Here is a 115,343-nt window from a genome sequence, read left to right on the forward strand (position 1 = left end):
CGTTGCTGCAGGGTGAGGAATCTGTGCGCGCACGCAATGTTCTTCCCTGATCTCGGGGCGTAGCTTGGTGTGGCGAGCGTCACCATGGTCGCTCGCGTCACGCTTGACCGATTGTGCGAACGCCCATCAGGGCAAACCACTCCCCAAACAGGATGTCGCTCATGAAGATGCTGTTCTCGCTCAAAAACCTGTTGGCTTCCAAGAAAAGTCTGAAGTCCTACGCTTGGTACATCTGGTACTGAGCGCACTGACAAGCGCGGTAAAAACCGCCGTGTTCTCAGTGTGATGTTGGTCATGCTCGCCCGCGCGAGGTAAGCGTTTTGCCGGACGCGGGCGTCAACGAGCACAAGGCGATCGTCATGTCTTCAATCAGTAACGCAGGCTTGGACAGGACGACCGTGTTCGCGCCGCGTTTGCTGGCGCTGCTGCGTGAGCACATGGGCAAGGAGGTGTTTCGGCTGGATGGGGATACCGTCGGTGTTGCCGGGCCGCTGTTGACGCATCGGTTGCTGGCTGCACGTCTGGCAACCGAAGGTGAGCGGCCGACCTTCAAGCCGCTGCAAGGGCAATCGATCGCACGCACGCATGCTTCCAAACTGATGCAGGCCATCGGGCGCGATGTACGCGAGGCATTGAAGCGCCCCATCGACGTAGACGTGGATCTGTCCGGCCCATGGCCGCATGTAGGGCACGTGTATCTGCGCGATCTGCTGCTGGGTGGCGACCCGCTGCGCCTGCGTCTGTTGATGGACCGCAGCCTGGAGCTGACACCCAAGTTGACCTGGGCGCTTATCGCGGCAAGCGCAATCAGGCCGCTCACACTGCAGGCCAACGCGTCGGCGCTTGCGACAGTGACTGCTGCCGCAGACGGCTACGATGCGCGCCGCTTCGCCATGGGCTTGTATCGACGAACCGCCGCGCCGGTGTGCTTCACTATTTCCACGTTGGTCGCCAACGCACTGTGGCTGGGATCGCCCGTCGATCCTGCCAGTTCAAGCCGAAACATCATCTACGAATCGCTGCGTCTGTTGCCGCCCTCCTGGAACATCTTGCGCAACGCATCGCCGGAGTATCCGCTACTCGATCCCCGCATCGGTGTGCAAGACGATGTGTTGGTATTGCCACTCCTAAGCCACCGCGATCCTGCGCTGTGGGATGCACCCGATGAATTTCGTCCGGAGCGCTGGGACCAGCTGGATCCCGATCAGCAGCCCGGCTATCTCCCGTTCGGGCACGCGTCGGAACGCTGTTGGGGCAGGCACATGGTGATGCCCCTGGCCGAGCAGTTATTGGACAGCGTGCGCCGTCAGGGATTGGCTGTCAGCCCACGGCAGCGCCAGGCGCAGGTGCCGTTGGCGGGGCTGCTCGGTGTGTCTGAGGTCGATGTCGTGCGTTGCTAGCGTTATGCAACTCGCCTGGGTGCACGCCGCAGCGAGCGCATTGCAGTGGCACGGGTCAGACACCCGAAAGGTGCTGCCGATAGCGCGCACACGCACACGCCACGCTCGCAGCATCCAGCGTCAGCCCAACCGCTCCAGGTTCGCGCTTCAGCGTGTCATTCTCGCGGCGGCCCAGCCGTCGAGCCGCGCTTGACCAGGGTGTACTTCATCACCTGATGCACGCCCTGCGCGGCATCGCCCTTGCGCCGCTGACGAATCGCATCTGCAAGCAAGGACACTGCCGCGCGTCCCATCGCGGTCACCGGTTGATGCACGGTGGTGAGTTCTGGCCAGATGGTGGTTGCAACCGGCGTGTCGTCGAAACCGGCCACCGAAACATCTTCGGGCACACGCAAGCCAAGTCCATGCGCGACCGCAACCGCGGCAGCCGCCATGTCGTCGTTGCTGCAGAAAATCGCCGTCGGTGGTTTGGGGTGTGCCAGCAGGCTGCGCGCGGCGAGCAATCCCGAGTGATAGGTAAACAATCCGTCGGCGATCAGGGTCTCTGTAATCTCCAATCCTGCAGCCTGCAAACTGTCGAGATAGCCGTTGGCGCGCAGCGCGCTCGGTGTGTGTTTGGGGTCGCCCTTGATCAGCGCGATGCGGCGGTGCCCGAGTTCGATCAGATGCGCGACGATGGCGCGCGCGGCCTGATAGTCATCGATGCGCACCGAGCTGATTTGCGCCATCGGCGCGCCGCTGGCTACCGCCACCACCGGGATGCCGCGTGCATCCAGTTCGCTGATGGTCTGACGCGAATCGCACAACGGTGGCGGCAGGATCACGCCGTCAACGCCGGCCGCGAGCAAGCGTTCGGTCGCTGCGCGCTGGCTACGGATGGCGCCGCATTTTTCCACCAGCACCTGGCTGCCGTTGAGACTGCTTTGCTCCAGCAGCCCGAGCATGAATTGATTGAGATACGCGGCGCTGGGGTTGCTGTACAGCACGCCGATACGCAATAGCCCGCTGGTGCGCAGCGAGCGGCCGGCAAGATTGGGCCGGTAACCCAAGGCTTGTACCGAGGCTTCCACGCGCACCCGCATGTCCTGTCCGACATGCGGGTGCCGGTTGATGACGCGCGAGGCAGTCATCGGCGAGACGCCGGCATGTTTGGCGACATCCAGCAACGTTGCCGCGGTGTTCGCACTAAGTTGCCGCTTGACCGCCATCGTGTGTGCTCGTCCTGGAGTAAGAGCAGCTAACAAAAGGACTGCGCGGCCACCAGGCGGGCGCGGCCGGTGCTCGGTAAGGCATGTACCAACTTGTACACACCGGTTCCTCCGCGCCGCCCACCCCCATCTGACGACCGCTCGCTACGTTTTTGCTAGCCGCTTTAAAAAACGCGTTCGCAGCGCTGCGTTGCCAGACTACTCGTTCGGCGGTTGCACAACTTTCGCGCGGCTGCCGAAATCGCCATCGGCTTCGGCCGCCAGATACGCAAACACGGTGTAGGCGGCGACATTCTGCGCGAGCGCCTTCGGGTCGATCTTGTCCAGCGTGTCGTCGGCGGTGTGGTGCAGGTCGAAGTAGTCGGTGCCGTCCTGCGCCAGCCATGCCCACGCGCCACCCTTGGCAGAGATCGGGCCGACATCCGGGCCGGGGCCGCCCTTGCTCGGCTCATACGCGATGCCGAGCGGTGCCAGCACCTCGGCAATCTGCTTGGTTGCTGCGCGCGACGCTTCCGGCGCAGCCGAGCCGGTGTTGAATGCATAGATGCGCCCGGCACCGAAGTCGCTCTCCGCGCCGATCTGATGCAGCGCCATGTCCTTGGCATTCTTGCCGTGCGCGGCCGCATAAGCCTTGCCGCCATAAAGCCCTTGTTCTTCGTTGGCGAAGGCCACCACGCGGATGCTGCGCTTGGGTGCCTGCTTGAGCTGCCCGATCAAATGCCCGGCGGCCATGGTGATGGCCACGCCGGCGCCATCGTCGATCGCACCGGTGCCCAGATCCCAGGAATCCAGATGCCCGCCGATCACCACCACTTCTTTGGGCTTGCTGCGCCCGGTGATCTCACCGATCACGTTGTACGAGGTCGCGGTGCCGTCCCAACCGCAATCCAGCGCCAGCCGGATACGCGTGGTGCCCAACGCGGCAAGACGTGCCAGCTGGTTGGCATCGGGTACCGACAAGGCGGCGGCGGGTACCGGCGTCAGGCCCTCATCGAACCGGGTGATGCCGGTGTGCGGCACGCGATGCGAATCGGTGCCGGCCGAGCGCATCACAAAGCCAATCGCGCCCTTGCGAATCGCCTCGGACGGGCCCTTGCTGCGCACCGCGCCGCCATTGCCGTAGTCCTTGCCATCGCGCGCCTTGACCATCTGATAATCGACAAACGCGATCTTGCCGGTCAGCGATCCTGCAGGCGCTGCCTGCAGCGCGGCCAGGGTGTCGAAGCGCACTACCTCACCTTCGACGCTGCCACCCGGGCTGCCGCCCAATGCGGTGATGGTCAACGGTTGCGCGTGTGCACCCAGCACCGCAGCGTGTTCGCTACGACGTTCCCACTTGGGAAAGGTCACCGGCTCGGTCCACACCTTGTCGAAACCCAGCGACTGGAATTTGGCTTTGGCCCACGCCACCGCGCGCGGATCGGCGTCGCCACCGGCAATGCGCGGACCCACTTCGGTGGTGAGCGATTCCACCACTGCAAAGCCGGTGGTGTCGGCCAGGGCCTGCTCGCGCAACTGCGCAGCGGTGCGCAGCGCGCTGTCGGCAAGGGTGGTCTGTGCGGCAAGCGCGGGGGAACAGGCGAGCAGGGCGGAGATGGCAACAGCGAGGCGACGCATGCAGGGCGGCTCCAACGACAAGGGGGACCCCGAGCTTATCAGCGGCAGGTCCCCCATCTGCGTGCGAAAAGTCATCCTTGTGCGCGAAGCATGCGCTGGATGTGTCCGCTTACAAGGTGCTCGGCGGCTTGAGCGTGTCGTTTTTCAGCGAGTCGCGAATCTCGCGCAGCAACAGCACTTCTTCGCTCGGGCCTTTGGGAGCGTCCGGCTTGCGCTGGGTGAGGCGATTGATCAGCTTGACCACCAGAAAGATCGCGAAGGCAATGATCACGAACTGCACGACGGTGTTGATGAAGTCGCCATAGCCGATCGCCACGGCGGGAATGTCCTTGCCGGTGGCATCGACGCCGGCGGGTTTGAGCACCCACGCCAACCGCGAAAAATCCACATTGCCGATGGCCCAGCCGATCGGCGGCATGATGATTTTTTCCACCAGCGCGGTGACGATCTTGCCGAACGCCGCGCCGATGACCACACCGACCGCAAGATCGACGACGTTGCCGCGCATCGCGAATTGCTTGAATTCGCTGACCATTCCCATAACGCACTCCAGAGGCGGACGCGGACCGACTGCCGCTGTGCCGATCCTAGCCCGGCCGATGTCAGCCCGCGATGATGCCGTGGCGTTCGGCCACATTTTCCAGGCGCGCACTGAACTGATCGCCCGGCAGCAACGGACCGACACCGGCCGGTGTACCCATGAAGATCAGATCGCCTGCGCGCAGTGCATACAGCTTGGATAGCTCATGCAGAATTTCCGGCACGTTCCAGATCATCTGATCCAGCAACGATTGCTGACGTACCTGTCCGTTGACTTCCAGCGACAGGTTCAACGCATCCAGTGCACCCACTTCGCCGGCGTGCACCAACTCGCTGATCGGTGCGGAATGATCGAAGCCCTTGGCGGTGTCCCACGGCAGGCCCTTGGCCTTGGCCGCGGCCTGTAGGTCGCGACGGGTCAGATCCAGACCCACGCCATAGCCATAGATCAGGCCTTCGGCTTGATCCACGGGCAACTCACCAGCTGGCGCATCGCTCCCCAGCGCCACCACCAGCTCCACTTCGTGGTGCAGCTCCTTGGTGCCGGGCGGGTAGGGGATCTGGTCGCCGTGACCTACCACGATGGCGTCGGCAGGCTTCATGAAAAAGGTCGGCTGGCCACGCTCGGCCTTGGACGCTGGCGCGGTTGCGCCCATCTCGCGCGCGTGATCGGCAAAGTTACGGCCTACGCAGTAGATGCGGTGCACCGGAAAGTTGCCGCCACCCACCACCGGAATGCGCGGAACATCGGCAGCGGGAATCACATCGTCAGTCATGCACGCATCCTCGGAACGGGACGCGTGAGTCTAGCCGCTTGGCCGTGTACGACGGAACCTTCAGTGCTGAAGTGAGCGGCAAAGCACCCGTTCGCAGCTCAACCTCGTCGGCCGATCGGCAACCCAAAACGCACATCGGCATGCCTGCAGACATGCCGATTCAATGTGTCGACGATGTGGAACCCGCTACTAGGAGCGTCGGGTGTGCCGCACAAGCGCAACGCGCTCAGTGCGACATCGGCAACGCGGGTTTGCGCACAACGCGGTATTCGGCCTCGACCACGCGCGCTTGCTGCGGCGTGCGTCGGTTCGACTTGCTCAACAGTTTCCAGGCGACGCCGCCCAGAATCATTGCCGCGCCGACGAACACACTGAAGAAGATCAGCACCGCAAGGATCACCAGGCCGGCGAGACCCGCCGCAACGCGCACCAACGGGTGGCGCGGTTTGCGTGGCGCAAACAGGTGATGGAGGTTGCCGAATTGGAAGATACGTGCAGGCATGGCGGTGGTCTGCCGGGCAGGAAACAAGCGCGCAGTATCGTTGCGGTTTCATGTCATTGAGTGAAAAGTTCGTTAATTCGATGGGCGTTTTGTTAAATCCATCACGTTGTATGTGCTGGACGGGGGCTGCGGTCGTGCCCGGATTGCCATCGCTACCTGGTCAGCTCGCAGGTGGCGCGGTCATCGACACGGCGTTGCGCCTCGCGCAGCAGCGGTGCGGGCGCATGCCACAATTGACGATCGTTCTTGCGCAGTCGTTACCCATGCCATCGTCCTCACCGACCACGCTCGCCAGCTTGGCGCAGATTCCCGATGCCGGATTTCTGGAAGTGGAAGCCGCGTGGGAAGACGGCCCGGAGTCGCTGGTGCTGTATCGCGAGGGTGCGCAGGTGCGTGCGTGGTTGAACGTCTGCCCGCATGCCGGACGCAGGCTGGATTGGGCGCCGGGTCAGTTCCTCAAGACCAAGGACGGCCATCTGGTCTGCGCTGCGCACGGCGCCGCGTTCGAGCTCGTTGCGGGCGAATGCATCAGCGGCCCCTGTCGTGGTCAATCGTTGGTGGCAGTGCCGGTACGCATCGACGGCGAGCACGTGCTGCTCGGATAACCGCCGACAACGCGGTCGCGCCGCAGCCCGATAGCGGACGCGGCCGGTGCCTGCTGCGATGCAGATCGACGGCTTTTCATTGCAGGCAGGTTGGTGTGTGCGCAGCGTGGCAGTCGATGCCGGCACACGCGGTTAGATCGTTAACCCGCAACGCGCCAACCTTCAGCGCGCCGCCCACCAGAACATCAGATTGATCATCGACACCATCACCACGATGTAGATCAGCGACAGCGGTGCACCCACGCGCCACAACTCGCGCGGTTGATAGTTGGCCGGGCCGGCCACCATCGAGATCACCGGGTTGGAGGCGGTCATCAGATTGTTGGACGCCGACAACGCCACGATTAGTGCGAACGCAGTGGGGTTGCCGTTGGCCGCCAGCGCCAGATTGACCGCGATCGGCACCATCACGATGGTCGCGCCGACGTGGCTGATCACCAACGAAAATGCCGTGGTCAACAACGCCAGGCTGATTTCCAGCGCCCACACCGGCACACCTTCGGGCAGCCGGTCGATGGTGTGGCCGGCCACCCAGGCGGCGGTGCCGCTGCTGTCCATCGCCCAGCCGAGCGGAATCAAGCCGGCCATCATGAAGATGGTCTTCCAGTTGATCGACGCATAAGCCTCGTCCATGCGCAGCACGCCGCTGACCAGCATGCAGGCCACACCGGTCATCAGCGTCAGCGCCACCGGCAGGCGCGAGGTCAGCGCGATCAGGATGGTGAAGGCGAAGATCGCCATCGCGATCTTGAACTTGTGCGGACGCTGCTCGCCCTTGGGAAAGTCGGTGACCGGCACGAAGTCGCGGCTTTCCGCCGCCTGCGCCAAGTCCTGCCAGATGCTGTGGAACACCAGCATGTCGCCGGCACGCAGCGGCACGTTGCGTACGTCTTCGCGGATCACCTGCTTGTCGCGGTTGATCGCCAGCAGGCTGATGCCGCTCTGCTTGCGCAAGCGCAGTTCGCCGGCGCTCTTGCCGATCAGGCGCGAGTTGGGCGGAATCACCGCTTCGGAAATACCCGCAAGGCTGGGGTTGAACAGATCGCCCAGGTTACGCAGCCGCGAGGACATGCGCAGGAAGTGGTTCTGCGCAAAATCGGCGACCTCCTGGCGTTGGCCCATCGCACCCAGCACGCTGCCGACCCAGATACGCATGTCCGCCGGCGGCGCCAGGCGGGTGTCGTTGCCGGTCTTCAGGGCCAGCAGCAGCGGCGCGTCGTGAATGGCTTCGGCTTCGCCCAGGGTCATGCCGACCAGCGGGCTCTCGGCGGTCACGGTGAGCTCGAACACGTCGCCATCGATGCCGTAGGTCTTGGCGAAATAGCTTTCGGTGCGCGACGGCGTGACGCCTTCGTTGATCAGGCGTTCCTCTTCGATCAGCTTGCGATCGCCGTAGAAGCGGAAGTACAGCAGTGCGGCGATCAGCAAGGCCAGGCCGATCGGCAAGGGCGCGAACATCGTCAACGGCTCGATGCTGGCCATGCCCGAGGGCAGGTTGTTGTTGGCCGAGACCAACAGATCGTTGAGCAGGATCAACGGCGAATTGCCCACCATGGTGAGCGCGCCGCCCATCACGATGGCAGCAGCGATGGGCAACAACATGCGTTGCAGGGTCAGCCCGGTGCGCGCCGCCAGCCGCGAAGCCACCGGCAGATACAAGGCCATCACCGAGGGGTTCTGCATGAACGATGAGTTCAAGCCGGAGATGGCCAGCGTCATCATCATCAAGCGCTGCTCGCTGCCGTGCGAACGCCGCAGCAGCCAGGTCGCCAACCGGTTCAAGGCGCCGGTGCGTTCCAGCCCCGCGCCAAGAATGGTGGTGGCGATGATGCTCATCACCGCATTACCGGAAAAGCCGCCGAACAGTTCTTCCGGCGCCACCAGCCCGGTGACGCCCAGCACCACCAGCACGATCAAGGCCACCACATCGGCGCGGATGCGCTCGAACAGAAACATCGCCATCGTGAAACCGACCAGCCCGAGGACGAGCTTCATATCGTTGGTCAGTGTCAGCGCGGTATCCATTGGGGGCCGGGAATGGGGAGTCGGGAATGGGGAATGGAAAAAGCGGAGGCGCTGACGCTGGCAAGTTATCCGGGCGCCGCTGGCGTGTGCCCTGGCGATTCCCTATTCCCTATTCCCGATTCCCGGTCGTAGAGCAGATCCCAGACGCCGTGGCCGAGTTTCTGGCCGCGGGTTTCGAAGTGGGTTTGCGGGCGCCAGGCGGGGCGTTCGACGTGGCCGCGCGGACCGGCGCGGTTGACCAGACCCGGTGTGGCATCGAGGACGTCCCACATCTGTTCGGCGTAGTCGGCCCAATCGGTGGCGGCATGCAAACGGCCGCCCTCGCGCAGCTTGCGCACCAATAATTGTGCGAAGGCCGGCTGGATCAGGCGACGCTTGTTGTGGCGTTTTTTGTGCCACGGATCGGGGAAGTAGATGCGCACTTCATCCAGCGCGCCATCGGCAATCTCGTGCTCGAGCACTTCCACCGCATCGTGGTGATACAGACGCACATGCGTGCCGCCGTCATCGTGCAGCGCATTGAGCAGCCGGCCGACGCCTGGCGCATGTACTTCGATACCGATGTAGTCGCGGCTGGGGTCGTGCCGCGCGGCAAAGCGCAACGCGGCGCCGTTGCCGAAGCCGATTTCCAGCACCTTGGGCGAGGGACGGCCGAACGCGGCATCCAGGTCGCGACGCTCCCCGGTGTAATCCAGCCCAAAGCGCGGCCACAACTCGTCGAAGGCGCGCTGCTGCGCGGGCGTGAAGCGGCCCTGGCGCAGCACGAAGCTACGCACCTGGCGGCGCCCTTCTTCGATGGTGAAGGGCTTGGGCGGCATCTTGGCGCCGTCGCTGGTAAACGGGTCGGTCATGAAATGTCAGTCACATCGGAAAACAAAAGCCTCTCTCCCGTCGGGGCGAGGAGGCACAGCTTGCGCGCCGTAGGCGCGCGTGCATAGGAGCGCCCGCGATGCAGGCGCGGGCCGGGGCGCGGAGCGGGGGTTGGGGTGAGGGTACGGCGTGCCGAGGGCACTCGCAGCAACGCGCGATCCAGCAGCGGCAACATCCGGCACGTCACACGGCCAATCACTGCGCATCGACTGCAATATCAACGCAGCACACCCACTCATCCGATCACACCATCGACCGGGCTCGACGCCGAGGCATAGCGCTTGCGCGGAATCCGCCCTGCCAGAAACGCCTCGCGCCCGGCCTCGATCGCCTTGCGCATCGCGCTGGCCATCAGGATCGGATCGCGCGCACCGGCAATGGCGGTATTCATCAACACGCCGTCGCAGCCCAGCTCCATTGCAATCGCCGCGTCCGATGCCGTGCCCACGCCGGCATCGACAATGATCGGCACCTTGGCGTTTTCGATGATTTCCAGCAGGTTGTACTTGTTCTGGATGCCCAGGCCCGAGCCGATCGGCGCCGCCAGCGGCATCACCGCCACGCAGCCGATCTCTTCCAGGCGCTTGGCCAGGATCGGGTCGTCGGAGGTATAGACCATCACCTCGAAGCCATCGGCCACCAACTGCTCGGCGGCCTTGAGCGTCTGCACCACGTCCGGGTACAGCGTGCGCGCGTCGCCCAGCACTTCCAGCTTGGTGAGGTTGTGGCCGTCGAGCAGCTCGCGGGCGAGCCGGCAGGTGCGTACCGCGTCTTCGGCGGTGTAGCAGCCGGCGGTGTTGGGCAACAGCGTGTAGCGATCCGGCGGCAGCACGTCGAGCAGGCTGGGCGCATTCGGGTCCTGGCCGATGTTCACGCGGCGGATCGCCACGGTCACGATTTCGGCGGCAGCGGCCTCGGTGGCCAGGCGGGTTTCGTCCAGATCCTTGAACTTGCCAGTGCCTGTCAACAGGCGCGAACGGTAGCGTTTGCCGGCGATGACCAGCGCATCAGAGGGGGCGGGATTCGTCATCCGGCAATTATCACCGATCGGGCGCGGATGCGCCGCCCGCGCAGGGCATCAACCGCCACCCAATGCGTGCACGATCTCCACCACATCGCCCTCGCGCAACGCATGTTCGGCATGACGTCCGCGCGACACGATTTCGCCATTGACCTCCACTGCCACACGTCGCTGTGCCAAGCCCTCCTGGTCCAGCAGGGCCGCGAGCGGCAGGTGATCGGGAAGCGTGCGCGGGCTGCCGTTGAGTTGAATGTTCATGTCATCATTGTGGCATCGCGCGCCGTCAGGACGCGCGTTTTTGCGTTATGCGGCGGTGCAGCGTGAGCGCAGGCGGCGAGGGTGAAACCATTGCCATTCGCCGGCGTACGTATGCAGCCCGGTCCGGTCCCATCCACTTTCAAGCAGGCACTCCCATGGCTTCAACACTTCGCCCGATCCGCTCCCTGATGGCCGTTGCCATCGCTATCGCGGCCACCCCGGCCATGGCCGAGTCGGCCTTCGACCAGACCGTCTTCTTCGGCGACAGCCTTACCGACAGCGGCTACTACAACCCGCTGCTGCCGGCCGCCTCGCGCGCAGTCACCGGTAAGTTCACCACCAACCCGGGTTGGGTGTGGGCCGAGTATGTCGGCGACCACTTCGGCACCAACGCTGCGCCCAACGGCAACGGCCAGACCGGCGACAACTACGCTGCCGGCGGCGCGCGCATCCAGGCCAGCTCGGTCAGCGCGCTCGGCGCCGCACCGTCGGTGACCAGCCAGATCAACACCTACCTCACCGCCAACGGCGGCCGCGCCAACCCGAATGCGCTCTACACCGTGTGGGGCGGCGCCAACGATCTGCTCGCCGCTGCCGCCGCGCCGGCACAGGCGCAGGCCATCATCGGCAGTGCAGTGACCGCTCAGGTCGGCGCCGTGGCGACCTTGCAGAATGCCGGCGCGCGTTACGTCATGGTGCCGACCATTCCGGACGTCGGTATCACCCCGCGCTTCCGCGCTGGCGGCGCCGTCGCAATGGCCCAGGGCACTGGCGCTGCGACCGCGTACAACACCGCGCTGTTCAACGGCCTGCAGTCGGCCGGCCTGCGTGTGATCCCGGTCGACACCTTCCACATGCTGCAGGAAATCGTCGCCGCACCGGGCACCTTCGGCTTCAGCAACGTCACCAACACCGCCTGCAACCCGGCCGTGCCGCTGCCTGCGTGCAACCCGACCAGCCTGGTCGCGGCCAACGCGCAGAACACCTATGTGTTCGCCGACGGCATCCACCCGACCACCGCGGTCCATCAGATCCTGGGCCAGTACGCGATCTCGCTGCTGGAAGCGCCGCGTCTGCAGCAGGTGCTGACCCATTCGGCGCAGGCCGGCGGCCGCGCGCGTGCCGACCAGGTGGCTTGGCATCTGGACGGCAAGCCGGACGCGGATGGTCTGCGCTGGTGGGGCAGCGTGCGCGGCGACATGCAGCGCTACGATCACGCCGATCTGTACGACGGCATGGCGCCGGCCGGCCTGTTCGGCGTGGATTGGAGCGCTGGCGACATGGTCTTCGGCGGCTTTGCCGGCTTCGGCCGCATGGACGCCGACTTCGGCAACCGTAACGGCAGCTTCAAGCAGGACGACACCACCCTGGGCGGCTTCTTCGGCTGGTACACCGGCCCGGTGTGGGTCAACGCGCAGGTCAGCTACAGCTGGCTGAGCTACGACGTCGACCGCGAAGTCCAGCTCGGGCCAGCCACGCGTGTGCACAGCGGCTCGCCGGACGGCAGCAACCTGACCGCCGCCGTCAACGCCGGCTATTCGCTGGGCGAAGGCAACGTCAAGTACGGCCCGGTGGTCGGCCTGACCTGGCAGAAGCTCAAGCTCGACGGCTACACCGAAAGCAACGAGAGCTCCACCGCACTGGGGTATGCCGACCAGGATATCGACTCGCTGGTCGGCCGTATCGGCTTCCAGGTGCGCCTGGACGGCGCGGCGGTCAAGCCGTACGTGCAGGCGACCTACGACCACGAGTTCAAGGACGGCGGCGAAGCCAGCGCCTGGCTGCAGTCGATGCCGGAAGTGGGCATGTACACCGTGCCGGGCCAGAACTTCGACCGCAACTACGCCACTGTGGTGCTGGGCGCGCGCACCGGCCTGTGGGGTTTGCAGAGCAACGTGGGCCTGAGCACCACTACCGCTCAGCGCAGCGCCCGCGACGCCACCTTGTTCGTGAACTTCAGCGGCAATTTCTGAGTGCGCCGACTGGCTTGGCAGCACTGAGGTAAGAGACGAGGGCCGGGCAACCGGCCTTCGTCACATCTGCGCATTGCGCCAGACACCTGCACCCGCCTAAACTCTCCCCACGCCAAGCGGGCGTAGCTCAATGGTAGAGCTGTAGCTTCCCAAGCTACTGACGAGGGTTCGATTCCCTTCGCCCGCTCCAACTGCTTCCGCCAAGTCTCTAAGTGCCTGACTGGGTTGGATGCTCCGGCCGATTGATGATTCCGGGCGATGCCCCTTGAGGCATCAACCTTGCCCAAGCCTCTGATGATCTCGCGCTCGGCTTGTCTGTCTGCGCGCTTCTTTCCTCTTTGTTCCCACCGATCTTCGAGCCCTGATTGGCTCGCGCTATCTTGCCCGATCGTTGGGAGATCATCGCGGGCGTAAGCGCCCCAGATCGACGATGGCCAAACGAGTAATCGTGCTTACAGGCGCGATGATTGGCGTTTGAACGTGACATTTAAAAAGCCCTGCAAATCTCGCCTTTTTAACGTCGGAGACATGGGGCGAATATTTCATCTTCATCGAAGAAAATTTTCGCAATCGAAATTTTCCTCAGATTATTTTACGAACCTGGGTAGAAACAGGCAGCAGCGTAGAGCCGTCTTTTGCCTGGAGCGTCATGCGTGGAACCTTCTTGCCCGTGCGCTTGTCGATCAGCACCGAATGACGTTCGCCTTGCTCAAACAGGTGGTCTTCGCCCCACTGTCGCAGTGCCACCACGACGGGGAACAGGTTTTCTCCCTGTGCTGTTAGCACGTATTGCTGATAAGCCGTGCCGTCAGATGCATCTTGCATTTCAAGGATGCCCGCATCGACCAGCTTGCGCAGCCGATCGGACAGGATGTTGCGCGCCGCACCCAAGCTGCGCTGGAAATCGCCGAAGCGGCAAACACCATCGAAGGCATCGCGCACGATCAGTAGCGCCCATCGATCTCCGATGAGATCAACCGAACGTGCAACCGGGCAGTGTTCGTCACCAAAGCGTTTTCGGGGTGGCATAGCGTCTCCGCGGCTGATCAACAGTGGATCAATCAGGTTGCACTTTAAAACCGGATTGCCTAGCATTCAAGTAGTCTTGATTTGCAACTGGAGTGAATGTGGCCGAAACCACGGGCATTTCTTCTGCATCACCGCTAACGTCACTCGGCTGTTCAACGGTTCCGTCTGCGAACATGCCCCGCCACTTGGTTCGTTTGTTTGCTGTCGCAAGCGGACTGAGCGTGGCAAATGTCTATTACGCTCAGCCGCTGCTTGACGCGCTGGCCAGAGATTTTGGCATCAGCTATGCGGCGATTGGCGGGGTCATTACAGCCACTCAAATCGGTTGTGCGCTGGCATTGTTGCTGCTGGTGCCGCTAGGCGACTTGGTGAATCGTCGTCGCCTGATGTCGATGCAGCTCCTGGCGCTGGTGATCGCACTTGCGGTTGTGATCATGGCGCGATCTGCGCCTGCACTGCTGGTAGGCATGCTCGCCGTAGGCTTATTGGGCACAGCGATGACGCAGGGACTGATTGCCTATGCGGCCACTGCCGCCGCGCCCCATGAACGGGGCCGCGTGGTCGGCGCAGCGCAAGGCGGTGTGTTCATTGGCCTGTTGTTGGCGCGGGTGTTTGCCGGTGGCGTAAGCGATTTGGCAGGCTGGCGCGGGGTGTATTTCTGCGCAGCTTTGCTGATGGTTGCGATTGCACTTCCGGTGTGGCGGTCGCTGCCAGCTTTGCCGTCGACGTCCCAGACGATGACGTACCCGCGTTTGATCGCTTCGATGCTGACGCTGCTGCGCCGGGAAAAGATCTTGCAAGTGCGCGGCATGCTGGCGCTGTTGATGTTCGCCGCATTCAACATCTTCTGGAGCGCGCTGGTGCTGCCGTTGAGCATGCCGCCTTACCGCTTCTCTCATACGGTCATCGGTGCATTCGGTCTGGTTGGTGTGGCAGGTGCCTTGGTCGCTGCGCGCGCTGGACAATGGGCGGATCAGGGCCATGCGCAGCGCACCAGTGCAGTAGCGCTCACAGTGCTGCTGCTGGCTTGGTGGCCGCTGTCGCTGATGGAGTGGTCATTGTGGGCGCTGGTGATTGGCATCGTGCTGCTCGACTTGGGCGGGCAAGCGCTACATGTCACGAACCAAAGCTTGATCTTCCGCACCAGGCCAGAGGCGCACAGTCGGTTGGTTGGCCTCAACATGCTGTTCTATGCCGTCGGCAGCGGACTGGGTGCAATCGGCGCGACGGTCACCTATGCCCGAGCAGGTTGGCAGGGTGTGTGCGTGCTAGGCGCGGCAGTCAGTCTTTTTGCACTGCTGTTCTGGTGGGCGACAAGGTGGGGCGATACCAACATTGCGGGCGTCGAGTCCTGATCGGGGCCATTTCTTGCGCACGTTCGCGGGCATGGAGCAGCGCATTGAATCGGGAGCACGCATGTCGAAAGATGCTGAGTTCGCCGGACGATGTCTCGACGTGATCTTGGCTTGGCACGGGCTCACCAGCACTGACAAACCAAGCTAAAAGCGAAAACGTACAAGGCGCTGACAGTTGACTAAGCTTGTCTAACGGCCGCCCTGAAATTTGAATGTGAAACGAGCAACGGATGCTGGGACGGCCTTCCCACCAATGGGCACAGGGGTCGCGTCCACTAGCGTCAGCATGCCATCGGCCACAGGGACGGGAATACCCAACGTAAGGTCGACCTGCGTGGACCAGCCGCCGCCAAACACGGTCGCCCTGACAATCATCCGTCCAGCGTGGATGCATTGAACGTTGGCCGGGCAACGGCTGTCCTCAATGACGCGGTCGGGACGCACCCTGGGACCATCGACAGCTGCAATCTCTCCCAGCCGCACAGGCCCTTCAACGGGGTGGCTGGTGCCGGCGCCGGACGTCATGCACCCAGCAAGTGAGAGGACAAGCAGTGGTGCAAAGGTCAAAGCGCGAAGGGGGCGACTATGTTTCATGGCGATGTTCCTGCTCACGTGGCTTGGAGACGAAGACGCCTGCCCTGGATCGTCATCTGCGGGGTAGGGCAATAGAACTCCACTTAGCGCGCCGCTCGGAATCAGGAGGGGCATTACATGGAGTGCTTGAACTCATCGTCCGCCAGGCGTGTTCAATGTTGCAAGCTGCGCGTTGACCTCAATGGTTTGGTCGCTTTGCAGGGTGCCCAAGTTCAGGGACACGTTGTTATCGAGTTACCAGGCACGGTGTCCGCTAGTATCGCGATGTCTCGTCCACTGAAAACATCTCATGCCGATCTCCCGTCTTACCGCTGTGTTCCTCGCCGCATCGACCGCTGCGATAGCGGGCACGACGCACGCAGAGACGTGGATCGTCCGCACCGATCTGTGGGGAAATCCCGTGTTTTCGACCCTGTCGATCGATCGAACGGGAAACCGGATCAGCGGCGACCTGGACGGCGATACGATCGACGGTGGCGCTAGTGGTGATCGGTTGACGCTGACTGCGACCGATCGCCAACAGCGCACGTCGCGCTACGTCCTGCGCCTCAAGGGCAAGGAGCTGACCGGCACGACGGAGGGGCCGGACACGAACGACCCCGCCGTGCGCGCCACCCATGCGGTGACGGGCTGGCGTGTGCCCGAGCGCGATGGCGGACCGCGCACGGTGGAGTTCAGCCCGACCGACTATTCCAACACCTGGGATGCCGATCGGAGACCGGTGCTGATCGTCTGGCCGGGCGATACGATCCACACGAGGACGGTCGATTCCGGCGGAGTCGACGCGCAGGGAAAAACCAGGGCTCTGTTCGGCAATCCGCAGACCGGCCCGTTCTTCGTCGCAGGCGCACAGCCCGGCGATACGCTGGCGGTGCATATCCGCCGCCTGAAGCTCAACCGCGACTGGGCCGACAGCCTCGACACGATCGTTGGGCGAGCGCTCGGTACAGCGTTGGTGCCGGAAGCCGCCGCCCTGGGTAAGCCGATCAAGTGGCGGCTCGATCGCGAGACAGGGCGTGCACGTCCTGAAAACGCGACCGGCCCGCTCGCCGGCTACTCGGTGCCGGTGAAGCCGATGCTCGGCGGTATGGCGGTCGCGCCGGGCTTCGGGATGCCGGCAATCTCGACCGGAGACACCGGACGCTTCGGAGGGAATATGGACTTCAACGAAGTGGTGGAAGGCAACACCGTCTACCTGCCCGTGCAGCAACCAGGCGCGCTGCTTTATTTCGGCGACGCCCATGCGCTTCAGGGGGACGGCGAGACGACGCAATATGCGCTGGAAACGTCGATGGACGTGACTGTCACGGTTGACCTTATCAAGGGACGCAGCGTGTCGATGCCACGGGTCGAGTCGCCAACCCAGATCATGGTGCTGGGTCAGGCAGGATCGCTCGACGAGGCGTTGAAGTCCGCTAGTACAGGCATGGTCCAGTGGCTCCAGCAGGATTACGGGCTGACGCTTTCGCAGAGCGCGCAGGTGCTGGGCACAGCGCTGCACTACAGCATCCCCAACCTGGCCGGTCGCAGCGTGGGAGTAGCGGCAAAGATCGACAAGGCCCTGTTGCCGGCCAAACCATGAACCGATGGGGCAGGGTGGAGTTCCGCCCCCATTGAACACACTCAGCTGAGATGGCCGCGCTGCGCTGTTGGTTGCGCTGCGCGTTGTGTGTATCGGGGCCTCGCAACGTCATCGCGCACGGGCCGCGGCGATGCATGTGGTTCGGTTTAGTTGCGACAGCGCAGGCCGACGGCGTCGTTGCATTTCAGGATGTGCTGATGGAGACCGTCAGATAGGTGCTCGGCACTATTCCGATGCCTTGATGCGGACGCCTTGGCGATAAGGGCGCCGCCCGACGCCGATTTCAGTGCCGTTCGGGATCGGCGGTCTAGCGTTCGTAGCGCACGGATGTCCGTGTATTCCGGATGCTGTCATGTCTGTCGCACGCAATCGTTTGCCTTCGATCATCGTTGCATTGGGTGCCATCATTTGTGCGGCGCCGGTATTTGCGGCCTGCCAGCCCGGGCCGTTTGCTGTCTCGCTGCCTGCGCAGCGGCTCGACGAGCGTTTGCAGGAGTTGGCCCACGTCACCGGATGCGCGGTGGAAGTGGATCCGTCACTGTTGCAAGGCAAGCGTGCCGCTGGACTGACCGGGTCCTTGACCGCCGATCAGGCCTTCATTGAATCGGTGCGTGGCAGTGGCCTCGAAGCCGGGCCGGCCGATGACCATTGGCGGGTCAATCAAGCGCAGCAACTGTATTTTGCCGAGCGGGTGGAGACCTTGCGCAGCGCGATTGCGGATGCGCGCAAGAGCAAGTCGATGACGCCCGTGCGCGCAAAAAAACTGACGGCGTACCTGTCGAAGATTGCTGCGGACGTTCCCAAGCTTGTACGCGAGCAAGGCTTTCTCAGTGCGGCAGAGCGGGCCTCTTATGCGCGCATGCTGAAGGATGTGGAGCAGTCGTTAGAGAAGGTGTGAAAAACTTACGGCGTGGCGAGTGAAATGAAACTTTGCTGGATCCAGGCGCTCACCCTGCTGAAAATCAACTACTTCCGCTTAGTCACGGTGGCCTAGGTTATTGGTCGAACGCGCATTGAAGAGTTGTTCAGAGGTTGCTTGGTGCGGTGATTCATTGCAACGATGAGGTGTGATGTGGCGGCTCGTGATTTGGCAGCTTTCGTCAGGCCGATTCACCGAGTTTTTGATTCAGGGATTGGTGGGACCTATTGCATGTGCATGTGCAGTCTCTGGCAGCACGGTGGCGGATCCAGCCCGATTTCAAGGTGGGTGGCGATCGGTTCGGCGCACCCTGATGGGACCTTTTCAACCCATGTCGTAGGCGTGCCGCGCTGCGGATGATCCCAGGCAGTTCTTCCCTATCGCTTCGATATGTGGTGTCAATGACATCGATTGCAGGCTTGCAATCGATACAAAAAGTGCGCCACAGCTTCGTCTTTTTCTTCCGCAGGGTCAGGAACCTCCTGATTGAGAACGCGTCCCATGACGACCATAGTGACTGCATCATTGAGCGGACACCATGAAGACTACTCACTCCCAGCTGGTTGGTGCTTTGATCAAAGGCATGCGTCGCGCCGAATCTGCGCGTGTCGCCTCGATTGCCTATCGCACCGGGGGGGCGGATCAGACGCATGTGTGTGGTACGCCGGACGATGCCAGCAAGGTGATTGAGATGTTCAAGCTCGATGCCGACCAGGTCCGCCAGATCGGACTGGTTGGGGTCGAGGAGCTGGGCGAGGCGGTCTGTCACGCGTGGTCGATCAACGCCGGGCAGCTAGACCGGGTGGTGCAGTGGTTCACCGCCCCCAGGGTGGAATTTGTCGGCAAACACTGCAGCGAGCTGATCCGGGCAGGCCGCATTGGGCCGGTGCTGACCATGGCCCGGGAGCACGCCTTGCTGCGTCATCGCTGAGCGCCAGCAGACCCGGTGTGGGCTGGGCGCTTTACGCTAGACGGCGTAGGGGCAATACTCGCTGACCCGTCCAACCTTAGTTTCGTCAATGCGCCAGGTTCCGCCCGCTTCACCCTCTGCCGCCGCCAAAGCCCAATTGCTGGAAGAGCTGCGCAAGCTTGAGCAGGAAGAGGCGCAGCTCAAATATGCCCAGACCCTGGAAGCCTTTGACCAGGTCGTCGAGGTGCTGACCCAGTTCGGCGGCCGATTCAACGCAAAGCAGAAATCCCAGATCGCCTCGCTCGCCATGACCGGCAAGTCCAAGGGGCCGCTGTCGTCCACTGGTGAGGTGGTGGCCAAATACTGGATTCCGCATTCTGGTGAGACCTGGTCCGGCCGTGGCCGCACACCGCGTGTCTTCAAGGCCTGGGAAGGCACCAGTTCCTACAAGGAATGGAAGTCCAAGCATCCGGACAAGCGTTTCCCGCTCTATCCGGGGTGAGTTTTTCGCGGATTTGGCGTTCTTGTGGCGTTCTCAATGCGAGCCGCGTCGGTTAGCTGCGTGCTTACCTACTCGATACGTGCAGTGTTTCGCTGTGCGCGACTGCCGATTCGGACGTTCGTTTGAGCCGTTGCAGTGAATGTGTGAGCTGACCGGCTTGCGGTAAGCATCGCTGTGCGCGCGAGCGGGTGACGCAATCAGAATGTCAGCGAACGTTGGCCGGGAGTGAGACGGCGCGTTCGATGTATCGATCGCTAAGCGCCAATCACCGCATGGGTCATGCGCTGTAGATCGCCGTGCTGATCGCCCGAGATCTGCAGGCGTCCGCCGAAATACCCGGATTCAGACAAGACACGGCATCGCCGAGTCGACGCATGTCGCGCAGCAAGATTGCAAGCGCGCCCGCGAGTTGGTGTCAGCGCGATCACCGCTGGCATGACACGGCTGCTCGCCGACACGTCCCACCTCCTCTTGCCTCGCGAACGAAACACCGCAGCACACCAAAAAGCTCGCCGCCTACCATGCTGGCGGACAGCGAGCCTGATTACTGCTCAATCGTTACTGATCGCTCTTGCACTCGAAGACCGACACGCTGCGCGGCGGGGCCAGGAATTCGCTGGCGCCAGCCGGCATCATGTCTACCTCCAGCGCTTCATCGGTCGACAGCACCAGCTTCCAATGCACCGGTTCATCAGCGGCCGGCAGGGTGAAGGTCACACCCTCGTGGTAGGCGTTGATGACGATCAGCAATGTGTCGTCGTTGGCCAGCTCCTTGACCCCGGAGGTCTGCGCCTTACCTTCCAGCAGCAGGCCAACCGAGCGCGCACCCGCATCGGCCCAATGCGCGTCTTCCATTTCGGTGCCGCCTGGATTGAGCCAGGTGAGATCGCGCAGGCCAGCCTCTTCGTTGTATTGGCCATTGAGAAAGCGGCCGCGCGACATAATCGGGTAGCGCTTGCGCAGCGCGGTCAGTGCCTTGACGAAATCGGTGAGCCGGCCATCGGTCGGGTCGTTTTCCCAATCCAGCCAGGTGATCTCGTTGTCCTGACAATAGGTGTTGTTGTTGCCGCCCTGGGACTGCGCACGTTCGTCGCCGCTGAGCATCATCGGCGTGCCTTGCGACAGCAGCAGCGTCGCAAGCAGATTCTTCATTTGCCGCTCGCGAAGTTGCAGGATGTCGGCGTTGTCGGTCTCGCCTTCTTCGCCGTAATTGCAGGAACCATCGTTGGAAGAACCGTCGCGATTGTCTTCGCCGTTGTCGATGTTGTGCTTTTCGTTGTAGCTCACCAAGTCGCGCAGGGTGAAACCGTCATGCGCGGTGATGAAGTTGACCGAAGCCCACGGACGGCGGCCGCGGCGATCGAACAGATCGGCCGAGCCGGTGAACCGGGTTGCAAACTCTGCAAGCTTGCCATCTTCGCCCTTCCAGAACTCGCGCGCGTTGTCGCGGAACTTGTCGTTCCATTCCGACCAGCCCGGCGGGAAGTGACCCACCTGGTAACCGCCCGGGCCGCAGTCCCACGGCTCGGCAATGAGTTTGACTTCCGATAGCAGCGGATCCTGATTGCATGCATCCAGGAAGCCGCCACGCTGGTCGAAACCGCTCGGCTCACGTCCCAGGATGGTTGCCAGGTCGAAGCGGAAACCGTCCACATGCATTTCGCCGGCCCAGTAGCGCAGCGAATCGTTGACGAACTGGATCACCCGCGAATTGCTCAGATTCAGCGTATTACCGGTGCCGGTGTCGTTGATGTAATAGCGCTTGTCTTCGGCAAGCCGGTAGTAACTGGCGTTGTCGATGCCCTTGAACGACAGGGTCGGGCCCAGCTCGCTGCCTTCGGCTGTGTGGTTGTAGACCACATCCAAAATCACTTCCAGACCCTGCTTGTGCATGGCTTTGACCATGTCGCGGAACTCATCGCGGTGGCCGCTGGAGAGGTAACGCGACTTCAACGCAAAAAAGCCGATGGTGTTATAGCCCCAGTAATTGCGCAGGCCCTTGTCCAGCAGATGCTGATCATCCAGATACGCATGCACCGGCAATAGTTCGACGGCAGTGATGCCCAGGTCCTTGATGTACTGCAGTACCTGCGGCTGGGCGAGACCTGCGAAGGTGCCGCGCACCGCTTCGGGCACCTGCGGGTTGCGCATGGTGTAGCCGCGCACGTGGGTTTCGTAGATGACTGTCTCGTTCCACGGCTTGAGTAGGCGCGCATCGTCACCCCAGTCGTAGGTGTCTTCGACCACCACGCACTTGGGCATGAACGGCGCACTGTCGCGCTCGTCGAAGCTCAGATCGCCATCCGGATGACCGACGGTGTAGCCATACAGCTCGTCGGCCCAGATCAGATCGCCTTCGAGCTCGCGGGCATATGGGTCCAGCAGCAGCTTGTTGTGATTGAAGCGGTGACCTTCGGTCGGCGCATAGGGGCCGTGCACACGGTAACCATAGCGCTGGCCCGGCTTGGCATCGGGCAGATAGCCGTGCCAGATTTCGTTGGTGTATTCGGGAAGGTCGACGCGGGTTTCGTTGCCCTGTTCGTCGAACAGGCACAGTTCCACCCGTGTGGCATGCGCGGAAAACAGCGCGAAATTGATGCCTTTGCCATCGAAGACGGCGCCGCGGGGAAACGGGCGCCCCTGGCGGATGCGGGAGGGGTTGGCATAGGCCGCGCTTGCTGGACGTCGCATGGGGAGTCTCGGGTGCGCCGGCATGCCGGCATTGAGGGGACTCAAGCATTGCGGTTGTTGCTGTGCAAAACGCGTTACGGCGACACGGGTATGGCGTGATGGCGCGCCGCCGAGGCTTCGCACCATGCAGCGCGCTGTGATCTGGCGCAGCGGCGGCGTTCGCTTGTGGCGAACGCCGCCCTATCGATCATGGACGAGTACTGCGATGCCGCGTCAGCATGACAATGTGCAGTGGTGGATGCAGCGCGGCTTCCCACTGCTTGAGCGCTGCGCGTGCGCCCTGCTAGCATCGATCCGGTTGCAGCTGCGCACCCATGCGCGGTTGCAGCACGTGCCGAGGCGCTATCGCGTCTCCATCCTCGGGGCCGTCGCACACCAGTTCAACCGTTGCGAGCAGGGCACAACGTGCCCGCCCGCGCGGTCGGCCTGCAGACGTACGGGCTTGGGTCACCTCGTCATCAGACTCCGACCATGTCCAGGCCGCGCCGTGTCCCTGCTGCGATGAAAATCGCGATTCTTTCGCGCAACAGCAAGCTGTATTCGACCCGGCGGCTTATCGAAGCTGGACGCAAGCGTGGCCACACCGTACGTATCCTCGATCCGCTGCGGTGCTATATGCGCATCGCCGCCGATGGCTTCAGCCTGCACTACAAGGGCAAGCCGATCACCGGCTTCGATGCGGTGATTCCACGCATCGGCGCTTCGGTCACCCGCTATGCCACCGCCGTGCTACGCCAGCTCGAATTCATGGGCACCTATACGCCCAATCCCTCGGACGCCATCCTGCGTTCGCGCGACAAACTGCGCGCGCATCAATTGCTGGCGGCGCAGGGCATCGACATGCCGGTCACCGTGTTCGGCGATAACCCCGACGACACCCAGGACCTGCTCTCCATGCTCGGCCCGCCACCGCATGTGGTGAAGTTGAACGAGGGGGCGCAAGGCGCCGGAGTGATCCTGACCGAGAAGGCCAGCGCGTCGCGCGGCGTGGTCGAGGCACTGCGCGGGCTGTATGCCAATTTCATCGTGCAGGAATTCATTGGCGAAGCCGAAGGCGCAGACCTGCGCTGCTTCGTGGTCGGCGACCGCGTCGTCGCAGCGATGCGGCGCCAAGCGGCCGAAGGCGATTTCCGTTCCAACCTGCATCTTGGCGGTACCGCTGCAGTGGCCCAGGCCACCGAGCAGGAGCAGCAAGTTGCGGTCCGTTCGGCGCGCGCGCTGGGCCTGGCGGTGGCCGGCGTCGACCTCATCCGCTCCAAGCGCGGGCCGCTGGTCCTGGAGGTCAATTCGACCCCTGGCCTCGAGGGCGTGGAAGGCGTTTGCGGCGTGGATGTGGCCGCCAGCATCATCCAGCATCTTGAGGAATCGGCCCGTTGATCGGAGATCAACTGTTTTTAGCGAAAAATTAACGAAACTCTAATCCTTTGCTCGCTAGCCTCTGTCGACCGTAGTTCCGCTCTCGGCAGTGACGGTGATCGGGATGAACTTTTGGCCCAAGTGCGGTGTCGCACTTGGGCCTTTTTATGGATGGCTTGCCGCTTTCGGGGTTCGCGTCTACATTTGTTAAATGTTAAATCGGGTCAGACATAAGGAAGCGTCCGCATGGCAAGGCAATTAGGCGTTCTGGTGTTGCTTCTCGCCATCTGTGCTTGCAGTTCTGCATCGGCAGCAGTGATCGATGCCGAAAAGCCTTTCAAGCCACAGGCCACGCAAGTGCGCTCTGATCTCGAAAAGGGCGACAAGTACTCCGAGATCAGTCAGGAAGAGCGCGCTAAGGTGTTTGCGGCACTTGATCGGATGGACAGGGCGCTCGACGCGCAGCCTGACGTCCGAGCATTGCAGCCAGACCAACAGGCGGCCGTGCGTAACGATCAAGAGCTTGTCACCAGAATTTTGACCCGGGCGGGCGAAGATAGCCGGCTGATCTGTCGGCGCGAGCGCGCAACTGGTTCGCAGATGAGTACGAAGCAGTGCATGACAGCCGCCGAGCGCCGCCGTCAGACGACTGTGAGTCAAGACCAAATTTCTCGGCGCCAGCGCTAAAAATAGCTTACCAACGAGGTTCCAGTGCGAATTCTAGTAATTGAAGACAACAGCGATATCGCCGCCAATCTGGGCGACTATCTTGAAGACCGTGGTCACACCGTGGACTTCGCAGCCGATGGTGTGACCGGGCTGCATTTGGCAGTGGTGCATGAGTTCGACGCCATCGTGCTCGACCTCAACCTGCCCGGCATGGACGGCATCGAAGTGTGTCGCAAGCTGCGCAACGAAGCGCGCAAGCAGACGCCGGTACTGATGCTGACCGCCCGCGACTCGCTGGACAACAAGCTGGCCGGCTTCGACTCCGGTGCCGACGACTACCTGATCAAGCCGTTCGCGCTGCAGGAAGTGGAAGTGCGCCTCAACGCGCTGTCGCGTCGCGGCAAGGGTGTGCACACCCGCGTATTGGAAACCGGCGATCTGGAATACAACCTGGACACGCTGGAAGTGCGTCGCCGCGGCAAGCTGCTGCAGCTCAACCCGACGGCGCTGAAAATCCTGCAGGCGCTGATGGAAGCCTCCCCGGCGGTGGTGACGCGGCAAGAGCTGGAAACCCGTGTCTGGGGCGAAGAACTGCCCGATTCCGACTCGCTGCGCGTGCATATCCATGGCCTGCGTGCAGTGGTCGACAAGCCGTTCGACGTGCCGATGATCCAGACCCGTCACGGCATCGGTTATCGCATCGCTTCGCCTGATGCCTGAAAGTAACAGCAGCGTGCGGCCCGCCCGCAGGCGTGGCCGCTACCGGCGGCGCCTGCGCAGCCGCATCATTCTCTCGTTCGTGTTGTTGGGCTTTTGCCTGACAACACTGTTCGCCTTCGCCACCAACTGGGCACGCGCGCGCGTGGAAAACCAGTTGGTCGAAGACGTGATGAATCGCAACATCGACGCTTTTGCGCAGCGGTTCTATTCCGACCCGCTGCGCAATCCCGATCTGCCCGTGCAGCAGATGCGCGGGCGTGTGGTCAAAAGCGACAAGTTCGAAGCGCTGCGCCTTGAGCAGCCGGAGTGGTACCAGTTTCCGGATGGCATCCACACCATCTCCGGCGTGGACGAAAGTGGCAACGCGTACTCGTACAAACTGGCGGTGCGCAAGACGCCCAGCGAGTGGTTCTTCCTCGCTTACGACATGACGCAGACGCTGCGTGGTGAGATTCAACTCAAGCGCACCTTGATGTTGTCAGTGCTCGTCTTCAGCGGGTTTTCGTTGGTGATCGGCTGGTGGTCGGCGTCCAAGGTGATGCGGCCGGTGTCGGATCTGGCGGCCCGCCTGAGGGCCTACCGTGGCGGCACCAGCGAACCCAAACCGTTGGCAGCGCATTTCCCGGACGACGAGGTCGGCCAGCTCGCCGAAGCATTGGACGACTACTCGGCGCGCCTGACCGAGGTCGTGCAGCGCGACCGCGAATTCAACGCCGACGTCAGCCATGAGCTACGCACTCCGCTGGCGGTGATCCGCGGTGCCACCGAACTACTGCTGACCAAGCCCAATCTGGATGAGAAGGTGCTGCAGCGGCTGCAACGCATCCAGCGTGCCGAACTGCAGTGCAGCGACCTGATCGGCTCGCTGTTGCTGCTCTCGCGCAACGAACGCGGGCAGGGCAGCAGCAATGTGGCCAAGGTCGCCGAACAACTGATTGATTCGCATCGCGCCCAGCTCGGCGGCAAACCGCTGGAGCTATTGCTGGAAGGCGAGCGCGACCTGGTCATCGACGCACCGGAATCCGCCCTGTCGGTGGCGCTGGGCAACCTCATCGGCAATGCCGTCAAGTACACCCAGGACGGCCAGGTGCGCGTGCGTGTGCGCGGCGACTGCGTGGAAGTCATCGACTCCGGCCCCGGCCTGAGCGAAGAAGACGCGGCCAAACTTTTCCAACGCGGTTACCGCGGCACCCACGCCGGCCACTCGCAAGGCGGCGGCATCGGCCTGTCAATCGTCAGCCGCCTATGCGACCTGTACGGCTGGCGCGTGAGCGTGCGCCCAGGCCAGGAGCGCGGCGTCATCGCAACGCTGGCGTTCCATCGCTAGCCACGCACACGCTTGCGTAGGAGCGCACCCGGGCGCGAGGGCCTTACCCATAGCGCCCTCCCACAGCAGGGCCTCCAGCCAACAACCGCACCCAAAACCCAGCTCACCGCTCTACCACCGTCACCACCAACTCGCCTTCGCGCGCAGTGATCTGCAGCTTGCAGCCAACGGTAAACCCCAACTGCTCCAGCCAAAGCCCGCGCAAGCGCACGCTGGGAATGCGCTGGCTATGCGGCATGCCGGGTTCGGCTTCGTAGAACGCATAACCCACCGTGCAGCGCGTGGGGGTGCGCGCCTTGCGCGGTGGGCGCTGCGGTAAATCGTCCGCGCGAGGTCTGGTGTGACGGTCGGAGTCGAGATTATCCACATCGAACGTGGGCGACGGCACCAGCCGCATAGGCTGCGTGTCTTTTATTACCTGTGTGGTCGCCCGCTTCGCGGTAACGGTGCGTTTGGCGTTTGGTTTGTTCCGCTTGGCGGTCGTTGGCTGCGCCCGGCTCATCGCCTCACCTCCGCCAGCACTATGGAGCGACGACGCTCACCCATCTGCACTATCGATACATCTGCCATGACAACGCCTCGTTCCAAGAACAGGCACCGTCGCCAGCCGGCGACGGGATGTCGGGAGGTTAGAAACCGCTCATAGCCGGCGGGCGTATTCCCTCCCGAAGGAGTGTTGTATTAGCCGCCTTCCCGACGCAGGCATCGCGTCGGCTTGCGCCTGCGAACAGGCACAAAAAACCCACCGGTTTGGCGGAAGTGGGTACCGCTATGCCCGGAGTTTCTACGCTCTTTGAAGCAGGGGTTGCTACTGGCTGTTCGAGATGTCAACTCAGTTGACGTGAAATGGTGGCGAAACATACTCGCAGCCCAAGACGTCTTTCAGAACGACGCGGTACTCGCGAGAATTGCTCCGTTCGCTATCGCTAATTGGATCAGCCATATCCACGAAGATCATTGCACCATTGCCCGGTGCAATAATTATCCATTTGCCTGGCGGGTGGAACTCCTCAAGAACAACTCTATCCAACTCCCAAGCGGTGTCGGATGCATTCTGTCGGCTTTGCACTTCAATGCTTCGTCCGTGAACAATGGCTGGGTAATCAGTGCTGTCCAGTGGTATTTTTATATCTTTGTGTGCTTTGTTCGAGAGGTTGAATGAGCCGAATGGATTTTCTTTGTTCCATGCCTTCAGTTTTTGAATGCCTTTGTATTCTATGGATAAGGCGCCTTCGCAACTGGGGCGCGCCAGGACAGATGAGTGCGCGAGTGGAAATATTAAAAGTGCAAGTAAGATGGTGCTTTTCATCATGGCCCCGGAACAAATTGTGTATGCCGTCCACTGACATCCCATCGATTGTGCGAATCGATAGCTGTTTGTCTGGCTCCAGACTGCAGGAGTTGTTGCATTGCTTGTCTCGCTGAATTCTCACACTCTGAATTAGAGGAGAAGCTTTGTCCTTTCATCGAATCTTCTAGGGCTTGAGCCGCGTTTCTTGCGCCGCCGCCTATCCATCCATTGAAGTCACGGATGTGGTCCAGCTCGGCGCGTCGCGAGTCGCGTTTTTGGTCAAGGCTGTCATATCGCTGTCGGAGAAAAACGATCGGTGTGAAATCGACTTTATATTCATCTAAAGAGAAGCCGCCAGCAGCGCAGGTGCATGCCGACGATATCGACCAATCCAAGGTTGTTCTAGCAAGACTGCTTCCAGTGACTGTTGATACGCCATCGCCAGGAAATGTGCGTGTCTGGAGCCCTGGTGCCAGTGTCGGATTCCATACGATTGGATTTGTTGTCCACTGTAGTAGTCCATACATGTCGAACCACGTCATAGGCGAGCCACTAACATATCCGTAAGTGCTGACTCCAGCCATGAGCCCAACTGGATCACTTTGTGTATAGCGACCTGTAGATGCATCGTAGCCGTCCCGGAAGTAATTCTGATTCAACCCACTCGCCGCATCAAAGCGCTGCCCCGGGAAGCGCATATCCAACACCAGTGCCGCACCATCGCCATCAGGATCCCGATTCGGCGCGGTGTTGCCGAAGGCTTCGCCTTTCAAGCTCCACGTCCATACCGCGACATCGCGGGTGGGGTCGATCACCACGCGCGGGCTGCCCAGGTGGTCGGGTTCGATGTAATGCAGTTTGTTGGCGTTGGCGAGCAGGCCCACCGGTAGGTCGTCCAGCCAGATCGCCTGCTGCTTGACCGCGCCGTTACTGTCGTAGTCGCCCAGCCAATGGCCGGCTTCGTCGTAGAGCGTGTAGGTGTTGGTGGTGCCGAGGAAGCGGCGCACCTGCTCGCCACGGCCGTTGTAGCGGTAGTTCATGGTCACCGCGCCAGCGCGGCGGGCCTGGGTCATGCGGCCGGTGGTGTCGTAGGTGTATTGGCGAGCGGTGCCGCCGATGGCGGTGGTGTTGCCGGTGGCATCATAGCTGCGGGCCACACCAGCGACGGCACTAAGGCGGTGGCTGTCGGTCGGATAGCTATAGATCTGCGTAGCCGCGCCGACCTTTGCGCTGAGACGGTTGCCGGTAGCGTCGTAGCTGTAGCCGTCGATCAGGGTGCCGGTGCTACCGTCCTTGAGGCCGGTCAGGCGGCCCAGGGCGTCATAGCCCAGGCCGATCTCCGGCGCGGGATTGCCTGCAGGCGTCAACGCGGTGAGGTTGCCGGCCGGATCGAAGCCGAAGCCCACTTCCAGCCCGCCGGGCCGGGTGTCCTGGATCGCTTGCGGGCGGTAGTCCAGATCGTACTGGCGGGCGAGGGTGCGGCCGTTGCCATAGGTCCAGCCGGCGGCTGGGCCGAAGGGGTAGTAGCTGGCATTGCCCAGCACCACCTGGCGGCTGCCACCAGCCGGGGTGACGCCCACTTCCATGGTCTGGCCTTGCGCGTTGCGCACGTAATCGACCACTGCGCCATCCGGGTAGGTCATGCGCCGCAGCTGGCCGCCGACGGTGTAGTCGTAGCGCAACACCAGCGCCTTGCCGTTGCTGGTCTGCACCTTGCGCACCAGATCGCCGAAGCGGTTGTAGCAGTACTGGGTGATCGCGCCGCCGTCCTGCATTTTGGTGAGGCGACCGATGGAGAAAGTCTCCCCACTGGTGCAGGCCGCCTGCGTCACATCAAAGGTGTAGGCGACATTGAGGCTGGTGGTGGGGTGGGTGACCTTGGTCAGGCGATTGAGCGCGTCGTAGCTGTAAGCGGTGGTGTTGCCGCGCGCGTCGGTCTGGGTGGCGCGGTTGCCGGCGCTGTCGTAGCTGTAGCTGGTGACGCCGGTGTCCGGGCTGGTGAGCTTCACCAGATCGCCGAAGCCGTTGTACTCGTACTTGGTGTCCAGGCCCTTGGGGTCGGTGACCTTGGTCAGGTTGTCCAGCGCGTCGTAGCCGAAGGTGGTGTCGGCCTTGATGCCGGCCACATCCTGCAGCGTGCGCGACAGCCGGTTGAGCGGGTCGTACTCGCTCTGCGTGGCGGTTGCCAGCGCATCGGTGACCTTGGTGGCGTTACCGTTGGCGTCGTACTCGAAGTCGGTCGGATCGCTGGCCGCGGTAGCCTGGGTCTTGAGCTGGCCAAGCTGGTTGTAGACGCGCGAGAGCGTGCGCTTCAACGTGCCTGCCGCATCTTTGGTGTCTTCCTTGATGCGATTGCCGGCATTGTCCAGCGTGTAATGCACGGTGTTGCCTGCATTGTCGGTAATGTCGGTCAGCCGATGCGCCGCATCGTAGGTAAAGGCAGTGAACGCACCATCGGACTGGGTGACCTGTTTGACCAGGCCGGTGGGCCAATAGTCGATGCGGGTGATGCGGTCATCGGCCTCGCTGGAGGCGTCGCTTCCGCGCACCTTGCTGGCGGTCAGCCAACCGCGCGGGTGGTAGCTGTAGTCGGTGACGATGCCATTGGCGTCCTTGATGGACAGCGGGCGGCCGGCGCCGTCGTAGGCGAGGTATTCGGTGACGCGGCCGAGGGCGTTGGTGACTTTTTGCAGGTCGCCTTTGCGGTGAAGGCATGTGCCACCGAGCGAACCGCAGCCGACATCATCAGCATCAAAGTAGGCGTACCGAACGGCCTGTCCACGCGCGGTGGTCTGATGGAGTAGTCCCTCCTGCGGACATCCCGTTTGCCCGGATGCATCGCAGTATTGATAGGTTGTCTGCCTCACGCCCGCAGGCGCCGACGATTGACTGCCGCATTCGTATACCGATGGTTGTGCAATCGCCGGATCATAGCGGCAAGATGCCAGGATCAATCCAAGCGCGCTGTATGTCGAGGTTTCGGCGCTGACTGTGGCGGACGACGAAATGACGTTGCGACTGACGATACGGTTGCTGGCATCACGCGTCACCTCAGTTGTCCTCAGTTGTCCGGCCTGCGCAGACAAGGTCTCACGGACCAATAACCCGGAATCTGCGGCGTCTACGAAGTCTCGGTGCGTTGAAACACCGTTACGGTCCGTGCCTCCTGTAGGCCTTCCTCGTTCATCGAAGCTGGAACTAAGTGAGCCGCGAGAGTCGATAATCCCTGTTACTTGCGGAAAAGGGCCAGAAGATAGCGTGTAGGTCGAAACCTCGCCGAGAGGGCCCGTCACTGTCGCTTGCCCGGTACCAGCGTACGTGATGACGGTCTTGGCCACCATGTTCGAGCCAGAATGCAGCATGCTTCCGCTCACGTTTCCTTGGGCGTCGTAGCGGAAGGTCGCATAGCGAACATCGTTATCAAAAATGCCGGTGAGCAAATGTTCAATACCACTTGGTGCAAGGTCGGGCTCGTCGTATCGATAGGATCTGGACGTTCCATCCTGATAGGTGACTTTTTTAAGGTTCATGCTTTGATCGTATTGATACGACGCACCCGAGCCATCATCCAGCGACACGCGTCGCAGGAGTCCATTTTCGTATTGGAAATGTAATACTCTGCCAGCTCCATCCACTGCGGTTTCTAGTTGTCCAGACTTGTAAGATAGCGCTACATCGTAAGCAGGTCCTCTTGAAGATAAAATTTCCTGCAAGTAGCCAGTTGAGGAGTACGTGCGTCGCTCACCATCCACACGGATCAACAGCCATGAGTCATCAGGCAGGTGCTGCAGACGATCCATTGCATTTTGATCGCCTCTATAAAATCCGTTGCCGAGTGAAGTGAATCGCTGCAGATATCCTTGCTCTGTGTACAGATAAGGTGTGTCAAACGAACTGCTATGGCTGAGACGTTCTAGAAACGTGTGGCTCCAGCCATGCGCCACTGCGGCTGTAACTTGCAGTTCTTTAAGAGAATGATAATAACGCGAGAACTCGCGGCCTGCGAACGACAGGTCGGGTTCAATCCGCATCTTGTCGCCAGTGGCAGGGAAGCACGGATTTTCATTGGCCGGGCAGGACGGGGTCTGACTTGGTCCTCGCCTCCTCTTTTTGGTAACGCGCTCTATTGGCTTTCCTGCCGTACAAAGGTCTGGCCAATCTGCGATGTGGTCTGATCCGGGAGAAGCATATGCTGGATTGAATCCCCATTTTCCATTGTATCCAGCAGGGCAGTCATAAGTTTGAATCTTTGTAATATCGAACCAAGCTGTTCTGTTGTCTCCCTCCCCGCAGCTGATTTCGTGCTCCATTCGCCTGAAATCAGGTGCGTTAAATGTGAGAACGCCGTAGCCTGGTCCGCCTGCGCTGCTATAGTAAAATGGCTCTGCATAAAAGCCTCGTAGTCGTGTTCCCGTAAAGCTGCATTCAGGTGAGCGTTTTCGATGATAATCACTCATATTGAGTGCGATCTCGTCTTCGTTGGCGCATAGGTTTGTAATATGCGGGTTTGAGGATCTTGTGCAAAATCCTGGTATGAATTCGTAGCCCCATCCGCCCATACGATATCCGGCGGGCTGGAACTTGGTCGGAGGTTTATCTGGTGCGATATATAGGTAATTTATTTCTGAGTTTGCTTGGGGTGCCTCAGGCGCTTCTGTTCCAAACCGTTCCAGGCTTGACCCGTAGGCGACTCTGCGGCGCATCTCTGTCTCTGCCTGCTGTAGCAATGGAAAGCATGAGCTTCCATAGCAGTATTCCGTTGTCTCGTTCGCAGCTAGGCCGGGTTCCGAAAAAAACAAGAGAGGGAGGATTGAAGTGATGGTCTTTAGAGTAAGTAGGATGTGACCTTTGACGGTGGCTTTCATGCTAATTCCATTTGGCAGTTCGGGATAATGTGAGCGTCGCGGGTCTTTAGAAGCTTCGCCAATTGTGTCGGCGAGCGTCTCGATTTGAAGGAGTCACTCGGGCGACGGTATGGCGAAGCGTGATCTTGAATGGCTTGAGTTGGGGTGCCTTAGTCGGCTCTTTCAGCAAGGCCCGTAAAGATTAATCAGCATCGCGACGATAACGGATGTCGAGGTCATAGGCCGCTTGAGTGAGGTGCGCGAGCTGACTTTTGTTTACAACGACATCATCGGCAATGGCCAGGCGCTGCTCGCGCGTAGCTTGTGCGGAAATCATCTGGTCTGCCAACTTTGGCGTGGCACCGTCCCTCTGCATCAAACGCGCATGTTGCAGAGCAACCGGCATATCGATAACAAGAATGCGATTTAACCAGGGATATGCGTTTCTTCCGCCTGCTTCGGTCAGCAGGGGAATTTCGACGATCGTATAAGGGCCCAAGGCTTCTTTGGCGGCGCGCTGCAGCTCCGCACGGATGGCAGGATGTGTTATCGCTTCTAACACTTTCCGTTGGGCTGGATCGGCGAAGACGATCTGGCGCAGCGCCTGGCGGTCCAGTGTCCCATCCGGTAACAGGAGCCCGTGGCCGAAGTGCTCGGTAATGGCATCGAGGATAGGACCAGGTGCCACCACCTGCCGCGCAGCGACATCGGCATCGATCACCGGCACGCCCAGCTTCTCGAACTCGGTGGCCAGCGCGCTTTTCCCGGAGGCGATGCCACCGGTGAGGCCGACGATGAAGTCGCTCATCGTCGTGCTCCGGTCAACGCAGGCCTGCGAAGTGCAGGTAGCCGTCCACTAGATCATTGCCCCAGAAGAACACCACCCAGCCGGCGATGGCCAGATAGGGGCCGAACGGGATCGGCGTGGCGCGGTCGCGACCCTTGGCCGCCAGCCAGATCGAGCCGAGGATGGCGCCAACCAGCGAAGAGATCAGGATGATCGGCAGGATACCTTTCAGCCCGCACCAAGCACCGAGCGCAGCTAGCAGCTTGAAGTCGCCGTGGCCCATGCCTTCCTTGCCGGTGAGCTGCTTGAACAGCCACCACACCGTCCACAGCGACACATAACCAACCGCAGCGCCTAGAAGGGCAGGCTTGGCCGGCATATAGAGGTTATCCATCGAGCCGACCAACCCCAGCCACATCAACGGCAAGGTCAGCTGGTCCGGCAGCAGCTTGTGGCGCAGGTCGATGCCCGACATCGCCACCAAAAAGCAGCTCAGCACGATCGCGCCGAAGCCCTGCCAGCCGAAGCCGAAGCGCCAAACGCTGGCTACGCACAGGATGGATGTGAGCAACTCGACCAGCGGGTACTGAATGGAAATCGGCTTGCCGCTGTAACGCGACTTGCCGCGCAGCATCAACCAGCTGACGAGCGGAATGTTCTCCCACCACTTGAGCTTGTCGCCGGTGACCGGATCATGGGACGGCTCCACCACGATCCCCGGCGGTGGCGGCTCGTATAGCTCCGGTAGCTCCAGGATTTCGCGCGCATCGCGCCGCCACTGCCACTCCATGCGCTTGGGCAAGCGCAGGATCACCACGTTCAGGAAGCTGCCGATCAGCAGTCCCAGTCCGGCCGCGGCGGGAAAGCCGAGACCGGGATGCTGGTCGAGAAATGCCATTACGTCTTATCCAACCACTGCGCCGAGTTTGAAGATCGGAAGATACATGCCGATGACCATGCCGCCTACCACGGTGCCCAAGAAAACCATGATCAACGGCTCCATCAAGCTGCTAAGCGCGTCGACGGCATTGTTGACCTCCTGCTCGAAATACTCGGCGACCTTGAACAACATGGTGTCCAGAGCGCCGGCCTCTTCACCGATCGCCGTCATCTGCACCACCATGTGCGGGAACAGATTGACTTGCTTCATCGCCATGTTGACTGGGTAGCCTACGGAGACATCATCGCGCATTCTCATTACAGCTTCTTCGTAGACCTTGTTGCCCGTGGCGCCAGCCACAATGCCTAGCGCCTCAACCAGGGGAACGCCCGCCTTAAAGGTAACCGCTGTAGTGCGGGCAAACCGGGCGATCGAACTGTTATGCATGATCTGGCCAATAATTGGGAATTTCAGGATCAGCCTGTCCATCCCATGCTGCATGCGTGGCGAGCGTTTGTAAGCAAACATGAAGCCAAAAAAAGACCCTGCCGCAATCAACAGCAGTAGCCACCAGTAGGCCACCATGAAGCGTGAGGCGTTGACGATGATCTGGGTGAATGCAGGCAGTTCTGCGCCGAAACTTTTGAAGACTTCTTCAAACTGCGGTACCACAAAAATCAAGAGAATTGCACTCACAACAATGGCGACCGCTACAACCATTGCCGGATAAAAAAGTGCTTTCTTGATTTTGCCCTTCAGGGCTTCGATGTTTTCCTTGTAAGTCGCCACGGTATCCAACACTGTTTCCAGCACGCCTGCGCCTTCGCCTGCCCGGACCAGGTTGCGGTAGAGTTCGTCAAATTGGACAGGATGCTTGGAGATGGATTCGTGCAGCGAAGAGCCGCCCTCGATGTCGGACCTTATCTGGCCAACCATCTGTTTCATCCGTGGATTCTTATGGCCCTCACCAATGATCTCAAGTGAACTCACGATAGGGATGCCAGACTTCATCATGGTCGCCATCTGGCGACTGAAGAAGGAGATATCCTTGGAGCTGATTTTTTTCCCTGCAGCGCCGAAAAGAGGCTTCGGTTTAGCCTTGACGACACTGGGCGTAATTCCTTGGCGGCGGAGCTCTGCACGCAACATGTTCGCATTGCGGGCAGTCTGCTCTCCTTTCATCTTGACGCCACGCTTGTCCGTTCCTTCCCACACGAACGGTTGCTGTAGCGATGTGCTCCTGCTTACAGGCTGATTTTTGACGGCGTTACGGGCAACTGACATGTGGCATCCCCAGGTCCGGCCTTCCCCAGGCCTTCTTGCCGTAATGGTATCCGGTTTTGAGGAAGGTGCGTGCGGTCCGCCGTAAAGCTCAGGCTGCCTCAGGGGGCTGCCTTCTTGCGCAAAAGGTGACCCATAGCGTCACTTCGGGTAAGGCGTCTCATGCTGTGGCTTTGAGCTTCAAAGCTATGCCGCAGAAGGTCTTGCTGCTTGCGGACGCCCTTGGAGAGGCTGGATAAGAAAGTTGGCACGCTATCTGCTTATGCCTCTGTGCAGGACTTGCGGGGTGCTAGCGCAAGTTCAAGGCGCAATCTTACAAATCACCACTCTCTAGGGGACATACGCATGAAGAAGCAACAGGGCTTTACCTTGATCGAATTGATGATCGTCGTCGCGATCATTGCCATCCTGGCCGCGATCGCGCTGCCGGTGTACCGTGACTACACCTCCAAGGCCAAGATCGCCAATGCGGTTGCCAGCTTGGCTGGGGAGAAGATCAAGGTCGGCGAGAACTTTGGAGCGGGTAAAGCCACCACGGCTTTGTGTGACGGCGCGCTTACCGGCGTGTGCACTGCAACGACTACGGCCGTTACATTGGAAGGTAAGAACCAGACAACCGGCACCGCTGATACCACGGTTACTATCACTGCGACCCTTCCTACCGACTCTACTGGCCAGATCACCTGGGTTTGCGCAGTTAAGGATTCGCCGACCGCACGCTACAAGACCAAGAACTGCGATAACCTCGGCTAATTTCTAGTTTGTTAAGGCCCGGGTTATATGGCCCGGGCTTTTTTATTTACATAATTTATTGCCTTGTATCTTGCCGGTCGGCGCCTCAGATATGCGCTTCTTGCTGCAGTCGCTGCTTTCTGGAGCGATCGACGCACTCCCATTCGCCCAACCCGAATGAGTTGCAGAAGCGGTGATGCAAGGAATGCCCTGCTCGCACTGATATTTCAAAGCGCACGTGTTGATAGATTGTGTGATTAGACATGGTTGGTGCTGATGCCGAAAGTGTTTATGCTCTAGACATCACCACTTTTTTCTTCACCAATATTCAAGTAATTTATAATCGCATTTTTTTTTCAGATCCGCTGTTATGAATATACCGGAATCCTAAATGAATCAGAATTTGGTTGGCATCACCGGTATTGCGCGGCGTCTGGTTCAAGATGGCGTTATAGAGGAGTCTGTTGCCCGCTCAGCAATGGAGCAGGCGTCAACGGCAAAGATTCCTCTGCCGCAGTGGTTTTCCGACAAGAAGCTAGTTTCAGCGCCTCAACTCGCCGCTGCCAACGCAGTCGAGTTCGGCATGCCCTTGATGGACGTGTCTGTCTTCGATGCCAACCAGAACGCGGTCAAGCTGGTCAGTGAGGAGTTGCTCCAGAAGTACCAGGTGCTGCCGCTGTTCAAGCGCGGCAACCGGTTGTTCGTGGGGGTGAGCAACCCGACCCAGACCAGGGCGCTGGACGACATCAAGTTTCACACTAATCTGGTGGTCGAGCCGATTCTGGTCGATGAGGACCAGATCCGCCGGACGCTTGAGCAGTGGCAGGCCAGCAGTGCGTCGCTAGGTTCATCGCTCGGCAATGACGATGACGACATCGGTGACCTGGACGTGTCGTCCGGGGATGAGGACATGGGCGCCGGCGGGGATTCCGGGGTCGATGCCAAGGGTGACGACACGCCGGTGGTGAAGTTCGTCAACAAGGTGCTGGTGGATGCGATCAGGCGGGGAGCCTCCGACATCCATTTCGAGCCGTATGAAGACGACTATCGGGTGCGTTTGCGCATCGACGGCTTGCTGAAGAACGTGGCCAAGGCGCCGGTGAAGTTGAGTCAGCGCATCGCGGCGCGTCTGAAGGTGATGTCGCAGCTGGATATCGCGGAAAAGCGGGTGCCGCAGGACGGGCGCATCAAGCTCAACCTGTCCAAGACCAAGCAGATCGACTTCCGTGTGAGTACCTTGCCGACGCTGTTCGGCGAGAAGGTGGTGTTGCGTATTTTGGACGCCAGTGCCGCCAAGCTGGGTATCGAGAAGCTGGGCTACGAGGCGGATCAGCAGAAGCTGTTCCTGGATGCGATTCACAAGCCCTATGGCATGGTGCTGGTGACCGGGCCGACCGGCTCAGGCAAGACGGTGTCGTTGTATACGGCGCTAGGCATCCTCAACGACGAGACACGCAATATTTCCACGGCAGAGGATCCGGTCGAAATTCGCTTGCCGGGTGTCAATCAGGTGCAGCAGAACGTCAAGCGCGGCATGACGTTTGCAGCAGCGCTGCGATCGTTTCTTCGCCAGGATCCGGACATCATCATGGTCGGCGAAATTCGCGACCTGGAAACGGCCGAGATCGCGATCAAGGCGGCGCAGACCGGCCATATGGTGCTGTCGACGCTGCATACCAACGATGCGCCGCAGACCATCGCGCGTCTGATGAATATGGGCATTGCGCCGTACAACATCACCTCGTCGGTCACGCTGGTGATCGCGCAGCGTCTGGCGCGGCGGCTGTGCAACAACTGCAAGCGCAAGTCGACGCTGCCGGAGCATGCGCTGCAGGCGGAAGGCTTCACGCCCGAGCAGATCGCGAACATCGAGCTGTATGAGGCGGTGGGCTGCGATGAGTGTACCGAGGGGTACAAGGGTCGTACCGGTATCTATCAGGTCATGCCGATGACCGACGAGATCGGCGCGATCGTGCTGGAAGGCGGCAATGCGATGCAGATTGCCGAGGCCGCACAGAGGGTTGGCATCCGTGATCTGCGCCAGTCGGCGTTGATGAAGGCGTCGCATGGCGTGACCAGCCTGGCCGAGATCAATCGTGTGACGAAGGACTGAGTGAGTGGGGATTCGGGAGTCGTGATTGGGGATTCGCAAGAACCCCGATCTTCGCGGATAGCCCCAGATCTGCTTCTCTGCCTGAGTCAGGTGGCATTGAAGGCTTCGCGTCATGTGACCAGCCTGGTTGATTTTAGTCTGGTGACCAAGGACTGATTGAGCGGGAATTCGGGAGTCAGCATTAGGAATTCGCAGAAGCGCCAAGCGCTGCACGCCACCCGCTAACCGCTAACCGCTCAATGGGAGGCTAGATGCGAGCCCTAGATTGGTACCGGTGCTTGTGCTTGCCGGCAGTGAGGAAGCCCGCGCATTGTGTAACGACCCAGGCCGAGATCAACCTTATGGCCAAGGACCGAAAATCAGGTTGGGTAACTGGAGCAGCATGGGGCCTAGACGTTCCAGGCTTTCTGTCGTAGCCATCACTAGCAGCGATCAGGCTCGAATGCAGGGCTTGCGACGCTTCAGTCACCGCGACCTCGCCGGCAAGCATGATCGAAGCCGGCTGCACGCTTTTACGAATCCCGCTGCCAAATCCCAAATCCCGGCCTTTCAGCTACTCCATCCCCAACTTCTTCAGCTTATAGCGCAACGCACGAAACGTGATGCCCAGCTGCGCGGCTGTCTTGGTCTTGTTCCAGCGATTTTCTTCCAGTGCCTTCTGGATCGCGGCGCGCTCGAGTTGCTCGATGTAGGAGGGCAGGGCAGACGACGCGGGGTCGATATCGACCACGGCTTCGCGCGGTTCGACCGCTGCGCTGCCCGGCGTCGCGGCCAGACGGTGGCCGCCGTGAGCGGGTAGGCGCAGGTCGGTGGCACTGATCTGGTCGTCTTCGGCCAGGGCCAAGGCGCGCTCGAGGATGTTTTCCAGCTCGCGCACGTTGCCCGGAAAACCGTACGTGTCCAGCGCGTCCAGGGCCGACTGGGTCAGCAGCGGAATTGGCCGGCCGTGGCTGCGCGCCAGGCGCGCGATGATGGCGGCGGCCAGTTGCGGAAGGTCGCCGCTGCGCTCGCGCAGCGGCGGCACGCGCAGTTCGATCACGTTGATGCGGTAATACAAGTCGTGGCGGAAGCGGCCGTCGGAGACCAGGTCGCCGAGGTCCTTATGCGTGGCCGAGAGGATGCGCACATCCACCAGCGTTTCGCCGGAGGCGCCGACCGGGCGCACCGATTTTTCCTGGATCGCGCGCAGCAACTTGACCTGCATCTGCAGCGGCAGCTCGGCCACTTCGTCCAGGAACAGCGTGCCGCCGTGCGCGGCCTGGAACAGGCCGGGTTTGTCGGCATGCGCGCCGGTGAAGCTGCCCTTCTTGTGGCCGAAGAACTCGCTTTCCATCAGTTCGGCGGGAATGGCGCCGCAGTTCACCGGCACGAACGGGCCGGCGGCGCGGGCGCCTTGCTCGTGGATGGTGCGTGCGACCAGCTCCTTGCCCACGCCGGATTCGCCGACGATATACACCGGCGCCTGGCTGCGCGCGACCTTGCCGATGGTGGCGCGCAGGCTCTCCATCGCGGTCGAATCGCCGAGCAGGCGGCTGGCCTGTTCGGGTGGCGGCGCGGGCGGTGCAGGGCGGTCGCGGTTGTTCAATTCCAACGCGTGCTTGACCAGGCCGCGCAGCACACTGATGTCCACCGGTTTGCTGACGAAGTCGAAGGCGCCGGCCTTCAAGGCCTCCACCGCTAGATCCATGCTGCCGAACGCGGTGATCATGGCGACCGGCGTTTGCGGATAGTGCTTTGCGATTTCAGTGACCAGTTCGATGCCGTTGCCGTCAGGCAGCCGCATATCGGTCAGGCACAGGTCGTAGGGATTGCTGGCCAGCAGCTCGCGCGCCTCGGCCAGATTGGCGGCGGTGCTGATGCGCAGGCCCATGCGGCCCAGGGTGAGAACAAGCAACTCGCGGATATCACGCTCGTCATCGACAACCAGGGCACTTTTGGGTTCGCTCATGGTGCGCACGATAGCCCAGCGTGATGACAATCGACAATTACCTGCAACGATGGCGCGGCAGGGTTGCTCAACGGATCGGGCGGGACGCGGGCCAGAGGTGTCGGACGGCCATCAAGGCCTCGGCGCGCTTCCCGGGCACATGCGATCTGATTCACACGCGGCCCTTTGTTCGAGTGGCAGCTGCTTTTTCAGCCGTTTTCAAGCGTTTGATCATCGGCATGCTGTTCTCGAAAGCATCGCCCATAGACCAACTACAGTGTGGACGTCGCCGCACATCGGACGCATGCCCACGCGCAATACAGCAGCGGCGAACCAACGCTGCCCACACACGCAAGCGCGAAACGCCCGAATCGGCAAACTCACTTAGAGCGGCTCACAAAACATAGCGAGCACGTCAGCTGGGCGGCGCAGAAGGCGCGGAGGAAACGGTGCGTACGAGTCGTGATACATGCCGACTTCGAGCACCGGCCGCGTCTGCCTGGCGGGTGTACAGTCCTTCTGCTAGTTGCTCTTACCCTGCAAGTTATTAGGCCCCTGCAAGGCAATCCGGAAACACGCCCCACCACCGGGAACCGGTACATAGTCCAGTTGTGCCTGGTTGGCGCGGCAGAGCTCCTGGGCGATGTACAGGCCGAGCCCGGTGCCGTGTTCGGAGGTGGTGTAGAACGGGCGGAACAGTTGCGCGGCCACCGTCTCCGGGATGCCGGGGCCACGATCGACGACATCGATCACCGCCATGCGCTCCTGCCGCTCCACGCGCAGCTTCACCCGAGCCGGTTCGTCCATGACGCGGCCGTACTTGAGCGCGTTATGGACCAGGGCGGTGAGAATTTGATACAAGTGCTTGGGGTCGACCAGGGCGTGTACCGAGCTGCCCTGGATGCTCGCCTCCAGGATGTCGGTTTCCATCGACAGGGTCTGCCGGTATTCGACCACGAAGCGACGCACGAACGCGGCCAGATCCAGGTTTTCCGGGCTGGCGCGTTCGCGACGGGCCAGTCCGAGCACGCTTTCGACGATGCCGTTGGTGCGCTGGCACTGCTGATGGATGATCTGCAGCAGGCGGCGGTCGGCATCGCCGATGTCGGGGGATTCTTCCAGCAATTGCGAGGCGTAGCTGATCGCGGCCAGCGGGTTGCGGATCTCGTGGGCCAGGCTGGCCGAAAACCGCCCCATCGCCGACAAGGTCAGCGATTCGGCGCGGCGCGAAACGACCGTGGCATCGTCCAGAAACACCAGCACCAGGTCGCTGTCGGCGAGCAGGCGCACGAAGCGCGGCTGGACTTCCGGACGGTCGGCACCGAGTTGCAGCGGCGCTTCTTCCTGTCGCCAGCCGCTGCGCCAGCGCTGCAGCCTGCGTGCCAGTTCCGGGGTGAGCGCGGCCAGCGACAGATCCGCCGGCGCATTGCGTTGGTCGCCATCGCCAAGCAGTGCCAGTGCCGCTTCGTTGGCCAGGGTGATGCGGTTATGCGTGTCGACCACCAGCACGCCGGTGCGCATGCGCCGGATGATCAGCTCGTTGATCTCGTACAGATTGGCGACCTGCGCGCCGCGTTCTTCGGCCAGCACCTGGTTGCTGCGCGCGCGCGCGGCGATCTGCTGGCAGATGTAGGCCACCGCCACGTAGCTGGTGGCAAACATCGCCAGCTCGGCCAGCGGGCGGGTGGCGCCGCCTTCGAGCAGCGTCCATAGATATTCGAGCACGATGGCGATGCTGGCGAGTACCGCCACGCTCATGCCGTAGCGCAGCCGCAGCAGAATCGAGGCGGCGGCGACATTGAATAGCAGCATCATCGCGATGCCGGCGCTGGCGCCGGGCAGGGCGTGGGTGGCCAGGGTGGCGGCGAGGATGTCGGCCACCACCGCGCACAACACGGTGGCGGTCAGCCGGCGTTCGCTGCGGCCCCAGAACAACAGCGGGATGGCCATGCACAGGTAGCCGATCGCCACTCCGGCAGCCAGGCGCGGGTAGCGCGGTTCGGGAATGGCGTCGGACAGGGGACTGAACACCAATGCGGCGATCAGGCCGGCCACCAGCACCCGGTACAACGAAAAGAAGTACAGCTCGCGCTGCGGCGCGGACTGCACCCGGGCGATGAGCGATGCAATGGAGGTCAAGCCGATTCCCCGCCGTAACAAGCCGCGAGTATAGGCAGGTGCGGCCCTGGGCACAGCGCGTGCGCACATTGTCGGGCGGCGCGCAAGCGCGGCGATCGGACGGGCAATGCCGGCGAATTTTGCGCCGCACGGCGTGGTCGGCCACAATAGGCGGCCCGTTCGCGTCTTTCGACGTGCCGCCCCGGCGGTCTGCGTTGCACGCAGCGGTCGTTTCCTTTTCCCACGGTGACGCATGAATTTCCACGAATACCAGTCAAAACAGCTGCTTGCCGAGTACGGCATCCCCGTTCCGGCCGGCAAGGTCGCAGCGACCCCGGACGAAGCGGTTGAAGTCGCCAATTCCCTGGGCAAGGGCCCCTGGATGGTGAAAGCGCAGATCCACGCGGGCGGCCGCGGCAAGGCTGGCGGCGTCAAGTTCTGCAAGACCACCGACGATGTGAAGGCCGCAGCGGCCAAGATGCTCGGCACCAAGATGTCGACCTACCAGACCGCCGGCGTCGAGCTGCCGATCAACCTGGTGCTGGTGACCACCGCCGGCGAGATCGTCAAGGAGCTGTACCTGTCGATCCTGGTCGACCGCGGCACCAAGACCATCACCTACATCGCCTCGTCCGAAGGCGGCGTGGAGATCGAGCAGGTCGCTGCCGAAACGCCGGAGCTGATCCACTCGCTCAACGTCGATTTCGTCGAAGGCGTGCAGGGCTACCACGGTCGCGATTTCGGCTTCAAACTTGGCCTCAACGCCAAGCAGGCCGGCCAGTTCGCCAGCATCATGGTGAACCTGTACCGCCTGTTCAACGAAAAGGACCTGGCGCTGGTTGAAATCAACCCGCTGGCGATCCTGGACGACGGCAACCTGTACGCGCTGGACGGCAAGTTCGACAGCGACGACAACGCCGCATTCCGTCAGAAGCAGCTGATCGCCATGCGCGACAAGACGCAGGAAGACGAGACCGAAGTGACCGCTTCGGAGCTGGACATCAACTACGTCACCATGGACGGCAACATCGGTTGCATGGTCAACGGCGCAGGCCTGGCCATGGCCACCATGGACGTCATCAAGCTCAATGGCGGCGAGCCGGCGAACTTCCTGGACGTGGGCGGCGGTGCGAACAAGCAGCGCGTCATCGAGGCGTTCAAGCTGATCCTGTCCTCGGCCAAGGTCGAAGGCATCTTCGTCAACATCTTCGGCGGCATCGTCCGCTGCGACATGATTGCCGAAGGCATCATCGCTGCGGTCAAGGAAGTGGGCGTCAAGGTTCCGGTCGTGGTGCGCCTGGAAGGCACCAACGTGGAAGAAGGCAAGCAGCTGCTGCGCGACAGCGGCATGGCCATCATCCCGGCCGACAACATCAACGACGGTGCCAAGAAGGTCGTTGAAGCTGTCAAGAACGCCGCCTGATTCACGACACCGAAGGAACTATCCATGTCCGTTTTGATTAACAAGAACACCAAGGTGATCGTGCAGGGCTTCACCGGCCAGCAGGGCACCTTCCACGCCACTCAGATGATCGAGTACGGCACCCAGGTCGTCGGCGGCGTGACCCCCGGCAAGGGCGGTACCACGCATATCGATCTTCCGGTGTTCAACACCGTGGCCGACGCCGTGCAGAATACCGGCGCCGATGCGTCGGTGATCTACGTGCCGCCGCCGTATGCGGCCGATGCGATCCTGGAAGCGGCTGCGGCCGGCATCAAGGTCATCGTCTGCATCACCGAAGGCATTCCGGTGCTGGACATGCTGCGCGTCAAGAACGTGCTGACCCGCTCGCATCCGGACACCGTGCTGATCGGGCCGAACTGCCCCGGCGTGATCACCCCGGGCGAATGCAAGATCGGCATCATGCCGGGCCACATCCACAAGCCGGGCAAGATCGGCATCGTGTCGCGTTCAGGCACCTTGACCTATGAAGCGGTCAAGCAGACCACCGAAGTGGGCCTGGGCCAGAGCACCTGTATCGGTATCGGCGGCGACCCGATCAACGGCCTGAACTTCGTCGACTGCCTCAAGCTGTTCAACGAAGACCCGCAGACCGAAGGCATCATCATGGTCGGCGAGATCGGCGGCGACGCCGAGGAAGCCGGTGCCGAGTACATCAAGCAGTTCGTGAAGAAGCCGGTGGTCGGCTTCATCGCCGGTGCGTCGGCTCCGGCCGGCAAGCGCATGGGCCACGCCGGTGCGATCGCATCGGGCGGCAAGGGCACCGCCGAAGGCAAGTTCGCGGCGATGGAAGCCGCTGGCGTCAAGACCGTCCGTTCGCCGGGCGATCTGGGTGCGGCGATTGCTGCGCTGGTGAAGTAAGTACTCGCTGCGCGCTAGTCGGCGAGTTGAGAGAGGCCACCTTCGGGTGGCCTTTTTTTTATGGCTCGGTAGTGCTTCCCTCATCCGCCCTTCGGGCACCTTCTCCCGCATGCGGGAGAAGGGAGTGACGCAGGCAGTTGCGTGGCTGATAGATGGCAGGAGCAGGGGCAGGGGCAGGGGCAGGAGCAGGAGCAGGAGCAGGGGCAGGAGCAGCAGTTGCGGTTGCAGCAGCAGTTGCAGCGGAAGCGGACTGCTTTAGCTTCGTGCCTTGGATTTCCCCTCTCCCGCTTGCGGGAGAGGGGTAGGGGTGAGGGCAGCTTTCCCCTACACCCCAAATCGATCGCAACCGATAGCTGGCACCGGCAGTTCCATAACACGCTGTGATCTGACAAAAACCCGATGCATCCAATGCGCGCTGGCGAAAAAATCCGATTCGCGAAAATCTTGCGACGCGAGATGACCAACGCCGAGCGCGCGCTTTGGTACCGGCTGCGTGATCGGCGCTTGCTGGGCTTCAAGTTTCGCAGGCAGTGTCCGGTCGGGCCGTACATCGCCGATTTCGCCTGCCTGGACTGCGCATTGATCATCGAACTTGATGGCAGCCAGCATCTGAACGCCTGCTCCGATGCAGTACGCGACGCCTTCCTGCAGCGCGAGGGCTTCCAGCTGCTGCGCTTCTGGAATAATGCGGTGCTGGCGCGCACTGACGATGTGTGCAACGCGATTGCGCAAGGTTTGTGCGTTGCCCGTTCTTCTTCCCCTCCTCCCGGCGTTCGGTAGGAACCGCAAAAGGCTGCCGATATGTCCCAGATCCTCCGCATCGCCATGGCCCAGTTCGATTTTCCGGTTGGGGCGGTGGCAAAAAATACCGATCGCATCATCGACTTCATTGCCACGGCACGCGATGAGTTCGAGGCGGACATCGTGCTGTTTCCCGAACTGGCGATCAGCGGCTACCCGCCGGAAGATCTGCTGCTGCGTCCGGGGTTCTTGGCGCACTGCGAACAAGCACTGACGCGCATTGCGGCGAGTACGCGCGGCATCGTCGCCGTGGTCGGCTGGCCGCAAAGCGCCGGTAGCGTGGTCTACAACGCGGCTAGCGTGTTGCGCGATGGCCGCATCGAAGCGACCTACCGCAAGCGCGAACTGCCCAACTACGCGGTGTTCGACGAGCGTCGTTACTTCGATGTGGACCCGGATGGCGACAATTGCGTGGTCACGGTCAAGGGCGTGCAGGTGGGCGTCGTCATTTGCGAAGACCTGTGGTTCGCCGAGCCGCTGGCCAAAACCGTGCACGCCGGCGCCGAGCTGGTGCTGGTCCCCAATGCCTCGCCATACGAGCGCGGCAAGCACGCGCAGCGCGATGCGCTATTGGCCGAGCGCACGCGCGAAAGCGGGGCGGCGATTGCGTATCTCAACGTGGTCGGCGGCCAGGACGCGCTGGTGTTCGATGGCGCCTCGGTGGTGGCCGATGGCGACGGCACCGTGCATCCGGCCGCCGCCGCCTTTGTCGATCAATGGCTGGTGGTGGACTACGCCGCCGGCGAACGCCGCTTCACCCCGGTGGTCTGGGTGGACGATGGCGACGAGAGCATGGACGCGCTCGCCTGGCGCGCGGTGGTGCGTGGCCTGCAGGATTACTGCCGCAAGAACGGCTTCAGCAAGGTGTGGCTGGGCCTGTCCGGCGGCATCGATTCGGCGCTGGTGCTGGCGATGGCGGTCGATGCGCTGGGCGGCGATAACGTCACTGCGGTGCGGCTGCCGTCGCGCTACACCGCCGGTCTGTCCAACGATCTGGCCGAGGAGCAATGCCGCGCGATGGGCGTGAAGCTGGAAACCATCGCGATCGAGCCGGCCTTCGAAGGTTTGCTCGCCGCGCTGGGGCCGATGTTCGAAGGCACCCAACCGGATATCACCGAAGAGAATCTGCAGTCGCGCAGCCGTGGCGTGATCTTGATGGCGCTGTCCAACAAATTCGGCGGGTTGCTGCTGACCACTGGCAACAAGAGCGAATACGCAGTGGGCTACGCCACCATTTACGGCGACATGTGCGGTGGCTACGCGCCGCTGAAGGATCTCTACAAGACCGAAGTATTCGGCCTCGCGAAATGGCGCAATACCGTCGGCGGTGCGCCGGTCATTCCACCGGCGGTGATCTCGCGCCCGCCATCGGCCGAGCTGCGCGACAACCAGACCGACCAGGATTCGCTGCCGCCCTACGATGTGCTGGACGGCATCCTGTATCGCTATGTCGACCAGGAGCAGTCGCGCGACGAGATCGTTGCCGCCGGTTATGCGGCCGACACCGTCGAACACGTGCTGCGCCTGGTGCGGATCAACGAATGGAAGCGCCATCAGGCTGCGCCCGGGCCGAAGATCTCGCGACGCGCGTTCGGTCGCGAGCGGCGTTACCCGATCACCAACGGGTATTCCGGTCAGTAACCCGGCGCGTCGGCCATCGCTGCGGTGGCCGGCGGTTGCGCGAAGCGGGTGAGCAACTCAAGAGTCGGCTTGGGTCGCGTCAGGTCGTACATCAGGCCGAAATGGCCTTCTGCGCCCTGGATGGTGCTCTGGTCCAGCAACTCGTAGACATTGATCTCGGACACGACGTCGGCATAGTTGGCGCGCACGTTGCGCAGCAACTGCGCCAGGCTGTCGAAGCAGCCGCGGTCGCCTTCCGTGCCTCCGGTGGTGTTGCCGGTGTAGATCTCGGCGCAGTTCAGCTCGTTGAAGAACACCGGCGTGTTGTAGGTCTGCGCGGCGGTGCGTAGCTGGCCCAGGTACAAGTCCGTCCAGTAGCCGGCATCGTGGTGGAAGGCGTAGTAGTGGAAGCTGATGTGGTCGAAGTCGAAACCGGCGGCCTTGGCCTTGGCAAGAAACCACAGCGAGCCATTGCGGTCGCCTGGGCAACGCGCGTTGGCGCTGCGGTCGTCGCTGTTGCAGGCGGTGATGTTGATGGTGAAACGCAGGCCCGCGCCCAGTTCGTTGGAGGCCTGGCGCATCCCCAGATACATGGTGGTCATCGCGGCGATGCGGGCATCGGCTTCGGCGCGCACCAGGTCCTGTTCGTTGCCGATCTCCCAGACCTTGATGTCGGCCGCATAGCGACGTGCCAGTTGGTAACCGATCTCGCGCGACATCGGGTAGACCATCGGGCGTAGCGTGATGCCGTACTGACGCGCCAGTGGGACCAGCGCATCCAGCGTTGCGTAATCACGCGGATCCACATCGAAGCGGTAGCTGCGCAGATTGCGCGCGGCCAGCAGTTTGAAGCGTGCCTCGGCCTGGTTCATGGGGTAGCCGGGGCGATTGTCGTGGGCGTTGACGCCGTAGACGATCGGGGCCGCGATTGAGACCGTGCTCAGTGTTGCCAGCGACACCGCGAGCAAAAATAGGGCGATGAGACGAGACATGCGGCCTCCTTGGCTGGCGCCGGCGGGGAGTCGGATCTTCCTAAGAGCGGCTAACAAACCGTCCCGAGCAGTCGTCAGGTGGGTGTGGACGGCGCGGAGGAACCGGAGTGTATGCGCGTAGTACATGCCGACTCCGAGAACCGGCCGCGCCCGCCTGGCGATGAGCACAGTCGTTTTGTTAGCTGCTCTAAGGCTTGAGTATAGGCAGGCCAGCCCGCCGGTTCGGTGATCTGGCGCCGGTTACGGGACGCGCGCGGGCTTGCGATACGCCGGCACAGGGAGCGAGCACGCGCACACAGACGCGACCGCAGTGGGGAGCGCTCACTGCTACGGTGGTTTGCCGCACCGACCTCTCAGACATGAAAAAGGGGCCTTTCGGCCCCTTATGTATTCGGCAGTGACTGCAAGTCTCAGTCGCGGCTCATCTGTGCATTGCGCTGACCGGTCGCGGCGGACTTCTCGCCAGCAAACGGGTTGAGCTTGCGGATCGCCCAGGGGTACTTCGGCCAATTGCCGGTCAGCCACGGGTGCTGCGGGCTGTTGAGTTCGAGCACGCGTCGCGCGTCTGCGGCCAGGGTCTTGTTGCCCAGGTGTGTGTAGGCCTCCGCCAGCACGGCAACGGCGTCGTACTGATAGGCGCTCTGCGGGTAGGTTTCCAGCAGGTAGTTGGCGCGGCCGGCTGCGGACACCCAGGCGTTGCGGCGCAGGTAGTACAGCGCGTTATCCAGCTCGTGCTGGGCGAACACGTCGCGCAGCTCGATCATCCGCTTGCGCGCATCGGGCGCGTAGCGGCTGTTGGGATAGCGGTCGGTGACCGTATTGAAGTCGTTGTAGGCCTGCTGCGGCGACGACAGATCGCGGCGGCTTGGGTCCAGCGACCACACCCGGCGCAGGAACACCGTGTCGCGGTTGCTGTTGGCCAGCCCGCGCAGGTAGTACAGGTACGAGATGTTGCGGTGCGTGGGATAGGTCCGGATGAAGCGGTCTACGCTGGACACCGTGTCGTCGTGCTTGCCGGCCTTGTACTGGGCATAGGCGCTTTCGATCATCGCCTGCTCGGTGTACGGACCATACGGGTACTGAGCGATCAGGCGCTTGTAGCTGGCTTCGGCGCCAGCCCAGTTGCCTTTCTCCATCAGGCCGTGGCCTTTGCCATAGAGCTGCTCGACCGGCATGCCCTCATCGGGATTCTTGTCCTTGGCGCCGCGGTGGCAGCCGGTGACGACGAACGCCATGACCAGCATGAGGGCAATCAGGCGCGCAGGCGCGGAAAACGTGGACCGTCGGATCATGGGTCTGGGAAGGACGCGTCAGGAAAACGAAAGCGCGATGATAGCCTAGTGGCCTGTCCGGCGACTGACTCCTGCCTCCCGGACCCCTAAATTCCCGTTTTTGCCTGAGTGCCAGTGTCCATGTCCGACCCATCTGCCGACCCTATCGACCCGTCCATCCGTCAGGCCATCGTGCCCGATAACGCCGCAGGGCGCCGTTTCGACGCGGTGCTGGCCGAGCTGTTCCCCGAATTCTCGCGCTCGCGGCTGTCGGAATGGATCAAGTCCGGCGATGCGCTGCTGGATGGCGAAATGGCGCGTCCACGCGACACCTTGCGCGGCGGCGAGAGCGTGCAGCTGCAAGTGGTGCTGGAAACCCAGACCCATGCGGCCCCGCAGGACATCCCGCTGAACGTGTTGTACGAAGACGACCAGGTGCTGGTAATCGACAAGCCTGCCGGCCTGGTCGTACACCCAGGCGCGGGCAACCCGGACGGCACCCTGGTCAATGCGCTGCTGTTCCGCGACCCCGCGTTGTCGGCGGTGCCGCGTGCCGGCGTGGTGCATCGTCTGGACAAAGAAACCAGCGGCGTCATGGTGGTCGCGCGGACCGTGCAGGCGCAGACGGCGCTGGTGGAACAGCTGTCGGCGCGCGATGTGCATCGCCAGTATCTGGCGGTGGTGGTCGGTGCGCTGGTGTCCGGCGGCACCGCGAATGCGCCGATCGACCGCCATCCACGCGATCGCCTGAAGATGGCGGTGCGCGACGACGGCCGCGACGCGGTCACCCATTACCGTCTGCGTGAACGCTTCCGTGCGCATACCGCGCTGGAATGCCGCCTGGAAACCGGGCGCACCCATCAGATCCGCGTGCATATGGCGCATCTGAAGTCGCCGATCGTTGGCGACCCGCTGTACGGCGGCGCGCTCAAGCTGCCCAAGGGCGCCACCGACGAGCTGGTGCACGAGCTGCGCACCTTCAAGCGCCAGGCATTGCATGCCGAAACGCTGGAATTCCTGCATCCGGTCAGCGGCGAGCCGGTGCGCGCCACCGCACCGGTGCCGGCCGACCTGCAGCGGCTGATGACCGCGCTGCGCGAAGACAGCGCACGTGCCGCCGAGCTGGCGCGCCGCTGAAGTGACAGTGGCCGCGCCTTGCATCCTGCCGGCCGACTGGCCTGCGCCGCCACGCATCCAGGCGCTGACTACATTGCGCTATGGGCTGGGCGGCTCGCTGCCGCCGTTCGACACGCTCAATCTGGGCAACCGCAATAGCCCCGAGGGCGATGCGCCCGAGCAGGTGGAGCGCAACCGGGCACTGCTGGTCGAAGCGCTGGCGTTGCCAAGCGCGCCGCACTGGTTGCGGCAGGTGCACGGTGTGGAGGTGATGCGCGTCGACGCGCCGCCATTTGCATCCAATGCGCGGTCGGATGGCGCGGGCGATCTCGCGCCAGCTGCGTCTGAACCCATTGCCGATGCGGCTGTCACCGCCGTGCCTGGCGTGGTGCTGGCGATCCTCACTGCCGATTGCCTGCCCGTGGTGCTGGCGGCGGCCGATGGCAGCGAAGTGGCCGCCGCACATGCCGGTTGGCGCGGGTTGGCCGACGGCATGCTGGAGCGCAGCGTGGCCGCCATGCGTACGCCTGCGTCGCGGTTGATCGCATGGCTGGGACCGGCAGCAGGACCGCAGGCATATGAAATCGGGCAGGACGTCTTCGACGCCTTCGTTGCCGACGATGCGCAGGCGCAGGCCGCCTTCATCGCCACGCGCCCGGGGCATTGGCGGGTGGATCTGTATGCACTGGCGCGCCAGCGCTTGCAGCGTGCCGGCGTGCCGGCCAGCGCGATCCATGGCGGCGGGCTGTGCACCATTTCCGATCCGCAACGCTTCTTCTCGCACCGCCGCGACCGTCGCAGCGGACGCATGGCCACGCTGGCCTGGATCGCGCCCTGAACACGCCATTGTTCGCGCAGGTACTCGGCCAGGATGCATTCGCGCAGCTGCCCGCGCCGGTGCGCGCGCTGCACTCGGTGCAGCAGCGGCAGACCTTTGGCGGACGGGCGCAGATCCAGCGCGGCCGCCACGCCTTGGTGCCGTTACTGGCGTTGCTGAGCCGGTTGCCGCGCACTGGCGAGGTGGATGTCGAAGTGGAGTTTCTGGTCGATGCGCACGGCGAGCGTTGGCATCGGCGTTTTGCCGGGTTGCCGATGTATTCGCGGTTGTGGCGGCAGGGCGGCGCACTGCGCGAGCACCTGGGCGCGGTGCGCTTCGAATTCGCGCTGCGTGCCGATGCCGACGCGTTGTACTGGCAGGCCACGCGCGTGTGGGCATTCGGCTGGATCCCGCTGCCTGCGCGCTGGTTCGAGCAGGTGCGTTGCCGCGAGCATGCCGACGCTGGCCGCTATGGATTTTTCGTCGACGTGCACCTGCCGCTGGTCGGGCCGTTCATTCGCTACGAGGGTTGGCTTGCGCCAGGTTGAATCGCCGCAGGTTGATGCGCGCAGTGCGCCGGCAACCATCGTGTTCGATGGCGTGTGCCTGCTGTGCAATGGCTGGGTCACGTTGCTGCTGCGCCACGATCGACGTGGGCGTTATCGCTTTGCCGCGATGCAGGGGCACGCCGGGCGCGCGCTGTTGCAGCAGCACGGGCTGGATCCCGATGATCCGCTGTCGTTTTTGCTGGTGGACGACACCGGTGCATGGACCGACAGCGATGCGATCGTGCGCGTGCTGGCCGGTTTGGGTGGCGTTTGGCGCTTGTTTGCAGTGTTGCGCGTGGTCCCACGTGGCTTGCGCGACATCGGCTATCGCCTGATCGCGCGCAATCGCTATCGCTGGTTCGGGCGTACCGAGCACTGCATGCTGCCCACACCTGAGCAGCGTGCGCGGTTCCTGGATTAGCCCTCGCTGCCGCCAAGCCTGCTTGGCGTAGGAGCGCACCTGGGCGCGATGAGGCGTTACCGATAAAGCTTCGTCGCGCCCAGGTGCGCTCCTACGAAGATTGGTTCATCTGTGGGGTGGCGCTTCGATTTGGCGTGTTGTTTGTGGCTGCGCGTGCCGGATCGAGGATGGAAGACACGCTTGCTTTGCGTAGGAGCGCACCTGGGCGCGATGGGGCGTTACTAGTAATGCTTCGTCGCGCCCAGGTGCGCTCCTACGAAGATTTGCTCATCTGTGCGATGGCTCTTCGATTCGGTGTGTTGTCTGCGGCTGCGTGTGCCGGATCGAGGATGGAAAACACGCACGCTTGCTTGGCGTAGGAGCGCACCTGAGCGCGATGGGGCGTTACCAGTAATGCTTCGTCGCGCCCAGGTGCGCTCCTACGAAGATTGGCTCATCTGTGGGGTGGCGCTTCGATTCGGCGTGTTGTTTGCGGCTGCGCGTGCCGGATCGATAATTGCAGACACGCACTGTTGCTTGGCGTAGGAGCGCACCTGGGCGCGATGGGGCGTTACCGGTGATGCTTCGTCGCGCCCAGGTACGCTCCTACGATTTAGGCCGCCGCGTTTCCGAAACTTGCGCGCACGACGTTCGAGTTGCCACTGTGCGCAGGCTGCAGGCGGAAGATCGAGACGGCATCAGCCAGTTCCACCGCCTGTTCTTCCAGGCTACGTGCGGCGGCGGTGGCTTCTTCCACCAACGCGGCGTTGCGTTGGGTGACCTCATCCAGTTGTGCGACGGTGCGATTGACCTGTTCGATGCCGCTGGACTGCTCGGCGCTGGCAGAGGTGATCTCGCTCATGATGTCGGTGACGTGTTTGACCGAGCCGACGATCTCGCGCATGGTCGCGCCGGCACGATGCACCAGCCCCGAGCCCAGCTCCACCTTGTCGGTGGAGTCGGCGATCAGCGTTTTGATCTCTTTTGCGGCATCAGCCGAGCGCCGCGCTAGTGCGCGCACTTCGGAGGCGACGACCGCAAAACCGCGGCCCTGTTCGCCGGCACGTGCCGCTTCCACCGCGGCATTGAGCGCCAGGATATTGGTCTGAAACGCGATGCCGTCGATGACGCCGATGATCTCGCCGATCTTGCGCGAGGCGGTGCTGATCTGGCTCATGGTGGCGACCACATCGTCCATCACCTGGCCGCCGCTTTGCGCCACTTCACCGGTGCCCACCACCAGGCGGTTGGCCTGCAGCGCGCTGTCGGCATTCTGCTTCACGGTCGAGGTGAGTTCTTCCATCGAGCTTGCGGTTTCTTCCAGATTCGCCGCCTGCTGCTCGGTGCGTTCGGACAGATCGGTATTGCCGGCGGCGATTTCCACCGCTGCCTGGCGGATGGTGTCCGATGCGGTCTGGATGCCGCCGATGATTTCGGTCAGACGGGCGACGGTCTGGTTGGTGTCGTCGCGCAGACGCGCAAAGATGCCGTGCGCGTCGCCGTCCACGCGCTGGGTGAGGTCACCTTCGGCCATCGCGCTGATGACGCGTGCCAACGCAGCCAGGTGGGTTTCCACCGAGTCGTAGATGCGGTTGATGCCTTGCGCCAGCGACAGCAGCACGCCATCCATGCCGTCGACCTGCATGCGGCGACTGAAGTCGCCAGCCGATGCCGCATCGATGATCTGGATCAGCGCCTGCTCGGCGTTGACCTGCGCGGTGACGTCCATCCACTGCGCGATGGTGCCCAGCTTGGTGCCGTCGGCGGCGATGATCGGGCTGTATACGAAGTCGATCTGGCGCCCGAAGAACGGCGCGCGCACGGCCTTGGACGCGTTCAACGCGCGCATGCGGTCGATGGCGGCCTGGCTGTCCGGGTAGATGTCGCCGATGCTGCCGCCGACGAATCCTTCGGCATGGAAGCTGGGGCGGAAGCTCTGCACATCCGGCTCGATCAGCTTGAGCATCGCGAGCAGCTTGCGGTTGGCGAACAGCACCTGGCCGTCGTCGTCGGCGATGCGGATCATGGTGTCCAGATCGTCGAGTGCCTTGATCACGAACTGCCCGTGGCGCAGGCCTTGTTCCATCACGTCGATGCGGATGGCCAGCTTGTCCTGGGTCGCCTGCAACGTGCGCAGCAGCGGTGCCAGTTCACCGGAGGCGGTACGCGCGTCCAGGCGCTGAAAGCGGCCTTCGCCCAGCGCAGCGACGGCACTCACTGCCTGCTGCAGCTGCGCACTGTTGCGACGACGCGTCCACCACCACAGGCCGACGCTGGCCGCGCCGAGCACCAGCAGGGCCGGGAACAGCTTCGCGAACGCGCTACCGACGCCGCCGGGCACCAGCGTGGCTGCATAGAACGTCAGCAAGGCCAGCAGCGCGAGGTGTGCGGCAGCGGGCATCCATGCAGTCCAGGTGGTACGCGCAACGTTTGCATCCGCCGGTGGGCGGGAAACGGGTGCGGCATCGTGTGAAGGCAACATAGGCTGAGTCCGACTAGTGTTCTGGGAAAGGGGGAACGGTGTGCGGCAGGAGTGGGCTGCAATGGGGTATCGGCGGCCGAGCCCGAATCATGATGGTGTGAAAGGACCGTTTGTCGGAATGCGTGCTGCCGAACCCACAAAAAGCTGATGTGGTTGATTTGGAAGCGTTTTCAGTTGCGGTGCGTATGTTTTGAGCAGCTCGCGGCTGCCCGGAAGCGGTGTGCCTGGTTGTAAATTTGACGTGAATTTAGGCTGTTGTGAGGTCGCGCAATTTGGCGCTCCGATGGAATGCAGATGGGCGGTTTGCTTCTCTCAGATCTGGCAGCGGCGACTAGCGCGCTTTGCACTGTTGCCGGTAGTCCGACATCGCGCTGAAATCGGAGCGGGCACAAACCACCGCCATGGCAGTGCACCGGGCGTCGGGAAATCGCAGCAGGAGAACTTGAAAGGTAGCGACCCGAAGAACTTCGGAAAGACCTCACTCCGACACTGCTCGGTGCGATGCAGATGGCCCGTCGGTCAAACCGCAGTTCCGGCACACCTGTCATCGGCGGACGCAACACCGTGCAATTCAGGCGTGTTGCCGGAACCACGGATTCCGACCGCACACCACATGCTCCACCCTTCTGGGCAACGACGATCCACCCAATCGACAGGCCGCGCCCATAAAAAAACCGGCCGTCTCGCGACGGCCGGTCTGTTGTGTCACTGCCCAAAAGGGCTGGCGATTACTTCGCCGGCGCCGCTGGTGCAGCGTCCGGCAATGCCCAGGCGATGACGCTGTCGCCGGACTTGGTTTCCATGCGGTCGTGTCCACCCACGGCGGCCACGATGTACTGCTTGCCATCGATGGTGTAGCTCAGCGGGGCAGCCTGCGGGCCGGCCGGCACGCGCGTCTCCCAGACCTGCTTGCCGGTGCGGGTGTCGAAGCCGCGCATGAAGTCGTCCAGGGTTGCGCCGATGAAGGTCACGCCGCCGGCGGTGGCCAGCGAGCCGCTGTTGTTAGGCGTGCCGATCTCGAACTTGGTCTTGGACGGGATGCCCATCGGGCCCTGGTCGTAGCCGGTGCCGAGCGGACGGCGCCACAGCACCTGCTGCGTGCGCAGATCCACACCGGAGATGTAACCCCACGGCGGGGCGACGCACGGGGTGTTGAGCGGCGACATCCACGGCTCCTTGCGCGCGCCATAGGCCAGGCCCTTCTGCGCCATGTAGCCGGGGGTCTTGCTCTTGCCGTCGAACACCGACACGACGCCGAGTTCGTTCATTTTCTCGCGGGTATAGACCTGCAAGGTGTAGGGCAGGCGATTGCTGTTCATCACCATGATGCCGCGCTGCAGATCGACCGAGACGCCGCCCCAGTTGATGCCGCCGTGGTTGCCGGTGAATGCCAGCGAGCCTTGCAGCGTCGGCGGGGTGAACATGCCTTCGTAGCGCAGCTGCTTGAACTGGATACGGCAGGCGAGCTGATCGAACGGCGTCATGCCCCAGGCATCGGATTCGATGATGGTCTCAACCTCGCGGCTGGGCGCGCCCACGGTGTTGGGCATGCCCGGTGAGATCGGCTGGGTGGCAGCGGTCCAGTCGCCGTGGTCAGTGCCCTGCGGCACGGCCATCTGCTTGACCGGCATCAACGGCGCGCCGGTGGCGCGGTCCAGCACGAACACCTGGCCGGACTTGGTGGCCTGGATCACCGCAGGACGCGTGCCGCCGCCGGCGACCGGCCAATCGACCAGGTTCGGCTGCGGGCCGATGTCGTAGTCCCACAGGTCGTGGTTGACGGTACGGAAATGCCAGCGCTCCTTGCCGGTGGCTGCGTCCACGGCAACCAACGAGGCGGTGTATTCCTCATCCTGCGGTGTACGGCCCTTGCCGAAGAAGTCGCCGGACGCATTGCCGGTGGGCAGATACACCAGGCCCAACTCATCGTCGGCCGCCATCAGCGACCACACGTTCGGGGTCGAACGCGTGTAGGTCTGGCCAGCGGGCGGTTCGGCGGTGATCGCCGGGTTGCCCAGATCCCAGGCCCAGCGCAGCTGGCCGGTGAGGGCATCGAAGCCGCGCACCACGCCCGACGGCGCATCGCCTTCCTGGCCGTCACGCACCTGGCCGGTCGGCTGGATCACCACGCCGCGCATCACCACCGGCGGCGAGGTCGGGCCGACGAAGCCCGGCTTGGTGTTGCCGGTGCCGGCATTGAGGTCCACATAGCCGTTGTTGCCGAAGCTGGTGCACAACTTGCCGGTCTGCGCGTCCAGCGCGCCGAGGCGACCATCGACCATCGGCCAGAAGATTCGCGTCGGGCAGTCGGCAGTGCCTTCCGGCGCCTGGTAGTACGACACGCCACGGCAGGTGGTGGCGGCCACACCGGCCATCGCCTTGGGGTTGGTCTGCGGGTCGAAGCGCCAGCGCTCCTTGCCGTTGGCCGCTTCCACCGCGATCACCTTCTGGGTCGGGGTGCAGATGTACAGCAGGTCGCCGATCTTGAGCGGGGTGTTCTGGAAGGCGTAGCCCAGCTTGGAGCCGGCCGGCTTCAGATCGCCGGTATGGAATTCCCAGGCCACCTTGAGGTTCTTCACGTTGTCCGGAGTGATCTGCGCGCCGGGGGTGTAGTGATTGGACAGGTTGGAACCGGCATACGCGGTCCAGTTGCTGGCGTCGTGATTGGCAGCGACATTGCCGTCCGGGCTGGGCACGCTGCCGCGACTGAAGGCGGTGGCGTTGTCGGTCGGCTGCTTTGATGCGTCAGCCAGTTCCACATTGCGCGGCATAAACAGCGGCCACAGAATCAGCGCTGCGCCCAGGATCGGCAGCACGCCGGTCACCACGACATAGCCGGCACCGGACAACGGCTGCATGCGCCGACGCGCCACGCCCCAGAACGGCAGCAGTACCAAGCCCAGCACCGACATCCAGGCCAGACGCGGGACCAGGCCCCAGCCATCCAGACCCACTTCCCACAGCGCCCACGCGATGGTGGCGGCCAGCGTGGCGCCAAACAGCCATAGGCCGGCACGCTTGCCCAGCGCCAGCAACACGCCGGCCAGCAGCAGCGCAATGCCCGCGAGCAGGTAGTACCAGGAACCGCCGACAGCGACCAGACGGCCGCCTTCATAGGCGAGCACCGCACCGAGCACGGCGATCACCACTGCATAGGCCACCAGCAACCAGGTGCCTAGCCCACGTTTTGAGGATTGATCAGTCATTTTGAGATATCAGGAAGGACTTGGGCGGCATGCACCGGCGACAAGTCGTGGAGGGAGAGAGGTCACCCGTTGGCAAAGGTTGCCGGCGACCTTGGATATGAACGCGCAGCCCCTCCCAGGGTCCTCAGCGCTACTCATGTGAATATTTTAGACCTCTGAGCGCCGCCTGTCCGTGACGGAATAGGAACCACCGTTCCAACCTGCAGCTCGGATCTACTGAATTTGCGTGGAATTTGAGCAGTGCAGCGAAGGGCGCTGACATTTTCTGTTGATGCGCGGTGATACCTGACCAGTGATGCACGCGAGATTCGCTGTCGCTTTCGAATCGCTTTTTTTGTTCGGCTTGCTCTGCATTGGCCTTGCCGTTGCTTTGCTTAGCTCAGTTTTTTGCTTTTGACTCACCCAGTCGCCTTAAAGCAAGCCGAGCAGCGCAGTCATGCGTGGCCGAAAAAGCCACCCGCGCCTGAAGGGCGTGGAAGCCTTACTTCGCTGTGCCCTAGAGCGCTGCGGCTTAAAGCTGTGCTTGAAATTCCCGCATGGCTACAAGTGCACCTGCCGGAAATCTCTTGTAACCGTACCCTCATCCGCCCTTCGGGCACCTTCTCCCGGAGGGAGAAGGAAATGCATGCAGCGAGTTTGTGCGCCGTGCCGCGCATGGCGAAGAGCGCAGGGCACCGGTGCGGCCGTATCGCGCCGGATTGCGTCAGGCGACGGCGTTTGAAGCCGGGATTTTGCATTTGGGATTTGGGATTGGCAAAAAAATGCGGGCACTTCAGCACCACGGTGAATCCAGAGCACAGTGCTCAATCCAGAGTACGTCGCTCGCTCCAACGCACAGCGCTCAAGCCAGGGCAGCGACAGTCCATCGAGCACAATGTCGGATTGCTTGCGTGACTGCCGTACCCTCATCCGCCCTTCGGGCACCTTCTCCCGGAGGGAGAAGGAAATGCAGGCGGCGAGTTCGGGCACTTACTTCCGCAGGGAAAAGGGCATGCATACAGCGCGTTTGGGCACCGTCTCCGGCAGGGAGAGGGGTTAGGCGTCTGCCAGCGCCTGCAGGTAGCGCTGGCGCCAGTGGTTGATATTGTTCTTGCGCAGATGATCCATCATCGCCCGCCACCGCTCGATACGTGTTGCCAACGGCATGCTTGCTGCCGTTGCGATTGCATCGGCCACACCGTCCAGATCGTGCGGATTGACCAGCAGCGCTTCTTTCATTTCGTCCGCCGCGCCGGCCAGCAACGACAGCACCAGGACACCGGGATTCTCAGGGTCCTGCGCGGCCACGAATTCTTTGGCGACCAGATTCATGCCATCGCGCAATGGCGTCACCAGGCCCACCGATGCGGCCCGATAGAAACCAGTCAATGTCGCATGGCTGAAGTTCTGGTTGACGTAGCGCAATGGCGTCCAGTCCGGCCCCGCATGTCCACCATTGATATGGCCGGCGATCTGTTCCAGCTGCCCGCGTAATTGACGATATTCTGTGACATCGCCGCGCGATACCGGTGCGATCTGCAGATAGGTCAGGCTGCCGGATTGATCCGGGTAGCGCTCCAGATAACGCTCGAAGCCCTGGAAGCGTTCCGGCAGACCTTTGGAATAATCCAATCGGTCCACACCGATGGCCAGCTGCCGCCCGCGCAGACTCTCGCGCAGATCGCGCACGGCTTGCTTGCTGACGGATGCTTTTGCCTGATTGGCAATCAGATCGGTGTCGATACCGATGGGGAACGACGAGGCAGTGAAGCGCCGCCCGCCCGGGCCTTCGACCAGATCGCCGTCCAGAATGCGGCCGCCACCGAACAGGCGTACATACGCCTTGAAGCGCTCTGCATCGCGTTGGGTCTGGAAGCCGACCAGATCGTAGGCGTAAAAGGTGCTGAACAAGCGTGCGTGATCGGGCATCGCCTGCATCAAATCGGCCGACGGCATCGGCACATGCAGGAAGAAGCCCATTTTGCAGCCCACCCCCAGCTCGCGCAGCATCGCGCCCAGCGGGATCATGTGGTAATCGTGAATCCACAAGGTATCGCTGTCTTTCAGCAGCGGCGCGAGTTTTTCTGCGAACAAGCGATTGACGCGTAGATAGCCTTCGCGCTTGGCGCGGTCGTAATCGACCAGGTCCAGCCGGAAGTGCAGCAACGGCCACAACGTGCGATTGGCAAAGCCGTTGTAGTACGAGTCGATGTCGCGCTTGTTGAGGTCCATGGTGACGAAGGTGATGTCGCCTTCGGTCTGCTCGTGCATGCCGCCGCTGTCGCCACGCGCGGTCTTGCCGCTCCAGCCGAACCACATGCCGCCGCGCTCCTTGAGCGCTGCCAACAACCCGACTGCAAGGCCGCCGGCACGGTTTTCGCCGGGCACTGCAACACGATTGGATACCACCACCAAACGACTCATGACGCCTCCTGCCAGCTCCGCGACAAGCGCATCGCTGCGATGATCAAACCGACATGCGAATAGGTCTGAGGAAAGTTGCCCCAGGCTTCGCCGTCTTCGAACGATAGGTCTTCCGAGAGCAAGCCGAGGTGATTGCGGCGCGACAGAATGCGCTCGAACAATTCACGTGCCTCGTCCTTGCGGCCAATGGAGGCCAGCGCATCGATGTACCAGAACGTGCAGATGGTGAAGCTGGTTTCCGGCTCGCCGAAGTCGTCGGGCGCGATGTAGCGATACAGCGCATCGCCATGTTTGAGCACCCGGCCGACCGCTTCGACCGTGCGCACGAAGCGGCTGTCGTCGGCATCCACGATGCCGATGTCGGCCAGCAACAGCAGCGAGGCATCCAGACGATGGCCACCGAACGTGTCGGTGAAATGGCCGCGTTCTTCGCTCCAGGCTTCGGCCAACACGCGCTCGCGAATGCTGTCTGCGCGCTGCTGCCAGTACACGCTGCGCTCGGGCAGCGCCAGGCGGTCGGCGATCTTCGACAAGCGATCGCACGCGGCCCAGCACATCGCGGCGGTGTAGGTGTGCACTTCGGCGCGGCCGCGGAATTCCCACAGGCCGGCGTCGGGCACGTTGTGCAGCGCATAAGCGCGCTCGCCCAGCGGTTCGAGCCGGCGGAAGGTGTCGGCGTCGCCCTGATCCTTCAGGCGCAGATCGAAGAACAATTGCGTCGAGGCCAACACCACGCTGCCATACACATCGTGCTGTTGCTGGATCCACGCCAGGTTGCCGCGCCGCACCGGGCCCATGCCACGGTAGCCGTCCATCGTGTCGACTTCATGCTCTTCCAGCTGCGATTCGAAGCCAATGCCGTACAGCGGCTGCAGGGTGCCGTCGGCGGTGGCGATGTTGAAGATGTAGCCGATGAACTGCTCCATCGTGCGCGTGGCGCCCAGCCGGTTGAGCGCGCGCACCACGAACGCGGCGTCGCGCAGCCAGCAATACCGGTAATCCCAATTGCGCGGGGTATTCGGCGCTTCCGGAATGGACGTGGTCATCGCGGCGATGATGGCGCCGCTATCTTCGTACTGGCACAACTTGAGCGTGATCGCGCTGCGGATCACCGCCTCCTGCCAGTCCAGCGGAATGGACAGATAGCGCACCCATTCGCGCCAATATTCTTCGGTGCGTTCCTGCGCTTCCTGCACGTAACCGGTGAGCGAGCGGGTCAGCGATTCGTCCACGCCCAGCACCAGACTCACCGGGTGGCTGAGCACGAACGGCAAACCGTCGCGCACGAAGCGCACCGGCACGTCGGTGGTCAGGCGCAAGGTGAATTCCGGCAACACCCAACGGATATGGTTGCTGCCCCAGGTGGTATCGGGCGTACGGCCACCCCAGTCGGCGAGCGGGCGCGCACGCACCACGATGCGCGGGTTACCAGCGAGCGGGCGAATCTGCCGGATGATGCTGACAGGCCGGTAAAAACGGCCGTTATTGCGCCAGCGCGGTGCGAAGTCGATGACTTCCACTTCGCCACCGTGGCTATCGCGCAAGACGGTGCGCAGCACGGCGGTGTTGGGCAGGTAGTGCTGCTCACTGCTGACGAAGTCTTCCAGCTCCACCGCAAAATCGCCGCCTTCGGTCTTGGGCGACAGCAAGCTGCAAAAAGCCGGGTCGCCGTCGAAGGCGGGCAGGCAGCTCCACACCACGCGTGCCTGCCGATCGACCAATGCGCCAAAGCTGCAATTGCCGATGACGCCCAGATCCAGATTTGGCTCGGTCATGAGGTGCAAACGATCCTGTAAGTAGCGAAAGGAAGCGCGCCTACGGTGATGCGTGGCGCGCGTTGTGTTGCAGCCACGCGTGCACAGCGGCAGTGCCGTCGACGCGAAAACGCGCGCTGGTCTGTGCACGATCGCCGACCAGAATGCTCCAGCCGCCTAAGCGATTGGCTGCATCGAAGCCGAATTCGTCGGTGAGGTCGTCGCCGACAAACACCGGCGTGCGGCCTGCAAATGCGGCGGTCTGCATCAGTTGTTCGACGGCCAAACCCTTGTTGCTGCCTTCGGGCACGAATTCGACCACGTGGTCGCCCGGCTGCAGGCGATAGCCGGAGAGCTGGGCGATTTCACTCTGCGCGAAGGCCAGCACATCGGTGCCGGCGTCCGGTTGCGCGCGCCAATGCAACGCAACGCTCACGCCTTTGTCTTCGACCAGCACGCCTGCGTGTTTATGCGTCAGCGCCGCAGCGCGTTGATGCAGGCCATGCAGGAATGCAGAAGTGTCCTGCGGCATGGCGGCACGTGCGGCAACATCGCTGCGCAACTCATGCCCATGCAGGCCGGCGGCCGGCAGCAGCAGTGGTGCGAACAAGGCATCGAGCTGTGCAAGCGGACGTCCGCTGACCAGGGCGATGGCACCGTTGAGGCGCTCGCTCAGCTGGACAATTGCCTCGCGTACCTCGGGCAATAGCCGCACGGCCTCGGGGCTCTCGGCAAAGTCGATGAGGGTGCCGTCCACGTCCAGAAACAATGCGCAGGCATCGTCCAGCAATGGCGGCGACGGAAGGGGGGAATGCGCGTCTGCCATTACGCTAGTGTGCGCAAACCGGTGTGAGATTCAGGTTATGGAACGGCAGTGAGTGCTGGTAGACACATGCAACTGCCTATCCTTCTCCCCCTCGGGAGAAGGTGGCGCGTAGCGCCGGCTGAGGCGACGTGCGAAGCCTCGTGCAGTTGGAAGGACACGGGAGCTTCGCCCGTACCCTCACCCCAACCCCTCTCCCGCAGGAGAGGGGCTAAAGCGGTAGCCGCAGTGTTCTTCCCTTCTCCCTTCGGGAGAAGGTGCCCCGAAGGGGCGGATGAGGGTACGGGCGAAGCCTCGTGCAGTTGGAAGGACACGGAGGCTTCGCCCGTACCCTCACCCCAACCCCTCTCCCGCAGGAGAGGGGCTAAAGCGGCAGCCGCAGTGTTCTTCCCTTCTCCCTCAGGAGGAGGTGGCGCGTAGCGCCGGCTGAGGCGACGTGCGAAGCCTCGTGCGGTTGGAAGGACACGGGAGCTTCGCCCGTACCCTCACCCCAACCCCTCTCCCGGAGGGAGAGGGGCTAAAGCGGTAGCCACGGTGTTCTTCCCTTCTCCCCTCGGGAGAAGGTGGCGCGTAGCGCCGGATGAGGGTACGGGCGAAGCCTCGTGCAGTTGGAAGGGCACAGGAGCTTCGCCCGTACCCTCACTCCAACCCCTCTCCCGCAGGAGAGGGGCTAGAGCACGCTCCCTAGGGGAAAGGGAGTTTGCAGCTTGCGCTGTTGCTCAGAAGGTATACCGCACCCGCCCATACCAGTACGCGCCATTGCTGCCGATCGGCGAGAGCACGTCGTAGGGCAGGTTGCCGAAGTAGGCGATATCGTCGATGGAGCGGTCCGAATAGTTGTCCAGGATGTTCTGCCCGCCGATGGCCAGCGTCCACTGTGTGCCCAGGTGATATTCGGCTTCCAGATCCAGCTGCCATTCGGCGCCATAGGTCTGGCGTGGCACGAAGCCGCCGCCGAAGTCGAACACGCGTGTAGCGCTGCCATAGCGGTTCACGCGCGTCTGCAGGTTCCAGTGTTGGTTGCTCCAGTTGGCCGCCAGCGCGGCACGCGTGCGTGGTGCCGCATCGGTGAGCGTGTTGCTTTCTTCCACGCCAAACAGCACGTAGTCCGGGTTCAATGCCAGCAATTGCGCGGGCGTTGCGATGATGTTTTCCAGCTCGGTCTTGGCATAGCTGTAGGTGCCGGTCAGCAGCAGGTCGCCGCCGAAGGCGTACTGGCGCCAGTTGGCGACCAGCTCGGCGCCGCGGGTGCGGGTGTCGGCGGCGTTGAGGAAATAGCTGGCGCTCTGCACGCCGGTCACGCCGAAGTTCTGCTGCACGAAGCTGGTCAAGGCGTCGCCGGTGATGTCTTCGGACAAGGCGATGCGGTCGTCGATATCGATCTGGAAAAAATCCAGCGACAGGTCGAAGTGATCGCCCAGCTTGCTGGTGAAGCCCAGGCTGTAGTTGACCGACTTTTCCGGCTTGAGATCGGTGGCGCCGAGCGCGCGGGCGATCGGGTTATTGACCGACAGCAAGCGGCCCTGGGTCAGCCGGCCGGCGGCGTCGTAACCGGTGGAAGTGGCTTCGTAACCGATCTGGCTCAGCGATGGCGCGCGCACGTTGTTGGAGATGGCGCCACGCAGCGCGAATGCCGGGGCGAACGCATAGCGCGCGGCCAATTTGCCGGTCCATTGGCTGCCGAAATCCTGGTAATGCTCATAGCGACCGGCCAGGTCGGTGGAGAATTTTTCACCGAACTGGCTGGAGACGTTGGCATAGGCGCTGGCGACATTGCGCGACAGATCGGCTTCGTCCTGCGGGGTGAGCCCGCCGCCGGCCTGCGAGCCGGTGGGGCGATCAGTGAACGGGCCGGCGGCGTAGCTGGCCGGGTCGCCGGCATGGGTGCGGTATTGCTCGCGGCGGAATTCGGCGCCGGTGCCGAAGGTATGGGTGGCGCCGGCAATGTCGAACACGCGGGTCAGATCGAAATTTCCCACGGTCTGCGAAAACGCAAAATCACCGGTCTTGAACGCAGTGGTGCTGCCCGGGCCGAGCGAGGCATTGAGCGAGTTGCGCAGGCGGTAGGTGAAATCGTTGCGGCCGTAGTTGACGCTGGCGTCGTAATCCCAGTTGCCCCACTGCCCACGTGCGCCGGCAACAAGTTGCAGATCGCGATTTTCGCCTTCGGAAATCGGCCGGTAGCCATTGGGGTAGATCTCGCGCCAGTTGGCGCTGCTGTCGGGGTAACGGAAGTAATTTGCGCCCTCGGTGTCGCGCTGGTTGTACGTGCCGAAGGCGTAGAACTCGCCGCTGGCGCTGAAGGGAATCTTGGTGTTGAGCCAGGCGTTCAAGCCCTTGGTGGCGCCGTCGCCGAGCACGTAATTGCGCCGGCCGGCCAGGGCCAGGTTGTCCGGGGTCTGCTCTTCGAACGGCGGGATCTGATCGAAGCCGGCGCGGTTGGTGGCTTCGCGATTCTTCAATTCCAGGCCGACCTTGAAGAAGCCGCCGTCATCGCCCAGCAGCGAGCCGACCTTGGCGCTGGCGTAACTGGTCTGGCCATCGGTGACGCGGCGATCGATCGGCGCCACATCGGTGTTGTAGGCGCCGAAGCTGGCTTCCAGTTCGCCGCGCTCAGGGTTGTCGTCCAGGATCACGTTGATGACACCGGCAATGGCATCGGAGCCGTATTGCGCGCCGGCACCGTCGCGCAGCACTTCGATGCGCTTGATCGCGTTGATCGGGATGGAATTGAAATCCACCGGCGTGGTGCCCTTGCCGATCTTGCTGTCGGTATTGACCAGTGCCGAAGTGTGGCGGCGCTTGCCGTTGACCAGCACCAGCACCTGATCGGGCGAGAGCCCGCGCAGTTGTGCGGCGCGGATGTGATCGGCACCGCCGGAATTGGATTGACGCGGAAAATTGAACGACGGCAGCAGCGCCTGCAGCGCGCTGCCCAGCTCGCCGTTGACCACGCCGGCCTTGCGAATGTCTTCGGCAGTGAGCACGTCCACCGGCACCGTCGATTCCAGCACGGTGCGGTCGCTGGCGCGGGTGCCGGTGACGATCACCGTGTCCAGGGTGGTGGCGCCGGTATCGGCCTGCTGAGCCTGCGCGTTGGCGCTCAATGCAGCGGCCACAGCCAGGCCGATCATCGAAAGGGTGGGGCGGGTCATGCTCTCTCTCTCCTGCAACTGCAAACGCGCCGCAGGGCCGGCGTCCGGCCGGACTGGTGCGCAAGGGGGCGGACTGTTCCACATTCATCCGGATGGAGAGATATTATCGCGTTGTTCAGGCCTGCGCGAGATGGCACGGTGCGCGCCCCTGCATGTGCTGATAGCGCGGCCGCATGAGCGCCAGCGCCACTGGCGTAACGCCCGCAGCAGTGCGGCTCGTACACTTGCCGCATGACGCCCGCCACTGTGCGCGCCGACTGCGGCGCGCCACCTGTGCATCGCTGTTTTTAGTCCCCCCTGAAACCGTTGGAGAACTCGATGAAGTTGCTGCCGTCCGTGTTGATCACCGCCGTGCTGGCGTTGTCTGGTTGCGCCACCATGCCGGGCAAGACGCCCGCTGCTGCGACTACCACCGCCAGCATGCAGGGCGATGCGCAACGTCCCGGCGACGCGCGTGGCTGGATTCGCAGCGAGCTCTACTTTGGCGTGGGCGAAGAAACCGGCCCGGCCGATCGCCCGCAGACCCGCACCATCGACGAGACGCAGTGGCGCGCGTTTCTGGACAAGGAAGTGACCCCACGCTTCCCGGATGGGCTGACGGTGTTCGATGCCTACGGCCAGTGGCTGTTCCGCGGCGCCAAGGAGCCGAACCGACTCGGCACCAAGGTGCTGGTGATCCTGCATGAAGACACCCCGCAGCGGCGCAACGACATCGAAGCGATTCGGCTGGCCTGGAAGCAGGCCACCGGGCATCAGTCGGTGTTGTGGTCGCGGCAGGCGGTGGATGTGTCGTTCTGAGCCGCGCGGTGCGCATGCGCGAGATGCAACGGCGCGACGGGCTGCGTCCCGATAGCGCGGCCATGCGCGTGGCATTGGGCGCAGCGCTCGGCCTGCTGGGGTTTGCCGCGACGGCAGACGACGGCCAGATGCAGGTGGCGATCGATGCGACGACACACGCAACCGCCAGCCTGGTGGGCGCGCGCCTGCACGTGGTGCTGTCGCCGGGCGGCAGCGAGCAGTGGCTGGACGCCAATGTGGATGACGGCGAGGGCGGCGGTAGCGTCCGAAGCGACGACTACAACTTCGATGGGCACCGCGATCTTGCGGTCACCGCGATGCTGGGCCAGGTCAACGAGGCGACATTGGTGTTCCTCTTCGACCCGGTGCAACGGCGCTTCCGGCCACTGGCCGCGCCCACGCGCCCGGCGGTGCAGTGCGACGGGTTGTGGAATCTGACCCCCGACGCCAAGGACCGCAGTCTGACCAGCGCCTGCCGCAGCGGGCCGATGTGGTACAGCGATCAGTATCGCTATGCCAGCGATGGCCGGCTGTATGTGTATCGCTCGCAGCAACCGATCGAATCGCCAGACATCCAGTCGCTGCTGGGGCGCGATGGCGACGACGCCTATCCGCTGTCGGTGTGGTCCACCTTCGACGCGCATGGCGGTGTGATCGCCACCGCCATCGGCGAAACGCTGGAGTCGCCGATGCCCGTGCAACTGCGGGTGCAGGTGGCACGGTTGCCCTTGTATGCCACGCCAACCGCGGCCAGCACGCGGCGGTATCTGGTACAGGGCGATCGCGCCGATGCGCTGGATGTCAGCGCGGATGGCATGCGCATCAAGCTGCGTTACCGCAGCGCCACGGCGGGCGAGGTGGTGGGCTGGGTGGCGGTGGATGCCGCTTCCGCTGGCAGCGGGCAATAACCGGCGTCGCTTGTCATGTGGGCGCGGCCGGCATCTTGAATCGGTTGTGGCATCCGTTCTGTGTCGCCGCCGGCATGCGTGCGCGGTCGCCTGAGCGCTGCTAAGAGCGGCCAACAGCACAGTTGCGTAGCCGCCTGCCGGGCGCAGCGAGTGCCCGGCACTCGTGCACTGCGGCTCCGAGTGCGCCGTCCATATCCGCCTGGCGACTGCTCGCTACGTTTTGCCAGCCGCCGCTGATGGCCGTTGTTGGTGAGGTCGGATCGCATTGCCTGCGCGCGCGTCGAACTGCGCGCACGCGAGACGCGCGCGCTGCCGTGTCGCATGTCGCCGTGCTGCATCGGCATGCGTAGGCGCTTGCCGATGGCCGTGTTCCCCATCCCATGCGCGCCAACACCCCGTTCCACCGGTTCGCTGTCACCGGTGCCGGGCAGCGGCTACCATCGCCTGTCCCCACGTCTTGCAGACCTCCATGTCCGCTCCCTCTTCGCGTCCTGCGGCCTCGCCGCGCTGGTTCGTCGCCGGCGACCTCAACGGCTTCTTCGGCCTGGTCGTCGACAACCTCTCCATTCTTGGCTTCATCTCGGCGGCGCTGATCGGGATATTTCAGTTTCCGGCCGAGGTGGTGTTCGGGCGCATGTTTCCCGGCACTGCGTTCGGTGTGTTGGTGGGCAACCTGCTCTACACCTTGATGGCGCGGCGGCTGGCCGCACGCACCGGGCGCGACGATGTCACCGCGATGCCGCTGGGCCTGGATGCGCCCACCAGCATCGGCATGGCGTTGCTGGTGCTGGGCCCGGCGTTTGCCGGCTTCAAGGCGCAAGGGCTGGATCCGCAGGTGGCGGCAATCGCCACCTGGAAACTGGGCATGGCCGCACTGGTGGTGATGGGCCTGCTCAAGCTGGTGCTGTCGTTCGTTGGTGAGGCGGTGACGCGTGCACTGCCGCGCGCAGCCTTGCTCGGGTCGATTGCCGGCATCGCGCTGGTGCTGATGGGCCTGTTGCCGTTGCTGGAGACGCTGCGTTCGCCGGTGGCCGGCTTCGTCACCCTGGGACTGCTGCTGTACGTGCTGTTGGCCAAGGGCCGCCTGCCGACCAAACTGCCGGGCGTGCTGGTGGCGTTCGTGATCGGCACGGCGCTGTATTACGGGCTGGGACTGGCGGGCCTGGGCGCGCCGGGCTTTGCGGTGCCTGCGTGGACCGCGCCGCAGATCGTGCTGCCGCTACCGAATCTGGGCTTTATCGAAGGACTGCCGGCGACGGTGACCTACCTGCCGTTGCTGCTGCCGTTCGGCCTGTTGATGGTGGTGGGCGGCATCAATGTGAGCGAAAGCGCGCGCGCGGCCGGCGACGACTACCGTACCCGCGACATCCTGCTGGTGGAGGCGCTGGCCACATTGGTGGCCGGCGTGTGCGGCGGCGTGGCACAGACCACGCCGTACATCGGCCAGCCTGCGTATAAAAACATGGGCGCGCGCAGCGGCTATACCTTGCTCACCGGCCTGTTTGTCGGCATCGGCGGCATGCTCGGGGTGATCAGCGGGCTGGTGCAGTGGCTGCCGCTGGCGGTACTGGCACCGATCATCGTGTACGTGTCCATCGACATCACCACACAGGCGTTTCAGGCCACGCCCAGGCACCACGCCGGCGCGATGGTGCTGGGGTTTCTGCCGTCGGTGGCGTACCTGCTGACCATCAAGGCGCCGGGCTGGATCGCGCCGGAGCAACTGGTGGCGTTGACCACGAAGGTGGATGGCCACGGCCTGCCGGAGCTGGCGGTGATCTTCGCGCTAGGCAATGGGTTCATCATCACTGCGATGCTGTGGATCGCCACGGTGGCGGCGATGATCGATGGCCGGCTACGCCGCGCTGCGATATTTCTGCTGGTCGCTGCGGGCTTGACACTGTTCGGACTGATCCATTCGGTGGACCCACGTGGCGGCATCTATCTGCCCTGGTCGCTGCAGGGCCTGGCCCGGGCGATCAGCTGGCAATTTGTCGGCGCCTACGTCGCGCTGTCGGTGACGTTGCTGTTGCTGTCGCTGCTGCCGGCACGCAAGGAGGCAGTGCAATGAAGTATCACGCGCGTGTCGGTCGACTGCTGCTTGGCGGCGCGCTGGTGCTTAGCGCCAGCACTGCATGGGCGGCCTCGTTCGACTGCAAACAGGCCAGTACGCCGGTAGAAAAACGTATCTGCGCGGTGCCCGCACTCGGTCTGCTGGACGATCAACTGGACGAAAGCTACCAGGCGCTGATGCAAACGACGCCGCGCGCTGCGGTGGCCGGTGTGCGCGAGCAACAACGCGCCTGGCTGCGGCAGCGCAACGCCTGCGCGCAGGATGCCAAGCCGGACGGCTGCCTGCAGCGCAGCCTCAGCGCCAGAGCCGATGTGCTGGCCAAAGCGCTCACCGCGCAGCAACAGGCGCTGGACCGCATCATCGCCAGCATCCCCGGCAAGCCTGCCGAGGCCGCACGGCAGTTGCAGGCCTACGACGCGCCGTTGGCTTCGGCATGGCTGGCGTATCTGCATCAATTCGTCCCCGCCGCCGGTGTGGATGCAGCGTTGGCGAACGCGCGTTTTGAAAGTGCGCGCAAGGCCCTGCACAAGATCGATGATTTTGCGGCGTCGTTGCTGGATGACGCTGCCGGCACGCCGGCAACGCCACAGCCCGAACGCGTGCTCACGCTATTGCGCATGTGGATCGAGCAAGACGGCAGCGGAAATCGGCCCTATGTGCACTGCTTCATTTTCGCGGCGGTGGGTGAGCCTGCGTACGAGGCATTCGGGCCGCTGTATGGCTCCACGCGCGACTCGTTTGCCCCGGTGTGCGAGCCGCCGGGTGGGTTGTTTGCGCTGGCGAGCTGGAAGCAGCTGGACGATGGGTTCGATTCCTTGATCGAAGCCTTGAGCAAGGACGCCGGCACCATCCGCTATGCCAGCTACGCCGAGTGGGGCGTGATTGCGCTGCGCGCCTCGGTGTCGCCGCTGTTGTACCTGCAACCGGCTTTGCGCAAGCGCTATGGCGATGATCCGGACCAGGCCATTGCTGCCTGGGACGGCGATGACAGCGAGTGGCCGGCAGCAGACCGTAAGGCGGTGCGGGCGTTGTTGCCGAAGGTGCGCGCGGATACCGCGGCGTGGCTGGTGCGCGAAAAAAAGCTGCCTGCAAAACAGGCCGATCAGGCTGCCGCCGCGATCGTGGCGGCCTGGGTGAATGCGCGCTTGGACTTCGCAAATTGAGCGTGGTGTGCCGTACGTGGCGCTTCGTTTTTGCCGTCAGCGCTGCGTCGTGTTTCGTTTGAGCCGGATCTGCGGCGGGCGCGTGGCTGCCTGATGTCCGCGCGCCGATCAGGCGCTTGCTGCCTCGCGTGCGTGACGCTGTCTCGCCTCGGCATGCGCCCGCGCGGTCGATGAATGCGCTGCGGCTTCACATCGATGGAACCACCGCACCATCTCATGGTCACACCCTGATGTTGTCGATGTCAGGAGTTCCATGATGCAAACCAAGTCCTCGCGCTGGCCGTGGCTGTTGGCGGTGCCGCTCATTGCCGGCGCCGCCTGGTGGCTGTTCCGCGGGCCGTCCGATCCATCTGGTGCGATGCCCGCGCCCATCAGCCAGACCGCGAGCGCGGTGGCTGCCGCCGTCGCACCGTCGCCGCCTGCACCCGCCGCGCCGCGCCACCCGGTGCAGACGCCATCGCCCGATGCCGCAGATGCGGCGATTCCGGCATTGGCGCAGAGCGACGCTGCCGCATGGCAAGCGCTGTTGGACCTGGTGCAGCAGGACGACGCGCTGTCGATCGTGCTGCGCGGGCATCTGATCGAACGCGTGGTGGTGATGATCGATAATCTCACCCAGCCCAGTATCAGCCGCCGCGCCTCGGTGCTGCAGCCGGTGCCGGGCGAACTGCAGGTCGCCAGCGCAGCCGATCGCAGCGTGATCGACCAGGCCAACGCAGCACGCTATGCGCCGTATGTCGCCGCGTTTACCAGCGTGGATGCGCAGGCGCTGGTGTGGAGTTATGTGCGCTTCTATCCATTGTTTCAGCAGGCCTATGCCAACCTGGGCGCGCCGGACCGTTACTTCAACGACCGCGTGATCGATGTGATCGATCATCTGCTGCGCACGCCGGAGCCGCGCCAGCCAATTGCGGTCGTGCGCGATGTGCGTGGCCGCTATCTCTTTTTGGATCCCGCGTTGGAATCTGCGTCGGTCGGGCAGAAGGCATTGCTGCGGTTGGGGCCAACCCAGGCCGCAGCGGTGAAGGCGCAGCTGCAGGCCATTCGCACAGCGTTGTTGCAGGGACGTTGAGGTTGGCGGTTCAGCTGCGTCGAAATCAAAAGCCGCATTTGTGCGGCCTTGCATGGTCGATATCTGGGGGCGCGTAACGGTGCGCAATGACGCGGGCAAATCGCGATGGCACCGAACGCGCAGCGAAAGCGACTTGCGCGCGTCAGCCGTGCATTGACCGAAATTGAAGCTGACCGGCACACGCGCGCTGCGTGATGCCGGTGGCATCGCCTATGCCGCGTCCAGTTCCGGATAGTGGCGGAAGATGCCGTTTGTGTTGAACGCTACGCGGCGCTCGGATGCGAGATACGCGGCAATGCGCGGGCGCTCGGCCACGCGCTGCTGCAGGGCTTTTAGCCCCGGCAACGTCTTCGACAACGTCGCCATGCGCTTGGGGAACATGTACTCCAAGCCGCTGATCAGCTGAAAAATCGATAGATCCACGTACGAATGGCTGCCAAGCACATGCGTGCCGCCTGCCTGTTGCAGCACTTGCTCGAAGTAGCCGAGGAACTTGGGTAGCCGGTTGTCGCGCAGATCCTTGGCGCGTTTGGCCGCTTCGGCTTGTTGATCTTCGTAGTACAGCCCGACGCCGATGGGATGATGGGTGTCGTGCACTTCGGCCACCAGGTCGGCGATCGTCATCTGTAACTGCAATGCCTGCAGGCGCTGCGCCTCTGCCTCGGGCACCAACTGCAATTGCGGGCCAATGGCATGCAGGATGGCTGCCACCTGCGAAACCACTACCTCGCCTGCACGCAGAAAAGGCGGTGCGAACGGTTGTGCACCAGTGTGCTTGCCGTCCAGGAAGTCGGTCATGACCTCGTCGCCGTCGATGCGTGCTACGTCGGTGTAGCTGGCGCCGGCATCTTCCAATGCCAGGCGGACGAATTCGCCGCGGCCTTGCAGGCCGGTCCAGTAATAGAGCTGATAGTGCATGCGCTGCTCCGGTGTCGGATTGGCGCTGCAGCGTAGGGAGCGGGCGGCTAGGCGGGCGTGATCGGGGTGTCAGTAGCGTGTGACCCGGCGCTGCATGGCGGCTGCGCCAGCAGCCAGGCCAGCTTGCGCGCTCGGGGTTGGCGTTTGATTGCGCACTCCGCACGCGAGGCGCTGGCGCGGTCGGGGTAGGGATGGCTGGCGAGGATCTGCAGCGGTGGATTGGCCCGCGTGTAGCGCGCCCCGGTGCCACGCACATGCGCCTGGAAGCGCCGCTGCAGATCGTTGGTGATCCCGGCGTAATAGCTGCCGTTGCGACATTGCAGCAAGTAGAGATACCAGGGTTTGGGCGCATCCATCTGCGCATTATCGCCATGGATGCCGCGCTTGTGCAGCGCGCTGTCGCAAGGTCGCATCGCCGGCCAGTGCAGGCGCGACGGTGCGTGAGTGAATAACCACCTAAACATTGGTTATTTGACGCTCATGGCGCTGGCAAACAGCATGCCGTATCGCCAATGGCGGTCGAGGCGGCTTCGTGGCCAACGCGCGGTTGCACAGCATGCAACCCACCCGAATCGCCGCGACACCACCTTCCACATCGATCGCTCCAGTCCACACGAAGGACCTCCATGCCTGTGCAACACCGGATCCCTGCGGGGATCGCTCCTGCTTCGAGGTTGTTGGGAACACCGCAGTTGCTGGCGTGGAGTCTTGCAGTGGCATGCGCACCGACGCTGGCCAACGCGTCGAGCGAAGCAGCACCAGCACCGGAGAGTGCGGCACAGACGCTGGGCGCGGTGACGGTGACCGCCACCCGCCGCGAAACGACCTTGCAGCAGGTGCCGGTGGCGGTGTCGGTGGTGCAGGGCCAGACCCTGGAGCGCGAGAGCCGCAACAGCGTGGCGGACCTGCCGGCGCTGGTACCTAGCCTGACCTTTCGCAGCGGCGCATCCAACAAGGACACCTCGTTGTTCCTGCGTGGCGTAGGCACCATTTCCACCTCGCCGGGCGTGGAGCCCAGCGTGGCCACGGTAATCGATGGCGTGGTGCTGGGCCGCCCGGGACAGGCCACGTTGGACCTGCTCGATGTCGAACGCATCGAAGTGCTGCGTGGGCCGCAGGGCACCTTGTTCGGCAAGAACGCCTCGGCCGGCGTGCTCAATATCGTCAGCAAGCCGGCGCCGGAGGTGTTTGGCGGCTATGTGGATTATTCCCACTTCGGCGGCGGCGACGAAGACCGCGTGCGTGCCAGCATCGGCGGTGCGCTGGTGCCGGAGGTGCTCAAGGCCAGCGTGTCGGCGGTGTGGGCCGAGTACGGCGGCAACGTGCGCAATGTGGCCGACGGGCAGACCGTCAATGGCTACCGGCGCGCCGGCGCACGCGTGCGGCTGGACCTCACGCCGAGCCCGGACTTCAGTGCGACCTTGCTCGCCGATTACCTGAAATCGCATAGCGATGCGCCCAGCGGCGTCGTCGTTGCCAGCACACGCGCCGACTTTGCCGCTGCGCTTGCGCCGGTGCGTGGCAGTGCCGACAACCGCCAGATCAACAGCGATTACCCGACCTTTCTGGACGACATCAACAAGGGCGCGTCGCTGCAACTGGACCGGCATATCGGCGAGGTGGTGCTGACCTCGATCAGCGCATGGCGGCAATGGGATAACACGCAGTTCCAGGACGGCGACCGCACTGCCCAGCGCAGTGCGGCGTTTCCGGCATCGCACGATCGCGGTGAGCTGGGCTACACGCAGTATTCGCAGGAACTGCGCGTGCAGACCCCGCGCGACCGCGCAGTGGAAGCGGTGGCCGGGCTGTATTACCTGTACGCCCGCAGCGACGAAACCTATCGCCGCAGCGTGACCACACCCACCGCCAGCAATGTGGGTGTGGCCGATTACGACACCCGCGCGCAGACCTACGCGTTGTTCGGCGAGGCCACCTGGCATTGGCGCCCGGATCTGCGCGCCTTGCTGGGCGCGCGCGTCACCCGCGACACGCTCGAGTATCAGCATCAGCGCGTGTCCAGCGCGGCAGCGCCGGTCACCGGGATTCAGCCCTCCACGGCCAGCGCCGGCAGCACCTCCGAAAATGGCGTGTCCGGGCGCACCGGCCTGCAATACGACATCGATGCGCAGACCACCGGCTACCTCACCTATTCGCGCGGCTACAAGGGCCCGGCCTACAACGTGTTCTTCAACATGCAACGGCGCGACACGCCGGCGCTGAAGCCGGAGACGTCAAACGCCTGGGAGTTGGGGTTGAAGACGCGCGCGCTGGACGACCGGCTCAGTGCGAATGTGGCGTTGTTTCACACCGACTATGCCGATTACCAGGCCAACTTCTTCGACACCGTGGCCGGGCAGGTGGTCACGCGGTTGATCAATGCCGGGCAGGTGCGCACGCAAGGCCTGGAGCTGGATCTGGACTACCGGCCTACCGAGCGGCTCAGCCTGGCCGCATCGCTGGCGTATACGCAGGCGCGTATCCAACGCTTCGCGTGCCCGGCGGCAGCGGCGGCCAACTGCAATGTCGACGGCAAACCGCTGCCGTTTTCGCCGGACTGGAAGGGCAATCTGCGTGCCGGCTACCGCGTGCCGCTGCGTGGCAGCCTGGCCGTGGAGTTCAATGGTGATGTGAGCTGGCAGGACAGCGTGCAGTACGACCTCAGCCAGACCGCGCAAACCCTGCAGGGCCCGTATGCGATCTGGAACGCCAGCATTGCGCTGGCCGACGACGCGCATGGCTGGCGGGTGGCGGTGCTGGGCCGCAACCTGGGCGATCGCGCGTATGCACCGCTGTTGGCCAATGCCACCGGCAATGTCTACCGCCTGGTCCCGCGCGACGATCGGCGCTACGTCGGCGTGCAAGTGCACAAGGATTTTTGAGGATGCAATCGATGGGTTTACACAGTGAGATCAAGCACGCACAGCGCATCCTGCTGGGTGGTCGGCGATGAGCGCGCCACGGCAGCTGTCGCTGGGTGCCTTCCTGATGGCGGCCGGGCACCACGTCGCGGCCTGGCGGCACCCGCAGGCGAGTGCAGACACGCTGGATTTCGCGCAGTACCGCGAGATGGTGCGCATCGCCGAGGCCGCCAAGTTCGACGCGGTGTTCGTGGCCGACAGCCTGGCCGCAGCCGGCGGGCCGATCGCGCCGCGGATGGCGCGTTCCAGCCTGTTCGAGCCGCTCACGCTGCTCAGCGCACTGGCCGCGGTGAGCGAGCGCATCGGCTTGATCGCCACCATGACCACCAGCTACAACGAGCCGTATCATGTGGCGCGCAAGTTCGCCTCGCTGGACCATCTGTCCGGCGGACGGGCCGGGTGGAATCTGGTCACCTCCGACGCCGCCGATGAGGCGCTCAATTTCAATCGCGATGCGCATTACGTACACGCCGAGCGCTATGCGCGGGCGCGCGAATTTCAGCAGGTGGTCGCCGGCCTGTGGGACAGCTGGGACGATGACGCCTTTATCGCCGACAAGGCGGCCGGCCTGCATCACGACCCGACGCGTGCGCATGTGCTCGATCATCGCGGCACGCACTTTCAGGTGCGCGGGCCGCTCAACATCGCGCGCGCGCCGCAAGGGCATCCGGTACTGGTGCAGGCCGGTTCGTCCGAGCCCGGGCGCGCGCTGGCGGCAGAAACCGCCGAGGTGGTGTTCACCGCGCAATCGTCGCTGACCAAGGCACAGGCGTTCTATGCGGATATCAAAGGGCGGCTGGAACAGTTTGGCCGCACGCGCGATGCATTGAAGGTGCTGCCGGGCGTGTTCATCGTGGTGGGACAAAGCCAGGCCGAAGCGCAGGAAAAATTCGAGCAGTTCCAGGAGCTGGTGGAACCGCAGGTGGGCATCGCGCTGCTGTCGCGCATGCTGGGCAACTTCGATCTGTCCGGCTATCCGCCGGACGGCCCGTTGCCGGAATTGCCGCTCACCGAAACCGGCCAGCGCAGCCGCCAGCAGTTGTTCACCGAACTGGCCGGGCAGGAGCAGTTGAGCATTGCCCAGCTCGGTCGGCGTATCGCCGGTGGGCGCGGGCATTACAGCCTGATCGGCACGCCCGCGCAGATTGCCGACGAGTTGCAGGCGTGGTTCGAGCAAGGCGCAGCCGATGGCTTCAACGTGTTGGTGCCGCACCTGCCCGGTGGCTTGGCCGATGTGGCCACGCACGTGGTACCGGAGCTGCAACGACGTGGGCTGTTCCGGCGTGAATATGCAGGGCGCACCTTGCGCGATCATCTGGGGCTGACACGCCCCGTCAATCGCTTCAGCGCCCGCTGATCTACCGGACACACCCATGACCTATCTTGCACATCCTGATCGTTACGACCGCATCGCCTACCGCCGTGTCGGCCGCAGCGGCCTTGTCTTGCCCGCATTGTCGCTGGGGCTGTGGCACAACTTCGGCGACAGCACGCCGATCGACACCCAGCGGCAGCTACTGCGCACCGCCTTCGATCTGGGCATCACCCATTTCGATCTGGCCAACAACTACGGCCCGCCGTATGGCAGCGCGGAGCGCAACTTCGGCCGTTTGCTGCGCGAAGACTTCAAGCCGTACCGCGATGAATTGATCCTCTCCACCAAGGCCGGCTGGGACATGTGGCCCGGCCCCTACGGGCAGGGCGGCAGTTCGCGCAAATACCTGCTGTCCAGCCTGGATCAGAGCCTGCAACGGCTGGGCGTGGACTATGTGGACATCTTCTATTCGCACCGTTTCGATGCGGACACGCCGCTGGAAGAAACCGCCGGCGCATTGGCCAGCGCCGTGCAACAAGGCAAGGCGCTGTACGTGGGCGTGTCGTCGTATTCAGCGGCGCGCACGCGCGAGATTGCGGCATTGCTGCGCGAGTGGAAGGTGCCGTTGCTGATCCATCAACCGGCCTACAACCTGTTCAACCGGTGGCTTGAGCACGAGCTGCTGGATGCCACCGCAGACATCGGTGCCGGGGTGATTGCATTCACACCGCTGGCGCAAGGTCTGCTCACCGGTAAGTACCTCGATGGCGTGCCGGCCGATGCGCGCGTCAATCGCCCCGGTGGGCAATCGCTGCGGCCGGAGCATCTGTCCGACGACAACCTGCAACGCGCACGTGGATTGAATGCCATTGCGCAAAAGCGCGGACAAAGCCTTGCGCAGCTGGCACTGGCCTGGGTGCTGCGCGATGCGCGCGTGAGTTCGGCGTTGTTGGGTGCCAGCCGGCCGGAGCAGTTGATCGAAAACGTCGCGGCATTGCAGAACCTGAACTTCAGCGCGGAAGAGTTGGCCGAGATCGATCGCTTTGCGGTCGAGGGCGGCATCAACCTGTGGGAAAAACCGTCAACCGATTGGCAATGAGGAGATCGTCGATGCGCATGCGTGTGGCCTGGGCCGTGATGTTGTTGATAAGTGCCGCGTGGTTGCCGTGCGCGTCTGCGGCCGACCCTGCACAGCTGCGTATCGGCTATCAAAAAGCGGTGTCGAGCCTGGTACTGGCCAAACAGCACCGTCTGCTGGAGCAGCGCTTCCCGCGCACCAACATTACCTGGGTGGAATTTCCAGCGGGGCCGCAATTGCTGGAAGCCTTGAACGTGGGTAGCGTCGATCTGGGCGGGGCCGGCGATATTCCGCCGTTGTTCGCGCAAGCAGCCGGTGCCGATCTGTTGTACGTAGGCTGGGTGCCGCCGACGCCGAAGGCCGAAACCATTCTGGTGCCGACCAAGAGCACGCTGCGCCGCGTGGCCGATCTCAAGGGCAAGCGGGTTGCGTTTCAAAAAGGGTCCAGCGCGCATAACCTGCTGCTGCGGTTGTTGGCCAAGTCCGGCTTGAGCCTGCGCGATATCACTCCGCTGTATCTGTCGCCGGCCAATGCGCGTGCTGCGTTTGCGGCCGGGCAGGTGGATGCCTGGGCGATCTGGGACCCGTGGTATTCGGCGTTGACGCTGGATGGCAGCGCGCGCCTGCTCGCCAATGGCGAAGGGCTGGGGTTGACCGGCGGGTTCTTTCTGTCGTCGCGCCGCTATGCCACGGCATGGGGCCCGTTCGTGCAGCAGGTGATGGGCACGCTCAATCAGGCCGACGGCCTGCTGGAACGCGACCGCGCCGGCAGTATCAAGGTGCTGGCGCAGGTGAGTGGGCTGTCGCCTGCGGTGGTGGAGCGCACCTTGGCGCACCGCCCGCCGGCCAGCGTGCAACCGCTCAGCGCCGAGGTCATCAAGGCGCAGCAGGCCACCGCCGACCTGTTCTACGCGCAGCGGCTATTGCCCAAGCGCGTGCTGGTAGCACCGGCGGTTTGGCGCGCGCCGGCCACGGTTGCCGCGCAAGCGGCAGGCAAGTGATGCGCACGGCTGCATCGCTGCACACCGGCAACGCGAAGGCGATGCAATGAGCGCGCGCGCATGGCGCTGGGGCAACCGGCTGCTGCCGTGGGTGTTGCCATTGACGGTGCTGGCGGCATGGCAGGGCGCCGCATCGGTTGGCTGGCTGCCGCAGCGCATCCTGCCGGCGCCGGACGCGGTGCTGCGTGCGGCGGCCACGCTCATGCAAAGCGGCGAGCTGTGGCAGCACCTGGCAATCAGCAGTTGGCGCGCCGTCGTGGGCCTGGCCATCGGCGGCAGCCTTGGCCTGGCGCTGGGCCTGTTGACCGGTGTGTCGCGCGTGGCCGAGCGCCTGCTCGACAGCAGCCTGCAGATGCTGCGCAACGTGCCGCATCTGGCGCTGATTCCGCTGGTGATCCTGTGGTTCGGCATCGATGAGGGCGCCAAGTTGTTTCTGGTGGCACTGGGTACCTTCTTTCCGATCTATCTCAATACCTATCACGGCATCCGCAGCGTGGACCCCGCGTTGATCGAGATGGCACGCAACTACGGCTTGCGTGGGCCGCAATTGTTTATCGATGTGTTGCTGCCCGGCGCGCTGCCGTCGATTCTGGTGGGACTGCGCTTTGCATTGGGGCTGATGTGGCTGACCTTGATCGTGGCTGAAACCATCTCCGCCAGTTCCGGCATTGGCTACCTGGCAACCAATGCGCGCGAGTTCCTGCAGACCGACATCGTGGTGGTGGCGATCGTGCTGTATGCGCTGCTCGGCAAGCTGGCCGATCTTGCCGCGCGCGGGCTCGAAGCCTGGTGGCTGGGCTGGCATCCGGCGCAACAACGGCGCGCGCAGGTGCCGCGATGACGGTGGCAGGCAATGGGTTGCCGCTGAGCCTGCGCGGCATCGGCAAGCGCTATGGCGGCAGCGATGTGTTGCGCGGCATCGATCTGGAGATTGCAGCGGGCAGTTGTGTGGCGGTGGTCGGCCGCAGTGGCTGCGGCAAGAGCACGCTGCTGCGCGTGATCGCCGGTCTTGAGAGCGCCGATGCCGGTCGCGTGGACAGTGACGATGCACCCTTGGCGCGTCGGCGCGATGCGGTGCGGCTGATGTTTCAGGATGCGCGGCTGCTGCCCTGGAAGCGGGTGATCGACAACGTGGCGCTGGGCCTGGGCCGTGCCGGGCGCGCACAGGCACAGGCCGCACTGGATGCGGTGGGGCTGGGCACGCGCGGCGGCGACTGGCCGGCGGCGTTGTCCGGTGGGCAGCGGCAACGCGTGGCGCTGGCGCGCGCATTGGTGCATCGGCCGCGGTTGTTGCTGCTGGACGAGCCGCTGGGCGCGCTGGATGCGTTGACGCGGATCGAGATGCAGCAGCTGATCGTGCAGCTGTGGCGGCAGTACGGCTTCACCCTGGTGCTGGTGACTCATGATGTGGCCGAAGCCAGCGCGCTGGCCGACCGCATCGTGGTGATCGAGCAGGGCCAGGTCGGTCTGGATGTGGCCGTGCCGGTGGCGCATCCGCGCGCGCCTGGCTTGCCCGCGCTTGCCGCGATCCAGGCGCAGGTGTTGTCGCGTCTGCTGGGCGCTGCGCAGGCAGGTGCGGCGGCAACTCCCGCGCAGGGCGATGCGGGGCAGGGCATCGCTGGTGGCGGCAGCGCTTTGCATGCGGCAGTGCCGTTGCGACGGATCGTGTAGCAACCGTCCGTTGGTCGGCCCCGTGGCCGATGCCAGACCGCGCTGCCCGCAGCGTGCGACGACACTCCGGGCCGGATAAGGCGGTCTTGGTGGCCTTGGTCTCGGTTCGTTCCGTGCCGATCAAACCTTGAAACCCCGCTCGGCAGCCGCATCTGCACGGTATCGCCGGCGTTGCCGGCCACCCGTTCAGAGGATTTCCCATGCGGATGGACAAGCTCACCTCGCGGTTCCAGCAGGCACTGGCCGACGCACAGTCGCTGGCCGTGGGCCGCGACCACAACATCATCGAGCCGGTGCACGTGCTGGCCGCGCTTCTCGACCAGAGCGGTGGCAGTACGCGCCCGCTGCTGTCGCAGGCCGGGGTCAACGTGCCGTCGCTGCGCGAGCGTCTTGGCGAGGCGCTGGATACCTTGCCCAAAGTGTCCGGGCAGGAAGGCAATCTGTCGATCGGTAACGATCTCAATCGCCTGCTCAACCAGACCGACAAGCTCGCTCAGCAACATGCCGATGCTTTTATCGCCAGCGAGTGGTTTGTGCTGGCCGCCGCCGACGATGCCAGCCCGCTGGGAGTGGCCTTGCGCGCGGCCGGCGGCGACAAGAAGAAGATCGAAGCGGCCATCGACAAGCTGCGCGGCGGCGAAACCGTGCAATCGGAAAATGCCGAAGAGCAGCGCCAGGCGCTGGAGAAATACACCATCGATCTCACCGCGCGTGCGGAGAGCGGCAAGCTGGATCCGGTGATCGGCCGCGACGAAGAAATCCGCCGCACCATCCAGGTGTTGCAGCGCCGGACCAAGAACAACCCGGTACTGATCGGCGAACCCGGCGTGGGCAAGACTGCGATTGTCGAAGGCCTGGCCCAGCGCATCATCAACGGCGAAGTGCCCGAAGGCCTGCGCGGCAAGCGGGTGCTGTCGCTGGACATGGGCGCGCTGATTGCCGGTGCCAAGTTCCGCGGCGAATTCGAAGAGCGCTTGAAGGCGGTGCTCAGCGACCTGTCGAAGAACGAAGGTCAGATCATCCTGTTTATCGATGAGTTGCACACCATGGTGGGCGCAGGCAAGGCCGATGGCGCGATGGACGCCGGCAACATGCTCAAGCCGGCGCTGGCGCGCGGCGAGCTGCATTGCATCGGCGCCACCACGCTGGACGAATACCGCAAGTACATCGAAAAAGATGCGGCATTGGAGCGTCGCTTCCAGAAAGTGTTTGTGGGCGAGCCGACGGTGGAAGACACCATCGCCATCCTGCGTGGCTTGAAGGAACGCTATGCCGTGCACCATGGTGTAGAGATCACCGACCCGGCGATCGTGGCGGCGGCCACCTTGTCCAACCGCTACATCACCGACCGCCAGTTGCCGGATAAAGCCATCGACCTGATGGACGAGGCCGCATCGCGCATCCGCATGGAGATCGACTCCAAGCCGGAAGAACTCGACCGCCTGGAGCGCCGGCTGATCCAGCTCAAGATCCAGCGTGAGATGTTGAAGAAGGAAAAGGACGACGCCTCGCGTCAGCGCCTGGCCGATCTGGAAACCGATATCGACAAGCTCGAACGCGAGTTCTACGACCTCAACGAGCTGTGGAAGTCGGAGAAGGCTGCGCTGCAGGGCACCACCAAGGTCAAGGAGCAGATCGAGCACGCCAAGCTGGAGCTGGAAGCGGCGCAGCGTCGCCAGGACTACGCCAAGATGAGCGAGATCCAGTACGGCGTGTTGCCGCAGCTGGAAAAGCAGATGCTGCTGGCCAACGAAGTGGAGCATCACGACTTCAAGCTGGTACAGGACCGCGTGACCGCCGAAGAAATTGCCGAAGTGGTGTCGCGTTGGACCGGCATTCCGGTCAACAAGATGCTCGAAGGCGAGCGCGACAAATTGCTGCGCATGGAAGACGAACTGCACCATCGTGTGGTCGGGCAGAACGAGGCGATCAAGGTGGTGTCCGATGCGGTGCGTCGCTCGCGCGCCGGCCTGTCCGACCCGCATCGTCCGAGTGGCTCTTTCCTATTCCTGGGGCCGACCGGCGTGGGCAAGACCGAGTTGTGCAAGGCGTTGGCGGACTTCCTGTTCGACAGCACCGAAGCGATGATCCGCATCGACATGAGCGAGTTCATGGAGAAGCATTCGGTGTCGCGCCTGATCGGTGCGCCTCCGGGCTACGTGGGCTATGAAGAAGGCGGCTATCTCACCGAAGCGGTGCGCCGTCGCCCGTATTCGCTGATCCTGCTCGACGAGGTAGAAAAAGCGCATGCCGATGTCTTTAATATCCTGTTGCAGGTGCTCGACGATGGCCGTCTGACCGATGGTCAGGGCCGCACCGTGGACTTCCGCAACACGGTGATCGTGATGACCTCTAACCTGGGCTCGCATCAGATCCAGGAGCTTTCCGGCGACGACAGTGCCGAGGCCTACACGCAGATGAAGGCCGCGGTGATGGGCGTGGTGCAGGCGCATTTCCGCCCGGAGTTCATCAACCGGCTGGACGACATTGTGGTATTCCACCCGCTGGACAAGGCGCAGATCAAATCGATCGCGCGCATCCAGTTGCAGGGCCTGGAAAAACGCCTGGCCGAACGCGGACTCAAGCTGGATCTGGACGATGCCGCGCTGGATCTGCTCGGCAACGTCGGCTTCGACCCGGTGTATGGCGCGCGACCGCTCAAGCGCGCGATCCAGTCGCAGGTGGAAAATCCGCTGGCCCAGCAGATCCTCTCCGGGCATTACATCAGCGGCGACACCGTGCGCGTGCGTGTCGAGGGCGGGCGTCTGGCGTTTACGAAGGGCTGATGAGGTTGGACGATGGGTGCGTGTCGCAACGCCAATCGCATCGGAGCCATACACTGACGAAGCACCGTCTGTGGGCATCTCCACGCACCGGCGACAACGGTTGACGCAATAGCGGGCACTGCGCAGGCAGTGCCCGTTTGCGTTAGTGGGTTATCCCTGAGCCTCAGCTGCGGCATGCCGTGTCTTTCTACAAACCACCAGGCATTAAGACTGCCAGCGCATCCAGGCTGCGGCAGGTCGCGCCGACAGCTTTCGCAGGCCTGCGGTTGCAACGACGGAATGCCTCGGTCAGAGTGCGCCGTCTTCGACCCAAGGTCTGAAAGCTGGGCAAGGCGTAGCGCGCATCGGCTCACTCCATGACGTTGCAAGCAATGCGTCAGCTCAGGCCACGTTGCAACGAACGATCGGCAAATCAGCCATCGCTGGTGCCTCAGCCACCGACCACAACCGCCGATACGCGTGCAAGCGCCCTCACTGACCGAAGCGTTCGCACGAAACCTGCAGGCGTTGCGCGTGTTGGGTTGGTCGGGGCGCGGTATCGAATCCGGTGTCGGGACACGCCGTGAATCCGTCCATGGAGGCTCGGTGGCGGCATCCATGCCGCCACACGGTCCCGCCCCCGGATACGCCACCACGCTTGCGCTGTTCGCCGTCGCCGATCGGCAAGCAGGGCCAGGCTCATCAGGTTGCATTATGTGGATGGCGCAGGCGGTGCACGGCTGTGCTTACAACCGGGCGGCATGAGCTCATCACTGCGCGTTTGCAAACGGACGTGCGGTCCCGGCTATGGTCGGCATTCTTTCCGAGAGCGAGCCGCACCATGACCGACCCGCAGTGGAAGCCCGAAACCATCGCCGTGCATGGCGGGTATCGCCCCGATCCGACCACGCGCGCGGTGGCGGTGCCGATCTACCAGACCGTTGCCTACGCCTTCGACAATACCCAGCACGGCGCGGATCTGTTCGATCTGAAGGTGCAGGGCAATATCTATAGCCGCATCATGAATCCCACCAACGATGTGCTGGAACAGCGCGTCGCGGAGCTGGAAGGCGGCATCGGCGCACTGGCGCTGGCATCCGGACAGGCGGCGGTGACCTACGCCATCCAGACCATCGCCGAAGTGGGCGACAACATCGTGTCGTCCAGTGCGTTGTATGGCGGTACCTACAACTTGTTCGCACATACGCTACCGCAGTTCGGCATCAGTACGCGGTTTGCCGACTATCGCGATCCGCAGGCGTTTGCCGGCCTGATCGACGACCGTACCAAGGCGGTGTTCGTCGAGTCGATCGGCAATCCGCGCGGCAACATCACCGATATCGAAGCGGTGGCGGCCGTGGCGCATGCGCATGGCGTACCGCTGATCGTGGACAACACCGTGGCCACCCCGTCGTTGCTGCGGCCGATCGACTTCGGCGCGGACATCGTGGTGCATTCGCTGACCAAGTATCTCGGCGGGCATGGCAACAGTATCGGTGGCGCCATCGTGGACAGCGGGCGCTTTCCGTGGGCGGAGCACAAGGCGCGGTTTCCGCGTCTCAACGAGCCGGACGTGAGCTACCACGGCGTGGTGTATACCGACGCGTTGGGCGAGGCCGCTTACATCGGCCGCGCGCGCGTGGTGCCGCTGCGCAATACCGGGGCGGCGTTGTCGCCGTTCAATGCATTTTTGATCCTGCAAGGCATCGAAACCCTGCCGTTGCGCATGGAGCGCATCAATGCCAACACATTCGCGATTGCGACATATCTGCAGCAACACGCGCGGGTGGCCTGGGTCAATTACGCCGCGTTGCCGGATCATCCCGAGCATGCGCTGGCGCAGAAGTATCTGGGCGGGCACGGCTCGGGCGTGCTGACCTTCGGCCTGCCCGGTGGGCGTGCGGCGGGCGCGCGGTTTCTGGATGCGCTGCAGTTGTTCACGCGGCTGGTCAACATCGGCGATGCCAAATCGCTGGCGACGCATCCTGCATCCACCACGCACCGTCAGCTCGATCCGGCCGAACTGGAACATGCCGGCGTCAGCGAAGACACCGTGCGCCTGTCGATCGGCATCGAACATATCGACGATCTGCTGGCGGATCTGGAGCAGGCGCTAAAGGGAGCGTGAGGTTTTAGCGCAGCCAACACGCCGACTGTGCTCACCGCCAGGCGAGCGCGGCCGGTACTCGGTGCGGCATGGACCACGCGTCCACTTCGGTTCTTCCGCGCCGTCCACACCCACCTGACGACTGCTCGCTACGTTTTGTTGGCCACTCTTGGAACAACGCTCCCGTCGGATACCAAGGCACGGCGGGAGCGCCACCGGTGCGCGTGTCTTGGTGCGCTCGTACTGCTAGCGCGGAGCGGGGTGGGGTTGGGTATGGCAAAGCACGATGCCCGCCGGTACTGGCTTCGGTGAGCGCGGCAGCGCGGCTGGGGATCGGCTCTTCCATGACCCGGACATCTTGAACACGCCAATGACGCTTGGCTTGAAGCCCTTCTCCCGCCCGGAACGGCTCGCCCCCCGTCGGGGCGAGGAGGAACAGCTTGCGCGCTATGCGCGCGCGTGCCCGGGAGTGCACGCGCCGCAAGCGCGGGCCGGGGCGCGGAGCGGGGGTAGGGATCGCGGGCTCAATTACGGGGGCAAAGCCCACGCATATGTGCGAGATCAAGCTCGGTGGCGGACATACAAGTAAGCCCAGCATGCTGCTTCCACACATGGCATGAGGCTGCGCTCCGTCCCCTCATCCAGCGCTGCGCGCCACCTTCTGCCGATGGGAGAAGGAATCAGTAGTCACCACCCCGGCGCGTGGCGACGCGCTGCGCTTGGTCGGTCGCACCAGGCCACTGAGGCGCCAGCCAATCCTGCTACCATGCGCGCCCCTGAGGTGACTGCCGGCTGGCCGGTGGTTTAAACGGGAATCCGGTGCGCGCATCGCCTTGGGCGAGTCGCAATTCCGGAGCTGCCCCCGCAACGGTGGGCGAGACAAGGGTCTGCACGTCACGCCACTGTGCTTTGCATGGGAAGGCGCAGACCCGGGAAGCATCCGCTTCCGCTCGCAAGCCCGGAGACCGGCCTGAGGGATTGACCCGGCACGCGGTGGGCGTGGCCTTGCGCGTCCGATGCTGCTGCGTCGGGCGGCTGGCCCGTTGCTGCGTGTCGCCCCATTGCCCCCGCGCGGGTCGGCGCGGTTTCAGGAGCAGCAGTAGATGTCCCTTTCTTCCGTTTTGCCGCGTCGCGCTGTGTTGGCCGCGGGATTGTCGCTGTGCGTGATCAATCTGGCCCAGGCCGAAGCCGCCATCGATCTCGACGAAGTGGTGGTCACCGCTTCGCGGACCGCGCAGGCCCAGGACCAGACGCTGGCGCCGGTCACGGTGATCGACCGCGCGCAGATCGAGCGCCGCCAGATTAATTCGCTGCAGGACCTGCTGCGTGGCGAAGCCGGGGTGTCGCTGGCCAATAACGGTGGTCCGGGCAAGGCGACCTCGTTGTTCCTGCGCGGCACAGAATCGGATCATCTGGTGGTGCTGATCGACGGCGTGCGCATCGGCTCGGCCACCGCCGGCGGTGCGGCGTTACAGGATCTGCCGATCGAGCAGATCGAGCGCATCGAGATCGTGCGCGGGCCGTTTTCCAGCCTGTATGGCTCCGAAGCATTGGGCGGCGTGATCCAGATCTTTACCCGTCGCCCGCAAGGCCCCTTCGTGCCGACGCTGAGCGTGGCGGCCGGCAGCGACAATGCGCGCCGTTATGGCGCCGGTGTCGCCGGGCGCAGCCAGGGCGATCTGAGCGAAGCCGGCGGCTGGTATTCGGTCAACGCCGTGCATGACGAAACCGATGGCATCAATGCGTATCTGGACACCAGCTCGAGTGCCTACGATCCGGACCGCGACGGTTACCGCAACGATTCGCTGAGCGCGCAGGGCGGCTGGCGCTTCAATCGGCAGTGGGATGCGGACGTGCACGCCTTGCGTGCGCAGAGCCGCAACGAATACGACGGCTCGGCTTTCGGCGGCAATCTGTCCAAGGGCGTGCAGCAGGCCGTGGGCGGGCGCGTCCGCTATGCGCCCAGCGATGCGCTGACGTTCACCGCCAGCCTGGGCAGCAGCGCCGATTTCAGCGACGCGTATTACGAAGGTGCGTACCTGTCGACCTACGACACACGCCGCAAGCAGGGCTCGCTGCAGGCCGATGTCAACACCGGGCCGGGCCTGCTCACGGTCGGTTTCGACTGGCAGCGCGACGCCATCGCCAGCAGCGACACCTACGATGCCGATAGCCGCATCGACCGCGCCGCGTTTGCGCAGTGGCAGCAGAGCTTCGGCAGCCAGTCGCTGCAGGCCAGCCTGCGTCGCAACGACAACAGCCAGTTCGGTGGCAAGACCACCGGCAGCCTGTTGTGGGGCTGGGACTTCGCCGAGCATTTGCGCGTGACCGCCAGCTACGGCACTGCGTTCAAGGCGCCCACCTTCAACGAGTTGTACTACCCGGATTACGGCAATCCGTTGCTGGGGCCGGAAACCTCCAAGAGCGCCGAGCTGGGGCTGCGCGGCAACTACGACTGGGGCACCTGGACGCTCAATGCCTTCCAGACCCGCATCGACGATCTGATCGCCTACGACGCCTCGCTGGTGGATGCCACCCATCCGTTCGGGCAGCCGAACAACATCGACCAGGCGCGCATTCGCGGCGTGGAAGCCGGCTACGACACCCAGCTGGCTGGCTGGACCGTGCGCAGCGCGCTGACCTGGCTACAGCCGCAGGCCGATGGCGAGGTCAATCACGGCAACTGGTTGCCGCGGCGTGCGCGGCAGAGCGGGCGCATCGATGCCGACCGCAGCTTCGGTGCCTTCAGCATCGGCGCCAGCCTGTTCGGTTCCGGCAAGCGTTACGACGATCTGGCCAACACCGAGCGGCTGGCCGGCTACGGCCTGCTGGATCTGCGTGTGAGCTATGCGATCGACGCGGACTGGAAGGTGCAGTTCACCGCAAACAATGTCTTCGACCGCCAGTACGAGACCGCACGCTGGTATGCGCAGCCGGGGCGCAACTATCTGCTCACCTTCCGCTACCAGGCGGCGCAGTAGCGCGCGGGCAGCCGGTGCATGTGCGATGGCGGGATGCATGCGGCCGATAGCGACCGGCCGCAGCATCGCGCAACTCCTCGCACTGGTGGCAGTGCATCGCTCCAACGCACCACTGAGCAAACGGCTGCAGCCGGACCGCCAGTGACCCGGCAGCATCAGCAGCAATGTGCCACTCGTACACTGCAGCATCTTCCGTTTGCCTGTCTCCACTGCTAGCGCATCTGCGTCTGTACTCGAAGGAACACCGATGACCCCGCTCTCCCGTCCCGCCGAACGTGCTGTCTTCATCAGCTTGATGCTGGTGATGACTGCCACCCGCTTCCATCACGTCAGCGACTGGCTGCATCTGCCGGATGCGTCGATGGCGGTGTTCTTTCTGGGTGGTCTGGCAGCGCGACGGCATGCGTTTTTTGTCGCCCTGCTGGTGTTGTCGGTGGTGATCGATTGGGCCGCGGTCACGGTGGCCGGTGTCAGCGACTTCTGCATCACCGCCGCCTATGCGGCGCTGCCGCTGGCGTACGGGGTGCTGTGGTACGCCGGCCGGGCCTATCACGCGCGCCTTCGCCCGGATGCAAGGTCGATGTGTATTGCGTGGGCGCTGGGCACCTTGGCCGCAGTGGTGTCGTTCCTGATCTCCAATGGCGCGTTCTACTGGTGGGGCGGGCGCTATGCCGAGCCGCATTGGGCGCAGTATCTGCAGCGCGCAGCGCAGTGGGGCCCGTTGTTCGTGCGTACCACCGCGCTGTATCTGGCGGTTGCGCTTGCCGGTGCGTGGTGTGTATTGCGCTGGCGTGCCGCGCGCGCTGCGGCGGCGTTATCGGCCCCGCTGGAGCGGTCATGACGGTTGCACGGCAAACGCGCACGCCGGCACGCGCGCCACTGCAAGGCACCGCCGCATGGATGTGCGGTAGCGCGTTGGTGCTGTTGATGGTGTGCACGCGCGGCGAGCATTTCGCTAGCGTGGATGCATTGCCCAGCGCATCCTGGGCGGTGTTCTTTCTGGCCGGTGCCTTGCTGCGCCCGCGGTGGATGCTGCCGCTGCTGTTCGGGGTGGCGTCTGCGCTGGATCTGATCGGCCTGGTCTCCGGCAGCATCAGCGATTGGTGTCTGTCGCCGGCCTATTGGGCACTGGCATTGGCGTATGCGGCATTGTGGTTGGGTGGGCGCGTGTATGCCTTGCAGCTGCACCGCGACGTGTGGCGCGATGCGGCCCGCCTGCTGTGCGCAGTGCTGCTCAGCGGCAGCCTGGCGTATCTGCTCTCCAAGGGTGGCTTCTACTTCTTGTCCGGCCGTTATCCGCAGGCCACGCTGGGCGGTTTTGTCGCGCGCGTGCCTGACTATTATCCGCACGCACTCGGCACGCTGGCAGGCTATGTCGGCGTCGCTTTCGCGCTGCTGGCTGTACTGCGTGGCATCGCCACACGTCACCCGATTGGAGCAAGCGCATGAGCACCCCCGAACACGACGACGCGCATTACCGCGAACGCGCGCAGCGCAAGAAGGAGTTGGTGGACCGACGCATCGCACGCGCGGTCGTCGACCGTGGCGTGCTGCTGGTCAATACCGGCAACGGCAAGGGCAAGAGTTCGTCCGGCTTCGGCATGCTGGCGCGCTCGCTCGGGCATGGCCTTTACTGCGGCGTGGTGCAGTTCATCAAGGGCACGTTTTCCACCGGCGAAGAAGCGTTTTTCCGCCGCTTTCCGGATCTGCTCGACTACCACGTGATGGGCGAGGGCTTTACCTGGGAAACCCAGGACCGTGCACTCGATATCGCCGCTGCGCAGGCCGCCTGGCAACTGGCGCGCGGCATGCTGGCCGACCCGCGCTACGACTTCGTGCTGCTGGACGAACTCAATATCGCCTTGGTCAAGGACTACATCGCGCTGGACGAGGTGCTCGCAGCCGTGGCTGCGCGTCCGCCGGGGCAGCATGTGGTGATCACCGGGCGCGGCGCGCCGGCCGGGTTGATCGAGGTTGCCGACACCGTCACCGAGATGCGCCTGATCAAGCATGCCTTCAACGCCGGCATCAAGGCGCAGCTCGGCATCGAGTTGTAGACATGACTACGCGCGTGCAATTGCGTGCAGCTGCATCGGCGAGTGTCCTGTCATGACGCAGGGACGCCCTCCATGGCGCTAGTGATTGCCACGGCCGCCGTGCTGCTGGACCTGCTGCTGGGCGAACCGCGGCGCGCGCATCCGCTGGTGCTGTTCGGCCATTGGGCGCAGCGCGTGGAAGCACGCCTGTACCGCGATCGTCGCGGTGCAGGCGTGCTGGCCTGGTGCACGACGGTGGTGCCATGGACGCTCCTGGCAGCCGCGTTGCAAGCGCTGCTGTGGTGGTGGTCGGCGTGGGCGGCAACTGTCTTTGCCGCCGTCATGCTGTATCTGGCGCTGGGATTGCGCAGCCTGGGCGAACATGCGCAGCCGGTGATCGACGCATTACAGGCCGACGACCTGGCAGCGGCGCGCACTGCCGTGGGCCGCATCGTCAGCCGCGACACCGCCGCGCTCGATGCCACGCAGGTTGCCGCCGCGGCGACCGAGTCGGTGCTGGAAAACGGCAGCGATGCGGTGTTTGCCGCGCTGTTTTGGGGTGTGCTGCTCGGCGCGCCGGGCGCGGTGCTGTATCGGCTGTCCAATACGCTGGATGCGATGTGGGGCTATCGCACGCCGCGCTACGCCAACTTCGGCTGCGCTGCGGCGCGCATCGACGATGTGCTCAATTGGGTGCCCGCGCGGCTCACCGCCGTGACGTACGCGCTGCTCGGCCGCAGCCGTACCGGCATGCGCTGCGCCTGGCAGCAGGGGCGCGGCTGGAAGAGCCCCAATGCCGGCCCGGTGATGGCGGCCGGTGCCGGCGCGTTGCAGGTGCAATTGGGTGGGCCAGCGCCGTACCACGGCCACTGGCAGACACGGCCGCGGCTGGGCGAGGGCCTGCCGGCCAGCGCCGGCAGCGTGCGCCGTGCGCTGCTGCTGGTGCGTGCCGGGGTGCTGTTGTGGTTGTTGCTCGGCGCACTGGCGTTGGCGCGGGTGACGCCATGACCGGCCACAACTCCCTTGCGCGCAGGCGCTGCGTCGACCATCGGCAATCTCTGTGCAGTCACGCACCATCTCGTGGAGTCGCTCATGCTTGAACACGGAGGCCGGTTGCGCCGCGCCGCGCAGACTTACGGGATTGCGCTGTCGCACTGGCTGGATCTGTCTACCGGGGTGAGCCCGTTTGCCTGGCCCGTGCCTGCCATCCCGGAGCAGGCGTGGCAGCGCCTGCCGGAAGACGACGATGGTCTGGCCGAGAGCGCCGCGGCCTATTACGGCGCGCCGCACGTATTGCCGGTCGCCGGTTCGCAGGCGGCGATTCAGGCCTTGCCGCTTTTGCGCAGCCGCAGCCGGGTGGGCGTGCTGGCACCGGGGTATGCCGAACATACACACGCGTGGCGACGCGCCGGCCACACCGTCGTACCGCTGCCGGCGGGGCCGTTGCTGCAGACGGCGGAGACCTTCGATGTGGTGGTGCTGATCCATCCCAATAACCCAGGTGCAGAGACCTTCGATCGCGAAGTGCTGTTGCAGCTGCATGCACGTCTGGCGGCACGCGGCGGTTGGTTGGTGATCGACGAAGCCTTCATGGATGCCACGCCGCACGACAGCGTGTGCGCGCAGACACCGCAGCCTGGCTTGATCGTGCTGCGCTCGGTCGGCAAGTTCTTCGGCATGGCCGGTGCGCGGGCCGGGTTTGTGTGCGCGCAGCCGCAGCTGCTGGATGCACTGCGCGAGCAGTTGGGGCCATGGACGGTGAGCGGCCCTACCCGCTGGGCGCTGCAGCAGGCATTGGCAGATACCCACTGGCACGCGCAGGCCCGCGAACGCCTGCACGCGGCATCGCAACGGCTTGCGCAGCTGTTGCGCAGCCATGCGATCGCACCCACCGCAGGCACTGCGTTTTTCCAATGGTGTCGGCGCGACGATGCGGCGGTGTTGCATGCGGCGCTGGCGCAACGCGGCATCCTGACCCGCCTGTTCGATATGCCGGCCAGCCTGCGCTTCGGCCTGCTGCCCGATGCGGCCGCCGAAGCACGCCTGGATGCTGCGTTGGGCGAGGTGTTGGCGTGAGCGCACGCGTGTTGATGGTGCAGGGCTGCACCTCCGATGCCGGCAAGAGCACGCTGGTGGCCGCGCTATGCCGCTGGTTGCATCGCCAGAGTATTGCGGTGGCACCGTTCAAGCCGCAGAACATGGCGCTGAATTCGGCGGTTACCGTCGATGGTGGCGAGATCGGCCGCGCGCAAGCGGTGCAGGCGCAAGCCTGCGGACTAGAGCCGCACACCGACTTCAACCCGGTGTTGCTCAAACCCAATAGCGACACCGGCGCGCAGGTGATCGTGCATGGGCATCCGGTCGCCACGCTGGATGCGGTGGGCTACCACGCTTACAAGGCCACCGCGCTTGCCGCGGTATTGGCCTCGCACGCACGGCTGGTCGAGCGTTTCGAGGTGGTGCTGGTGGAAGGCGCCGGCAGCCCGGCGGAGATCAATCTGCGCGCCAACGATATCGCCAACATGGGCTATGCCGAGGCAGTGGATTGCGCAGTGATCCTGATTGCCGACATCGACCGTGGCGGCGTGTTCGCGCATCTGGTCGGCACCTTGGCCTTGCTGTCGGAGAGCGAACGCGCACGCGTTGCCGGGTTTGTCATCAACCGCTTTCGTGGCGATCTGGCGCTGTTGCAACCGGGCCTGGACTGGCTGGAACGCGAAACCGGCAAGCCAGTGCTCGGCGTGTTGCCGTATCTGCACGGCCTGCAGCTGGAGGCCGAAGATGCGCTGCCACGGCAGGCGCTGCACAAGCCGCACGCGCAGCTGCGCGTGGTGGTGCCGGTGCTGCCGCGGATCAGCAACCACACCGATTTCGATGCCTTGCTGGCGCATCCGCAGGTGGAGGTGCAGCTGGTCGGTCCGGGCCAGATGCCACCGGCCTGCGATCTGATCGTGCTGCCGGGCAGCAAGGCGACGCGCCAGGATCTGCAGTGGCTGCGCGCGCACGGCTGGGACACCGCCATCGCACGCCATCTGCGTTATGGCGGCAAGCTGCTCGGGATCTGCGGCGGCCTGCAGATGCTGGGTGAGCAGATCCACGACCCCGATGGCATCGAAGGCCCGGCCGGCAGCAGTGCCGGGTTGGGCTGGCTGGCACTGGACACGCAGTTGCACCCGCACAAGCAATTGCACCGCGTACACGGGCGCCTGGCGCTCGGCGATGCGGCTGCCAGTGGCTACGAAATTCACTGCGGAATCAGCACCGGTGCTGCGTTGGCGCGGCCGCTGGTGCAGCTGGACGATGGCCGCAGCGATGGCGCCATCTCCGACGACGGCCAGGTGCTGGGCACCTATCTGCACGGCATCTTCGATCACCCGCAGGCGCTGGCCGCGTTACTCGCATGGGCCGGCCTGGCGCAGGCAACGCCGCTGGATCTGGCGGCGTTGCGCGAGGCCACGCTTGACCGTCTTGCCGATGCAGTGCACACGCATTTAGACACCGCTGCGCTGATGCGGCTCACTAGCAAGGAGCCGGCATGCGGCAGTTGATTCTGGGTGGCGCGCGCTCGGGCAAGAGCGCACTGGCCGAACGCCTCGCCGCCAGCGCGGCCGAGCACGTGTGCTATGTGGCCACCGCGCAGGCATTCGATGACGAAATGCAGCAACGCATCGCCCATCACCGCAGCCAGCGCCCGCCGCATTGGCAGTGCGTGGAAGAACCCATTGCATTGGCCGCCGCGCTGCAGGCGCTGGCCGCGCCCGATCGCTGCGTATTGGTCGATTGCCTGACGCTGTGGCTGAGCAACCTGCTGGGCCATCCGGATACGGGCGCGTTTGCGCGCGAACGCGATGCACTGCTGGCAACGCTGCCGCAGTTACCTGGGCAGATCGTGCTGGTCAGCAACGAAGTGGGGCAGGGCATCGTGCCACTGGGCGAACTCACGCGTCGTTTCGTCGACGAGGCCGGCCGGCTGCATCAGGCATTGGCGCTACAGTGCGAGCGTGTGGTGTTTGTGGTGGCGGGTTTGCCGATGGTGTTGAAGGGAGAACAGCTGTGAGTAGCGACTGGATCTTTGCCGCATGCGCAGTGCCGGATGCGCGCGTGCGCGCGGCTGCGCTGGAACGGCAGGAACAACTGACCAAACCGCCCGGCGCGTTGGGCCGGCTGGAGCAACTGGCCGTGCAATTGGCGGCCTGGCAACGCAACGCGCAGCCGACCGTGCAGCGCGTGTGGATTGCGGTGTACGCGGCCGACCATGGCGTTGCCGCCGAGGGCGTGTCGGCGTTTCCGCAGGCGGTCACCGGCGAGATGGTGCGCAATTTCGCACGCGGCGGTGCGGCCATTGCGGTGTTGGCGCGCGAACTCGGTGCGCGTCTGGAAGTGGTGAACCTGGGCGTGATCAACGACCCCGGCGAGTTGCCGCGCGTACGTCGCGCCTGGATCGCACCCTCCAGCGCCAATATCTGCGAGCAACCGGCGATGACGCCCAGCCAGTTGCGCGACGCGCTGGCCGCCGGTGCGGAGAGCATCGCGCAGGCCAAAAGTTGCGACACGCAGTTGTTTGTCGGCGGCGAAATGGGCATCGGCAACACCACCGCCGCTGCCGCGTTGGGCTGCGCGCTATTGTCGCAGTTTCCGCAGGCGATGGCCGGCGCCGGCACCGGCCTGGACGCCGAAGGCATCGCGCACAAGGCAACGGTGATCAGCCGCGCATTGGCCTTGCACGCCGACGCCACCACGCCGCTGGAACGGTTGCGCCGGCTCGGCGGGTTCGAGATCGCCGCCCTGGTCGGCGCGTATATCGCCGCCGCGCAGGCCGGCATTCCGGTGCTGGTAGATGGCTTCATCACCACCGCTGCGGCGCTGGTGGCCACTCGTCTGAATCCCGGTGTGCGCGAATGGCTGTTGTTCGGACATCGCTCACAGGAGCGCGGCCACGCCGCCTTGCTACGCGCCCTGGATGCCGAGCCGTTGCTGCAACTGGACCTGCGCCTGGGCGAAGCCAGCGGCGCAGCGGTGGCGATTCCACTGCTGCGCAGCGCCTGCGCCTTGCACAACGGCATGGCCACTTTTGCCGAAGCCGGAGTGTCCGACGCATGAGCACGCAGATCACCTTGCTGCGGCACGGCGACACCGGGCAGCGCAGCTATCGCGGCCAGCTCGACGACCCGCTCACCGAGCTGGGTTGGCAGCAATTGCGTGCAGCCACCGCCGAGGGCGAATGGGAGGTAGTGGTGTCGTCCACCTTGCAGCGCTGCGCAGCCTTCGCTACCGAATTGGCCGACGCGCGCGGCTTGCCGCTGCAGCTGGACGCACGGCTGCGCGAATATCACTTCGGCCGCTGGCAGGGCGTGCCGGTGGCCGAGATCGATCGCGACGAAGGCGAAGCGCTTGGCCGCTTCTGGGCCGACCCGCTGCACCACCCGCCGCCGCAGGCAGAACCGTTCGAGGCGTTCTGCGCGCGGCTCGCCGCGGCGCTGGATGCGGTGGTCGCCACCTACCCGGCGCGTCGCGTGCTGGTGGTCACCCATGGCGGTGCGATCCGCGCGCTGCACTGCATGGTGGCCGGCAACGGATTCGGCCGCATGACCGAGCTGGCCGTGCCGCACGCCTCGCTGCATCCACTGGTCTGGCCACCGGCCGATAATGTTGCTGCAGCGCTGCCATCGGTGCCTGCAGCAGCGCCGCAGTCTGCACACGACGCCGGATGATCGATGGGCTGCTCGCGGCGATCGGCTTCCTGACCCGCATTCCGGTACCCAGCGCGGTGTTCGCCCGGCCGGGCGTGCAGACACGTTCGTTGCCGTGGTATCCGGGGGTCGGCCTGCTGCTCGGTGCGCTGCTGTGTAGCCTGGCGTGGTGCCTGCGCGATGTCGCGCCATTGCTGGGCGCGGCATTGCTGTTGAGCGCATGGACCTGGCTGACCGGCGCCCTGCACCTGGACGGGCTGGCCGACATGACCGACGCCTGGGTCGGCGGTATGGGCGACCGCGCGCGCACGCTGGCGATCATGAAAGACCCCACCAGCGGACCGATGGCAGTGACCGCCGTGGTGCTGGTCTTGCTGCTCAAATGCGCCGCACTGGCCACATTGCTGCCGCACGCACCGGGTGCGCTGTGGCTGGCGCCATTGCTGGCACGTGCCGCGGTGGTGGCGGCGTTCTTGACCACGCCGTACGTGCGCGCTGGCGGCCTGGGCAGCGCGCTGGTCGCCGCACCACGCACAAGCTTGTGGCTGGCGTTGATACTGGCGACCGTGGTCTGCGTCGCTGCCGGTATGGCGAGCGCGGCTCTGTGCCTCGGCACTGCCGCCGTGGTCTTCGTTCTATGGCGCCGCGCCTGCATGCAGCGCCTGGACGGCATGACGGGCGATACCTGCGGCGCGCTGGTGGAACTGACCGAAACCGCAGTGCTGGTGATGCTGGCGGTGTGGCTGGGTTGAGCCGCACGCTGTGCAACGGAGTGCAAGATTCCGCAAGATCGGGACCGCGCCGGCACGCGATGCAGACGATGCTGATGCCGTTACCAGGGAGCCAACACCATGCATGCAGCAGACTCAGCAGTTAGCAGTTGGCAACGCGGCGTGGAGCGCGTCATCGCGCATCTGCAGGCCAGCATTCGCAGCGGCGCCGCATTGCCGGATTTGGCCGAATTGGCAGGCATCGCGCACCAGTCGCCGTATCACTTCCATCGGGTCTATCGCGCCCTGACCGGTGAGACCGTGGGCCACACGGTGGCACGCTTGCGGTTGAGTCAAGCCCTGCATCTGTTGGGCAGCGACGATGCGTCGGTGACCGAGGTCGCGCTCGCAGTCGGCTACCAGACGCCACAAGCACTGGCGCGTGCTTGTCGCGGCACACTGCAGGCCAGTCCCACTGTCTTGCGCTCGGCGCCCGCATTGCGGGCCAGCAAGCTGCAGCAGTTATCGACGCCGGCAACGTTGGCAAACAGCCCGTCAGCACCGCTGCAGGTTAGCGTGCAGACGCTGGAGCCATTCGAATTGGTGGTGCTACGCAAGCGCGGCGCATTCGACGACCTGGATCGCGGCTTTGGCCGGATTGTTGCCTGGGCGGCGCGCGCTGGCATCGTCGACAGCCTGCAGTGTCTGGTGGGATTGCCGCTGAGCGATCATCGTGACGTTCCGGCGCACGCGCATCTGTTCGAATGCGGTGTGGGGTTCGACGCAGTGGCCATGCCAGCAGCGCCCTTGCAGTTGCGCCGTCTGGATGGCGGACCGCACGCCGTCCTGCGCCACGTGGGTTCGTATGCCGGGCTGGAAGATGCGCTGGACCAACTATTGGCTGCCTGGCTGCCCGGCAGCGGCTACCTGCTGCGCGATGCGCCACTGCATTACCTGTATCTGGACGATCCGGAAGAAACACCCGAAGCGATTCTGCGCGCCGATATTCGGGTGCCGGTGGCGGCGATCCAAAAGCGTGGTTGAGGTGACGGACGCAGTGCCGCACGCGTAGCTGAGTTGCAGAGCGATTGTGCAAGCTGTTGCCTTCGCGCGAAACATCTACACGCGCAGGGCCGACATACTCGCTGCGTCGCCTTAAGAGCGGCCAACAAAACGTAGCGAGCAGTCGTCAGATGGGTGTGGACGGTGCGGAGGAACCGGAGTGTAAGCGTGGTCCATGCTGCACCGAGCATCGGCCGCGCCCGCCTGGCGGTGAGTACAGTGCTTTTGTTAGGGATGCTCTGAACAAGTCCCTGGGTAGCGCCGGCCGCTGGCCGGCAGTCTGAGCGACATGACGGTACATGTTGAGGAGCCATCCATGCAGCTGACATTCGGCGATGCCGAGGGCCTGGGCAAGCGCAAGCAGACCCGACGCGAGATCTTCCTAGCCGAGATGGAACAGGTGGTCCCCTGGAAGGCGTTGCTGGCCCAGATCGAGCCGCATTACCCGCGCTCGGGCCGCGTGGGTCGGCCGCCGTACTCAATGGAAACGATGCTGCGCATCCACCTGCTGCAGCAGTGGTATGCATTGAGCGACCCTGGCATGGAGGAAGCGCTGCACGAGATCGCCTCAATTCGGTTGTTTGCGCGGCTCAGCGGCCTTGACGCGATTCCGGATGAGACCACGATCCTCAACTTCCGTTGTCTGCTGGAGACGCACGGCCTTGCGGCAAAGATGCTCGAAGCGGTGAACGCGCACCTTGCCCGCAAGGGCCAAAGCCTGCGTGCTGGCACGATCGTAAATGCCACGATCATCAACGCGCCAACTTCCACCAAGAACGCCAACAGGTCGCGCGGCCCGTAAATGTACCAGACCCGCAAGGGCAACCAGTGGTACTTCGGGATGAAGGCGCATATCGGCGTTGACGAATTTTCCGGTCTGGTGCACCACGTGAAGTGCACGGCAGCTAATGTTGGCGATGTCACAGTCACCCACGCGCTGTTGCACGGCAAGGAAGCCGGTGTGTTCGACGATAGCGGCTACAGCGGTGCAGACAAACGTGCTGAACTGTCCGACTGCAAGGCGACGTTTTTCATCGTTGCCAAGCGCTCAAAGGTGAAAGCGATCGGCAACGCACGGGAGCGAAAGCAGGTTGAGCGCTGGGAGAGTTGCAAAGCCAGCATACGCGCCAAGGTCGAACACCCGTTCGGGTGATCAAACGGCAGTTTGGCTACACCAAGGTGCGTTATCGAGGTCTGGCGAAAAACACCGCGCAGGTACTCGCCCTGTTTGCGCTGTCCAACCTGTGGATGGTGCGCCGGCAGTTGCTGCCGACGTAGGGGTTACTCCGTCCCGAGGTGCCAACAATGGCACCTCGGGGGCAGAAAGCAATGGCAATCGCATGCGCCTGATGGGTCCGGACCACTCAGATGCTGGAAATTCAGCACTCCGTGGTGATTGCTCAGAGCATCCCTAGGCGCTGCGACCAACGGCATCCGTCAGCGTGCGTTGTCTGCTGCATTCTCCGGCGCAGGTGCAACACCGGCGTCGCTCGTGGCTTCCCGGCACTTAGAGAAGTTCCGCGCTTGGTCTACAAGCCTAACGAGGGCGTTCCGCCACAAGGCTTAGCATTTCCGATGTCGCTGCAGCACAATCGACCTGGAAGCGGCTGGTTCCGGAAGACGCTTCAAAAATTGCGTACTCAAATTTTGAGAACGTCTTGATAGCATTAGCATACGTGCGCGGTAGAGCGCGAGTTGGTATAACGGGTAAGGAAGCGCTCATGACACGACAAATCACAAAACTCGTAATCGGTGTGGGCATCATGGCTATCACGACGCAAGTCGGGGCCACCAAGTTTCTGATCGATATGCAAGGTGCAGCCGGAAATCGTGTCAACGTCTACGCCAGTGACGCAATTATGGACCACACACCGATCAATGATGAGCTCGCAAATCCTGACTCAAACCGGGTCATTCAGATTGATTTGACGATGGTCTATGAAGCGGTCAACCAACCCCTATGGTTGGAATATCAACTCCAGTTCAAATGCCCCAAGTCGATTCGGCGCAGCCGTGGCGCACCCAAGCACAAGGCTGATTCAACCGGCATATTGGACACGCCGGATTCCGTGGAATTCCGGGTGGCCAGCGGCGCAAAGACAATGAAACAGGATCCGGCGATCATTGATCTCCAGCCCACCGATTGGCAAAGTACGACCAGCTACACGATGCGACAGGCATGGAATGTAGCCTGCAACAGTGCCAGCATTGGCGACGCCAAACAAGCTGCGGCGGTCGATCGTGTGGTTAAGTCCGATACACTTCGAGCGAAACTGGCAGCCATTGGCTTGAATGGACTGGAACTGGTCCCCGCCGGACTGTCGATGAGTTCGCTTGCCGATTTTACCTGGGAAACGCTGTGGTCCGACGTACCGAAGCCCGCGATCAATGGCGGCCGCAAGCTGACGCCAGCAGAATCGGCAGCGCTCAATGCAAAATTGGCCCAAATGCAGCAACAAGTAACCGAAGCGCAGGGGGAGGTGCAGGACAAGCTGGCGACGATGGACGCCAATCTGGATTTTATTCGGACCGCCGCTGAATACCGGGGAAAAAGGCGTTTAACACGCAGTGAATCGCTCCTGATCCAGGTGTGGGTGGGTAAGACTGAGCAAGAGATCGTGGCCGCGAACGGCAATCCAGCTGTCCGTCAGGCCGGGATCGCGCGGACGCTCTCTTATGGGCAGGCCTTTGACAATCGCGTCCTGTGGCAGAATCTCGTGACTGGCGCGACTTACAATGGCGGCGGTTATAAAAGTTGCAACGTCCGCTATGTGCTGATCCCGGACAGCGCCGGGATGCTGAGGGTTGCCGATGTGAATATCTTCGTTCAGACAAGTGGCGACACAAGTGGGATAGGGCGCGCCTGCACCGACATCTTGAACGTGCCAAACGGCTGAAATCATGGTCTATTTTCGAGCCGCGCTCATGCAAGCCGAAAGCTGGCGATACGCCAGCTGCAACTGGACAACTTTTGACCGGAACACCTCTTTCCCCTGAAGCTGGACGGCGAGCTCATTACTGTCCGGCTTTTCCTGCACCGATTTCTGCACGTCGATGGTCAGCAACAACGCCCCACTGCTCTGGCCAGGCATGCTCACATGGGCGGCCTGAACATTCTGCGTAGGGTGGTTGGTAGATGACAACGTGATCGGAGCGATCTCGGTCTTTGTCACCGGGGGGATTTTCTCGCTTATGAGCCAAAGACTGCCATTACCCTTTCTCGCCATCCCAGCGTCGGCGGGACCGCGAAGCGACAAGGTGGAATCTGGCGTGATGAAATTAACCGAGCAGTGGTAACCGGTGTTGACGGGTTCGCGTACCAGCACCCAATTGCCCTCAACCCCTTTGAAGAAGGATTCGCTGAACATCGGCTTATCCGGATCCGCGCCCCCAAGCAACTCAGGGGCGATTTGAGCAAGGCAGGGGCTAGTCCATGCCATGGTGACTACTAAGCCGATCAGCCAATTCTTCATCTAAAATCGTTCTCCATTCGTTGGTCCGGACATACGGTTTCGTGCAATTCTTGTCGTGACCCTATGCAAGCGGCTACGTGCCATAGCTTAGCCTTCCAGGATGGCAGTGGGGGTTCTACCCCGTTTTCACGGACACTTACAGGAAGGTGGATTCAGGCCGTGATGAGTATTCATGTCAAAGCATAGTAAGTTCAGTGCCGAGTTCAAGCGCGGTGCGGTTGAGCAACGGTTCCGAGCGTGCAGCTTCCAGCATCCGGAGCCATTCCTGCGCTTGGCAGGCGGTGAGCGATAGCCAGGGCAAATCTTCCGGGAGCAGCTCGCGACCTTCCGGAAGTGATCAGGCGATCACCGAGGAAATAGAACCGGCCCGAGGGCCGGTCAGATCTATACGATGGTGCGGGTCGAACTCAATCATGCCGCGATCTCATCCTTGGCCGGGGTCTGAGGGCACAGGCAAGAGCCGAGCCAGAGGCCAACTGATGGATGGTGCGCCGGCAATTGCTGCCGGCCCGGAGGTAATGCTGCCTGGCGGCAGCTAAAACCGTTAGAAAGTTGCAGACATCGCACCAAACGCGGCATGTTGCTCGTCACTGACATGCAAGAAGCTGGAATTTGAGAGGTTTGGTGGGTCGTTCAGACCTTCCCTAGGAGAATTGTTACTGCACAACGATCCGATTGGCTAACTTCTACGAAATTTCTGCACAGCTACTTCGAGTCACCTCAGGAAATTGCGGCAACAGCACATCTGCATGTGGGCCTGCTGACCAAGGCCTAAGCTTTGTTCGTCCGCAATCGGTAAGTCAATGCCCCTCAGTTAGAAACACCCGCTGCGGCGGCGGATGCATCAAAAATTGCTGGTGCGAAATATTCCATGCATAAGCGCCGGCCAGCGGAAACGCCAGGCAGTCGCCCGGGGCCAGTGCGGTGACGGGTTGGTTGCGCGCCAGGACGTCCTTGGGCGTGCAGAGCTGGCCGACCAAGGTCACTGGGGTGTCGCTGATGACCGGCGCGAGCGTCCCGCGCAGCACGCGGAAGGGGTGGTCGTGCGCCTGTGCGGCCGGTGTGCGGAAGTGATGGGTGCCGCCGCGGGCGATCGCGAACCAATCGCCGTGGCTGCGTTTGAGGTCCAGGACCTCCATCAAATACCAGCCGCAGCTGGCGCTGACGTAGCGGCCCGGCTCCAGTCGCAAGCGCAGCGCGCTGCCGTGTTCGTGCAGCAACGCGGGCAGCCCGGCGCAGAAACCGGCCCAGTCGAAGGAGGACTCCGGCGCCAGATAATCCACGCCGAAGCCGCCGCCTGCATTGACCCGCAACGGCCCGAGCGCATAGGTCTGCCGCCATTGCTGCACGGTGCGCAAGTACGCAGCAACCAGATGCAGTTGCGCGCCGGCATCGCGTTGATGCGACATCAGATGGAAATGAAAGCCCTCCAGTCGCAGCGACGGACTGACACTTAGTAGCTGCATGGCGGCGTCCAGATCCTGCGGGTCCAGGCCGAATGGCGAGGGTTGCCCGCCCATCATCAACCGCGTGCTATGTGCGCCGGGCACGGCGATGTTCATGCGCAGAAACACCGGGACGCAGCGGCCAGCGTGTGCCGCAATCGCAGCCAGCCGTTGCAGCTCGCCGATGCTTTCCACGTGCACGGTGCAGTCGGGCAGGGCAGCGGCCTGGGCCAGCTCGCTGTCGAGTTTCCCCGGCCCGCCAAACAGCAGCGCTGCCTGCGGTTGCTGCGCATGCAGCCAGGCCAGTTCGCCGCCGGAGGCGGCTTCAAAGCCATCCACGTGCGGCGCCAGCGTCTGCAGAATCTGCGGCTCTGCATTGGCTTTTGCGGCATAGAACAGCTCGCACTGCGCCGGCAGCTGCGCGCGCATCCAGGCCGCATGCGCGTGCAGTGCGGCCAGATCGTAGAGATACGCGCAGAGCGGGCCATCGCTGCTCGCCCGTAGCTGCGGTAGCGCGTGGATCACTGCGGCGGTGTCGATGTGCAGGCTCACGCGGCCACCTGCCGTGCGGTGGCGATGTGTGCAATCGGGTTGGGTAATGGGGTGTAGTCGGACTGACGATCGGCCCGTTGCAGCAGGCGCGTGCCGAGATTGTTCTTGCCCGGCAGCGAGGCGCCGTCAATCAGGCCTTGCAGCTCGGGTCGCGCGCCGTAGCGTTGTTGCCAGCGTGCGGCGAGCTCGCCCACGCACTGCCACAGCCGCACTTCCAGCACGCCATCGCCTTCGGTCAGATGGAAGATGGCTTCCGCCAGATTGTTCACCAGCGCGCAATAGGCAACGCGGTTCCAGCCTTGTTCCGGCGTGTAATACAGCGATTGCCGCGCACGTTCGCCCACACCCTGCAAGCGGCTTTCCGGCCAAAGGTGAGCCAACAGCTTGGTGCCTTCCAGATCGCGAATCCACACGCGCGTCGGCCAGCCCTCGGCAAAGCCGATCACGGTGTTCTGCAGATGCGGTTCCAGCGCGATGCCATGCTGGAACAGCGCGCTCCACACGCCATCCAGCAACAGGCCTGCATAGGCGCGGAACCACAGCAGCGTGGCGGCGTGGCGGTCCATCTGTGCGCTGCTCAGCGCCTGCAAACGCTGGGCACACACGCTGTTGCCCTGCGCATCACAAGTAAACAGGGCGGCGGCCACCTGCGGCTGCCAACGTGCGCGTTGCGCAGCAGGAATGGTCTTGCGATACAGGATGCCGAAGCTTTCGGACAACGCACGTGCGGCTTGCGGGTCGGCATCGTGCAGGGCGCGGTCGATCTGCGCGACATCCAGCGACGTGGCGGCAGGCTCCAGCATCACGTCGAAGCCCGGTACCTGCGCCGCCAGTGCCTGCCAGCTGGGCGCCAGCAGGTCGGTCAGCGCGACCGCACTTTCCAGCTCGTACCACGCATTCTTGCGGACGCAATTGGTCAGCCGCACATGCACCGAGCACTTGAGAAAGTAATCCAGCTGCGGGTGATACAGCGTCCGCACCGACGAGGTGGGCCGTAGTACGTCGCCGCGCAGGCCGACCGGCGTGATCCAACCGCGCGCTTGCAAGGTGCGCAGTAACGGGTCGTCGAGCAGGCGTTGCGCCTCCCACGGATGGCAGGGGTAGAGGTCGTCGCTGCCGGACAGCTGCCTCAGGCTGGCGCGCACGTCCTTGCCTTGCACGCGCAGCAGGCGTGGGTCGATACGGAACCAGAACAACTGAAATGCCGCACGCGCTTCCGGTGCACAGGCGAGCACGTGGTCAAGCGCCACGCCTTCGCGGCTTTTCGGTGTGGGATGCAGCGCGTGGCCCCACAGCATCGATTGCTCGGCATCGATCATCGCATCGCCGGTAGGTGCGGTGCGGTGTGCCTGGCGCAACATCGCCGCGGTGATCGCCACGCTGTTGGCGCTTTGCGCAAGCAGCTCCGGATTGACCGCCTGCGTGCTGCCCAGCGATTGCAGCAGGCAGCGCGCCAACGCGTGCGCGTCGAGCGCGTGCCAGGGTTGGCCGGCACTTTTGAGAAACGGCGTGGACGCGAAGCGGCAGCGGCCCAAACGGTCTGCGTAGGCAATGCGCACGCACACCGCGCCGCTATCGCCAAGGTCGATGCGCAGCCAACGTTGCTCGGCCATGCGCGGCCCAGGGCGATCCAGCCCGCGGTAATCGAAATCGGCTGCGCGTTGCGGGATGGCGAACTCGCGCAGGTAGCAGTTCAACCAGCAACTGCAGGCCTGTGCATCGGCCATGCTGTCGTACCAGGGGTCATGCATCGTGTGCAGCGACATCGGCAGTTCTCCTTGAAGGAAAGCGCACCGCAACGGTGAGCGCAGCGCCAGCCGCAGCAACGGCGGCGGCCAGGAAAGGAAGTGCGGGGCCGGCGGCCTGGGCCAGCGCACCGGCTGCGGCGCCAGCGGCCACGCCGGCCCACTTGCCGCAGGCATCGAAACGGCCGAACAGGCGGCCAGCGCGCTGGCCGCTGGCGACCAGCGCCAGGCTGCGATTGAGCCCGCGCAGCCCGAACAACATGCCGACGCCGAACAGCAGCCGCGCCACCGCCAGCGCGACGGCGTCGTGCAACAGCGCCTGCCACAGGCAGGCCAGCGCAAACAGCAGCAGCCCCGGGATCAGCCATGCCTCGCCATCGCCGCGCCGCCACCACGGCAACACCACCAGATAGACCAGATGCGGCAGGCTGTAGAGCAGGCCGGCAAGCGCGTCGTGACCGGCACCGCGTGCAAGCGCATAGGGAATGAAATAGGGAAACGTCACCACCATCGCGAAGCAGAACAGAAACTGCGCGAGCAACAAGGCCGGCCACAACGATGCTGTGGCGGCCAACGGGCGTGTTGCAGGTTCGGTAGCTGATGACGTCGTCGCAGATGCACGTGGACGGGCGGTGGGCTGATCCGCCGGCAACCGCCAGGTCAATGCAAAGGCAAGCAATGGCAGCAACGCGAGCGCGCGGTAGAGCGACTGCGCCGGACCCAAGGCGAGGGCCAGCCCCAGCAACGCCGGTGCGCTGACCATCGCCAGTCGCGCCGAATACTGCGTCCAGTCCAGTGCGCGCGCCAAGGGGCCGGCCTGCGGTTGGCTGGCCAGATACGCATTGGCTGCCGCCAGCGAGCCGCCGCAGGTGCCTTGCACGATCAGGCCGATCACCAGCCAGCTCAGCGAGGGTGCGAAGCCGGCAATCGCAAAGCCCAATGCCAGCCCCAGTTGCGCGCGCAGCAACGAACGTTTGCGTCCATAGCGGTCCGCCAGTCGCCCCCAGGTACTCGCCGTCAACGCAGTGCACAAGGTGGGCAACACATACAGCACGCCGCTCCAGCCCACCGCCGCGGTGGGCGCCAGTTCGGCCAGAACCTGCGGCAGAAACAGTGGCATGCCCAGGGCGGTGAAGGCCGCCAGATAGTGGGCGGCCAGCACCGGGGCGAGGATGCGTTTCATCGCTGACCACCGGCATGGCGACGCGGCTGCGGCTGTGTGTGCGCAAACGCGTTGCCGAACGGATTGGGCGCGCTGTTACCGTAGAACTTGTTGATATCGGTCGCACCGGTGAGCTGCTTGCTGAGCAGGCTGCCGGCACTGAGCAGGTACTTCACCGGCAACCGTGGCGCGGCCAGCAGGCGCCGCGCGGGCGCGGTGTCGATGCCATCGGCATCCAGCGTTGCCAGCGTCTGCGCAACCTGGTCCTGCAGTTGCGCAGCCAGCGGCGCGCGCAAGGCCGGCTGCCAGTCGGCTAGACCCTCGAGGACCGCCTGCAGATCCAGTTGCAGCACGATGGTGCAGAACATCTGCGCCAGCGCGTGTGTCTCGTCCACCGCGATCCGTGCGTCCTGCAGCGCGCCCAGGGTCTCGATGTCCGGCAGCTGCGCGCGCAATTGCGGCATGGCGATCCGCGCGGCGTCGTTGTCCTTCATCAACAGGCGCGTGGGCTGGCCGTGCGCATAAACCAGCACGCTGTTCTGTTGATTGGCTTCCAGCGCTATGCCGTAGCGCAGCCACAGCCGCAGATGCACCGCAAGCAACAGTTCGGTGTACTCGCGCCACCAGGCCTGCACATCGCCATGCGCAAACCGGTCGGCCAGATGCAGCGCCAGCGGCCGGCCGTCGGGCATCGGTGCGCATAGCGCGGCCACCGGGACCAGCGTGGTGGCGTCCAGCGGCGGATAACGCCGCACCAGATAGGCCAGATGCCGGGTGTCGCCGACATGCCCGCCATGCGACTCGTCCACGAACACGCAACGTCCCTGCAATGCGGGGTCGTGCGCGTCGATACGGCGTAGCGCGCGCTCCAGCCAGTGCCCGTCGTATAGCGTGGAAGGTTTGATCAGGCGCAGATTCAATGCGCCCAGCGTGCGCATCGGGATCGGCAGCTTGAGATGCAGATGCGGATGCTGCAGCGGCACCAGCGTGCGCACCGACAGGGTGGGGCGCACTTCCAGCCAGGCCTGCGGTGCGCGCAACGTCCCGGGTGGAAGCGCGAAGCCCGGCTGCTCCAGACGCTCCCAGACCAGCGGATGCACCGGCCAGGCGATGTGCGTCGCGGCGAGCGCGGGCGGCAGGCCCAGGGTGGCGAAGTCCGGCCATAACGCCTCTGGCGGCGCGCTGGTGCAACTGGCTAATGCACGCGGAATCGCCAGCCAGCGCAGCGCGAAGGTGGGCGCAAATTCCGGTGCGTAGTGGCGCAGTTCGTCTGCGTCCAGGCCGGCCTTGGCGCGTGCGGTGGGGTAGAACGGATGATCGCGGTAGCTGGCCAGCTGGTCGCAGCGGTACGCGCGTTCGGCGGCGTCGTCATGCTGCAGCGCCTCGGCCAATGCCGGCGCCTGCGCGACATAGGCCTGTTGCGCAAGACCACGGTGCGCTGCGGCGCACTCGGCTTCGTCGGCATAGGCACGATGCAGCTCCTGAGTCTGCACATCCAGCTCGGCGCTCATGCGTTGCAGCCACGCACGCGCGCCCTGTTCGACATACGCAGCGTCGGAACCCTGCACGATCCAGCGATCGCCGCAGGCGCTGATGTCCTGCAGCACGCCGTGGCGATGGATCGGCAACCACAGCGTGCCGTTGGGCAGATGCGCGATGCGCCACCAGCCGTCCACCGGGCTGGGGTCGGTCCACGCGGCCAACACGCTTGCGTCGGGCGTGGCTGGCGTGCCACGGCTGACGATCGCGCGCAGGTCCTCGCGCAGGCAGGCATCGATGATGCGGGTGGCGATGTAGCGTTGGTCGGCGGTGCTGCTCATGCGTGCACCTGTGCGTTATCGATGCGCCAGTGCAGGCCCGCCTCGGCATGCACCACGGCCTGTTGCAACGCCTGTGCATCGCTGGCCACGGCGCTCAACACGCCCAGGTAATCCTTGTTGGAATGGCTCAGCTGGATGCGTTCGCCCGGTGCACGCATGCGCCGGTACTGCACGTCGCTGTGCGCATCGTGATGACGGCGGTCTTCGCTGGCGGTGACCAGCTCGCCGTCGCGCTCGGCCACGTAATAGCGCAGCAAGGCATGCGCGCGGTCGCTGCGCAGCTGCGGCAACGGTTGGCCCAGATGCGGCGCCAGCGCAGCGTTGAACCATTGCCCGCCGAACATGCCGTCGAGCAGAAACTCGCGGCGGTCGCCGATGCTGCGGTAGTTGATCTCCACCAGCACCGGGCCATCGGCGGTGAGGATGAATTCGCTATGGCACAGCCCAAATCCGACGCCGAAGGCGCGCAGCTGCTGCAGTGCCTGCGCAATCACCGGGGTCTGTACATGCGCATCCCACTGCGCTTCGCATTCGACAAAATGCGGCGGTGGCGACAGCCGCACCTTGAAGCCGCCGATGGCGTGCAGCGTGTGCCCATCGCCCAGCGTTTCCAGGGTGAACAACGGTCCGTGCAACATGCCTTCCAGCAACACGGTGCGCTGCGGGTGGCGCTGCCACAGGTCGTCCAGATAGCTTTGCAATTGCGCAGCATCGGCGCAGTGGCGTACATCCAGGCTGGCCACGCCTTCGCGCGGCTTGGCCACCACCGGCCAGGGGATATCCGTTGGCACTGCGGCGCCCGACGTCAGCGTGCAGAACCACGGGCAGGGCAGGCCGCGTGCACGCAGGCGTTGCCGCATCGCCGCCTTGTTCTTGGCGGCGTAACACACCTGCCAGTCCTTGCCCGGCAGCCCAAAGCCGGCTGCCACAAGCGCAGTGCTGGTCTGCAGATGATCGCTGTTGCTGAAGACCGCGCGCGGCGCAATGCCGGCGTCATGCAGAACATCCAGCACGCCCAGCGGATTGAAGACATCGCATTCGATCACCCGCTGCGGCGCCTGCGCAGGATGATCGCGGAAATAGGCCAGGTGATCGAGGCGATGGTCGGTCAGCAACCACACCGGGACGCCTTGCGCGTGCGCGGCCGGCAAAAAGCCGTCGGTGATGGCCGGGTGGCAGACATGGGTGAGGATCACCAACGGTGCAGCGGATGTCGCAGTCATGGCAGTTCTCGTTCGACAGGGCGGTGGGAAAACCGGTACTGAAACGGGCTGCCTGGCGCCATGATCGGCGTTGGGTGGCCTGCGATGCATCGATCGCAATGCCGCGTGCTGCGGCGCTGATGCGTGCTTCGTGCACGCCGTGTTTCGGGCGGCGGCTACAGCGGGATCGCCGTTGCCGTCGTGGGCGACCGATGCCCCTGTACATCGGTCGTGTGGTGCTGCTGCTCCGTGCAGCGTGACGCTGATAAAACGGTGCAACCCTCGATCAGGTGCGCGTGGCGGCGATGAACAATTACGCGAGTAGCACTTGCTGGTTGCTACCGCCTACCGCGCACACCGCGGTTAGAACGTGTACTCCAGACCTGCAGTGAACGTGCGTGCGGGTGCGGCCTGACGGCCCCATGGGCTGGTGTCCACGCCGCGGAACCAGTACTGCCGGTCGAACAGATTGTTGATCGCCAGCGACGCGCTGAATTTTTGTCCATCGCGTTCGAACAACGTATGGCTCACCTGCGTGTTCCAGACCATGTAGGCGGGCAACTGGCCCACCGAGGCGATGGCGTTCTCCTGCACGGTGTTGGCCGCATCGCTGAAGGCCTTGCTGAAGTAGTAGCCGGAGAGCGCGACAGTGGTATGACCGAGCGCGTAGTTGCCGCCCAGGGTGATCTGGTTGCGCGAGGTGTAGGGCACGCGGAAACCGCGGAACGCCCCCGATTCCTGGCTGGCATCCAGATACGCGTAGCCTGCGTTGAGGGTGAGCGCACGCAGCTGTTCCGGGCTCCATTGCAGCTCCACCTCGCCACCTTGATGGCGGGTCTTGCCCAGATTGCGGAACACGCGGGTGGTGTTGTCCAGCTGGATCTGTTGATCGAAGTCGATCAGGTAGCCACCGACCTGGATGCGGGTACGGTCATTGGGTTGATAGCGTGTGCCGGCTTCGTAATTCCATGCCAGCTCGGCATCCAGATTGTTGCCGAAGATGATCTGGGTGACCTGCGGCGCGCGCATCGAGCGCTGTCCGTCCGCATAGAAGAACCACTGCGCGTTGGCCTGGAAGCCGACCGTCAGGCCGGGCAGCACGTCGCGCGTCTGGTTGAGCGTGCTCACCCCGGTGGTGCGGTTGAAATAGCGCGAATCCAGGCGCTCGTAGCGCAATCCGGGCGTGATGGTGATGCGCTCGTCCGGCAGCGTGATCGCATTGCTGACATAGGCGGCCAACGCACGGTCTTCGAACTGCCAATCGCGCACGCTGGTGAACAGGCCATCGCGCAAGCGTAGGTTGCCAACCAGGAAATCGATGTCCTCGCGTACCGCGCGCACGCCGGCGGTCCACTGCTGACGCACGCCGCCGGCCTCGCCCATGCTCCAGTTCAGCCGTGGCTCGCTGCCCACCACGCGGAAGTCGCGTGGTGCGGTCTGGCGCAGTTGCGGCGGCAGGTCTGAGCGCCAGGTTTCGGTGGCGGCCTGACGCATGCCGACGATGAAATTGCGGCTGCTGCGCGCGCTGAAATTGGTCCAGGACAACCGAACATCCTTCATCGGCCCCCAATCGCCCAAGAGTTGCTCATAGCTCAACGATGCACGCGTGGTGCGCCCGTTGAAGCTATCCAGCGGGCGCGTGGACTGGCGCGGGTCGCGCCGATAATCGTCCGGGCTGAGCGCACCGGCCAGATCCATGTCCACCAGATACCGCTGCACGCTGGCCTTAATCAACTTGGTGTCGTCCAGCCACCACTCCGCACGCACGCGCAGATTGCTGATGTCGGTATCGCTATGCGCACGCCAATATTCGCCCCAGGTGCGATTGGCATCGACCTGCATACCGAAATTGTCGGTGAGATAGCCGCCGCTGCTCAGCGCGCTGTCCTGCAGAAACTGGCCCTGGCCACCGGCAGTGACCTTATGCGCCAGCGTGGTGCTCCACTCGCTGGGAATCTCCTTGCTGACCAGATTGATCACCCCGCCCACATTGTTCGGCCCGTACTGCACGGCCGCGCCGCCGCGCACGATGTCGATGCGATCGATCTGATTCAGACCCACCGGAAACAACGACAAGCTGGTCTGCCCATACGGCGCCAGCGCCAGCGGGATGCCGTCTTCGAGTACCTGCACGCGGCCGCTGCGGCTTTCGTACAGGCCGCGCAACATGATCTGCGGCAGTGCGCCGGTGCCGGTTTCGTCGAAGATCTTGATGCCCGGCACACGTTGCAGCGCATCGTCGAGCGAACGATTGCCGCCAGTGCGCAGCTGCTCGCGGTCGATCACCTGGCGGCTGCCCGCGTAACGTTGCACGTCATCCGGCTTCGAACGGCCGAGCAGGCTGCCCTGCACCTGGATCGCATCCAGTGCGCGGATCGGTGTCTGACCATCGACGACAGTGGCTTCATTGGCAGCCGGCGCATCAGTGGCAAGCGCCAGCTGCGGCAGACCGCAGCAGGCCGCGGCGATGGCGAGGGTCAAGGTGTGCAAACGGATCGGCGACATCTACGGCGTGCTCCTGCAAGCGGGTAGGGAGGCGGGCGCGTCGAAGGTGGCCAGATGGCCGCGCAGCGCGCGTTGAATCAGGGCGCGATCTTCGCCGGCGAGCAGCCAGCGCAGATCCGGTTGTTGCAGCCAGTGCGCGCGTTGCGCATCAGTGCGTGGATTGGGGCAAAACGGCACATCGGCGGCGCGGCAGTGCGCGTGCAGCTGCAGCAGCAAGTCCCACACCTGTGCATGCGTTGGCTGCGGTCCCAGGCCCAGGTCCAGTGCAAGATCGAGCGCGCCTTCCATCACCAGGGCTACGCCGGGCACAGCGAGAATCTCGGCAAGCGCGGCAACGCCGGCGGCGCTTTCGATCATCGGCACGATGCGGATATCGCGGTTGGCCTTGGCGATATACGTGGGCAGATCGACGTTGCCGAAGCCGGTGACGCGGCCGCCGGTGATCCCGCGCCGGCCCAGCGGCGGGAACCGCGCCGCGGCGACGGCGCGCGCCATCTGCTGCGCCGATTCGGCACGCGGCACCACGATGCCGCGCGCGCCGGCATCCAGCACCCGGCCGATCAGTTTTTCGTCCACCTCCGGCACCCGCACCCACGCCTCGCAGCCGGACAGCTCACAGGCGCGGATCGCGTGTTCCAGCTCGTCCGGCGCGCGCAACACGTGCTCCAGATCCAGCACCACAAACCCATAGCCAATGCGGCCCAGCAGCTCGCACAGCTGCACGCTGGGCAATGCATTCAGAACGCCAACCGCATACGCCATGGAAGAGGCTGCCAAGGAAACGGGCGCTCATCCTGCTCTTGATGGGAATGATTATCAAGTGTGTTGGATGGTTACTTTTCGTGACTAGGACACTTGCGCTCGTTGCCATTGTCCCTGGGCTCCACGATGCAGGGAGGCTGAAGATCAGCGTTTCTGGCAGCGGTTGAACCCAAACAGATGCGCTCTATTCGTTGGATAGTGTTGCATCGCCATACACGAGTGGCAGCATGATTTAACTGTAGCAATTGGTTTGAGTGTTGCGAGCTCTAAGCCTATCGCCATAGATTTTGCGTTTTCCAGTCAAACGTCACGTGGATGAATGCATTCCGGGTGTTGGAGGTATAACGCGTGTGTAATTGATGCCGAAAAGACCTAAGGAAAGACGTAATAGTTAGTGAATCTTGCACGCTTCATGGAAGCGGCGTAGGCTCCTGCGAAAGGATGCTGATTGGCGAAAACACCATGTGTCGCAACTACGCCCTATTGCTTTGCGTATCCCTCGCCATGACATTGGGCGCTTGCGGTTTAAAGGAGACGAGCATGCAGTCACAGGATAAGCAGGTGAGTGACGCTGACGGCGATCCTGTTTACCGGAAGAATCCGCATCCCAAGCAGGCTTATCAAATTAGGATGACCATCGAGGGTGCGCCAGGACCATTCGCCGCGGTGTCAGGAACTGCATTTTATCAGATGAATAACCATCTGCAATGCACGCCCGTGGAGCCAGTTGCAGGCGTATGGAGTAAATCCAAGGGTGATGGGATTCCACTAAATTTCAAAAAAATAAATGAAAATGAATACGTTTCGATTGTATTTTTTGATGGAATGATTGATGCTGATTATTATGGAAAAGGAATCTGTCGCTTTGAATTAAATGGTGTTGGGATTACCTTAAAAGCGACGGAAAGCAAAGAAGATACGCGGTTTCAGCCTGGGCTCTTCAAGAGCGAAATTGGAGATGGTAGATCAAAGGTCACCTATTTCTGGTCTGGTGGGTATCCGAGAGACAATTTGGATGGCTTCCCAGATCAAGGTGAGCCTGATCCTGCTCGCTTCAAGGAAGATCTTCGTAATGATTTATTCAAGGTGACTTTACTTCTAAGAAAAGAGGAACTTTGATAATGACTTTGACAGCTCAGCAAGCGGCTGCTATTGCCAGCGATGTATATGATAAGCCGCGAGAAACAGGTAGTGATAGTGAGCCTGTTGCAATCGGTGGTGTTCTTTACAAGCGATTGGAGTACGTGGACAAACCCTCGGGGTATCAGGGGATGATCTATCAGCGGATGGATAATAAAGAGATGGTCGTCGCCCACCGCGGTACAGAATTTGACCGTCAACCATTACAGGACGGTCTCTACGCCGACGGGGGGATGGTCTCCACGCGTCATAACGCTCAGGTTTCCGATGCAGTCGAGCTCACCCAATACGCGATCGCGTTGGCAGAGCATCAGTCAAAGCGTGACGGACACAAGCCGGAAGTCACCGTCACCGGCCATTCTTTAGGCGGCGACCTCGCCCAGGTCACCGCGCATCACTTCGGCCTCAAGGGCCAGACCTTCGACGCCTACGGTGCGGTCAGTCTGGATCGGCGGATTCCGGAAGGTGGCAACGATATTATCAATCACGTCATGGCCGGCGATGCGGTCAGCGCTGCCAGCCGGCACTACGGGCGGGTCGAGATCTATGCCACGCCGAATGAAATCGCTACGCTGAAAAAGTCCGATTACGCCAACGACAACAGTGTGCTGGACGCGCGCGATCCCTTGTCTGCTGCAGTCAGGTTGGGCGAGTCGCACCGCATGCACAACTTCCTTCCGGTCGATGGCGCTGGCAAACCAGATCGCTCCGTGCTGGAAGACCCGACAACACAGCAGCTGGCACGGCAATACGCGCCGATGATCGCAAAGTATCGCGATGACATAGAAGCGCTGCGCTCAGGGGTGACGTTGTATTCGCGAGGCGCGCCGGGCCTTGTTCGCGATGGAGTTGACCACCTGCGTGGTCCGGTGGAGCCGGGTGTTGGGCGCCTGGAAATGGAAGCGCCGAGCTGGCAGCAGCAGATGCAGCAGTTCCAGCAGGACCGCGAGCGCAGCCATGCACCGCAGGCATGGCAGGTTCCGCTGAGGGAAGACGTGCAAGTTGATCGAGCGCTAGCACCGCAGGGGGGCGGATCTCCATCGGTGCGGGAAGATCCAGGCGCGTTCCTTGATCGCATGTTGGCTGCTGCACAAAGCGGTGACCGCGACCAGTTCCGGCAGATGACCCAGGTAT

The 115,343-nt window shown here is 63.6% G+C and carries 91 protein-coding genes, 1 tRNA gene, 6 other RNA genes, 2 pseudogenes and 1 riboswitch (1 of these 101 only partly in view); of the genes and pseudogenes, 58 read left to right on the plus strand and 42 right to left on the minus strand.

Annotation, left to right across the window (positions count from 1 at the left end; all coding sequences use genetic code 11):
* Positions 1-152: 152 nt before the first annotated feature.
* Together RQH86_RS09325 and RQH86_RS09330 are read left to right on the plus strand one after the other, a co-directional pair.
* A complete protein-coding gene (locus RQH86_RS09325) occupies positions 153-242 on the plus strand; it encodes a tryptorubin family RiPP precursor (protein WP_064629343.1) in 90 nt (29 codons plus the stop codon).
* Positions 243-359: 117 nt separating this feature from the next.
* Positions 360-1,400, plus strand: coding sequence for a cytochrome P450 (locus tag RQH86_RS09330; protein ID WP_311238917.1), 1,041 nt, complete (start codon positions 360-362; stop codon positions 1,398-1,400).
* Between the two features lie 155 nt (positions 1,401-1,555).
* Here the strand turns inward: RQH86_RS09330 and RQH86_RS09335 are convergent, their stop codons facing one another.
* Positions 1,556-2,608, minus strand: coding sequence for a LacI family DNA-binding transcriptional regulator (locus RQH86_RS09335; RefSeq protein ID WP_311238918.1), 1,053 nt, complete (start codon positions 2,606-2,608; stop codon positions 1,556-1,558).
* 83 nt (positions 2,609-2,691) lie between these two features.
* Between RQH86_RS09335 and RQH86_RS09340 the strand changes: the two genes are divergently transcribed.
* A non-coding RNA gene (locus tag RQH86_RS09340) (sX9 sRNA) lies at positions 2,692-2,769 on the plus strand.
* Between the two features lie 37 nt (positions 2,770-2,806).
* Here RQH86_RS09340 and RQH86_RS09345 read toward each other — a convergent pair.
* The 4 genes from RQH86_RS09345 to RQH86_RS09360 form a co-directional block, all read right to left on the minus strand.
* Positions 2,807-4,225: a M20/M25/M40 family metallo-hydrolase gene (locus RQH86_RS09345; RefSeq protein WP_115555101.1), complete on the minus strand. Its 1,419-nt coding sequence runs from the start codon at positions 4,223-4,225 to the stop codon at positions 2,807-2,809.
* 109 nt (positions 4,226-4,334) lie between these two features.
* Positions 4,335-4,766: a large-conductance mechanosensitive channel protein MscL gene (gene mscL / locus RQH86_RS09350; protein ID WP_055848817.1), complete on the minus strand. Its 432-nt coding sequence runs from the start codon at positions 4,764-4,766 to the stop codon at positions 4,335-4,337.
* A gap of 61 nt (positions 4,767-4,827) precedes the next feature.
* A complete protein-coding gene (locus RQH86_RS09355; protein WP_115513714.1) occupies positions 4,828-5,541 on the minus strand; it encodes a fumarylacetoacetate hydrolase family protein in 714 nt (237 codons plus the stop codon).
* Positions 5,542-5,767: 226 nt separating this feature from the next.
* Positions 5,768-6,043, minus strand: coding sequence for a hypothetical protein (locus tag RQH86_RS09360; protein ID WP_104617508.1), 276 nt, complete (start codon positions 6,041-6,043; stop codon positions 5,768-5,770).
* 263 nt (positions 6,044-6,306) lie between these two features.
* Between RQH86_RS09360 and RQH86_RS09365 the strand changes: the two genes are divergently transcribed.
* Positions 6,307-6,648, plus strand: coding sequence for a Rieske (2Fe-2S) protein (locus tag RQH86_RS09365; protein WP_055850316.1), 342 nt, complete (start codon positions 6,307-6,309; stop codon positions 6,646-6,648).
* A gap of 162 nt (positions 6,649-6,810) precedes the next feature.
* Here RQH86_RS09365 and RQH86_RS09370 read toward each other — a convergent pair whose 3' ends face one another.
* The 4 genes from RQH86_RS09370 to thiS all read right to left on the minus strand — a co-directional run bounded on the left by RQH86_RS09370 (position 6,811) and on the right by thiS (position 10,822).
* Complete coding sequence (locus RQH86_RS09370) at positions 6,811-8,673, minus strand: SLC13 family permease (protein WP_055848825.1); 1,863 nt, start codon at positions 8,671-8,673, stop codon at positions 6,811-6,813.
* 65 nt (positions 8,674-8,738) lie between these two features.
* Positions 8,739-9,524, minus strand: coding sequence for a tRNA (guanosine(46)-N7)-methyltransferase TrmB (gene trmB / locus RQH86_RS09375; protein ID WP_311238919.1), 786 nt, complete (start codon positions 9,522-9,524; stop codon positions 8,739-8,741).
* Positions 9,525-9,778: 254 nt separating this feature from the next.
* A complete protein-coding gene (locus RQH86_RS09380) occupies positions 9,779-10,573 on the minus strand; it encodes a thiazole synthase (protein ID WP_055848831.1) in 795 nt (264 codons plus the stop codon).
* 48 nt (positions 10,574-10,621) lie between these two features.
* Positions 10,622-10,822: a sulfur carrier protein ThiS gene (gene thiS, locus RQH86_RS09385; protein ID WP_055848833.1), complete on the minus strand. Its 201-nt coding sequence runs from the start codon at positions 10,820-10,822 to the stop codon at positions 10,622-10,624.
* 188 nt (positions 10,823-11,010) lie between these two features.
* On the opposite strand from thiS, the gene RQH86_RS09390 reads away from it, so the two are divergent.
* Entirely contained in the window at positions 11,011-12,795 is a 1,785-nt protein-coding gene (locus RQH86_RS09390) for an autotransporter domain-containing protein (protein ID WP_311238941.1), read from the plus strand.
* 116 nt (positions 12,796-12,911) lie between these two features.
* Positions 12,912-12,985: transfer RNA gene (locus RQH86_RS09395), tRNA-Gly, on the plus strand.
* 392 nt (positions 12,986-13,377) lie between these two features.
* Here the strand turns inward: RQH86_RS09395 and RQH86_RS09400 are convergent.
* Positions 13,378-13,824 carry a helix-turn-helix domain-containing protein gene (locus RQH86_RS09400; protein WP_115562730.1) on the minus strand — a complete coding sequence of 149 codons (447 nt, stop codon included), beginning with the start codon at positions 13,822-13,824 and terminating at the stop codon, positions 13,378-13,380.
* Between the two features lie 98 nt (positions 13,825-13,922).
* Here RQH86_RS09400 and RQH86_RS09405 point away from each other — a divergent pair, with 98 nt between their 5' ends.
* Entirely contained in the window at positions 13,923-15,179 is a 1,257-nt protein-coding gene (locus tag RQH86_RS09405) for an MFS transporter (RefSeq protein WP_311238920.1), read from the plus strand.
* Positions 15,115-15,327 (plus strand): hypothetical protein, encoded by a 213-nt coding sequence (locus RQH86_RS09410; protein ID WP_311238921.1) that lies wholly within the window; start codon positions 15,115-15,117, stop codon positions 15,325-15,327. Before RQH86_RS09405 ends, RQH86_RS09410 begins: the two co-directional genes overlap by 65 nt.
* Positions 15,328-15,368: 41 nt before the next feature.
* Here RQH86_RS09410 and RQH86_RS09415 read toward each other — a convergent pair whose 3' ends face one another.
* A complete protein-coding gene (locus tag RQH86_RS09415) occupies positions 15,369-15,773 on the minus strand; it encodes a hypothetical protein (protein WP_311238922.1) in 405 nt (134 codons plus the stop codon).
* Between the two features lie 289 nt (positions 15,774-16,062).
* Between RQH86_RS09415 and RQH86_RS09420 the strand changes: the two genes are divergently transcribed.
* From RQH86_RS09420 to RQH86_RS09435, 4 genes are all read left to right on the plus strand, one after another.
* Positions 16,063-17,355 (plus strand): acetamidase/formamidase family protein, encoded by a 1,293-nt coding sequence (locus RQH86_RS09420; protein ID WP_311238923.1) that lies wholly within the window; start codon positions 16,063-16,065, stop codon positions 17,353-17,355.
* 394 nt (positions 17,356-17,749) lie between these two features.
* Complete coding sequence (locus RQH86_RS09425; protein WP_311260727.1) at positions 17,750-18,253, plus strand: hypothetical protein; 504 nt, start codon at positions 17,750-17,752, stop codon at positions 18,251-18,253.
* Between the two features lie 559 nt (positions 18,254-18,812).
* The gene (locus RQH86_RS09430) at positions 18,813-19,205 is read left to right on the plus strand and encodes a hypothetical protein (protein WP_055848853.1); all 393 of its coding nucleotides are present in this window, start codon (positions 18,813-18,815) and stop codon (positions 19,203-19,205) included.
* An 88-nt stretch (positions 19,206-19,293) separates the two neighbouring features.
* Positions 19,294-19,686, plus strand: coding sequence for an H-NS family nucleoid-associated regulatory protein (locus RQH86_RS09435; protein WP_055848856.1), 393 nt, complete (start codon positions 19,294-19,296; stop codon positions 19,684-19,686).
* Positions 19,687-20,244: 558 nt separating this feature from the next.
* Here the strand turns inward: RQH86_RS09435 and glgX are convergent.
* Positions 20,245-22,377, minus strand: coding sequence for a glycogen debranching protein GlgX (gene glgX / locus RQH86_RS09440; RefSeq protein ID WP_311238925.1), 2,133 nt, complete (start codon positions 22,375-22,377; stop codon positions 20,245-20,247).
* A 471-nt stretch (positions 22,378-22,848) separates the two neighbouring features.
* On the opposite strand from glgX, the gene rimK reads away from it, so the two are divergent.
* The 4 genes from rimK to RQH86_RS09460 all read left to right on the plus strand — a co-directional run bounded on the left by rimK (position 22,849) and on the right by RQH86_RS09460 (position 26,449).
* Positions 22,849-23,754, plus strand: coding sequence for a 30S ribosomal protein S6--L-glutamate ligase (gene rimK, locus RQH86_RS09445; RefSeq protein WP_167455844.1), 906 nt, complete (start codon positions 22,849-22,851; stop codon positions 23,752-23,754).
* 225 nt (positions 23,755-23,979) lie between these two features.
* Positions 23,980-24,420, plus strand: coding sequence for a hypothetical protein (locus RQH86_RS09450; protein WP_115528741.1), 441 nt, complete (start codon positions 23,980-23,982; stop codon positions 24,418-24,420).
* A 24-nt stretch (positions 24,421-24,444) separates the two neighbouring features.
* A complete protein-coding gene (locus RQH86_RS09455; protein ID WP_003490678.1) occupies positions 24,445-25,122 on the plus strand; it encodes a response regulator transcription factor in 678 nt (225 codons plus the stop codon).
* A complete protein-coding gene (locus RQH86_RS09460) occupies positions 25,115-26,449 on the plus strand; it encodes a HAMP domain-containing sensor histidine kinase (RefSeq protein ID WP_055848868.1) in 1,335 nt (444 codons plus the stop codon). Before RQH86_RS09455 ends, RQH86_RS09460 begins: the two co-directional genes overlap by 8 nt.
* Positions 26,450-26,552: 103 nt before the next feature.
* On the opposite strand, the gene RQH86_RS09465 is transcribed toward RQH86_RS09460, so the two are convergent.
* The 7 genes from RQH86_RS09465 to RQH86_RS09495 form a co-directional block, all read right to left on the minus strand.
* A complete protein-coding gene (locus RQH86_RS09465; RefSeq protein ID WP_311238926.1) occupies positions 26,553-26,951 on the minus strand; it encodes a SymE family type I addiction module toxin in 399 nt (132 codons plus the stop codon).
* 330 nt (positions 26,952-27,281) lie between these two features.
* Positions 27,282-27,758: a hypothetical protein gene (locus RQH86_RS09470; RefSeq protein ID WP_311238927.1), complete on the minus strand. Its 477-nt coding sequence runs from the start codon at positions 27,756-27,758 to the stop codon at positions 27,282-27,284.
* The gene (locus RQH86_RS09475; protein ID WP_311238928.1) at positions 27,758-31,771 is read right to left on the minus strand and encodes an RHS repeat-associated core domain-containing protein; all 4,014 of its coding nucleotides are present in this window, start codon (positions 31,769-31,771) and stop codon (positions 27,758-27,760) included. The genes RQH86_RS09470 and RQH86_RS09475 overlap by 1 nt, the downstream gene beginning before the upstream one ends.
* 92 nt (positions 31,772-31,863) lie before the next feature.
* On the minus strand, positions 31,864-32,193 hold the full coding sequence (locus RQH86_RS09480) for a hypothetical protein (RefSeq protein WP_311238929.1): 330 nt from the start codon (positions 32,191-32,193) through the stop codon (positions 31,864-31,866).
* A 593-nt stretch (positions 32,194-32,786) separates the two neighbouring features.
* Positions 32,787-33,392, minus strand: coding sequence for a dephospho-CoA kinase (gene coaE / locus RQH86_RS09485; protein WP_311238930.1), 606 nt, complete (start codon positions 33,390-33,392; stop codon positions 32,787-32,789).
* 13 nt (positions 33,393-33,405) lie between these two features.
* The gene (locus RQH86_RS09490) at positions 33,406-34,269 is read right to left on the minus strand and encodes an A24 family peptidase (protein WP_055848873.1); all 864 of its coding nucleotides are present in this window, start codon (positions 34,267-34,269) and stop codon (positions 33,406-33,408) included.
* 6 nt (positions 34,270-34,275) lie between these two features.
* A complete protein-coding gene (locus RQH86_RS09495) occupies positions 34,276-35,535 on the minus strand; it encodes a type II secretion system F family protein (protein ID WP_311238931.1) in 1,260 nt (419 codons plus the stop codon).
* Positions 35,536-35,877: 342 nt separating this feature from the next.
* Here RQH86_RS09495 and RQH86_RS09500 point away from each other — a divergent pair, with 342 nt between their 5' ends.
* Positions 35,878-36,285 carry a prepilin-type N-terminal cleavage/methylation domain-containing protein gene (locus RQH86_RS09500; RefSeq protein WP_311238932.1) on the plus strand — a complete coding sequence of 136 codons (408 nt, stop codon included), beginning with the start codon at positions 35,878-35,880 and terminating at the stop codon, positions 36,283-36,285.
* 370 nt (positions 36,286-36,655) lie between these two features.
* On the plus strand, positions 36,656-38,377 hold the full coding sequence (gene pilB / locus RQH86_RS09505; protein ID WP_311238933.1) for a type IV-A pilus assembly ATPase PilB: 1,722 nt from the start codon (positions 36,656-36,658) through the stop codon (positions 38,375-38,377).
* A gap of 553 nt (positions 38,378-38,930) precedes the next feature.
* Here pilB and RQH86_RS09510 read toward each other — a convergent pair.
* The 3 genes from RQH86_RS09510 to RQH86_RS09520 form a co-directional block, all read right to left on the minus strand.
* Positions 38,931-40,325, minus strand: coding sequence for a sigma-54 dependent transcriptional regulator (locus tag RQH86_RS09510; RefSeq protein ID WP_161964720.1), 1,395 nt, complete (start codon positions 40,323-40,325; stop codon positions 38,931-38,933).
* 370 nt (positions 40,326-40,695) lie between these two features.
* A non-coding RNA gene (locus tag RQH86_RS09515) (sX9 sRNA) lies at positions 40,696-40,775 on the minus strand.
* 51 nt (positions 40,776-40,826) lie between these two features.
* Positions 40,827-42,443: a HAMP domain-containing sensor histidine kinase gene (locus RQH86_RS09520; RefSeq protein ID WP_055848891.1), complete on the minus strand. Its 1,617-nt coding sequence runs from the start codon at positions 42,441-42,443 to the stop codon at positions 40,827-40,829.
* A gap of 232 nt (positions 42,444-42,675) precedes the next feature.
* Here RQH86_RS09520 and sucC point away from each other — a divergent pair, with 232 nt between their 5' ends.
* The 4 genes from sucC (at position 42,676) to RQH86_RS09540 (ending at position 47,187) form a co-directional block, all read left to right on the plus strand.
* On the plus strand, positions 42,676-43,845 hold the full coding sequence (sucC, locus tag RQH86_RS09525; protein WP_055848894.1) for an ADP-forming succinate--CoA ligase subunit beta: 1,170 nt from the start codon (positions 42,676-42,678) through the stop codon (positions 43,843-43,845).
* Positions 43,846-43,869: 24 nt separating this feature from the next.
* Positions 43,870-44,745, plus strand: coding sequence for a succinate--CoA ligase subunit alpha (gene sucD / locus RQH86_RS09530; protein ID WP_055848897.1), 876 nt, complete (start codon positions 43,870-43,872; stop codon positions 44,743-44,745).
* A 408-nt stretch (positions 44,746-45,153) separates the two neighbouring features.
* Complete coding sequence (locus tag RQH86_RS09535) at positions 45,154-45,525, plus strand: DUF559 domain-containing protein (protein WP_311238934.1); 372 nt, start codon at positions 45,154-45,156, stop codon at positions 45,523-45,525.
* Between the two features lie 21 nt (positions 45,526-45,546).
* Positions 45,547-47,187: an NAD+ synthase gene (locus tag RQH86_RS09540; RefSeq protein ID WP_115528729.1), complete on the plus strand. Its 1,641-nt coding sequence runs from the start codon at positions 45,547-45,549 to the stop codon at positions 47,185-47,187.
* Here RQH86_RS09540 and RQH86_RS09545 read toward each other — a convergent pair.
* The 3 genes from RQH86_RS09545 to RQH86_RS09555 form a co-directional block, all read right to left on the minus strand.
* Positions 47,181-48,158, minus strand: coding sequence for a hypothetical protein (locus RQH86_RS09545; RefSeq protein ID WP_311238935.1), 978 nt, complete (start codon positions 48,156-48,158; stop codon positions 47,181-47,183). The two genes, RQH86_RS09540 and RQH86_RS09545, sit on opposite strands and share 7 nt — an antisense overlap.
* 48 nt (positions 48,159-48,206) lie before the next feature.
* Positions 48,207-48,284: non-coding RNA, sX9 sRNA (locus tag RQH86_RS09550), on the minus strand.
* A gap of 284 nt (positions 48,285-48,568) precedes the next feature.
* Complete coding sequence (locus RQH86_RS09555) at positions 48,569-49,450, minus strand: outer membrane protein assembly factor BamD (RefSeq protein WP_055848912.1); 882 nt, start codon at positions 49,448-49,450, stop codon at positions 48,569-48,571.
* A 120-nt stretch (positions 49,451-49,570) separates the two neighbouring features.
* Between RQH86_RS09555 and rluD the strand changes: the two genes are divergently transcribed.
* Genes rluD through RQH86_RS09575 form a run of 4 tightly spaced genes read left to right on the plus strand, consistent with a single transcriptional unit; the run spans position 49,571 to position 52,331 of the window.
* Positions 49,571-50,566, plus strand: coding sequence for a 23S rRNA pseudouridine(1911/1915/1917) synthase RluD (rluD, locus tag RQH86_RS09560; protein ID WP_055848915.1), 996 nt, complete (start codon positions 49,571-49,573; stop codon positions 50,564-50,566).
* Position 50,567: 1 nt separating this feature from the next.
* Positions 50,568-51,383 carry a peptidoglycan editing factor PgeF gene (pgeF, locus tag RQH86_RS09565; protein ID WP_311238936.1) on the plus strand — a complete coding sequence of 272 codons (816 nt, stop codon included), beginning with the start codon at positions 50,568-50,570 and terminating at the stop codon, positions 51,381-51,383.
* Complete coding sequence (locus RQH86_RS09570; RefSeq protein WP_055850321.1) at positions 51,380-51,910, plus strand: DUF4166 domain-containing protein; 531 nt, start codon at positions 51,380-51,382, stop codon at positions 51,908-51,910. The genes pgeF and RQH86_RS09570 overlap by 4 nt, the downstream gene beginning before the upstream one ends.
* Complete coding sequence (locus tag RQH86_RS09575) at positions 51,897-52,331, plus strand: thiol-disulfide oxidoreductase DCC family protein (RefSeq protein WP_238155985.1); 435 nt, start codon at positions 51,897-51,899, stop codon at positions 52,329-52,331. Before RQH86_RS09570 ends, RQH86_RS09575 begins: the two co-directional genes overlap by 14 nt.
* A gap of 592 nt (positions 52,332-52,923) precedes the next feature.
* Here the strand turns inward: RQH86_RS09575 and RQH86_RS09580 are convergent.
* From RQH86_RS09580 to RQH86_RS09605, 6 genes are all read right to left on the minus strand, one after another.
* Positions 52,924-54,792 (minus strand): methyl-accepting chemotaxis protein, encoded by a 1,869-nt coding sequence (locus RQH86_RS09580; RefSeq protein WP_115554422.1) that lies wholly within the window; start codon positions 54,790-54,792, stop codon positions 52,924-52,926.
* A gap of 728 nt (positions 54,793-55,520) precedes the next feature.
* Positions 55,521-57,959 carry a membrane-bound PQQ-dependent dehydrogenase, glucose/quinate/shikimate family gene (locus RQH86_RS09585; protein WP_311239623.1) on the minus strand — a complete coding sequence of 813 codons (2,439 nt, stop codon included), beginning with the start codon at positions 57,957-57,959 and terminating at the stop codon, positions 55,521-55,523.
* Positions 57,960-59,033: 1,074 nt separating this feature from the next.
* Entirely contained in the window at positions 59,034-60,401 is a 1,368-nt protein-coding gene (gene otsA / locus RQH86_RS09590; protein ID WP_055848926.1) for an alpha,alpha-trehalose-phosphate synthase (UDP-forming), read from the minus strand.
* Positions 60,398-62,176, minus strand: a complete 1,779-nt coding sequence (locus tag RQH86_RS09595) for a glycoside hydrolase family 15 protein (protein ID WP_115513671.1) — start codon at positions 62,174-62,176, stop codon at positions 60,398-60,400. Before RQH86_RS09595 ends, otsA begins: the two co-directional genes overlap by 4 nt.
* A gap of 40 nt (positions 62,177-62,216) precedes the next feature.
* Positions 62,217-62,981: a trehalose-phosphatase gene (gene otsB / locus RQH86_RS09600; protein WP_311239588.1), complete on the minus strand. Its 765-nt coding sequence runs from the start codon at positions 62,979-62,981 to the stop codon at positions 62,217-62,219.
* Between the two features lie 716 nt (positions 62,982-63,697).
* On the minus strand, positions 63,698-66,133 hold the full coding sequence (locus RQH86_RS09605; protein WP_115559107.1) for a TonB-dependent receptor: 2,436 nt from the start codon (positions 66,131-66,133) through the stop codon (positions 63,698-63,700).
* A 318-nt stretch (positions 66,134-66,451) separates the two neighbouring features.
* Here RQH86_RS09605 and RQH86_RS09610 point away from each other — a divergent pair, with 318 nt between their 5' ends.
* The 6 genes from RQH86_RS09610 (at position 66,452) to RQH86_RS09635 (ending at position 72,148) form a co-directional block, all read left to right on the plus strand.
* A complete protein-coding gene (locus tag RQH86_RS09610; protein ID WP_311239589.1) occupies positions 66,452-66,931 on the plus strand; it encodes a DUF3574 domain-containing protein in 480 nt (159 codons plus the stop codon).
* A gap of 14 nt (positions 66,932-66,945) precedes the next feature.
* Positions 66,946-67,839, plus strand: a complete 894-nt coding sequence (locus RQH86_RS09615; RefSeq protein ID WP_311239590.1) for a hypothetical protein — start codon at positions 66,946-66,948, stop codon at positions 67,837-67,839.
* Positions 67,840-67,989: 150 nt separating this feature from the next.
* A non-coding RNA gene (locus RQH86_RS09620) (sX9 sRNA) lies at positions 67,990-68,068 on the plus strand.
* A gap of 240 nt (positions 68,069-68,308) precedes the next feature.
* Entirely contained in the window at positions 68,309-69,910 is a 1,602-nt protein-coding gene (locus tag RQH86_RS09625) for a hypothetical protein (protein ID WP_311239591.1), read from the plus strand.
* A complete protein-coding gene (locus RQH86_RS09630; protein WP_311239592.1) occupies positions 69,907-71,076 on the plus strand; it encodes a lysozyme inhibitor LprI family protein in 1,170 nt (389 codons plus the stop codon). The genes RQH86_RS09625 and RQH86_RS09630 overlap by 4 nt, the downstream gene beginning before the upstream one ends.
* Before the next feature lie 256 nt (positions 71,077-71,332).
* Positions 71,333-72,148 (plus strand): DUF3014 domain-containing protein, encoded by an 816-nt coding sequence (locus tag RQH86_RS09635; protein ID WP_311239593.1) that lies wholly within the window; start codon positions 71,333-71,335, stop codon positions 72,146-72,148.
* A 210-nt stretch (positions 72,149-72,358) separates the two neighbouring features.
* On the opposite strand, the gene RQH86_RS09640 is transcribed toward RQH86_RS09635, so the two are convergent.
* Entirely contained in the window at positions 72,359-73,066 is a 708-nt protein-coding gene (locus RQH86_RS09640) for a glutathione S-transferase family protein (RefSeq protein WP_311239594.1), read from the minus strand.
* Positions 73,067-73,113: 47 nt separating this feature from the next.
* Complete coding sequence (locus tag RQH86_RS09645; RefSeq protein WP_311239624.1) at positions 73,114-73,443, minus strand: GIY-YIG nuclease family protein; 330 nt, start codon at positions 73,441-73,443, stop codon at positions 73,114-73,116.
* Positions 73,444-73,692: 249 nt separating this feature from the next.
* Here RQH86_RS09645 and RQH86_RS09650 point away from each other — a divergent pair, with 249 nt between their 5' ends.
* The 21 genes from RQH86_RS09650 (at position 73,693) to RQH86_RS09750 (ending at position 98,385) form a co-directional block, all read left to right on the plus strand.
* Positions 73,693-75,948, plus strand: coding sequence for a TonB-dependent receptor (locus RQH86_RS09650; protein ID WP_311239595.1), 2,256 nt, complete (start codon positions 73,693-73,695; stop codon positions 75,946-75,948).
* Positions 75,949-76,015: 67 nt separating this feature from the next.
* Positions 76,016-77,344 carry an LLM class flavin-dependent oxidoreductase gene (locus RQH86_RS09655; RefSeq protein ID WP_311239596.1) on the plus strand — a complete coding sequence of 443 codons (1,329 nt, stop codon included), beginning with the start codon at positions 76,016-76,018 and terminating at the stop codon, positions 77,342-77,344.
* 16 nt (positions 77,345-77,360) lie between these two features.
* Positions 77,361-78,401: an L-glyceraldehyde 3-phosphate reductase gene (gene mgrA, locus RQH86_RS09660; protein ID WP_055848948.1), complete on the plus strand. Its 1,041-nt coding sequence runs from the start codon at positions 77,361-77,363 to the stop codon at positions 78,399-78,401.
* 17 nt (positions 78,402-78,418) lie between these two features.
* Entirely contained in the window at positions 78,419-79,381 is a 963-nt protein-coding gene (locus tag RQH86_RS09665; protein ID WP_311239625.1) for an aliphatic sulfonate ABC transporter substrate-binding protein, read from the plus strand.
* Positions 79,382-79,427: 46 nt separating this feature from the next.
* Complete coding sequence (gene ssuC, locus RQH86_RS09670; protein ID WP_311239597.1) at positions 79,428-80,222, plus strand: aliphatic sulfonate ABC transporter permease SsuC; 795 nt, start codon at positions 79,428-79,430, stop codon at positions 80,220-80,222.
* On the plus strand, positions 80,219-81,052 hold the full coding sequence (locus RQH86_RS09675) for an ATP-binding cassette domain-containing protein (protein ID WP_311239598.1): 834 nt from the start codon (positions 80,219-80,221) through the stop codon (positions 81,050-81,052). The genes ssuC and RQH86_RS09675 overlap by 4 nt, the downstream gene beginning before the upstream one ends.
* A 200-nt stretch (positions 81,053-81,252) precedes the next feature.
* The gene (gene clpB, locus RQH86_RS09680) at positions 81,253-83,838 is read left to right on the plus strand and encodes an ATP-dependent chaperone ClpB (RefSeq protein ID WP_311239599.1); all 2,586 of its coding nucleotides are present in this window, start codon (positions 81,253-81,255) and stop codon (positions 83,836-83,838) included.
* Between the two features lie 820 nt (positions 83,839-84,658).
* Complete coding sequence (locus RQH86_RS09685; protein WP_311239600.1) at positions 84,659-85,945, plus strand: aminotransferase class V-fold PLP-dependent enzyme; 1,287 nt, start codon at positions 84,659-84,661, stop codon at positions 85,943-85,945.
* 68 nt (positions 85,946-86,013) lie between these two features.
* A non-coding RNA gene (locus RQH86_RS09690) (sX9 sRNA) lies at positions 86,014-86,089 on the plus strand.
* Positions 86,090-86,686: 597 nt separating this feature from the next.
* A riboswitch (cobalamin riboswitch) is annotated at positions 86,687-86,913 on the plus strand.
* Between the two features lie 114 nt (positions 86,914-87,027).
* Entirely contained in the window at positions 87,028-88,905 is a 1,878-nt protein-coding gene (gene btuB, locus RQH86_RS09695) for a TonB-dependent vitamin B12 receptor (protein ID WP_311239601.1), read from the plus strand.
* Between the two features lie 247 nt (positions 88,906-89,152).
* Positions 89,153-89,746 (plus strand): hypothetical protein, encoded by a 594-nt coding sequence (locus RQH86_RS09700; RefSeq protein ID WP_311239602.1) that lies wholly within the window; start codon positions 89,153-89,155, stop codon positions 89,744-89,746.
* A complete protein-coding gene (locus RQH86_RS09705; protein WP_311239603.1) occupies positions 89,743-90,354 on the plus strand; it encodes a hypothetical protein in 612 nt (203 codons plus the stop codon). Before RQH86_RS09700 ends, RQH86_RS09705 begins: the two co-directional genes overlap by 4 nt.
* Positions 90,351-90,962: a cob(I)yrinic acid a,c-diamide adenosyltransferase gene (gene cobO / locus RQH86_RS09710; RefSeq protein ID WP_311239604.1), complete on the plus strand. Its 612-nt coding sequence runs from the start codon at positions 90,351-90,353 to the stop codon at positions 90,960-90,962. Before RQH86_RS09705 ends, cobO begins: the two co-directional genes overlap by 4 nt.
* Before the next feature lie 72 nt (positions 90,963-91,034).
* Positions 91,035-91,949 (plus strand): adenosylcobinamide-phosphate synthase CbiB, encoded by a 915-nt coding sequence (cbiB, locus tag RQH86_RS09715; RefSeq protein ID WP_311239605.1) that lies wholly within the window; start codon positions 91,035-91,037, stop codon positions 91,947-91,949.
* Between the two features lie 84 nt (positions 91,950-92,033).
* Entirely contained in the window at positions 92,034-93,017 is a 984-nt protein-coding gene (gene cobD / locus RQH86_RS09720; RefSeq protein ID WP_311239606.1) for a threonine-phosphate decarboxylase CobD, read from the plus strand.
* Positions 93,014-94,489, plus strand: coding sequence for a cobyric acid synthase (locus tag RQH86_RS09725; protein WP_311239607.1), 1,476 nt, complete (start codon positions 93,014-93,016; stop codon positions 94,487-94,489). Before cobD ends, RQH86_RS09725 begins: the two co-directional genes overlap by 4 nt.
* The gene (gene cobU, locus RQH86_RS09730) at positions 94,477-94,998 is read left to right on the plus strand and encodes a bifunctional adenosylcobinamide kinase/adenosylcobinamide-phosphate guanylyltransferase (protein ID WP_311239608.1); all 522 of its coding nucleotides are present in this window, start codon (positions 94,477-94,479) and stop codon (positions 94,996-94,998) included. Before RQH86_RS09725 ends, cobU begins: the two co-directional genes overlap by 13 nt.
* Positions 94,995-96,041: a nicotinate-nucleotide--dimethylbenzimidazole phosphoribosyltransferase gene (cobT, locus tag RQH86_RS09735; protein ID WP_311239609.1), complete on the plus strand. Its 1,047-nt coding sequence runs from the start codon at positions 94,995-94,997 to the stop codon at positions 96,039-96,041. Before cobU ends, cobT begins: the two co-directional genes overlap by 4 nt.
* A complete protein-coding gene (locus tag RQH86_RS09740) occupies positions 96,038-96,652 on the plus strand; it encodes a histidine phosphatase family protein (protein WP_311239610.1) in 615 nt (204 codons plus the stop codon). Before cobT ends, RQH86_RS09740 begins: the two co-directional genes overlap by 4 nt.
* On the plus strand, positions 96,649-97,383 hold the full coding sequence (locus RQH86_RS09745) for an adenosylcobinamide-GDP ribazoletransferase (protein ID WP_311239611.1): 735 nt from the start codon (positions 96,649-96,651) through the stop codon (positions 97,381-97,383). The genes RQH86_RS09740 and RQH86_RS09745 overlap by 4 nt, the downstream gene beginning before the upstream one ends.
* A 99-nt stretch (positions 97,384-97,482) precedes the next feature.
* Complete coding sequence (locus tag RQH86_RS09750; RefSeq protein ID WP_311239612.1) at positions 97,483-98,385, plus strand: AraC family transcriptional regulator; 903 nt, start codon at positions 97,483-97,485, stop codon at positions 98,383-98,385.
* 119 nt (positions 98,386-98,504) lie between these two features.
* Here RQH86_RS09750 and RQH86_RS09755 read toward each other — a convergent pair.
* Positions 98,505-98,580, minus strand: a non-coding RNA gene (locus RQH86_RS09755) — sX9 sRNA.
* A 139-nt stretch (positions 98,581-98,719) separates the two neighbouring features.
* Here RQH86_RS09755 and RQH86_RS09760 point away from each other — a divergent pair.
* Positions 98,720-99,681 (plus strand): annotated as a pseudogene (locus RQH86_RS09760) (IS5 family transposase).
* A gap of 482 nt (positions 99,682-100,163) precedes the next feature.
* The gene (locus RQH86_RS09765) at positions 100,164-101,300 is read left to right on the plus strand and encodes a hypothetical protein (protein WP_311239626.1); all 1,137 of its coding nucleotides are present in this window, start codon (positions 100,164-100,166) and stop codon (positions 101,298-101,300) included.
* Between the two features lie 9 nt (positions 101,301-101,309).
* Here RQH86_RS09765 and RQH86_RS09770 read toward each other — a convergent pair whose 3' ends face one another.
* The gene (locus RQH86_RS09770) at positions 101,310-101,876 is read right to left on the minus strand and encodes a hypothetical protein (protein ID WP_055848994.1); all 567 of its coding nucleotides are present in this window, start codon (positions 101,874-101,876) and stop codon (positions 101,310-101,312) included.
* 471 nt (positions 101,877-102,347) lie between these two features.
* On the opposite strand from RQH86_RS09770, the pseudogene RQH86_RS09775 reads away from it, so the two are divergent.
* Positions 102,348-102,470: pseudogene (locus RQH86_RS09775) on the plus strand (IS5/IS1182 family transposase); the annotation flags it as partial.
* Between the two features lie 206 nt (positions 102,471-102,676).
* On the opposite strand, the gene RQH86_RS09780 reads toward RQH86_RS09775, so the two are convergent.
* The 7 genes from RQH86_RS09780 to RQH86_RS09810 all read right to left on the minus strand — a co-directional run bounded on the left by RQH86_RS09780 (position 102,677) and on the right by RQH86_RS09810 (position 113,069).
* Entirely contained in the window at positions 102,677-103,873 is a 1,197-nt protein-coding gene (locus RQH86_RS09780; protein ID WP_311239613.1) for a type III PLP-dependent enzyme, read from the minus strand.
* Positions 103,870-105,639: an IucA/IucC family protein gene (locus tag RQH86_RS09785; protein ID WP_311239614.1), complete on the minus strand. Its 1,770-nt coding sequence runs from the start codon at positions 105,637-105,639 to the stop codon at positions 103,870-103,872. The genes RQH86_RS09780 and RQH86_RS09785 overlap by 4 nt, the downstream gene beginning before the upstream one ends.
* Positions 105,617-106,801, minus strand: coding sequence for an MFS transporter (locus RQH86_RS09790; protein ID WP_311239615.1), 1,185 nt, complete (start codon positions 106,799-106,801; stop codon positions 105,617-105,619). Before RQH86_RS09790 ends, RQH86_RS09785 begins: the two co-directional genes overlap by 23 nt.
* The gene (locus RQH86_RS09795; protein WP_311239616.1) at positions 106,798-108,600 is read right to left on the minus strand and encodes an IucA/IucC family protein; all 1,803 of its coding nucleotides are present in this window, start codon (positions 108,598-108,600) and stop codon (positions 106,798-106,800) included. The genes RQH86_RS09790 and RQH86_RS09795 overlap by 4 nt, the downstream gene beginning before the upstream one ends.
* Positions 108,597-109,823, minus strand: coding sequence for a siderophore biosynthesis protein PvsA (locus tag RQH86_RS09800; RefSeq protein ID WP_161963128.1), 1,227 nt, complete (start codon positions 109,821-109,823; stop codon positions 108,597-108,599). Before RQH86_RS09800 ends, RQH86_RS09795 begins: the two co-directional genes overlap by 4 nt.
* A 342-nt stretch (positions 109,824-110,165) precedes the next feature.
* Positions 110,166-112,307 carry a TonB-dependent siderophore receptor gene (locus RQH86_RS09805; protein WP_311239617.1) on the minus strand — a complete coding sequence of 714 codons (2,142 nt, stop codon included), beginning with the start codon at positions 112,305-112,307 and terminating at the stop codon, positions 110,166-110,168.
* Positions 112,308-113,069: an aldolase/citrate lyase family protein gene (locus RQH86_RS09810; protein WP_311239627.1), complete on the minus strand. Its 762-nt coding sequence runs from the start codon at positions 113,067-113,069 to the stop codon at positions 112,308-112,310. It abuts the gene before it with no gap.
* 540 nt (positions 113,070-113,609) lie between these two features.
* On the opposite strand from RQH86_RS09810, the gene RQH86_RS09815 reads away from it, so the two are divergent.
* On the plus strand, positions 113,610-114,188 hold the full coding sequence (locus RQH86_RS09815; protein WP_311239618.1) for a hypothetical protein: 579 nt from the start codon (positions 113,610-113,612) through the stop codon (positions 114,186-114,188).
* A gap of 2 nt (positions 114,189-114,190) precedes the next feature.
* A protein-coding gene (locus tag RQH86_RS09820; RefSeq protein WP_311239619.1) for a DUF6792 domain-containing protein crosses the window boundary here: on the plus strand, positions 114,191-115,343 show its 5' portion. The gene runs 158 nt beyond the window's last position; only the first 1,153 of its 1,311 coding nucleotides appear in the window; the start codon lies at positions 114,191-114,193; the stop codon falls past the right edge of the window.

The sequence above is a fragment of the Xanthomonas sp. WCS2018Noco2-27 genome (assembly GCF_031843525.1).
In the GTDB taxonomy this organism is placed as follows: domain Bacteria; phylum Pseudomonadota; class Gammaproteobacteria; order Xanthomonadales; family Xanthomonadaceae; genus Xanthomonas.

Excerpts from the sequence above, each read along its gene's own strand:
- RQH86_RS09325 (WP_064629343.1), top strand. The coding sequence starts at position 153 with ATGTCGCTCATGAAGATGCTGTTCTCGCTCAAAAACCTGTTGGCTTCC.
- RQH86_RS09330 (WP_311238917.1), top strand. The coding sequence starts at position 360 with ATGTCTTCAATCAGTAACGCAGGCTTGGACAGGACGACCGTGTTCGCG.
- RQH86_RS09335 (WP_311238918.1), bottom strand. The coding sequence starts at position 2,608 with ATGGCGGTCAAGCGGCAACTTAGTGCGAACACCGCGGCAACGTTGCTG.
- RQH86_RS09345 (WP_115555101.1), bottom strand. The coding sequence starts at position 4,225 with ATGCGTCGCCTCGCTGTTGCCATCTCCGCCCTGCTCGCCTGTTCCCCC.
- mscL (WP_055848817.1), bottom strand. The coding sequence starts at position 4,766 with ATGGGAATGGTCAGCGAATTCAAGCAATTCGCGATGCGCGGCAACGTC.
- RQH86_RS09355 (WP_115513714.1), bottom strand. The coding sequence starts at position 5,541 with ATGACTGACGATGTGATTCCCGCTGCCGATGTTCCGCGCATTCCGGTG.
- RQH86_RS09360 (WP_104617508.1), bottom strand. The coding sequence starts at position 6,043 with ATGCCTGCACGTATCTTCCAATTCGGCAACCTCCATCACCTGTTTGCG.
- RQH86_RS09365 (WP_055850316.1), top strand. The coding sequence starts at position 6,307 with ATGCCATCGTCCTCACCGACCACGCTCGCCAGCTTGGCGCAGATTCCC.
- RQH86_RS09370 (WP_055848825.1), bottom strand. The coding sequence starts at position 8,673 with ATGGATACCGCGCTGACACTGACCAACGATATGAAGCTCGTCCTCGGG.
- trmB (WP_311238919.1), bottom strand. The coding sequence starts at position 9,524 with ATGACCGACCCGTTTACCAGCGACGGCGCCAAGATGCCGCCCAAGCCC.
- RQH86_RS09380 (WP_055848831.1), bottom strand. The coding sequence starts at position 10,573 with ATGACGAATCCCGCCCCCTCTGATGCGCTGGTCATCGCCGGCAAACGC.
- thiS (WP_055848833.1), bottom strand. The coding sequence starts at position 10,822 with ATGAACATTCAACTCAACGGCAGCCCGCGCACGCTTCCCGATCACCTG.
- RQH86_RS09390 (WP_311238941.1), top strand. The coding sequence starts at position 11,011 with ATGGCCGTTGCCATCGCTATCGCGGCCACCCCGGCCATGGCCGAGTCG.
- RQH86_RS09400 (WP_115562730.1), bottom strand. The coding sequence starts at position 13,824 with ATGCCACCCCGAAAACGCTTTGGTGACGAACACTGCCCGGTTGCACGT.
- RQH86_RS09415 (WP_311238922.1), bottom strand. The coding sequence starts at position 15,773 with ATGAAACATAGTCGCCCCCTTCGCGCTTTGACCTTTGCACCACTGCTT.
- RQH86_RS09420 (WP_311238923.1), top strand. The coding sequence starts at position 16,063 with ATGCCGATCTCCCGTCTTACCGCTGTGTTCCTCGCCGCATCGACCGCT.
- RQH86_RS09430 (WP_055848853.1), top strand. The coding sequence starts at position 18,813 with ATGAAGACTACTCACTCCCAGCTGGTTGGTGCTTTGATCAAAGGCATG.
- RQH86_RS09435 (WP_055848856.1), top strand. The coding sequence starts at position 19,294 with ATGCGCCAGGTTCCGCCCGCTTCACCCTCTGCCGCCGCCAAAGCCCAA.
- glgX (WP_311238925.1), bottom strand. The coding sequence starts at position 22,377 with ATGCGACGTCCAGCAAGCGCGGCCTATGCCAACCCCTCCCGCATCCGC.
- rimK (WP_167455844.1), top strand. The coding sequence starts at position 22,849 with ATGTCCAGGCCGCGCCGTGTCCCTGCTGCGATGAAAATCGCGATTCTT.
- RQH86_RS09450 (WP_115528741.1), top strand. The coding sequence starts at position 23,980 with ATGGCAAGGCAATTAGGCGTTCTGGTGTTGCTTCTCGCCATCTGTGCT.
- RQH86_RS09460 (WP_055848868.1), top strand. The coding sequence starts at position 25,115 with ATGCCTGAAAGTAACAGCAGCGTGCGGCCCGCCCGCAGGCGTGGCCGC.
- RQH86_RS09465 (WP_311238926.1), bottom strand. The coding sequence starts at position 26,951 with ATGAGCCGGGCGCAGCCAACGACCGCCAAGCGGAACAAACCAAACGCC.
- RQH86_RS09470 (WP_311238927.1), bottom strand. The coding sequence starts at position 27,758 with ATGAAAAGCACCATCTTACTTGCACTTTTAATATTTCCACTCGCGCAC.
- RQH86_RS09475 (WP_311238928.1), bottom strand. The coding sequence starts at position 31,771 with ATGCGGATTGAACCCGACCTGTCGTTCGCAGGCCGCGAGTTCTCGCGT.
- coaE (WP_311238930.1), bottom strand. The coding sequence starts at position 33,392 with ATGAGCGACTTCATCGTCGGCCTCACCGGTGGCATCGCCTCCGGGAAA.
- RQH86_RS09490 (WP_055848873.1), bottom strand. The coding sequence starts at position 34,269 with ATGGCATTTCTCGACCAGCATCCCGGTCTCGGCTTTCCCGCCGCGGCC.
- RQH86_RS09495 (WP_311238931.1), bottom strand. The coding sequence starts at position 35,535 with ATGTCAGTTGCCCGTAACGCCGTCAAAAATCAGCCTGTAAGCAGGAGC.
- RQH86_RS09500 (WP_311238932.1), top strand. The coding sequence starts at position 35,878 with ATGAAGAAGCAACAGGGCTTTACCTTGATCGAATTGATGATCGTCGTC.
- pilB (WP_311238933.1), top strand. The coding sequence starts at position 36,656 with ATGAATCAGAATTTGGTTGGCATCACCGGTATTGCGCGGCGTCTGGTT.
- RQH86_RS09510 (WP_161964720.1), bottom strand. The coding sequence starts at position 40,325 with ATGAGCGAACCCAAAAGTGCCCTGGTTGTCGATGACGAGCGTGATATC.
- sucC (WP_055848894.1), top strand. The coding sequence starts at position 42,676 with ATGAATTTCCACGAATACCAGTCAAAACAGCTGCTTGCCGAGTACGGC.
- sucD (WP_055848897.1), top strand. The coding sequence starts at position 43,870 with ATGTCCGTTTTGATTAACAAGAACACCAAGGTGATCGTGCAGGGCTTC.
- RQH86_RS09535 (WP_311238934.1), top strand. The coding sequence starts at position 45,154 with ATGCGCGCTGGCGAAAAAATCCGATTCGCGAAAATCTTGCGACGCGAG.
- RQH86_RS09540 (WP_115528729.1), top strand. The coding sequence starts at position 45,547 with ATGTCCCAGATCCTCCGCATCGCCATGGCCCAGTTCGATTTTCCGGTT.
- RQH86_RS09545 (WP_311238935.1), bottom strand. The coding sequence starts at position 48,158 with ATGTCTCGTCTCATCGCCCTATTTTTGCTCGCGGTGTCGCTGGCAACA.
- RQH86_RS09555 (WP_055848912.1), bottom strand. The coding sequence starts at position 49,450 with ATGATCCGACGGTCCACGTTTTCCGCGCCTGCGCGCCTGATTGCCCTC.
- rluD (WP_055848915.1), top strand. The coding sequence starts at position 49,571 with ATGTCCGACCCATCTGCCGACCCTATCGACCCGTCCATCCGTCAGGCC.
- RQH86_RS09580 (WP_115554422.1), bottom strand. The coding sequence starts at position 54,792 with ATGTTGCCTTCACACGATGCCGCACCCGTTTCCCGCCCACCGGCGGAT.
- otsA (WP_055848926.1), bottom strand. The coding sequence starts at position 60,401 with ATGAGTCGTTTGGTGGTGGTATCCAATCGTGTTGCAGTGCCCGGCGAA.
- RQH86_RS09595 (WP_115513671.1), bottom strand. The coding sequence starts at position 62,176 with ATGACCGAGCCAAATCTGGATCTGGGCGTCATCGGCAATTGCAGCTTT.
- otsB (WP_311239588.1), bottom strand. The coding sequence starts at position 62,981 with ATGGCAGACGCGCATTCCCCCCTTCCGTCGCCGCCATTGCTGGACGAT.
- RQH86_RS09605 (WP_115559107.1), bottom strand. The coding sequence starts at position 66,133 with ATGACCCGCCCCACCCTTTCGATGATCGGCCTGGCTGTGGCCGCTGCA.
- RQH86_RS09610 (WP_311239589.1), top strand. The coding sequence starts at position 66,452 with ATGAAGTTGCTGCCGTCCGTGTTGATCACCGCCGTGCTGGCGTTGTCT.
- RQH86_RS09615 (WP_311239590.1), top strand. The coding sequence starts at position 66,946 with ATGCGCGAGATGCAACGGCGCGACGGGCTGCGTCCCGATAGCGCGGCC.
- RQH86_RS09625 (WP_311239591.1), top strand. The coding sequence starts at position 68,309 with ATGTCCGCTCCCTCTTCGCGTCCTGCGGCCTCGCCGCGCTGGTTCGTC.
- RQH86_RS09630 (WP_311239592.1), top strand. The coding sequence starts at position 69,907 with ATGAAGTATCACGCGCGTGTCGGTCGACTGCTGCTTGGCGGCGCGCTG.
- RQH86_RS09635 (WP_311239593.1), top strand. The coding sequence starts at position 71,333 with ATGCAAACCAAGTCCTCGCGCTGGCCGTGGCTGTTGGCGGTGCCGCTC.
- RQH86_RS09640 (WP_311239594.1), bottom strand. The coding sequence starts at position 73,066 with ATGCACTATCAGCTCTATTACTGGACCGGCCTGCAAGGCCGCGGCGAA.
- RQH86_RS09650 (WP_311239595.1), top strand. The coding sequence starts at position 73,693 with ATGCCTGTGCAACACCGGATCCCTGCGGGGATCGCTCCTGCTTCGAGG.
- RQH86_RS09655 (WP_311239596.1), top strand. The coding sequence starts at position 76,016 with ATGAGCGCGCCACGGCAGCTGTCGCTGGGTGCCTTCCTGATGGCGGCC.
- mgrA (WP_055848948.1), top strand. The coding sequence starts at position 77,361 with ATGACCTATCTTGCACATCCTGATCGTTACGACCGCATCGCCTACCGC.
- RQH86_RS09665 (WP_311239625.1), top strand. The coding sequence starts at position 78,419 with ATGCGTGTGGCCTGGGCCGTGATGTTGTTGATAAGTGCCGCGTGGTTG.
- ssuC (WP_311239597.1), top strand. The coding sequence starts at position 79,428 with ATGAGCGCGCGCGCATGGCGCTGGGGCAACCGGCTGCTGCCGTGGGTG.
- RQH86_RS09675 (WP_311239598.1), top strand. The coding sequence starts at position 80,219 with ATGACGGTGGCAGGCAATGGGTTGCCGCTGAGCCTGCGCGGCATCGGC.
- clpB (WP_311239599.1), top strand. The coding sequence starts at position 81,253 with ATGCGGATGGACAAGCTCACCTCGCGGTTCCAGCAGGCACTGGCCGAC.
- RQH86_RS09685 (WP_311239600.1), top strand. The coding sequence starts at position 84,659 with ATGACCGACCCGCAGTGGAAGCCCGAAACCATCGCCGTGCATGGCGGG.
- btuB (WP_311239601.1), top strand. The coding sequence starts at position 87,028 with ATGTCCCTTTCTTCCGTTTTGCCGCGTCGCGCTGTGTTGGCCGCGGGA.
- RQH86_RS09700 (WP_311239602.1), top strand. The coding sequence starts at position 89,153 with ATGACCCCGCTCTCCCGTCCCGCCGAACGTGCTGTCTTCATCAGCTTG.
- RQH86_RS09705 (WP_311239603.1), top strand. The coding sequence starts at position 89,743 with ATGACGGTTGCACGGCAAACGCGCACGCCGGCACGCGCGCCACTGCAA.
- cobO (WP_311239604.1), top strand. The coding sequence starts at position 90,351 with ATGAGCACCCCCGAACACGACGACGCGCATTACCGCGAACGCGCGCAG.
- cbiB (WP_311239605.1), top strand. The coding sequence starts at position 91,035 with ATGGCGCTAGTGATTGCCACGGCCGCCGTGCTGCTGGACCTGCTGCTG.
- cobD (WP_311239606.1), top strand. The coding sequence starts at position 92,034 with ATGCTTGAACACGGAGGCCGGTTGCGCCGCGCCGCGCAGACTTACGGG.
- cobU (WP_311239608.1), top strand. The coding sequence starts at position 94,477 with ATGCGGCAGTTGATTCTGGGTGGCGCGCGCTCGGGCAAGAGCGCACTG.
- RQH86_RS09740 (WP_311239610.1), top strand. The coding sequence starts at position 96,038 with ATGAGCACGCAGATCACCTTGCTGCGGCACGGCGACACCGGGCAGCGC.
- RQH86_RS09745 (WP_311239611.1), top strand. The coding sequence starts at position 96,649 with ATGATCGATGGGCTGCTCGCGGCGATCGGCTTCCTGACCCGCATTCCG.
- RQH86_RS09750 (WP_311239612.1), top strand. The coding sequence starts at position 97,483 with ATGCATGCAGCAGACTCAGCAGTTAGCAGTTGGCAACGCGGCGTGGAG.
- RQH86_RS09770 (WP_055848994.1), bottom strand. The coding sequence starts at position 101,876 with ATGAAGAATTGGCTGATCGGCTTAGTAGTCACCATGGCATGGACTAGC.
- RQH86_RS09785 (WP_311239614.1), bottom strand. The coding sequence starts at position 105,639 with ATGTCGCTGCACACGATGCATGACCCCTGGTACGACAGCATGGCCGAT.
- RQH86_RS09790 (WP_311239615.1), bottom strand. The coding sequence starts at position 106,801 with ATGAAACGCATCCTCGCCCCGGTGCTGGCCGCCCACTATCTGGCGGCC.
- RQH86_RS09795 (WP_311239616.1), bottom strand. The coding sequence starts at position 108,600 with ATGAGCAGCACCGCCGACCAACGCTACATCGCCACCCGCATCATCGAT.
- RQH86_RS09800 (WP_161963128.1), bottom strand. The coding sequence starts at position 109,823 with ATGACTGCGACATCCGCTGCACCGTTGGTGATCCTCACCCATGTCTGC.
- RQH86_RS09805 (WP_311239617.1), bottom strand. The coding sequence starts at position 112,307 with ATGTCGCCGATCCGTTTGCACACCTTGACCCTCGCCATCGCCGCGGCC.
- RQH86_RS09810 (WP_311239627.1), bottom strand. The coding sequence starts at position 113,069 with ATGGCGTATGCGGTTGGCGTTCTGAATGCATTGCCCAGCGTGCAGCTG.
- RQH86_RS09815 (WP_311239618.1), top strand. The coding sequence starts at position 113,610 with ATGCAGTCACAGGATAAGCAGGTGAGTGACGCTGACGGCGATCCTGTT.